This window comes from Streptomyces sp. NPDC001493, from assembly GCF_053597235.1.
In genome coordinates this window covers 1-113,437 of sequence record NZ_JBSFHV010000014.1, presented here as the reverse complement: position 1 = coordinate 113,437, position 113,437 = coordinate 1, and the positions used below count along the sequence as shown (strand labels likewise).

General features: G+C 72.2%; 99 protein-coding genes (1 of these 99 cut by a window edge). 28 read left to right on the top strand and 71 right to left on the bottom strand.

The features are described 5' to 3' along the window. The 3 genes from ACWCWD_RS20870 to ACWCWD_RS20860 all read right to left on the bottom strand — a co-directional run. Window positions 1–650, bottom strand: partial view of a response regulator gene (locus ACWCWD_RS20870; RefSeq protein ID WP_450774358.1) — the 5' portion only. The gene continues 34 nt to the left of window position 1, outside the view; only the first 650 of its 684 coding nucleotides appear in the window; its start codon is at window positions 648–650; the stop codon falls past the left edge of the window. Between the two features lie 134 nt (window positions 651–784). After that, entirely contained in the window at window positions 785–2,566 is a 1,782-nt protein-coding gene (murJ, locus tag ACWCWD_RS20865) for a murein biosynthesis integral membrane protein MurJ (RefSeq protein WP_450774356.1), read from the bottom strand. After that, on the bottom strand, window positions 2,491–3,663 hold the full coding sequence (locus ACWCWD_RS20860) for a lipid II:glycine glycyltransferase FemX (protein WP_450774354.1): 1,173 nt from the start codon (window positions 3,661–3,663) through the stop codon (window positions 2,491–2,493). Before ACWCWD_RS20860 ends, murJ begins: the two co-directional genes overlap by 76 nt. Before the next feature lie 177 nt (window positions 3,664–3,840). Between ACWCWD_RS20860 and ACWCWD_RS20855 the strand changes: the two genes are divergently transcribed. Further along, window positions 3,841–5,109, top strand: a complete 1,269-nt coding sequence (locus ACWCWD_RS20855; protein ID WP_450774352.1) for an Ig-like domain-containing protein — start codon at window positions 3,841–3,843, stop codon at window positions 5,107–5,109. A 49-nt stretch (window positions 5,110–5,158) separates the two neighbouring features. Here ACWCWD_RS20855 and ACWCWD_RS20850 read toward each other — a convergent pair whose 3' ends face one another. The 15 genes from ACWCWD_RS20850 to ACWCWD_RS20780 all read right to left on the bottom strand — a co-directional run bounded on the left by ACWCWD_RS20850 (window position 5,159) and on the right by ACWCWD_RS20780 (window position 21,500). Then, a complete protein-coding gene (locus tag ACWCWD_RS20850) occupies window positions 5,159–6,463 on the bottom strand; it encodes a M48 family metalloprotease (RefSeq protein ID WP_450774350.1) in 1,305 nt (434 codons plus the stop codon). Between the two features lie 139 nt (window positions 6,464–6,602). Further along, on the bottom strand, window positions 6,603–7,952 hold the full coding sequence (locus ACWCWD_RS20845; protein ID WP_450774348.1) for an NtaA/DmoA family FMN-dependent monooxygenase: 1,350 nt from the start codon (window positions 7,950–7,952) through the stop codon (window positions 6,603–6,605). Then, window positions 7,949–9,184 carry an LLM class flavin-dependent oxidoreductase gene (locus ACWCWD_RS20840; protein ID WP_450774346.1) on the bottom strand — a complete coding sequence of 412 codons (1,236 nt, stop codon included), beginning with the start codon at window positions 9,182–9,184 and terminating at the stop codon, window positions 7,949–7,951. The genes ACWCWD_RS20845 and ACWCWD_RS20840 overlap by 4 nt, the downstream gene beginning before the upstream one ends. A 65-nt stretch (window positions 9,185–9,249) precedes the next feature. Next, window positions 9,250–10,017 carry a GNAT family N-acetyltransferase gene (locus tag ACWCWD_RS20835; RefSeq protein ID WP_450774344.1) on the bottom strand — a complete coding sequence of 256 codons (768 nt, stop codon included), beginning with the start codon at window positions 10,015–10,017 and terminating at the stop codon, window positions 9,250–9,252. Window positions 10,018–10,082: 65 nt separating this feature from the next. Further along, on the bottom strand, window positions 10,083–11,192 hold the full coding sequence (locus ACWCWD_RS20830) for an FAD-dependent oxidoreductase (RefSeq protein WP_450774342.1): 1,110 nt from the start codon (window positions 11,190–11,192) through the stop codon (window positions 10,083–10,085). 70 nt (window positions 11,193–11,262) lie between these two features. Continuing rightward, entirely contained in the window at window positions 11,263–12,282 is a 1,020-nt protein-coding gene (locus ACWCWD_RS20825) for a transporter substrate-binding domain-containing protein (protein ID WP_450774340.1), read from the bottom strand. A gap of 117 nt (window positions 12,283–12,399) precedes the next feature. After that, window positions 12,400–13,206, bottom strand: a complete 807-nt coding sequence (locus ACWCWD_RS20820) for an amino acid ABC transporter ATP-binding protein (RefSeq protein WP_450774338.1) — start codon at window positions 13,204–13,206, stop codon at window positions 12,400–12,402. Continuing rightward, a complete protein-coding gene (locus tag ACWCWD_RS20815) occupies window positions 13,203–14,234 on the bottom strand; it encodes an amino acid ABC transporter permease (protein WP_450774336.1) in 1,032 nt (343 codons plus the stop codon). Before ACWCWD_RS20815 ends, ACWCWD_RS20820 begins: the two co-directional genes overlap by 4 nt. Before the next feature lie 693 nt (window positions 14,235–14,927). Next, window positions 14,928–15,800 carry an ABC transporter permease gene (locus ACWCWD_RS20810; protein WP_450774334.1) on the bottom strand — a complete coding sequence of 291 codons (873 nt, stop codon included), beginning with the start codon at window positions 15,798–15,800 and terminating at the stop codon, window positions 14,928–14,930. Continuing rightward, window positions 15,797–16,828, bottom strand: a complete 1,032-nt coding sequence (locus ACWCWD_RS20805) for an aliphatic sulfonate ABC transporter substrate-binding protein (protein WP_450774332.1) — start codon at window positions 16,826–16,828, stop codon at window positions 15,797–15,799. Before ACWCWD_RS20805 ends, ACWCWD_RS20810 begins: the two co-directional genes overlap by 4 nt. A gap of 64 nt (window positions 16,829–16,892) precedes the next feature. Next, window positions 16,893–17,696, bottom strand: a complete 804-nt coding sequence (locus tag ACWCWD_RS20800; protein ID WP_450774330.1) for an ABC transporter ATP-binding protein — start codon at window positions 17,694–17,696, stop codon at window positions 16,893–16,895. A gap of 83 nt (window positions 17,697–17,779) precedes the next feature. Beyond that, window positions 17,780–18,928: an LLM class flavin-dependent oxidoreductase gene (locus ACWCWD_RS20795; RefSeq protein ID WP_450774328.1), complete on the bottom strand. Its 1,149-nt coding sequence runs from the start codon at window positions 18,926–18,928 to the stop codon at window positions 17,780–17,782. Window positions 18,929–19,004: 76 nt separating this feature from the next. Beyond that, a complete protein-coding gene (locus ACWCWD_RS20790) occupies window positions 19,005–20,261 on the bottom strand; it encodes an SfnB family sulfur acquisition oxidoreductase (RefSeq protein WP_450774326.1) in 1,257 nt (418 codons plus the stop codon). Window positions 20,262–20,395: 134 nt separating this feature from the next. Next, entirely contained in the window at window positions 20,396–20,959 is a 564-nt protein-coding gene (ssuE, locus tag ACWCWD_RS20785; RefSeq protein WP_450774324.1) for an NADPH-dependent FMN reductase, read from the bottom strand. A gap of 433 nt (window positions 20,960–21,392) precedes the next feature. Next, window positions 21,393–21,500: a putative leader peptide gene (locus ACWCWD_RS20780; protein WP_353963496.1), complete on the bottom strand. Its 108-nt coding sequence runs from the start codon at window positions 21,498–21,500 to the stop codon at window positions 21,393–21,395. Between the two features lie 265 nt (window positions 21,501–21,765). Between ACWCWD_RS20780 and ACWCWD_RS20775 the strand changes: the two genes are divergently transcribed. Continuing rightward, window positions 21,766–22,725 carry a LysR family transcriptional regulator gene (locus ACWCWD_RS20775; protein ID WP_450774322.1) on the top strand — a complete coding sequence of 320 codons (960 nt, stop codon included), beginning with the start codon at window positions 21,766–21,768 and terminating at the stop codon, window positions 22,723–22,725. 26 nt (window positions 22,726–22,751) lie between these two features. On the opposite strand, the gene ACWCWD_RS20770 is transcribed toward ACWCWD_RS20775, so the two are convergent. Both ACWCWD_RS20770 and ACWCWD_RS20765 read right to left on the bottom strand, forming a co-directional pair. Beyond that, complete coding sequence (locus ACWCWD_RS20770) at window positions 22,752–23,894, bottom strand: PLP-dependent cysteine synthase family protein (protein ID WP_450774320.1); 1,143 nt, start codon at window positions 23,892–23,894, stop codon at window positions 22,752–22,754. Next, window positions 23,891–24,727, bottom strand: a complete 837-nt coding sequence (locus tag ACWCWD_RS20765) for a Rossmann-like domain-containing protein (RefSeq protein ID WP_450774522.1) — start codon at window positions 24,725–24,727, stop codon at window positions 23,891–23,893. Before ACWCWD_RS20765 ends, ACWCWD_RS20770 begins: the two co-directional genes overlap by 4 nt. A 317-nt stretch (window positions 24,728–25,044) precedes the next feature. Between ACWCWD_RS20765 and ACWCWD_RS20760 the strand changes: the two genes are divergently transcribed. Continuing rightward, the gene (locus tag ACWCWD_RS20760) at window positions 25,045–26,625 is read left to right on the top strand and encodes a hypothetical protein (protein WP_450774318.1); all 1,581 of its coding nucleotides are present in this window, start codon (window positions 25,045–25,047) and stop codon (window positions 26,623–26,625) included. 122 nt (window positions 26,626–26,747) lie between these two features. Here ACWCWD_RS20760 and ACWCWD_RS20755 read toward each other — a convergent pair whose 3' ends face one another. The 3 genes from ACWCWD_RS20755 to ACWCWD_RS20745 all read right to left on the bottom strand — a co-directional run bounded on the left by ACWCWD_RS20755 (window position 26,748) and on the right by ACWCWD_RS20745 (window position 30,662). Then, a complete protein-coding gene (locus tag ACWCWD_RS20755) occupies window positions 26,748–28,061 on the bottom strand; it encodes a pectate lyase (RefSeq protein WP_450774317.1) in 1,314 nt (437 codons plus the stop codon). 303 nt (window positions 28,062–28,364) lie between these two features. Then, a complete protein-coding gene (locus ACWCWD_RS20750; protein WP_450774315.1) occupies window positions 28,365–29,603 on the bottom strand; it encodes an FUSC family protein in 1,239 nt (412 codons plus the stop codon). A 129-nt stretch (window positions 29,604–29,732) separates the two neighbouring features. Then, window positions 29,733–30,662: a DUF6807 domain-containing protein gene (locus ACWCWD_RS20745; RefSeq protein WP_450774313.1), complete on the bottom strand. Its 930-nt coding sequence runs from the start codon at window positions 30,660–30,662 to the stop codon at window positions 29,733–29,735. A 526-nt stretch (window positions 30,663–31,188) separates the two neighbouring features. Between ACWCWD_RS20745 and ACWCWD_RS20740 the strand changes: the two genes are divergently transcribed. Continuing rightward, entirely contained in the window at window positions 31,189–32,484 is a 1,296-nt protein-coding gene (locus ACWCWD_RS20740; protein WP_450774311.1) for an alpha/beta fold hydrolase, read from the top strand. Between the two features lie 154 nt (window positions 32,485–32,638). Here the strand turns inward: ACWCWD_RS20740 and ACWCWD_RS20735 are convergent, their stop codons facing one another. Beyond that, complete coding sequence (locus ACWCWD_RS20735) at window positions 32,639–33,649, bottom strand: questin oxidase family protein (protein ID WP_450774309.1); 1,011 nt, start codon at window positions 33,647–33,649, stop codon at window positions 32,639–32,641. 212 nt (window positions 33,650–33,861) lie between these two features. Continuing rightward, window positions 33,862–34,434, bottom strand: coding sequence for a rhodanese-like domain-containing protein (locus ACWCWD_RS20730; RefSeq protein ID WP_450774307.1), 573 nt, complete (start codon window positions 34,432–34,434; stop codon window positions 33,862–33,864). Window positions 34,435–34,528: 94 nt separating this feature from the next. Here ACWCWD_RS20730 and ACWCWD_RS20725 point away from each other — a divergent pair, with 94 nt between their 5' ends. The 7 genes from ACWCWD_RS20725 to ACWCWD_RS20695 all read left to right on the top strand — a co-directional run bounded on the left by ACWCWD_RS20725 (window position 34,529) and on the right by ACWCWD_RS20695 (window position 40,282). Next, complete coding sequence (locus tag ACWCWD_RS20725; RefSeq protein ID WP_327179754.1) at window positions 34,529–34,807, top strand: metal-sensitive transcriptional regulator; 279 nt, start codon at window positions 34,529–34,531, stop codon at window positions 34,805–34,807. Between the two features lie 120 nt (window positions 34,808–34,927). Continuing rightward, window positions 34,928–35,527: a helix-turn-helix domain-containing protein gene (locus tag ACWCWD_RS20720; RefSeq protein WP_450774304.1), complete on the top strand. Its 600-nt coding sequence runs from the start codon at window positions 34,928–34,930 to the stop codon at window positions 35,525–35,527. Window positions 35,528–35,661: 134 nt separating this feature from the next. After that, the gene (locus ACWCWD_RS20715) at window positions 35,662–36,630 is read left to right on the top strand and encodes an NADPH:quinone oxidoreductase family protein (protein WP_450774302.1); all 969 of its coding nucleotides are present in this window, start codon (window positions 35,662–35,664) and stop codon (window positions 36,628–36,630) included. Further along, entirely contained in the window at window positions 36,627–37,817 is a 1,191-nt protein-coding gene (locus tag ACWCWD_RS20710; protein ID WP_450774300.1) for an acyl-CoA dehydrogenase family protein, read from the top strand. Before ACWCWD_RS20715 ends, ACWCWD_RS20710 begins: the two co-directional genes overlap by 4 nt. Then, the gene (locus tag ACWCWD_RS20705) at window positions 37,814–38,956 is read left to right on the top strand and encodes an acyl-CoA dehydrogenase family protein (protein ID WP_450774298.1); all 1,143 of its coding nucleotides are present in this window, start codon (window positions 37,814–37,816) and stop codon (window positions 38,954–38,956) included. Before ACWCWD_RS20710 ends, ACWCWD_RS20705 begins: the two co-directional genes overlap by 4 nt. 201 nt (window positions 38,957–39,157) lie before the next feature. Then, window positions 39,158–39,352 carry a hypothetical protein gene (locus tag ACWCWD_RS20700; RefSeq protein ID WP_327179759.1) on the top strand — a complete coding sequence of 65 codons (195 nt, stop codon included), beginning with the start codon at window positions 39,158–39,160 and terminating at the stop codon, window positions 39,350–39,352. A gap of 183 nt (window positions 39,353–39,535) precedes the next feature. Further along, window positions 39,536–40,282, top strand: coding sequence for a hypothetical protein (locus ACWCWD_RS20695; RefSeq protein ID WP_450774520.1), 747 nt, complete (start codon window positions 39,536–39,538; stop codon window positions 40,280–40,282). Between the two features lie 40 nt (window positions 40,283–40,322). Here ACWCWD_RS20695 and ACWCWD_RS20690 read toward each other — a convergent pair whose 3' ends face one another. The 5 genes from ACWCWD_RS20690 to ACWCWD_RS20670 all read right to left on the bottom strand — a co-directional run bounded on the left by ACWCWD_RS20690 (window position 40,323) and on the right by ACWCWD_RS20670 (window position 46,656). Next, window positions 40,323–42,107: an ABC transporter ATP-binding protein gene (locus tag ACWCWD_RS20690; RefSeq protein ID WP_450774296.1), complete on the bottom strand. Its 1,785-nt coding sequence runs from the start codon at window positions 42,105–42,107 to the stop codon at window positions 40,323–40,325. 123 nt (window positions 42,108–42,230) lie between these two features. Then, entirely contained in the window at window positions 42,231–42,734 is a 504-nt protein-coding gene (locus tag ACWCWD_RS20685) for a DinB family protein (RefSeq protein WP_450774294.1), read from the bottom strand. 78 nt (window positions 42,735–42,812) lie between these two features. Then, window positions 42,813–44,459, bottom strand: coding sequence for an MFS transporter (locus ACWCWD_RS20680; RefSeq protein ID WP_450774292.1), 1,647 nt, complete (start codon window positions 44,457–44,459; stop codon window positions 42,813–42,815). Between the two features lie 44 nt (window positions 44,460–44,503). Next, window positions 44,504–45,136 (bottom strand): class I SAM-dependent methyltransferase, encoded by a 633-nt coding sequence (locus ACWCWD_RS20675; RefSeq protein WP_450774290.1) that lies wholly within the window; start codon window positions 45,134–45,136, stop codon window positions 44,504–44,506. Between the two features lie 158 nt (window positions 45,137–45,294). Next, complete coding sequence (locus ACWCWD_RS20670; RefSeq protein ID WP_450774288.1) at window positions 45,295–46,656, bottom strand: FAD-dependent oxidoreductase; 1,362 nt, start codon at window positions 46,654–46,656, stop codon at window positions 45,295–45,297. Between the two features lie 294 nt (window positions 46,657–46,950). Here ACWCWD_RS20670 and ACWCWD_RS20665 point away from each other — a divergent pair, with 294 nt between their 5' ends. Both ACWCWD_RS20665 and ACWCWD_RS20660 read left to right on the top strand, forming a co-directional pair. Continuing rightward, a complete protein-coding gene (locus tag ACWCWD_RS20665; RefSeq protein WP_450774287.1) occupies window positions 46,951–47,904 on the top strand; it encodes an adenosine kinase in 954 nt (317 codons plus the stop codon). 118 nt (window positions 47,905–48,022) lie between these two features. After that, complete coding sequence (locus tag ACWCWD_RS20660) at window positions 48,023–48,268, top strand: CDGSH iron-sulfur domain-containing protein (RefSeq protein ID WP_450774285.1); 246 nt, start codon at window positions 48,023–48,025, stop codon at window positions 48,266–48,268. 40 nt (window positions 48,269–48,308) lie between these two features. Here the strand turns inward: ACWCWD_RS20660 and ACWCWD_RS20655 are convergent, their stop codons facing one another. The 12 genes from ACWCWD_RS20655 to ACWCWD_RS20600 all read right to left on the bottom strand — a co-directional run bounded on the left by ACWCWD_RS20655 (window position 48,309) and on the right by ACWCWD_RS20600 (window position 55,788). Beyond that, entirely contained in the window at window positions 48,309–49,013 is a 705-nt protein-coding gene (locus ACWCWD_RS20655; protein ID WP_450774284.1) for a HemK2/MTQ2 family protein methyltransferase, read from the bottom strand. 157 nt (window positions 49,014–49,170) lie between these two features. Continuing rightward, window positions 49,171–50,157 (bottom strand): iron-containing redox enzyme family protein, encoded by a 987-nt coding sequence (locus ACWCWD_RS20650; RefSeq protein ID WP_450774282.1) that lies wholly within the window; start codon window positions 50,155–50,157, stop codon window positions 49,171–49,173. Between the two features lie 2 nt (window positions 50,158–50,159). After that, a complete protein-coding gene (locus ACWCWD_RS20645) occupies window positions 50,160–50,438 on the bottom strand; it encodes a gas vesicle protein K (RefSeq protein ID WP_327179771.1) in 279 nt (92 codons plus the stop codon). Continuing rightward, window positions 50,435–50,662 (bottom strand): gas vesicle protein, encoded by a 228-nt coding sequence (locus tag ACWCWD_RS20640; protein WP_450774279.1) that lies wholly within the window; start codon window positions 50,660–50,662, stop codon window positions 50,435–50,437. The genes ACWCWD_RS20645 and ACWCWD_RS20640 overlap by 4 nt, the downstream gene beginning before the upstream one ends. Continuing rightward, window positions 50,659–51,483: a GvpL/GvpF family gas vesicle protein gene (locus tag ACWCWD_RS20635; RefSeq protein ID WP_450774277.1), complete on the bottom strand. Its 825-nt coding sequence runs from the start codon at window positions 51,481–51,483 to the stop codon at window positions 50,659–50,661. The genes ACWCWD_RS20640 and ACWCWD_RS20635 overlap by 4 nt, the downstream gene beginning before the upstream one ends. Continuing rightward, a complete protein-coding gene (locus ACWCWD_RS20630) occupies window positions 51,480–51,827 on the bottom strand; it encodes a gas vesicle protein (RefSeq protein ID WP_450774275.1) in 348 nt (115 codons plus the stop codon). The genes ACWCWD_RS20635 and ACWCWD_RS20630 overlap by 4 nt, the downstream gene beginning before the upstream one ends. Before the next feature lie 5 nt (window positions 51,828–51,832). Beyond that, window positions 51,833–52,960 carry an SRPBCC family protein gene (locus tag ACWCWD_RS20625; protein ID WP_450774273.1) on the bottom strand — a complete coding sequence of 376 codons (1,128 nt, stop codon included), beginning with the start codon at window positions 52,958–52,960 and terminating at the stop codon, window positions 51,833–51,835. A 6-nt stretch (window positions 52,961–52,966) separates the two neighbouring features. Further along, window positions 52,967–53,950, bottom strand: coding sequence for a histone protein (locus ACWCWD_RS20620; protein ID WP_450774271.1), 984 nt, complete (start codon window positions 53,948–53,950; stop codon window positions 52,967–52,969). Window positions 53,951–53,953: 3 nt separating this feature from the next. Further along, complete coding sequence (locus tag ACWCWD_RS20615; RefSeq protein ID WP_450774269.1) at window positions 53,954–54,211, bottom strand: gas vesicle protein GvpG; 258 nt, start codon at window positions 54,209–54,211, stop codon at window positions 53,954–53,956. Continuing rightward, window positions 54,202–54,963, bottom strand: a complete 762-nt coding sequence (locus tag ACWCWD_RS20610; protein ID WP_450774267.1) for a GvpL/GvpF family gas vesicle protein — start codon at window positions 54,961–54,963, stop codon at window positions 54,202–54,204. The genes ACWCWD_RS20615 and ACWCWD_RS20610 overlap by 10 nt, the downstream gene beginning before the upstream one ends. 3 nt (window positions 54,964–54,966) lie before the next feature. Further along, a complete protein-coding gene (locus ACWCWD_RS20605; protein WP_450774265.1) occupies window positions 54,967–55,437 on the bottom strand; it encodes a gas vesicle structural protein GvpA in 471 nt (156 codons plus the stop codon). A gap of 30 nt (window positions 55,438–55,467) precedes the next feature. Next, window positions 55,468–55,788 (bottom strand): gas vesicle protein GvpO, encoded by a 321-nt coding sequence (locus ACWCWD_RS20600; protein WP_386886635.1) that lies wholly within the window; start codon window positions 55,786–55,788, stop codon window positions 55,468–55,470. A gap of 152 nt (window positions 55,789–55,940) precedes the next feature. Between ACWCWD_RS20600 and ACWCWD_RS20595 the strand changes: the two genes are divergently transcribed. From ACWCWD_RS20595 to arcA, 3 genes are all read left to right on the top strand, one after another. Next, window positions 55,941–56,096, top strand: coding sequence for a DUF6131 family protein (locus ACWCWD_RS20595; protein ID WP_266713729.1), 156 nt, complete (start codon window positions 55,941–55,943; stop codon window positions 56,094–56,096). A 317-nt stretch (window positions 56,097–56,413) separates the two neighbouring features. Further along, window positions 56,414–57,874: a basic amino acid/polyamine antiporter gene (locus ACWCWD_RS20590; protein WP_450774262.1), complete on the top strand. Its 1,461-nt coding sequence runs from the start codon at window positions 56,414–56,416 to the stop codon at window positions 57,872–57,874. A 47-nt stretch (window positions 57,875–57,921) separates the two neighbouring features. Then, window positions 57,922–59,181, top strand: a complete 1,260-nt coding sequence (gene arcA / locus ACWCWD_RS20585) for an arginine deiminase (RefSeq protein ID WP_450774260.1) — start codon at window positions 57,922–57,924, stop codon at window positions 59,179–59,181. A 33-nt stretch (window positions 59,182–59,214) separates the two neighbouring features. On the opposite strand, the gene ACWCWD_RS20580 is transcribed toward arcA, so the two are convergent. The 8 genes from ACWCWD_RS20580 to ACWCWD_RS20545 all read right to left on the bottom strand — a co-directional run bounded on the left by ACWCWD_RS20580 (window position 59,215) and on the right by ACWCWD_RS20545 (window position 68,018). Next, window positions 59,215–60,189 carry an acetylxylan esterase gene (locus ACWCWD_RS20580; protein WP_450774258.1) on the bottom strand — a complete coding sequence of 325 codons (975 nt, stop codon included), beginning with the start codon at window positions 60,187–60,189 and terminating at the stop codon, window positions 59,215–59,217. 82 nt (window positions 60,190–60,271) lie between these two features. Then, window positions 60,272–61,621 carry an aldehyde dehydrogenase family protein gene (locus ACWCWD_RS20575; RefSeq protein ID WP_450774256.1) on the bottom strand — a complete coding sequence of 450 codons (1,350 nt, stop codon included), beginning with the start codon at window positions 61,619–61,621 and terminating at the stop codon, window positions 60,272–60,274. 62 nt (window positions 61,622–61,683) lie between these two features. Then, window positions 61,684–63,459 carry an asparagine synthetase B family protein gene (locus ACWCWD_RS20570; protein ID WP_450774254.1) on the bottom strand — a complete coding sequence of 592 codons (1,776 nt, stop codon included), beginning with the start codon at window positions 63,457–63,459 and terminating at the stop codon, window positions 61,684–61,686. 59 nt (window positions 63,460–63,518) lie between these two features. Next, complete coding sequence (locus tag ACWCWD_RS20565; RefSeq protein ID WP_450774253.1) at window positions 63,519–64,070, bottom strand: hypothetical protein; 552 nt, start codon at window positions 64,068–64,070, stop codon at window positions 63,519–63,521. A gap of 12 nt (window positions 64,071–64,082) precedes the next feature. Continuing rightward, on the bottom strand, window positions 64,083–65,009 hold the full coding sequence (locus tag ACWCWD_RS20560) for a hypothetical protein (RefSeq protein WP_450774251.1): 927 nt from the start codon (window positions 65,007–65,009) through the stop codon (window positions 64,083–64,085). Next, window positions 65,009–66,196, bottom strand: a complete 1,188-nt coding sequence (locus ACWCWD_RS20555; protein ID WP_450774249.1) for a hypothetical protein — start codon at window positions 66,194–66,196, stop codon at window positions 65,009–65,011. Before ACWCWD_RS20555 ends, ACWCWD_RS20560 begins: the two co-directional genes overlap by 1 nt. Beyond that, window positions 66,193–67,269 (bottom strand): hypothetical protein, encoded by a 1,077-nt coding sequence (locus tag ACWCWD_RS20550; protein ID WP_450774247.1) that lies wholly within the window; start codon window positions 67,267–67,269, stop codon window positions 66,193–66,195. Before ACWCWD_RS20550 ends, ACWCWD_RS20555 begins: the two co-directional genes overlap by 4 nt. Continuing rightward, window positions 67,266–68,018, bottom strand: a complete 753-nt coding sequence (locus tag ACWCWD_RS20545) for a cupin domain-containing protein (RefSeq protein WP_450774245.1) — start codon at window positions 68,016–68,018, stop codon at window positions 67,266–67,268. The genes ACWCWD_RS20550 and ACWCWD_RS20545 overlap by 4 nt, the downstream gene beginning before the upstream one ends. Before the next feature lie 222 nt (window positions 68,019–68,240). On the opposite strand from ACWCWD_RS20545, the gene ACWCWD_RS20540 reads away from it, so the two are divergent. Next, window positions 68,241–69,914 carry an MFS transporter gene (locus ACWCWD_RS20540; RefSeq protein ID WP_450774243.1) on the top strand — a complete coding sequence of 558 codons (1,674 nt, stop codon included), beginning with the start codon at window positions 68,241–68,243 and terminating at the stop codon, window positions 69,912–69,914. 99 nt (window positions 69,915–70,013) lie between these two features. Here the strand turns inward: ACWCWD_RS20540 and ACWCWD_RS20535 are convergent, their stop codons facing one another. From ACWCWD_RS20535 to ACWCWD_RS20525, 3 genes are all read right to left on the bottom strand, one after another. Further along, entirely contained in the window at window positions 70,014–70,487 is a 474-nt protein-coding gene (locus tag ACWCWD_RS20535) for a hypothetical protein (RefSeq protein WP_450774241.1), read from the bottom strand. Between the two features lie 145 nt (window positions 70,488–70,632). Further along, window positions 70,633–70,815, bottom strand: a complete 183-nt coding sequence (locus tag ACWCWD_RS20530) for a DUF6480 family protein (RefSeq protein WP_386886613.1) — start codon at window positions 70,813–70,815, stop codon at window positions 70,633–70,635. Between the two features lie 164 nt (window positions 70,816–70,979). Beyond that, a complete protein-coding gene (locus tag ACWCWD_RS20525) occupies window positions 70,980–71,861 on the bottom strand; it encodes an SDR family oxidoreductase (RefSeq protein ID WP_450774239.1) in 882 nt (293 codons plus the stop codon). Window positions 71,862–72,131: 270 nt separating this feature from the next. On the opposite strand from ACWCWD_RS20525, the gene ACWCWD_RS20520 reads away from it, so the two are divergent. Then, window positions 72,132–72,794, top strand: a complete 663-nt coding sequence (locus tag ACWCWD_RS20520) for a lysophospholipid acyltransferase family protein (RefSeq protein WP_450774237.1) — start codon at window positions 72,132–72,134, stop codon at window positions 72,792–72,794. Window positions 72,795–72,829: 35 nt separating this feature from the next. Here ACWCWD_RS20520 and ACWCWD_RS20515 read toward each other — a convergent pair whose 3' ends face one another. The 4 genes from ACWCWD_RS20515 to ACWCWD_RS20500 form a co-directional block, all read right to left on the bottom strand. After that, window positions 72,830–73,804 carry an aldo/keto reductase gene (locus ACWCWD_RS20515; protein WP_450774235.1) on the bottom strand — a complete coding sequence of 325 codons (975 nt, stop codon included), beginning with the start codon at window positions 73,802–73,804 and terminating at the stop codon, window positions 72,830–72,832. A 124-nt stretch (window positions 73,805–73,928) separates the two neighbouring features. Continuing rightward, the gene (locus ACWCWD_RS20510) at window positions 73,929–74,780 is read right to left on the bottom strand and encodes an aldo/keto reductase (protein ID WP_450774233.1); all 852 of its coding nucleotides are present in this window, start codon (window positions 74,778–74,780) and stop codon (window positions 73,929–73,931) included. A gap of 49 nt (window positions 74,781–74,829) precedes the next feature. Further along, window positions 74,830–75,864, bottom strand: coding sequence for a zinc-binding dehydrogenase (locus ACWCWD_RS20505; RefSeq protein ID WP_450774232.1), 1,035 nt, complete (start codon window positions 75,862–75,864; stop codon window positions 74,830–74,832). Window positions 75,865–76,109: 245 nt separating this feature from the next. Next, the gene (locus ACWCWD_RS20500; RefSeq protein ID WP_450774230.1) at window positions 76,110–77,513 is read right to left on the bottom strand and encodes an MFS transporter; all 1,404 of its coding nucleotides are present in this window, start codon (window positions 77,511–77,513) and stop codon (window positions 76,110–76,112) included. A gap of 166 nt (window positions 77,514–77,679) precedes the next feature. Between ACWCWD_RS20500 and ACWCWD_RS20495 the strand changes: the two genes are divergently transcribed. After that, window positions 77,680–78,573 carry a helix-turn-helix transcriptional regulator gene (locus ACWCWD_RS20495; protein ID WP_450774228.1) on the top strand — a complete coding sequence of 298 codons (894 nt, stop codon included), beginning with the start codon at window positions 77,680–77,682 and terminating at the stop codon, window positions 78,571–78,573. A 32-nt stretch (window positions 78,574–78,605) separates the two neighbouring features. On the opposite strand, the gene ligD is transcribed toward ACWCWD_RS20495, so the two are convergent. The 12 genes from ligD to ACWCWD_RS20435 all read right to left on the bottom strand — a co-directional run bounded on the left by ligD (window position 78,606) and on the right by ACWCWD_RS20435 (window position 101,134). Beyond that, the gene (gene ligD, locus ACWCWD_RS20490) at window positions 78,606–79,562 is read right to left on the bottom strand and encodes a non-homologous end-joining DNA ligase (protein WP_450774226.1); all 957 of its coding nucleotides are present in this window, start codon (window positions 79,560–79,562) and stop codon (window positions 78,606–78,608) included. Window positions 79,563–79,574: 12 nt separating this feature from the next. Then, window positions 79,575–80,549: a non-homologous end joining protein Ku gene (gene ku, locus ACWCWD_RS20485; RefSeq protein ID WP_450774224.1), complete on the bottom strand. Its 975-nt coding sequence runs from the start codon at window positions 80,547–80,549 to the stop codon at window positions 79,575–79,577. A 172-nt stretch (window positions 80,550–80,721) separates the two neighbouring features. Further along, window positions 80,722–82,119, bottom strand: a complete 1,398-nt coding sequence (locus ACWCWD_RS20480) for a histidine-type phosphatase (protein WP_450774222.1) — start codon at window positions 82,117–82,119, stop codon at window positions 80,722–80,724. Window positions 82,120–82,414: 295 nt separating this feature from the next. Continuing rightward, entirely contained in the window at window positions 82,415–83,137 is a 723-nt protein-coding gene (locus ACWCWD_RS20475) for an alpha/beta fold hydrolase (RefSeq protein WP_450774220.1), read from the bottom strand. Between the two features lie 39 nt (window positions 83,138–83,176). After that, a complete protein-coding gene (locus tag ACWCWD_RS20470) occupies window positions 83,177–84,151 on the bottom strand; it encodes an alpha/beta hydrolase (RefSeq protein WP_450774218.1) in 975 nt (324 codons plus the stop codon). Between the two features lie 210 nt (window positions 84,152–84,361). Continuing rightward, a complete protein-coding gene (locus ACWCWD_RS20465; RefSeq protein WP_450774216.1) occupies window positions 84,362–84,997 on the bottom strand; it encodes a hypothetical protein in 636 nt (211 codons plus the stop codon). A gap of 83 nt (window positions 84,998–85,080) precedes the next feature. After that, window positions 85,081–86,283 (bottom strand): cytochrome P450, encoded by a 1,203-nt coding sequence (locus ACWCWD_RS20460; protein ID WP_450774214.1) that lies wholly within the window; start codon window positions 86,281–86,283, stop codon window positions 85,081–85,083. Window positions 86,284–86,349: 66 nt separating this feature from the next. Continuing rightward, window positions 86,350–87,405, bottom strand: a complete 1,056-nt coding sequence (locus tag ACWCWD_RS20455) for an MDR family NADP-dependent oxidoreductase (RefSeq protein ID WP_450774212.1) — start codon at window positions 87,403–87,405, stop codon at window positions 86,350–86,352. Further along, window positions 87,402–89,126, bottom strand: coding sequence for a phytoene desaturase family protein (locus tag ACWCWD_RS20450; protein WP_450774518.1), 1,725 nt, complete (start codon window positions 89,124–89,126; stop codon window positions 87,402–87,404). The genes ACWCWD_RS20455 and ACWCWD_RS20450 overlap by 4 nt, the downstream gene beginning before the upstream one ends. Window positions 89,127–89,176: 50 nt before the next feature. After that, window positions 89,177–90,859 carry a phytoene desaturase family protein gene (locus ACWCWD_RS20445; protein WP_450774209.1) on the bottom strand — a complete coding sequence of 561 codons (1,683 nt, stop codon included), beginning with the start codon at window positions 90,857–90,859 and terminating at the stop codon, window positions 89,177–89,179. Further along, on the bottom strand, window positions 90,849–100,235 hold the full coding sequence (locus ACWCWD_RS20440) for a non-ribosomal peptide synthetase/type I polyketide synthase (RefSeq protein WP_450774207.1): 9,387 nt from the start codon (window positions 100,233–100,235) through the stop codon (window positions 90,849–90,851). The genes ACWCWD_RS20445 and ACWCWD_RS20440 overlap by 11 nt, the downstream gene beginning before the upstream one ends. A gap of 77 nt (window positions 100,236–100,312) precedes the next feature. Continuing rightward, a complete protein-coding gene (locus ACWCWD_RS20435; protein WP_450774517.1) occupies window positions 100,313–101,134 on the bottom strand; it encodes a sterol desaturase family protein in 822 nt (273 codons plus the stop codon). A gap of 869 nt (window positions 101,135–102,003) precedes the next feature. On the opposite strand from ACWCWD_RS20435, the gene proP reads away from it, so the two are divergent. Beyond that, window positions 102,004–103,494 carry a glycine betaine/L-proline transporter ProP gene (gene proP, locus ACWCWD_RS20430; protein ID WP_450774515.1) on the top strand — a complete coding sequence of 497 codons (1,491 nt, stop codon included), beginning with the start codon at window positions 102,004–102,006 and terminating at the stop codon, window positions 103,492–103,494. A gap of 73 nt (window positions 103,495–103,567) precedes the next feature. On the opposite strand, the gene ACWCWD_RS20425 is transcribed toward proP, so the two are convergent. After that, complete coding sequence (locus tag ACWCWD_RS20425) at window positions 103,568–104,149, bottom strand: N-acetylmuramoyl-L-alanine amidase (protein WP_450774205.1); 582 nt, start codon at window positions 104,147–104,149, stop codon at window positions 103,568–103,570. Between the two features lie 290 nt (window positions 104,150–104,439). Between ACWCWD_RS20425 and ACWCWD_RS20420 the strand changes: the two genes are divergently transcribed. The 3 genes from ACWCWD_RS20420 (at window position 104,440) to ACWCWD_RS20410 (ending at window position 106,394) form a co-directional block, all read left to right on the top strand. Then, window positions 104,440–105,573 (top strand): fatty acid desaturase family protein, encoded by a 1,134-nt coding sequence (locus ACWCWD_RS20420; protein WP_450774203.1) that lies wholly within the window; start codon window positions 104,440–104,442, stop codon window positions 105,571–105,573. 99 nt (window positions 105,574–105,672) lie between these two features. Then, entirely contained in the window at window positions 105,673–105,855 is a 183-nt protein-coding gene (locus ACWCWD_RS20415) for a hypothetical protein (RefSeq protein ID WP_450774201.1), read from the top strand. Beyond that, the gene (locus tag ACWCWD_RS20410; RefSeq protein ID WP_450774513.1) at window positions 105,852–106,394 is read left to right on the top strand and encodes an MOSC domain-containing protein; all 543 of its coding nucleotides are present in this window, start codon (window positions 105,852–105,854) and stop codon (window positions 106,392–106,394) included. The genes ACWCWD_RS20415 and ACWCWD_RS20410 overlap by 4 nt, the downstream gene beginning before the upstream one ends. Before the next feature lie 48 nt (window positions 106,395–106,442). Here ACWCWD_RS20410 and ACWCWD_RS20405 read toward each other — a convergent pair whose 3' ends face one another. Further along, on the bottom strand, window positions 106,443–107,270 hold the full coding sequence (locus ACWCWD_RS20405; protein ID WP_450774199.1) for a hypothetical protein: 828 nt from the start codon (window positions 107,268–107,270) through the stop codon (window positions 106,443–106,445). 191 nt (window positions 107,271–107,461) lie between these two features. On the opposite strand from ACWCWD_RS20405, the gene ACWCWD_RS20400 reads away from it, so the two are divergent. The 5 genes from ACWCWD_RS20400 (at window position 107,462) to ACWCWD_RS20380 (ending at window position 113,244) form a co-directional block, all read left to right on the top strand. Then, the gene (locus ACWCWD_RS20400) at window positions 107,462–108,367 is read left to right on the top strand and encodes an oxygenase MpaB family protein (protein WP_450774197.1); all 906 of its coding nucleotides are present in this window, start codon (window positions 107,462–107,464) and stop codon (window positions 108,365–108,367) included. Window positions 108,368–108,723: 356 nt separating this feature from the next. Further along, window positions 108,724–109,551, top strand: coding sequence for an MHYT domain-containing protein (locus tag ACWCWD_RS20395; protein WP_450774195.1), 828 nt, complete (start codon window positions 108,724–108,726; stop codon window positions 109,549–109,551). Between the two features lie 55 nt (window positions 109,552–109,606). Continuing rightward, window positions 109,607–112,315, top strand: coding sequence for a nitrate- and nitrite sensing domain-containing protein (locus tag ACWCWD_RS20390; RefSeq protein ID WP_450774193.1), 2,709 nt, complete (start codon window positions 109,607–109,609; stop codon window positions 112,313–112,315). Further along, window positions 112,312–112,746, top strand: coding sequence for a roadblock/LC7 domain-containing protein (locus ACWCWD_RS20385; protein WP_450774192.1), 435 nt, complete (start codon window positions 112,312–112,314; stop codon window positions 112,744–112,746). The genes ACWCWD_RS20390 and ACWCWD_RS20385 overlap by 4 nt, the downstream gene beginning before the upstream one ends. Window positions 112,747–112,842: 96 nt before the next feature. Then, window positions 112,843–113,244: a DUF742 domain-containing protein gene (locus ACWCWD_RS20380; protein ID WP_450774511.1), complete on the top strand. Its 402-nt coding sequence runs from the start codon at window positions 112,843–112,845 to the stop codon at window positions 113,242–113,244. Window positions 113,245–113,437: the final 193 nt, after the last annotated feature.

The window sequence follows — 113,437 nt, the reverse complement described above, 5'->3', positions numbered from 1 at the left end:
CGCACGGTCTGGATGTACCGGGGGCTGCGGGCCTCGTCCCCTATCTTCTGGCGCAGCCTGCGCACGCAGGCGTCGACCAGCCGCGCGTCACCGTAGAAGCTGTGTTCCCAGACGTATTCGAGGAGTTGCTGTCTGCTGAACACCTGCTCCGGCGAGGCCGACAGATGGAGCAGCAGCTTGAGCTCCGAGGGGGCGAGCAGCACCCGTTCGCCTGCCCTGGTGACGGTGAGACCGGCCCGGTCCACGGCCAGATCGCCGTGGAACTCGGTGCCGCCGGGGCCCGCCGGTGCGCCGAGCCGGCGCAGGACGGCCCGGATGCGCGCCTCGATGACCTCGGTGCGGGCGGGTTTGACGATGTAGTCGTCCGCTCCCGCCTCCAGTCCGACGACGACGTCGAAATCGTCACCACGCGCCGTGAGCATGATGATCGGCAACTGGCTCGATTCGCGGATGCGCCGGCAGACCTGCACGCCGTTGATGCCGGGAAGCATCAGGTCGAGGAGCACCAGATCGGGACGGAAGGAGGCGAGCGCCTCCAGCCCGGCCTCCCCGGTCCCGGCGGCCAGGAGTTCGTGTCCCCGGCGGCGGAGCCCCAGTTCGACCCCTTCGCGTACGGAGGGGTCGTCTTCGATCAAGAGCACACGTGGCATGGTGCGAGTATCCCAACGATCATGGTCGAGGCCGGCCCGAAGCGTGTCGCGGACGCGTGCGGAGGGCCGAAGTGCTGTGGGTGTACGAGGTTTCCGCGGGGAGGACGTCCGCCCCGCCTCCTGCGGACCCTTTCCTACCCGCGCAGCCGGGCCCGCGCGGAGGAGAGCAGCGCGCCGGTCTCCCGCAGGCGCAGCGGGCGGGCCAGCAGGGCGATCACCGATGACAGGACCGCCGTTCCGGCCAGGGCGGCCACCGGATCGCCGGCTCCGGCGCACGCCCGGGCCGCGGTGAAGGCCAGCGCCGAGGCGGGCAGGCAGGCCGCGATCAGCCGCAGGTGTGCCCACAACACCGGTGATCGCCAGAGCGCTCGGGGGCGTGAGGCCGGTCCGGTCAGCCTTCGGTGCAGGACGTGTCCGGTGACGGCGAAGCCCGCGAAGAGGGCCAGGGTGTACGCCCCGGCCATGCCGGTGACCGCCCAGCGCGCCGGCAGCACCAGATAAGCGGTTCCGGAGAGGCCCGCGTTGAGCCCGGCGATCACCAGATTGAGCAGGAACGGCATACGGGTGTCGCCGAGGGCGTAGAACCCCCGGGAGAGCACGTACTGCCCGGAGAAGGCGATCAGACCCGGTGCGAAGGCCCTCAGCATCCCCGCCATCACGGTCACGTCGGCGCCGCTCGTACGGCCGTACCCGAAGACCGAACCCATCACCCAAGGGGCCAGCGCGAACAGGGCGAAGGCCGCCGGAACCACCACCGCTGCCGAGGTGCGCAGCGCGTACGAGAGATCCCGGCGCACCCCTGCGAGGTCTCTCTCCGCCGCGGCCCTGCTCATCCGCGGCATCAGGGCGGTGACCAGCGAAACGGTCACGATCCCCTGCGGCACCACCCAGAGCAGATAGGCGTTGCTGTACGCGGTGTAGCCGGCACCCCCCGACACCCCCTGATCCACCGCGTGTTCGCCGGTGAGGGTGGAGAGCCGGGTCACCAGCCAGTACGCGGCCTGGTTCGTCAGGACCAGCATCACCAGCCACCCGGCCGCCCGCAACGGCCGGGTGAGTCCACTGCCACGCCAGTCGAACCGCGGCCGCCAGCGGAACCCGGCCGCCCGCAGCACCGGTATCAGGGCCAGCGTCTGCACGACGATCCCGGCGGTGGTGCCCCAGCCGAGCCATCGCGTCTGTGCCGCGCCCGGATCGCCGCCCGCGCCGGCCGCGAAGCCGAGATACAGCCCGAAGACGGCGATCACCACAAGGTTGTTGAGTACCGGCGCCCACATCATGGCGCCGAACCTGCCCCGAGCGTTGAGCACTTGGCCCAGGAGGGTGAAGAGCCCGTAGAAGAGGATCTGGGGCAGGCAGCAACGCGCGAGGGTGATCGTGAGTTCCGCCTGCTCGCCCGAGTAGTCGGTGTAGGCGGCGACGATCTGCGGAGCCCCGACGACGGCGACGGCGGTGAGCACGACCAGGCCCGCCGTGCAGACGGTGAGGAGCCGCTGGGTGTACGCGACGCCCTCGTCCGCGTGTTCCCGGGCCGCCCGCACGAGTTCGGGCACGAACACGGCGTTGAGCGCGCCACCGATGAGCAGGATGTAGAGGATGTTGGGCACGGTGTTGGCGACCGTGTAGCCGTCGGCCCGCAGACCGGTCCCGAGCGCGGCGACGACGACCGCCGAGCGTATGAACCCGGTGGCCCGGGAGACCACCGAGCCGGCCGCCATCACGGCCCCGCTGCGCAGCGCCGACCCGGCCTTCCTCCGCGTGCCCCGCTCCGGCTCCGCACCGGACCCTTCGGTGTCCGCCGGCCCGTCCGCCGCGACCTGTCCGGTCGCCTCCCCCGGGGTCACCGGTGCGCCAGATAGGCGTGGAACGCCCGGTACAGAGTGTTGTTGGCCGCGCCGCCCACCGATGTCTCCCATTCGCCGAGGGTCTCGACCACCTGTCCGCCGGTGCCCAGCTTCCAGCGCAGCAGGCCGAAGGCACGGTCCTCGGGGTCGAGGGTGGAGGGTACCCCGCGCATGTCGTAGACCGCGGCGCCCCGGTCGAGGGCCTCCACCATCATCCGCCACTGGAGCGCGTTGCTCGGGCGCACCTCCCGGCGGTGGTCGGCGGACGCGCCTGTCTGGTACCACACCCGGCCAGGAGCGCTGATCATGGTGTGCGCGGCGAGTATCTCCCCGTCGTGGACGGCGAGGAGAAGCCGCATCCGCCCCGGGCTCTCCGCGTTGAGCACGGCGTACTGGCGCTGGTAGTACGCGAGGGAGCGGCCGAGCCGGAAACTGTCCCGCTCCTCGGTGATTTGCAACAGCCGGTGGAATGCGGGGAGTTGTCCGGCGTCTCCGGCGACGACGCGCACACCGGCCTTCCGCGCCCTGCGGATGTTGCGGCGCCACTCCTGATTGAGGCCCGACCAGAGCTGGTCCTGCGTGCGACCGGCGAGCGGCACCCTGAAGACGTGGCGGGGCTGCGCGTCCGCGTCGCCCCCGGAGCCGCCGTCCCCGCCGCACCGCCGCCATCCCCGCGCGCGCAGCCGTTCGGCGACCGCCGTGCCGAGCGGGTCCACCTCGTCGGCGAGCACGTCACCGATCCTCCGGCCCGGTCCCGTCGCCGCCTTGAGCCGTGCGGCGTCCCAGCGGCGGTAGTCGGGGGAGGGCCCGATCCGCACGGCGAAGGCGCCCGCCTTCCGCAGATGCGCCATGAGCGGATCCAGCCAGCGGTCGATCTCCGGGTCCGCCCAGTCCGCCACCGGGCCCTCCGGCACGTAGGCGAAGTACTTCCGGGTCCCGGGGAACTGCCGGTAGAGGATCAGCGCGCTGCCCGCCGGACTCCCGTCGTCGTGGTGCCAGCCGACGGTCTCCGACCGCCAGCCGTCCTTCACTCCGGCCCACGACGGGTACTGGAGGAAGCTCGCGCCGGGGTGGGCCGACAACCACGCCCGATGGGCTTCGGCGGTGATCCGGCCCGTCCGCAGGCCCCTCTGTCCCTCGTGGCCACCGGCCACCTGCAGTGCTGACATCCCCGTCTCCCCGTTCTGCCGGGCCGACCGCTCGGCCGGTCCGCAGACGGATGGTGGCGACGGCCCGTGACGGAGCCGCGCGGTCCATGTGACCGGACGATGACCGTTCCGCTCCGGTCCCTGTCACGGAGGGCGTTCACCCTTTTTGCCCTGGTGTGCGGGTCCTATGGTCCCGTCATGCCACTCCACCGAGACACCCCCGCCCGTAAGGCCGCCGCGACGACTCCACCGAACCCGCGCGGGGACGGCGCCGACCGGCCAGGCCGCAGGGCCCGGTTCACCCTGGTGGCCGGGACAGCGGTCCTGGGCGCCACCCTGACCGCCTGCTCCGGCAGCGCCTCGGCCTCCGGACCGGCCAGCGGCCCCTCCGCCGGGGGCGGCACGCACCGCACGGAGCGCACCGACGTGTCGGTCGGTCTCCGGGGCGACGGAGCTCCCGCCGGCGCACCCGTCACGGTGACCCTCGCCGACGGCACCCTGCGCGCCGTCGAGGTCGCCGACGACTCCGGCGGAACCCTCGACGGCCGGATATCCGCGGACGGCCGCACCTGGACCTCCGACCGCCCCGCCGCCCCCGGCACCGGATACCGCGTGACGGCGACGGACACCCGGGGCGGCACGGACACCGAGGAGTTCACCACGGCGAAGGCGGACCTGGTCAACAAACTCACCCTCGCCCCGGGCAAGAACGTCACCGTCGGCATCGCGCAGCCACTGTCGGTCGTCTTCGACAACCCGGTGAAGAACAAGGCAGCCGTGGAGAAGGCCCTCAAGGTCACCACCTCGAACCACACCGAGGGCTCCTGGGGCTGGCTGCGCGACTACTCCGGCAAGGACCGCGTCGACTGGCGGCCGAAGGAGTACTGGAAGCCCGGCACCAGGATCACCCTGGACGCCGGTCTCAACGGCACCGACTCGGGGCCCGGTGGCGGGTTCTTCGTACGCGACTACGCCATGTCCTTCACCGTCGGCCGAGCGCAGGTGGTCAAGGTCGACCTCGACCGCCACCGGCTCGCGCTCGTCCGGGACGGCAGCACCGTCATGGACATACCCGTCTCCGGAGGCACCCCCGGCGGAGACAAGGCGTCCTGGCGCGGTACCGCCGTACTGATGGCGAAGGAGGGCACCATCAACATGCGCTCCGAGACGGTCGGCCTGGGCGACGCCTACGACAAGATGGTCGACTCGTCGATGCGGCTCACCTGGTCGGGCATGTACGCCCACGCCGCGCCGTGGAACGCCGCGTACTTCGGCGTCGCGAACCACAGCTCGGGCTGCGTGGGCATGAGCGACGCGAACGCCGCCGAACTCTACGCGAAGACCCAGGTGGGAGACCCCTTCGAGATCACCGGCGCGGACACCAAGGGCGTGATCGCGGAAGGCAACGGCTACGGCGCGTGGAACGTGTCCTGGACCGACTGGCAGACCAGGAGCGCGCTGGACTGAGAGGGAGGGACCGGCCGACGGGCGACGGCGCGCGACCGTCGCCCGCCCCTCATTCGGCGATCCCGTGGGTAAACACCCTTCGGGCCAGCGCGACTCGGGGCTCGGCCAGTTCGGCGTCGATCCGCTGCTCGCGGGCTTCGTCGGTGAGCACCGCCGCCCCGGTGGGGCCGCCCGACTGCAGACAAGCCCGGCGCAGATGGGTCGGCGGGTGGGTCGTGTCGGTGCTGTGGCCCCGGACGACGCTCACCCGCCGCAGGCGCTCGTACTCGGGCGACGGTATCGACTCCACGTATGCCGCGAGACTCTCCCACAGGCCTGCCCACGGCTGCTGTGGGGCGGAGGCGCCGCGGCGGGCGGCCTGGCGGGCGTCGACCTCACGGCGCAGAGCGCGCTCCGCCGACTCCAGCACCAGAAGACGGTCCGTCAGCTGTACGGCGGCCGCGGAGGAACCGACGTGGGCGGCCATCCTGTCCGCGAGGTACTCGGCCCTCTGGGACGCGCGCAGCGTCAGCCGGTCCAGTGTGCCCAGGACCCCCCTCAACACCACCCGGGGAAGCATGGTCAGCGCGTTGGACACCATCTCGATCATGTCCGGACGGTGCACCGGTTCGGTGTAGTAGTACAGAGCGGAGAGGGCTCTCAGCGCGCTTCCCAGAACCACCCCGCGCCGGGTGTCGCCGTTGCCGAAGTGGCCGAGCTCGTGGCCCAGCAGGGCGAGGCGTTCCTGAGGAGGGAGGATCTCCCAGAGCGGCAGACCGATCGTGAGCAGGCGTCCGCCCCGCAGGCCGTAGGCCGTCACGCTCGCGTTGAACCCGGTGTTGAGGACGACCACGTCCACGCCCCGGGTGCCCGTGGCCGCGCCCACCTCGTCGATGGTCGCGAACAGTTCGGGCGCCTGCGCGCGACGGAGCACGGGATCACCGTCGGGCAGTCGGCGGTAGCGCGGCAGCAGGGTCGCCGCCACCGCGAGCAGCAGAACACCCAGCGCCATCAACGGGGTTGCCCAGCCCCTCACCAGGAGGCAGACCCCGCCGACCACCAGCGCCAGAGTGAAGGCGTGCACCGTGAGGGCCAAGGCGAACGCCGCCACCGCGGAGGCGCTGCGGTGCGGGTCCGGGGTCGCGCCGCCCGTCATCTCGGCGAGCAGGGACTGTCCGTGCCGCTCCGTCAGCTCCTTCCGGCGGCGCTCCAGGCGCCCGAGCCTCTCCTCCGGCGGGTTCGGGTCGACGTTCCAGTCGCACCGCTCGCACCAGGTGACGAACCGGTCGTCCGTCTCGATGTCCGATCCGCACCGCGGGCACGTACGTACGGTTGTTCCGGCCCTGTCCACCGTGTTCCCCCCGGCAGCGTCCACAGGGCTCTTCGCCCCGGCCCCTCCCCAGGGACCCCAACTGCCTCTTCGCGCACAGCCGATCACATCGCGGCGGCCGGGGCAACGCGGAATCCGCGGGGCCCGAGGGCGTTTCGCCGCCTCTCGGGCCCCACCGCGGTGATCAGCCCTTCGGCGTACGCAGCCCGAGGTGGTCGCGGAGCGTCGTCCCCTCGTACTCCGTACGGAACACGCCCTGCTCCTGGAGGAGCGGTACCACCGTGTCGGCGAACTCGTCCAGGCCGCCGGGCACCAGGTGCGGGGCGAGGATGAAGCCGTCGGACACCTCGCTCTGCACCGAGTCGTTGATGGCCCGCGCGACCGTCGAGGGCGAGCCGATGAAGGTCTGCCGGGCACTGGTCTCGATCACCAGATCCCGGATGGACAGGCCCTCCGCCTTAGCCCGCTGCCGCCACTCGGCCGCGGTCGCCAGCGGATCGCGGACCATCCGCACACTCGCCCGGCCCCGGGTCACCGTGTGCTCACCGGTGTCGGGGTCGACGTCGGGCAGCGGCCCGTCCGGGTCGTAACCGGACAGGTCCCGGTTCCACACGTGCTCCAGGAACTTGATCGCGGTCTGGCCGCTGACCTGACTGCGCCGCACCTCGTGCGCACGCTCCTCCGCCTCGGCGTCCGTGTCGCCCAGGACGAAGGTGGCCGCGGGCAGGATCAACAGGTCCTCCCGCTCGCGCCCGTGGCGGGCGAGCCGGCCCTTGACGTCCCTGTAGAAGGCGCGCCCCGGCTCCGGGGAGGAATGCCGGCTGAAGATGGCGTCCGCGGTGGCCGCCGCGAACTCCCGGCCCTGGTCGGAGTCGCCGGCCTGGAAGATCACCGGGCGCCCCTGCGGGGAGCGCGGCACGTCGAAGCGGCCCGCTATGTCGAAGTGCTGGTCGCGGTGGGCGAACGTACCGGCGTCCGCGCTGCGCAGGAACTGCCCGCTCTCCGCGTCCGCGAGGACCTCGTCCTCGGCCCAGGAGTCGAACAGCTCCCAGGCGGTCCGCAGGAACTGCTCGGCGCGGGTGTAGCGGTCCTCCTCCGCGAGGAAGCCGCCGCGGCGGAAGTTCTCGCCGGTGAACGCGTCCCAGGAGGTGACGACGTTCCATGCCGCACGGCCCGCCGAGAGGTGGTCCAGGGAGGCGAACTGCCGTGCCACCTCGTACGGTTCGTTGAAAGTGGAGTTGATCGTCCCGGCCAGGCCGATCCGTTCGGTGACCGCCGCAAGCGCGGCGAGGATGCCGAAGGTATCCGGGCGGCCCACCACGTCCAGGTCGTAGATCGCACCGCCCTGCTCGCGCAGCCGCAGCCCCTCGGCCAGGAACAGGAAGTCGAACTTGGCCCGCTCCGCGGTGCGCGCGAAGTGGCTGAACGAGGCGAAGTCGATCTGGCTGCCGGCCTCGGGGTCGGACCAGACCGTGGTGTTGTTGACCCCGGGGAAGTGGGCCGCGAGGTGGATCTGCTTCAGGTTGTCGCTCATGACTGTCCTCCGGCCCGGACCCGGGCGTAACGGTTGGCGGGACGCGAGAGGCCGAGGAGGCCGCGCAGCGAGTCGGCTTCGTACGCGCGGCGGAACGCGTCACGGCTCTGGAGCTCGGGCACCAGCCCCCGGCTGATGGCCGGCAGGTCGTGGGCCGCGACCGCCGGGCGGAGCCGGAACCCGCTCAGGCCCGCCCGCTGCCAGTCCAGCAGCAGATCGGCGAGCTCGGCGGGGGTGCCGGTGAAGATTTCGGCGTCGCTCGTCAGCGGAGCGCCCGCCACGTCGTCGAGGCGGCGGCGGCGTTCCTCCGCCCTGCCGGCCGTCTCGTCCAGGAAGACCACCAGATCCCCGAAGACGTGGACGGTCTCCCCGCCCCGTCCGGCCGCCTCCTGGGCGGCCCGGATCTCCTCGGTCGCCGCCCGCGCATCGGCGGCGTCGTGCGGGGTGACGTAACCGACGTCGGTGGACCCGGCCACCAGCTCGTACGGAAGGCTCGCGTGGGCCAGCGAGGTCACCAGCGGCTGCCCCTGCGGCGAACGCGGGGTGATCGAGGGGCCCTTGACGCTGAAGTACTTGGACTCGAAATCGATGTAGTGCAGCTTCTCGCGGTCGATGAACCGGCCGGTGGCGGCGTCGCGTATCTCCGCGTCGTCCTCCCAGCTGTCCCAGAGCCTGCGGAGCACCTCGACGTAGTCGGCGGCCTCGGCGAACAGCTCGCGCACCAGCACCTGCGTCTCGGGCAGCAGATAGTCCTGCGGACGGAACGGCGGCAGGTCCCGGCGGCCGAAGTGGGCAGCCTCGTGCGGCGAGGCGGAGACCTTGACCCGGACCCCGGCACGGCCACCGCTCACGAAGTCCAGCGTCGCGATGGCCTTCGCCAGGTGGAACGGCTCGGTGTGGGTGGCCACCACGCTCGGCACCAGCCCGACGTTCCGGGTCAGCGGCGCCACCCGGGAGGCGATCAGCACCGCGTCGAGACGGCCGCGCACCTGGTCGGTGCGCCGGTCGTCGGCGGCCGGGTCGGTGGACTGGAGGGACAGCGCGTCCTCGAAGGTGACGAAGTCGAGAAGGCCGAGCTCCGCCTCCCGCACGGCGTCCAGCCAGTAGCCGGCGGAGAAGAGCTCGGAGGCGCGGGCCCCCGGCTCGCGCCAGGACGCGGGGTGCCAGCCCGTGCCGTCGAGGGCCACGGCGAGATGGAGGGGTTCCGGGGGTGAGGAGGGGGACTGCGACATGGCGGGGAAGTGCCTTTCCTGATCGGCTGTGGAGTACGGGGAGACGCGGCCGGTCCGCTCCGGGGTCAGCTGTTCCCAGCGGGGTCACCGCCGGGGACGCGGACGACGGCGAAGAGATTGCGCCGGCGCAGGGCGAAGCCCATCGAGAGATAGAGGCGGATGGCGTTCTCGTTGGTGGCCGCCGCGTGCAGGAACGGAATGTCCCCCCGGTCCCGGATGCCGTCGGCCACATGGCGGACCAGCCGGGTGGCGAGGCCCTCGCCGCGGTGCTCGGCGTCCGTGCAGACCGCGCTGATCTCGGTGTGGCCCGGGGGCCGCAGCCGCTCCCCGGCCATCGCCACCAGCTTTCCGCCGCGCCGGATCCCCCAGTACGCGCCCAGCTCGATGGTGCGCGGGAGGAACGGCCCCGGCCTGTTCCGCCCCACCAGGTCCAGCATCTCGGGGACGTCGGCCGTGGTCAGCCGGACGGCTTCCGGATCGGAGCGCGTGACCAGGGTGTCCGCGACGAGCTGCACACCCCCCGCCTCCTCCACGGTCTCCCAGTGGTCCGGCACGCTGCGGATCCCGGTCACCGCCGTCCGCGCGCCGGGCCCGAGCAGCGCCGCCAGATCGTCCCAGGCACGCGGGTCCGAGGAGTCGCTCAGCGCCACGAAGGGAGCGACGTCGGTCTGGTAGCGGGCGGCGGAGCCGACGATCTCCGCGAAGCGGCGGTGCGCTCCGGTCAGGGCCGCCCAGGCGGCGTTGTCCAGCACGTGCGGTTCGGACCGCGTGGGCAGGGAGGAAACGGGGTCGGTCCTGGGGAGGGAGTGCGGTGGCTGGACATCGGTGGACATGTGAGGCCGTTCTTCCTTCGGTGGGACCGTGCCGTTTTCCGGCACGGTGGGCGGGGCGGGCCGGGTCAGCCGGCGGTGGCGGGCAGAGGGCGCCCGAGGGCGAAGCGCCGGGCCCCCGGCCGGCCCTCGACCAGGTCCGCCGCCAGCTCGCCGATGGCGGGGGCGAACTTGAACCCATGACCCGAGAAGCCGGCGAGCACCGTCACCGGGCCCCGCCGGTCGACCACGAAGTCGTGGTCGGGGGTGGACGTGTAGAGACAGGTGACCGGCTCGGGAACGGCCGGGTCCAGACCGGGCAGCCAGGCACGTACGTACGCTTCCAGCCGCTCGACCGCCACCGGATCGGGGGTGCGGTCCCGGTCGTCGGGGTCGACGACCGGCCCGACCGCGTGGAACCCGACCTTGACGCCGTCCGCGCTGCCGAGTCCGTACACTCCTCCCGGCTCGTCGAACCCGGCGCCGGGATGGTGCACGAAGGCCGGCCACTCCAGCGCACCGTCCACCGCGAAGTGCAGCGGCTGCTCCTGGGTGACCCGCAGCGGCGGCAGCCCGTCCACCAGGCCGGGCAGCACGGACGGCGACCAGCCGCCGACCGCGACCACGGCCGCGTCCGCGACGACAGGGCCGCCCCGGTCGGTCTCGACGGCGACCCCGCTCCCCGTCGGGCGCAGGCCGCGCACCGGCACCCCGTGCCGGACGTCCGCGCCGAGGTCCGACGCCGCCGCGAGCAGCGCCGCCACGGCGGCGTCGGCGTGCAGCCGCCCGCCCTCCGCGTGGTGCAGCACGGTCGTGTCGGCGCGCAGCCCGGGCCAGCGCTCGGCCGCTTCCGCCGGGCTGAGCACCAGTCCCGGACGGCCCGCCGCCGCCAGCGTGGCGGCGAGCTCCCCGACGGCCCGGGGCGACCCGTGGTCGACCGCCCCGGTGACCTTCAGCACCGGCCGGCCGGACTCCTCCTCCAGCCGCCGCCACAGCGGCAGCGCCCGCAGGGCGAGCCCGACGTACCAGGGATCGGCGTACGTCAGGCGGAAGATACGAGAACTGCCGTGCGAACTTCCCCGGTCGTGGCCTGGCCCGAACCGCTCCAGCACGGTGACCCGGTGGCCGCGTGCCGCCAGCCGCCAGGCCGCCGCGGCGCCCATGACTCCGCCGCCGACGATCACCACGCTGGGTGCCATGACGGGTCTTCCTCTCTGCTGTCGTGCGTGCGACCGCACCCCGGCCGGGCCGGGGTGCGGTCCCGGTGGATCAGGAGTTGGTGATCGGCAGGCCCGGCGGGTTGACCTCCGCCTTCTGCACGGCCTCGTCCTTGAGGTTCCACGCCTCCAGCCACTTCGCGTACTGGCCGTGCTCGATCAGGTAGTTGATGGCGTCCGCGAGCGGCTTCGCGAGCCCGCTGTCCTTCTTCGCCGTGGCGCAGATGAGCCCCTGGAGCGAAGCCCCGGCACCCGAGTACGTACCGCCGCTGGTGGTGGCCTGCGGAGTGCTCGCGGACTGGGTGATGTGGTAGGCGATGGCCGGGTTCGGGCCGAAGTACCCGTCGATCTTCTTGGCGTTCAGCGCCAGATAGGCGCTGTTGTTGTCCGCGAAGTACTTGACGTCGAGCTTCTTGCCTTCGGCCTTCAGCTTGTCCCGCCACTCCAGCAGGATCTTCTCCTGGTTGGTGCCGGAGCCCACCGCGATGGTCTTGCCCGCCAGGTTCTTGTAGTCGCCGCCGAAGTCCCAGGCCGCTTCCTTGCTCACCTCGAACCCGAGGTTGTCCTGGCGGTAGCAGGCGAACTCGTACTTCTTCTTGCGCTCCTCGGTGTCCGTGATGTTGGAGAAGCCGGCCTCGGTGCGCCCGCTGTCGAGTCCCACGAACAGGTTCTCCCAGGTCGCGTTCTTCGGCTCGGCCTTCAGGCCGAAGACGGCGGCGACCAGGCGGGCGAGGTCGGGCTCGGAGCCGGTGACCGTCTTCTGGTCGTCGCCGACGTAGCCGAGCGGCGGGGATCCGGCGGGGAGCATGCCCAGGCCGATGGTGAACTTCCCGTCCTCGGTGACGGACTTGGGCAGCTGGGCGCGGATCGAGGCGACCTCGGGGACGTCCAGCGTGATCTCCTTGGCGGCCCCGTTCGAGGCGGCGCCGATGACGACCGATCCCTTGGCGGCGGACGAAGCGCCGGCGGAGTCCTCGGTGTCGCTGTCACCGCAGGCGCTGAGCCCGGCGGCGAGGGCCAGGACGGTGCCGGCGGTGGCGAGGGTGGACAGGCGGGATCTGCGGCGGGACATGTCGGTTCCTTGAGGGTGATGGAGCACAGGTGAGAGGACGTGTGGGGGAGGAGAGCCAGGCCGAACAGGCTGGCTCCGACAGGTGGCTGACTGGCTATCAGGTGCGGGTGCGGTGAGTCAGAGGACCTTGCCGAGGAACTCCCTGGTGCGGGCCTCGCGCGGGTTGTCCAGCACGTCGGAGGGCTTCCCCTGCTCGACGATCACGCCCTGGTCCAGGAAGACGACCTGGTCGGCGACCTCGCGGGCGAACCCGATCTCGTGGGTCACCACGATCAGCGTCGTGCCCCCGGTCGCCAACTCCTTGATGACGGACAGGACTTCGCCGACCAGTTCCGGGTCGAGCGCCGAGGTCGGCTCGTCGAAGAGGATCACTCCGGGTTCCAGGGCGAGCGCCCTGGCGATGGCGACCCGCTGCTGCTGGCCCCCGGACAGCTGACGGGGATAGCTGTCCGCCTTGTCCGCCAGCCCCACCCGGTCGAGCAGGGCACGGGCCAGCTCGCGGGCGCCGTCGCGGTCGGCGAGGCCGATGGCGGTGGGCGCGGCGGCCACGTTCTCCAGCACCGTGAGGTTCGGGAACAGGTTGAAGTTCTGGAAGACGAAACCGATCCGGCTGCGCTGCGCCCGGATGGTGCGCTCGGGCAGTTCCTTCAGCCGGCCGCGGTGGTGCCGTACCCCGATCGGCTCGCCGCCGACCGTCACATGGCCGATGTCCAGCTTCTCCAGGTGGTTCACCGCACGCAACAGCGTCGACTTGCCGGACCCGGAGGGCCCGAGAATCACCGTCACCGATCCCGGCTCGACCGTCAGATCGATACCGCGCAGGACCTGGTGCTCACCGAACCACTTGTGGGCCTGGTGGATCTCCACCGCCACCGGCTCCGCGCGGACGGGGCTCTTCGTGCTCTGCGGGGCGATGACGCTCATATGCTCGATCCGATCGCGATCCTGGAGCGGGCGGTGCGGACACCGGCCCGGAGCTTCTGCAACGGTGTCGGGGGTACGGTGCGCAGCGCACCTCGCGAGTAGTGGCGCTCCACGTAGAACTGGATCACCGAGATGACGCTGGTGAGGATGACGTACCAGAGGGTCGCCACCAGCAGCAGCGGGACGATGTCCCCGGAGTAGGTGGAACCGAGGCTCTGGACGGTGCCGAACAGATCGAGCAGCGAGACGTAGAAGACCAGCGAGGTGCCCTTGACCAGGCCGATGAGCTGGTTGACGTAGGAAGGCACGATCACCCGGAGCGCCTGGGGGAAGACGATGCGGCGGAACTGGTATCCGCGCGGCAGCCCGAGCGCCGAGGCCGCCTCGTGCTGGCCCTGGTCCACCGAGAGCACACCGGACCTGACCACCTCGGCCGCGTACGCGGCTTCGTTGAGGCTGAGGCCGACCACGGCGACGGTCATGTCGGTGGCGAGCCGGGACTCGTCGAACTCGAAGAAGGCCGGCCCGAACGGAACCCCGAGACTCAATGTCTGGTACAGCGCGCTGAAGTTGTAGAGGAACAGGAGCACGACGATCAGCGGGACCGAGCGCAGCAGCCAGATGTAGACCCAGGAGACCGACCGCAGCACCGGATTGGGCGACAGCCGTCCCAACGCGAGGATCACTCCGCCGATCAGGCCGAACACCGCGCTGAGGGCGGCGACTTCGAGCGTGATCAGCAGACCGTCGAGCACCACCGGGCGGAAGAACCAGTACGAGAACCTGCTCCACTGGTAGAACGGGTTGCTCACCAGCCCGTGGGCGAACTGGGCCACCAGGACGACGACCACCGCGGTGAGTACCCACCGCCACGGGTGGCGGAGCGGCAGCACCCGCTCGGCCGCCAGCCGCGGATCGTGTGCCGAGGCGGCGCGGGCGGCGGCCTTCGGGGCCGGGGGCTCGCCGGGCGGGGCGGAGGGAGAGCCGGCGGTGACCGGATCTTCCGGGGGCGCGGACGTCTCGGGCATGGGTGCTCCAGCGGTCAAAGGGTGGCCGGGCGGCGCGCGGTACGCGGTCGGGCCGGGTCGGGAACCCCGGCCGGAGTCCGGGCAGGGGTGCGGGGGAACGCGAGACGGGCGGGGCGGACGTGGTCCGGCCGGTCAGCAGCCGCAGTGCGGTGCGCAGGCCGGCAGCCCGCAGGTACACGAGCGGCAGGCACCGCACTCGTGCGACGGCGTACGCGAGGAGGAGAGCGACAGCGTGGCGGACGGCGCGGCGGAGCGGAGGCGGCGGACGCCTGCCGTCCTCTCCGGTGCGCTCTCCATGCTGGTCATCCTGGTCTCTCTGCCGCAGTGAGCGAGCCGCTGGGACACGCTCGGTGGAACGGGCGGTCCACGGGATCGTGGCCGCCGGACCGCCGGGGAATCACCGGGCCGGTCCGGCGTCAGTTAACCCATGCGAGGGAGAAGGCGTCAATATGATCCGAAGTCGTGTGAACAGGTGTAAGGAGTCGGCCCCACCGGCCTGAGTTGACCCGCTTACACCGCCTTGACCAGCGGAAACATCATCAGAGGGGTGGCTGGTCGCGGCGTCCGGACCGGTGCCGGACGCCGCGACGGGCGGCGTTCATTTCGTGATCCTGTAACACGGGCTTCATGTCCGGTCATATGTCGACCACGGTGACCGGAGCACCTCCCTGCGTGCGACGCCGGAACGTGCGCTCACGTCCACCTCCTGGCCACCGCCCTCTCCACCGCCCCGAGGACCGCGTCCGTCGCCTTGCCGAGCAGGGCCAGCAGCACGATCGCCAGCAGCAGGATGTCGGTCCGCCCGGTGTTCTGACTGTCGATCAGGAGGAACCCGAGACCCATCGAGGAGGCGATGAGCTCGGCCGCGACCAGGAAGAGCCACCCCTGGGCGAGCCCCAGCCGCAGCCCCGAAAGCACCGAAGGCGCCGCCGCGGGGATCAGCACCTGGGCGAGCAGCGCGGGACCCCGGCGGCCGTAGGCGTGGCCGAGTTCGCGGAGACCGGGATCGGCGTGGTCGAGCGCCGAGGCCACCGTTGTGTAGACGGGGAAGAAGGCACCGACCGCCACCAGCGTGATCTTCGGTGTCTCACCGATACCGAGCCAGAGCAGCAGCAGCGGAACCCACGCCAGCGACGGCACCGCACGGAGTGCCTGGATGGTCGGGCCCAGCAGCCGGCGCACCGTGACCGAGAGCCCGACCAGGCCCCCCAGCACGAGTCCGGCCCCGGCCCCGGCGGAGAAGCCCAGCAGGACCCGCTGCACGCTGATCGCCACGTGGTGGAGGAGCTCGCCCCGCTCCCAGAGCACCCGGGCGGCGCGGGCCACGGCCAGTGGCTCGGGCAGCTGACTCGGCGAGTACGCCCCCGACCGCGCCGCCGTCTGCCAGGCGACGAGGAGCGCCACCGGGACCAGCAGCCCCACCGCCACGCGTCCGGCCGCCCTGCCGACGGCGGCGAGCCGCTCACCGCCCCTGCCGTCGGCGCCGCCCGCGGGCTCTCCGGTCACCGACGGGCTCTCCGGCGTCTTCGTGGTCCGGACGGCCGTCCGAGCGGTGCCGGCGCTCACGACGGGTCCGCCTTCCGCGCGTACCCGGGCAGGAAGAGCGAGTCCAGCGCACCGTCGACGGCCTTGCGGTCGGGCACCAGGTTCTCCTCCACGAGGACCGGCGCGATCCGGTCGAGGACCGCACGCTGCTGACTTCCGGGGACGGGGGAGATGTCGAGCTCGGTGCGCTCGGTCAGCTGCTGCCGGGCGACCGCCTCGCTCACCTTGGACTCCTTGGCCAGCAGACGCACCGCCTCCTCGGGGTGGGCGATGATCCAGGCCCGGGCCTTCTCGTAACCGTCCACGACCGTCTGGACCAGCTCCGGGTGCTTCTGCTCGAACGTCTCGGAGACGTTGAGGAAGCCGTACGAGTTGAAGGCGAGGTTCCGGTAGATCAGCCGGGAGCCGCTGTCGATCTGACTCTGCGAGAGGTACGGGTCGAGCCCCGCCCACGCGTCCACGTCACCCCGCTCCAGCGCCGTCCGGCCGTCCGCGTGCTGGAGGTTGACGACCGTGACGTCACCGGCGTCGAGACCGGCGCTCTCCAGCGCCTGGAGCAGGAAGAAGTAGGGATCCGTGCCCTTCGTGACAGCCACCTTCCGGCCCTTCAGCTCCTTCACCGACCGGATCGCCGAGCCCTTCGCGACGACGAGCGAGGACCACTCCGGCCGGCTGTACACATCGACCGTGCGCAGTTCGGTCCCATTGGCGCGGGCCAGCAGCGCGGGGGTGCCGGCCGTCGAACCGAAGTCGATCGCCCCCGCGCGGAGGTTCTCGTTGGCCTTGTTGCTGCCGAGCGACTGGGTCCAGGTGACGGCGGCGCCCTGGGCGGAGAGCGTCGTGCCGAGCCAGCCCTTCTCCCGCAGGACGAGGCTCTCCGGGTTGTAGTACGCCCAGTCCAGCCGGACCGTCACGGACGCGCCCGCGGCCTTGGTGCCGGCCGCGGCGGAGCCGTCCGCGGACTCGCCCGACACACAGGCGGTGGCGGTCAGCAGCAGACCGGCGAGGAGCGCGACGGCGCGCAGCGGCCTCATGACGCCCGCACTCACGGCGGTGGCTTTCCCAGGGTTTCTCACGGCGGTCCTCACGGGGGTGTCTCTCATGGCAGGTCTCTCAGGGCTGGTGGGGACGGGCGGGGGCGCCGACACCGAGCCGGCGCAGCAGATCGGCTCTCAGCGGTGCCAGCTCCGGATGGCCACGCGGCCGGGGGCGGGCGACGGGTACGTCGATCGTGGCGGCGATCGTGGCGGCGGGACCCGACCCCAGCAGCACGATCCGGTCCGCGAGTTGCAGCGCCTCGTCCACGTCGTGCGTGACCATCAGCACCGTGGTGCCCGCCGCGCGCTGCATCGTGTCCAGCAGGTCCTGCATCCGCATCCGGGTGAGCGCGTCGAGCGCCGCGAAAGGTTCGTCGAGCAGCAGCACACCCGGCTCCCGCGCCAGGGCGCGGGCGAGGGCGGCCCGCTGAGCCATGCCGCCGGAGACCTGACCGGGGCGGTGTCCGCCGTACCCGTCCAGGCCCACCTCGGTGAGCCGCCGGGCGACGGTGGCCCGGCCCTCGGCCCGGTCGGTGCCCCTCGGCAGGCCGAAGGCGACGTTGGACGACAGGGTGCGCCAGCGCATCAGGCGCGGGTCCTGGAACACCACCGCCGTACGCGGATCGCCCGCGACGACGGGCCGCCCGTCGACCAGCACCCGGCCCGACGTGGGTACGTCCAGCCCGCCGATCAGCCTCAGCAGCGTCGACTTGCCGGACCCGGACGGCCCCAGCACCGCGACCGTCTCGCCCGCCGCCAGATCCAGGTCGATTCCGGCCAGCACGCTCCGGGCCCGCCGCCCCTGCCCGAAGTCCCGCCCGACACCCCGCAGGGAGACCGCGGCGGCACCCGCACCGGACCGCACCTCCGGTGCTGCCACCTCCGGCCCTGCCGCTTCCGGCCCTGCCGCTTCCGGCCCGGCCACCTCCGGCCCGGCCACCTCCGGTGCGGAACCGGCCCGGCTCACTGCCGCCCCGCGAACGGGACGATGGCCGAGGGTGCGGCGGCGCTCGCGAACGGGTGCTTCCACAGCCCGCGCCGCGCCAGGACCGGCAGGACGCCCTCCCCGAACCAGTACGCCTCCTCCAGGTGCGGGTATCCGGACAGCACGAACTCCTCGATGCCCAGGGCCTGGTACTCGGCGATCAGGTCGGCGACCTCCTCGTGCGAACCGACCATGGCCGTACCCGCACCCCCGCGCACCAGCCCGATGCCCGCCCACAGACCGGGATGGATCTCCAGCCCGTCGCGGCCGCCGCCGTGCAGCGCGAGCATCCGGTGCTGCCCCTCCGACTCGCTGCGCGCGAGGCCCTCCTGCACGGACCGGATGGTCTGCTCGTCGAAGCCGTCCAGCAGCCGTCCGGCCTCGGCCCACGCCTGCTCGGAGGTGTCCCGGGTGATCACGTGCAGCCGGATGCCGAAACGTACGGTCCGCCCTTCCTCGGCGGCGAGCTTCCTGATCCAGGCGATCTTCTCGGCGACGGCCGCGGGCGGCTCGCCCCAGGTGAGGTAGACGTCACTGTGCCGGGCCGCGACCACACCGGCGGCGGGGGACGAACCGCCGAAGTAGATCTCGGGGACGGGGTCGGGCACCCGCGCCAGCTTGGCGTCCTCCACCCGCAGGTGCTCGCCCGCGTGGTCGACGGCCCCGCCCTTCCACAACTCCCGCACGATGTGCAGGAATTCGCCGGTGCGCGCGTACCGGCCCTCCTTGTCCAGGAAGTCGCCGTAGGCGCGCTGCTCGTGGCTCTCACCGCCGGTGACGATGTTCAGCAACAGCCGGTTGCCGGTGAGCCGCTGGTAGGTGGACGCCATCTGCGCCGCGAGGGTCGGCGAAACCGATCCGGGCCGGAAGGCCACCAGGAACTTCAGCCGCTCGGTGTGCTGGCTGATCAACGCCGTGGTGAGCCAGGCGTCCTCGCACCAGGCGCCCGTCGGTGTGAGCGCACCGACGAAGCCGAGCTGCTCGGCCGCGAGTGCGATCTGCGTGAGGTAGGGGACGCTCGGCAGGCGGTCGCCGCCCGCCGCCGTGACCGGCGTGCCGTGACCGCCTCCCACGACGTGCCGGCTGTCGCCGTTGGTGGGAAGGAACCAGTGGAACGTGAGAGACATGGGGGAGAGCCCTTTCGGTGCGGGGAGCCGGATTCGGCGGAGTGGGGATTCGGCGGAGACGGGGAACGGGCGCCGGTCAGAGGAGCCCGTGGCGGGGCGGGCGGGTGCCGTTGAGCGCCCAACGGCCCAGGTGCTGCACCTTCCAGCGCGTCGGGTCGTGCAGGGTGTGGGTCCGGGCGTCACGCCAGTGCCGGTGCAGATTCAGCGAGTCGAGCGCCGCTCGGGTGCCCGCCACCTCGAAGAGTGCCGAGCCGGTCTCGACCGCCGCCTCCGCGGCGACGACCTTCGCCGCCGCGACCGCGAGGGAGGCCTCGGCCGCGGAGTCGTCGGTGAGATCGGCCTCCGCCCGGTCGACCGCACGCGCCGCCTCGGCCAGCAGAGCGTCGGACGACCTTACGCGCAGCTCCAGTTCACCGAACCGCTGGATGAGGAGGGGGTCCTCGGACGCCTTCTCCACCCCGCTCTCGAACCAGGGCCGGCTCTTGGTACGGACGAAGGCGGCGGCCTCCTCCAGGGCGCCCGCCGCGATGCCCGCATCGATGGCGGCGTGCAGCAACTGGGCGACCGCACCGTGCAACTGCGGTCCACGGAAGGTGAGATGGTGCGGAACCACCCGGTCGGCCGGAACACGGACGCCGTCGAGCCGGACCGTCCCGCTCGCGGTCGTGCGCTGTCCCATTCCGTCCCAGTCGTCCACCACGGTGACGCCGCCCGCGGAACGCGGCACGTAGGCCACCCACAGCTCCTCGTCGTCACCCCTGGCCAGCACGGGGATCCAGTGCGCGTAGAGAGCTCCGGTCGAGTAGTGCTTCTCCCCGGTCAGCAGGAAGCCGCCGTCCCCGTCGGCCGTGAGCCGCGTCCGGATGTCCTGGACGTGCTTCGTCCCCGCCTCGGACTGGGCGTTGCCGAAACGGCGGCCCGCCAGCACCTCGCCGAAGAAGAACCGGCGCTGCTCCTCGCTGCCCCGGGCGCGCAGCACGTTGATGTACACGAAGTGGTTCTGCGGGATCTGCCCGAGGCTGGCATCGGCCGAGGCGAGGGTCCGTACGATCCGGGCCAAGGTGGTGTGGCGCACCCCGGCGCCGCCGTACGCCCGGGGCACCGTGATGCCGAGGAGACCGGAGGCGGAGAGACGGTCGAGTTCGGCGTGCGGCAGACGGCGCTCCGCGTCCCGCGCGGCAGCGCCCGGGCGGAACTCCGCGGCCAGTTCGGACGCGAGGGCGAGCGCCTCCGCGTCGTCGCGGACCACATGGGCGGCGGACGGGCCACCGGCGGACGGGCCGTCGGACGGGCCGTCGGCGGAGACGGGGGGAGGGGCGGCGGAAACGGTCATCGGTACTCCGGAGGTCGGGCGCGGACGCGCGGTCGGCGGCGCGGGAGCGAAGGGCTCGGGCGGGGAGGGCGCGGGGAGCGAGGGCACGGGCAGCGAGGCGCGGCTGGGGCGCCGGGCCCCGATCCCCGGCGCGGTCACCCGGCGGCGTACAAGGAGGGGCGCGGGACGGCTCGGGAGAGCGCGGCGGAGAACTGGCCGACGACGCCGTACAGCGCCGGGGCGGCCGAGGCGGCCACCGTGACCTGGCCGTCCGGAGAGACGACGACCTCCTTGTCGAGGACGAACCACCCCTGGGTGATGTGGCCGGCGCCCATGGAGTTGAGCACCGGGCGCAGGGCGTAGTCGACGGCGAGGACGTGCGCGGCCGACCCGCCGGTGGCCAGCGGCAGCACGGTCTTCCCGGCCAGCGCGTACTGCGGGAGCAGGTCCAGCAGTGCCTTGAGGACCCCCGAGTAGGCGGCCTTGTAGACGGGCGTACCGATGACCAGGCCGTCCGCCCGCTCCACCAGCGTCGCCACGCGGGCGATGGCCGGGTGGTTCGGATCAGCCCCCAGCAGGGCCTGAGCGGGTATGTCGCGGACATCGAGCGGAATGACCTCGTGCCGGTCCGCCTCCAGGCGGGCGTCGAGATGGCGCAGCAGCCGGGAGGTGCGGGAGGTTGCGGAAGGACTGCCGGACACGGACAGGATGACGGCCATCGGAACTCCAGAGGTCGGCACCGGCACGGTGGGCGGCCGGGCAAGGAAAGCAGACAGAGGGCGGGGGTGGCGTCGGGCTCGGAGGGCGGGCGCCGCAACGGAGACGAGGCGTCGTCAGGAGCGCGGCGACAAGGCGGCACGCGGACCACGGCGGGCAAAGTTCCCGTGCCGCGGCGATCGGGAAACCTGTGCACCTACGGCATGTCCACGGTGAGGCCGACGAGGTGTCCCGGCGCACACTGGGCGACCGGAACCTCCCCGCCGACGAGGCCGCCACCGGACGCCGCGCGTGACCGCGACAGACGTGCTCCGGCCCCGCACGCCTCCGGTCCGCACCGCCGCGCCGAGGCGCTGCCGGGACGTACGGGCGGAGTGCGCCCGAGGAGACGGAACGGGCGGGAGAAGCCCTCCGGGACTCGCTACGGCGAAGTGGTCAGCGGCCGTGGCCGGGACGACAACCGTGGCAGGGGCGACAGACGGCGCTGGAGACACGCGCGAGGTCGACATGGCGCCGCCGCGTGAGGTCCACTCGCTTGTCCATGGTCACCGATCCGCTGAGAGGGGGTGGAGCTGTCCGGCCGGGCCCCGCTCCACCCGCCGAACGGGGAAGCCGCGCCACCGGGGAACGCGATCCGCGCGGCCTTCCCGGCCGCCCGCTGTCCGTTCCCGTCAAGGAGCGTACCGGCAGCCGGGCCCTCGGTGGGAGTCGGTATCGGCGAACGGTTGATAGGGTTTCCCTCTCACCTTCCCCTCCGGAAGCGGCGGTTGCCGCCCTCCGCCGGGGTGCCCCTCCCGGAGGACGAGCCATGCGCATCGAACAGCTGGAGTGCATCGCGGCGGTGACGAGAACCGGATCGCTGCGCCGTGCCGCCGTCGAACTCCACCTCTCCCAGCCCGCGTTGAGCGAGACGGTGCGCAACCTGGAGCGCGAGCTCGGTGTCGATCTGCTGGACCGCCGCCGCTCCGGAGCGCGGATCAGCGAACAGGGACGGGAACTCCTCCCGCACATCGTCGACGTACTGGAGTCGGTGGACCGGCTGCGCCGGGCCGCCCACGACCAGCACCACAGCAGCCGCACCGTGCGGATCGGTACGGTGAACGCGGCGACGGTTCCCCTGCTCATGCCCGCGATGCGCGACTTCCGGTCCACCCATCCGGCGACGCAGGTCGAAGTGATCGGGACCCAGCAGGAGGACATCCACCGAGGGCTGCGCGAAGGGGCGTTCGACCTCGGTCTCGTCAACTACCTGCTGGGGGACGACACTCCACCGGACATGGAGACCACCGAACTGCTGCGCGGTCGGCCCGTGGTCTGCATGCGGCCCGACAGCCCGCTCGCCTGCCGCGAGGTGGTGACCCCGGAGGACCTGCTCACCGAACCGCTGATCGGCATGCGCCCCGGCTATGTCATGCACCGCTACACGCACCGGCTGCTGGGGGAGGGGAACGGTCCGTCGTTCAGTTACGCGACGGACGGTGCGGAGCTCGGCAAACTGATGGTCGCCGAGGGCCTCGGTGTCACCGTCCTGCCCGACTTCAGCGTCCGCGGCGACCCGTTGGAGCGAGCCGGGGTTCTGGTCTCCCGGCCGCTGTCCGACGACGCCACGAGGGTCCTGGTCGTCGTCCAGCGTCCCCGCAGCGGCTCCTTCCCGCGCGCGGCACGCGAGTTGAGGTCCACCCTCGTCGTGCGCGCCGCGCAGTACGCGCGGTTGTGCGAGGGGGACGAGGAGAGGGACCACTCGGTGGTGGAGCGGATCGGCCAGTGACAGGCGGATCGGGGCACCGGTCTCGATCAGGTACGCAGAGGGCGGAACATGCCCCGGATGGCGGACGCCGAATCGGGCTCCGGGATCGGTCTCGGCTCCGGTGCCGCACGCGGGGCCCGCGGTTCGCCGACGGTCCGGCAGCGGATCCATCCCTCCGCCGCCGACGCCATGGACGGACAAGGGACGTCCACCGGGTGGCCGACCGGTTCGCCGAGGCCGTGGGCGGCGGTGAAGCCGTCGTCGTACACGGTCCCGAGATACCGTTCGGGCCCGTCGGGGAAGACGGTGACGACGACCGCGTCCGGGTGGGTGCGGGCCGCCCAGGCGGACACGAGGGCGACGGCCCCGGTGCTCCAGCCGCCGCTGACGAAGTTCCCCGAGGCGAGCCGGCGGCAGGCGTGCACGGCTTCGGCCGGACCGATCCAGTGGACCTCGTCGAACGCCTCGTAGGAGACATTGCGCGGGCGGATGCTGCTGCCCAGGCCGCGCATCAGGCGCGGGCGGGCCGGCGGGCCGAAGATCGTCGACCCCGCCGCGTCCACCCCGATGAGCCGCAGGCCGGGCCGGCGCAGGCGGAGCGGTCCGGCGACGCCCGCGCTGTGGCCCCCCGTGCCGACACTGCACACGAGGATGTCGATCCGGTCGAGCCGGGCCGCGAGTTCGGCCGCGAGCGAGGCGTAACCGGCCACGTTGTCGGGGTTTCCGTACTGATCGGGCCAGTACGCCCCCGGTGTCCGCGCCAGCAGTTCGCGGAGCCGCACCAGCCGGGCCGTCTGCCAGCCTCCCTGGCGTGCGGGACGGTCCACGAACTCCAGCCGGGCTCCATAGGCGTGCAGCAACTGACGCATGGAGGGTTCGAGTTCGGCATCCACCACCAAGGTCACCGGGTGTCCCAGGGCCTGTCCGGCGAAGGCCAGCCCGATCCCGAGCGTGCCGGAGGTCGACTCCACCACCGGTGCCCCGGGCGGCAGTTCGCCGCGCTCGCGGGCGCCCAGCAGCATCGAGACCGCGGGGCGCGCCTTCATCCCTCCGGCGCCGAGCCCTTCGAGCTTCGCCCAGAATCCCGGGTGCGGTCCGGCGAGATCGGTGGTGATGCGCGCCAGCGGGGTCCGCCCCACGAGGTCGAGCAGAGCGCGGTTCTCCACCGGGGCATGGACGGCCGTGGTCACGGAGTGCCTCCGGCGTGCCCGCCGTAGAGGTGCAGGGAACCCGGTCCGCCGTCGAGCCAGAAGAACGGGTACGGCTCGGCACACACCGCAGTGACGCCCGCCCCGAGGAGCCTGGGCAGGGCCGCGCTGCCGGTCTGGGCGAACATCACCAGCGGCTTTCCCTGCCGTGCGGCGCGGATGCGCAGCTCCTCGAACGTACCGTTGCCCAGGGTCATCCCGGAGGCGAGTACGGCGTCGCAGTGGTCCAGGGCCGCGGTCGCGTCCGTCGTCACGGGCTCGCCCCACTCCGTCGTGCCGCCCTTGAAGTCGCACGGGACGTAGGTCAATCCGCGCGAACGCAGGGCCTCCAGAAGCGAGTTGACGACCCCCACCACCAACACCGCGCTCCCCGGTGGAAGTCGCAGCAACCCCACGACGGCCCGGGCCCGCGCCCGTGACCTGAGCAGTGAACTTCCTCCCGGCAGAGGGAGTTCCACCGCCCCGGACGCGGGCCCGTGCGGACGGACGTGTATCAGGTAGGCGTCCAGCGCGGCCACCCGTACCGGCAGCAGCCGGTGCCCGAGCAGGCGCCCGGCATCGGCCCCGGCGCACTCCGCCACGACGTCGCCGGGCAGCGAGCCCGGCTCCACCGCGCACGAACCCACGGCCCCGGCCAGCCGGAGGCTCAGCACTTCGTTGCGGTAGCCGGTGTGCCGTCCGTCGTGACGTACGGCCTGGTGGGTGGTGAACGCCGAGGAGATCCGCAGGGTTTCGGGGCGGGGGCCGAACGCCCCGGCGGCGACCAGCTCGACGAGTTCGGGGTACGAGCCCACGTCGGCCCCTGGGCCGGTCATGGCCGACCCGGCCGAGCTCGCGCACGTCAGGGGGGTCATCGTGTCTCCTTCGCGGTGCGGGGCGTCCGGGCGCGACGGCAGAACCCCGCGCTCGGAGGCGGGTACCCGGAGGGATCACGTTATCGACAATCATTTTCATTGTCATCCGTGTCTTTGGAAGACCGCAGCGCCGTGTCGAGCCGGATCGCGCGAACCGTTGCCGCCCGTGGGAAGGGTGTCCGTGTTCACGCGCTGTCGGGCTCGCGGCCCCACGGGGCGGATAGGGTCGCGGGGCGCGGGAGTTTCGCGACGCTGATCGACGCCTGGGGGAATCGAACGTGCCTACACCTGAGGACATCTGGGCGAACGCCGATCTTCCCGCCCGCCGACTCGCCGGTCTGGCGCTCAACCCGTCCGTGCCGGTGAGCACGCTGCTCCGGTTGCTCGCCGACGCTCCCCTGGCGGCACGGATGGTGCTGTGCCGGGACCGGGACCTGCCTGACGCCGTCGTCGATGCCGTGATCGAGCACCCCGACCGCTACACCCGCAGCTTCTTCGCCCGTAACCCCCATGTCGATACGGCGCAGCGGGCCCGCCTTCTGCATGATCCCGACTGGTTCGTCCAAGCCCACCTGGCCGGAGGCCCGCCGACGGCCATCCTCGAACGGCCTCGCCCCCTGCCCGACGCAGCGGTCATCCACATGATCTGCTCGTACGACGGCGAGTTCCTGAACCTTGCGTTCGAGAAGCAAATCTCCGTCGCTCTGCGCGAGTCCATGCCCACGCATCCGATCGCGAAGGTCCGTTCCTGGGGGGTCGGCAGGTGGTCGTCGCTCTCTGCCGGCCTGCGGGCGGCACTGCTGGCGGACCCCGACGAGGACGTCCGGGAGCGGGCGCGCGGATGGGCCCGCCTGGAGGACCCGGCGTGGGTGGAGAGTGCACTCCCCGACCGGCCTTGTCACGCTCGCACCGACATGCTGCTCAACAGAGCCCTGAGCAGGTCCGTGGTGGACAGCGTCCTCGCAACCGCCGTGCAGGACAAGGTGATGATCGCCGCCAACCCCACGCTCCCTCCCGATGCCGTGGCTTTCCTGGCCGCCGATCCGGACCCGGAGGTACGGTGCCGGATCGCGTGCCGTGCAGACCTCCAGCCCGCCGAGCGCCACGTACTCGTCGCCGATCCGGACCCGGCCGTACGCGTGAGCGTCGCTCACCGCCCGGACCTCGGACCTGTCGAGCGGCAGACGCTCGCCACGGACTGCGACCCGGACGTCCGGCTGGCGGTGTCCGTCCATCCCGGACTGAGCGAGGAGGAACGCGCCCGCATCGACTACGAGATCCCCCCGGACCATGATTTCCGTCGGCAGTTTCTGTTCGGAGCACCCCTGGACCCCGAGACCACCCGCCGGAACGCACTCTCCAGCCACCCACTGCTGCGCCGGAAAGCAGCCGGGAATCACCTGCTGCCACCGGACCTCGTCGCCCGACTGGCCGATGACGAGGACCTCGGTGTGCGCGTCCTGCTGGCCCAGAACCATCCGGACGCGCCCGCGCCGCTTCTGTTGCGCAGCTTCCTGGAGTACGCCGGCGCCGAGCGCGGCCACCTCACCACCCGGCCGAACTTCCCGACCGACGGACTGGCTGCCTTCGCCGGCCACGAGGACCCTGCGGTCCGGGCCTTGGCCGTACGCGACCCGGGAACCGAACCGGTGGTCGTGGAGCGGCTCTCCCGCGATCCGGACCCCGCCGTGAGGGTCGCGGCGGCGCGCCACCCGAATCTTCCGCGGTCCCGGCTGGCGGAACTCCTCGACGACGAGGAGCTGGCCCATGCTGCCTGCGCGAACCCGGCGCTCGATCCGGACACGGTGGACCGCCTGATGAAGGCGGACGGCCGGGGGGTCCGGCCGGCGGCCCCGTAGAACTTCGGCGGGCATCCGCGAACAGCCCGGAGGGGCAGCGCGTGGTGCCCGCTGCCCCTCCGTCGTGCTGTGCCTCCGTCGTGCTGTGCTCGTGCCGTGCTCCGGCGTCCGCCGGCCGCGCCTCAGTCCACGTAGGTGATGTCGGACGAGCTGTAGATGCAGTTGGTGCCATCGGCGCCCGAACCGGTCTCGGACGGCTCGCCGCTCGTCGTTCCCTTGTACTTCTTGCAGATGTCGATGTCGCGGTCCGCGTCGTCGTAGATCGTGACGCCCGAGATCTTGGCGGTGTCGCCGTAGTTGGTGTTGATGCCCACCACGGACGTGCCCGGTGCCGTGATCCAGACGTTCGAGATCTCGACGTGGCGGCCGTACTGCGTCGAGCAGTTGCCGCAGGAGCGGTACAGCTTGCCGAAGTCGTCGACCTGGAAGTTCTTGATGACGACCGTGCCGGCACCGTTGTGCTGGAAGACCTTGTCGTCCGCCAGCCGCGCACCGCCGCCGTCGACCGTGGCGACCTGCGAGGAGGAGCTGCCGCGGAAGGTCGCCGCGTCCTCGCCCACGTCCTCCCACCAGACGTTCTTGAGCGTGCAGGCACCGGCGCAGTGGACGCCGTCGGCGGCGGGGGAGCCGAGGATGACGTTCTGCAGGGTGGCGCCGGCGGCCAGTTCGAACATCGCCGGCTGGTCCTCGTCCTGGCTGTCGCTGCCGAGGTCGCCGGTTCCGTAGAAGCGCTTCAGGCTGCCGTCGTAGGTGCCGGACACCTGGATGCTGGCCGAGACGGCCTGGCTTCCGTTGGCGGTCGGCCAGGAAGGCTTCGACCCGGAGCTGGGCGGCGTGGTCGTGGGAGGAGTGGTGGTGGGCGGGTCGGTCGGGGTCGTGGTCGACCCGGCCGCGGTGAACGTCCAGCGCTTGCTGGTCACCGAGTCGCAGGAGTTCTGCTGGACCAGGGTGCCCGCGGCGGTGGCGGAGTCCTTGGTGTTGAGGCACTTGCCGCCGTTGCTGTTGACGACCTGGTAGTCGTTACCGCTCACCTGCGTGAGGGTCCACACCTGGGTCGCCGCGCCGCTGCACGTCTGCTGCTCCACGGCCTTGCCCGCGCTGGTGGAAGCGTCCTTCACACCGGCGCACTTGCCGCTGTGCGAGGCGATCAGGGTGTAACCGCTGCTGGAAGCCGCGAGCTTCCAGGTCTGCGCCGCGCTGCCCGCGCAGGTGTTCTGGGTGAGCTGGGTACCGGCGGATGTACTGGCGCCCGGGACTTCCAGACACAGTCCGCTGCCGGCGTTCTTCAGGGTGTACGAGCCGGCTGCGGGTGCGGCCGAGGCCGAGCCGGTGGCGAAGAGGGCGGTGAGCGTCGCCGCTATCAGTGCGGCGACCGCGAGGAACGAGGCGGCTGCCCTGCCGCCCCGCCTTCTGGCATGCTGATTCTCCGTGCGCATTCGAGGGTCCTTTCACCGCCTGCGGCGTCCTCCGCAGGCACCAGGAAGTGTTGGTGCGGTGGTAAAGGCAAGCGCTCGGCCGGGAAAGCGTGAGGAACGGCGTTCGTTCTTCTGAACCGAGTTCTTGTATGCGAACGCCGGTGACGGTACGTCAACCGGAATCGGCGGTCAATGGGTTGCGCGCGAACCGATACGAAGGGGCCCCCGGACTGTCGGGCCGGCCCGGTGCAGAAGCCGGAACCGGCCTCGCCGGGGGGCGGAACGGGCCTCGACGGGGAGTCGGAACCGGCCTCGACGGCCCTGTCAGCCGGCCTCGGGACTCCTCAACCGCCGCCGCCGCACGCCGTTGCCGCTCAGCCTCCGGCTCAGCCGGCGCAGCCGGGGGTGGCGCTCGTGCAGCTCGGCCGACCGGCGGTCGAGTTCCTCGCCGAGCCGCTCCGTACGCTTGTCGATGTCGAGCTCGTCGAGCACCCGGTCCACCTCGGCCAGCAGGGCGCCGTGCAACTGCCACTGCCGGGGGTGCTCCTGCACGTCCTCCAGCAGCAGATCGGCGATCCGGTCGCGCGTCTCCCGGCCCCGCGCCAGCGCCTCGGCGAGACGGTCCTCGGCCTGCTCGCCGCCGGTCGCGAGCGGCGTGGTGATCAGCCGCGCGAACGCCTCGATGGCCTCGGCCATCCGTTCGAAGAGTTCGGTCAGCCCCTCGCCCACGTCGTCGGGGAACATCTTCTCCTCGGTGCGCTGCTTGGCCAGATCCGTCAGGGTGCGGGTGAGTACGCGCAGCACGACCGCGCAGATCTCCAGCGTGTCCAGACCGGTACGGAGCACGACCCGGTTCAGTAGCCCCTGGCGCACCCGCGGGTTGAGCATGAGGCTCTCCTCGGCCTGCCGCAGCGAGGCGTCCACCTCAACGATGTCGTGGTCGAGGCGGCGGGCCTCGTGCAGCCGGGCGGCGGCCTCCGGTACGGGGATGTGGCCACCGATCTCCTGGCCCATGGCGCGCAGCATCGAGCCCATCCGGGTGGCCAGCCCCTCGATGGAGGCGCCCGCCGTCTGTACCCACACCGGTGGCGCGAAAAGGAGGTTGAACAGCAGCCCGACCCCGGCGCCGATCAGGGTCTCCAGGATCCGGTCCCACGCGGTGTCGGCGACCTGGGAAACGCCCAGGACGAGCATCGCGCTGATCGCCACCTCGGGCACGAACTCGTTGACCCGCACGACCCGGCCGATCATCAGGGCGGTGAAGATCGTCAGTCCGAGACTCCACCAGTTCAGACCCACCAGCGCGCTGAACCCGATCGCGATGAGGACGCCGACGACCACCGAGTTGACTCTGCGGATGCCGGTGGTCAGGGTCGCGTAGAGGGTGACCTGCACGACCAGCAGCGCCGTCAGCGGAGCGGTCAGAGGCGCCGGCTGAGGCAGCGTCGCCTGGGCCACGGAGAAGGCGATGACGGCCGCGGCCGTGGAACGCAGGGCCTGCACGGTCGCCGGTTCGGTGGTACGCCGGACAAGTTCGAGTACGGGTGCGGAAACTCCAGACATTCCTACAAACTGCCCCGAAGATCGCGTTCGCAGCACCCCCGGTTCCAGGTGCCTCCGTACGGACGCAGCGCGGCCCGTGCCGGGGGCCACCACCGGGCGCGGGCCGCCCGGCGCCCGGTGGTGAGCGGCCTACCAGGCCATCCCGCCCAGAACGGCCCCGATCCGGTCCCGCTCCCAGGCGCCGTCCGCGATCAGCACCCGGTAGCGCCGCTCCAGGGTCCGGCCGGGATCGAGCACCAGCTCCTCGTGGAACGCGAACGACGGGGCCATGCCCGCGTAGGAGTCGTTGCGCACGAACCAGTGCGCCGGATGCGTTCCGCGCTCACCGGTGTGGTCGTTCTCGGGCGCGTGGGCCATGACGACCGTGGCGTGCCCGTCGAAGCCGTCGTGCTCCCCGGTGTACGCGAGCCAGTCGGACTGCTGCCCCTTCAGCTCCGGACCCTCGCCCTCGGCGGAGAACACCCGGCCGCCCCGGAATGCCCGGGGGCCCCGCCAGAACAGGCCGGTGTACCCGGCGCCCGTGCGCCCGTGCGTGGCCGGGCTGCCGAACCGCAGCGGCTCCGCCCGCCGGTTGGTCACCGCGCTGGACCACGTCAGGGCCCAGCTCCCGCCCGCCGGGTCGATGTCGTGCACCTCCACCCGCCGTACCTCGTCGGCCCAGTGCTCGCCGGTGTACGGATGCCAGGTCAGCCGCTCCGTGAGGGTGACCCCGTCCTCCCGCGCCGAGATCTCGTCGAACCCGGCGTGCGCCATCGAACCGACCCGCTCCGGCAGCGGCTGGTAACCCTCGCCGTGCACGTAGGAGTTGCCGCCCCAGAGATTCTGCCCCGACAGGTGCGAGGCGGTCATCGACAGACCTTTGTGCCAGCGGTGGTCGTTCGGGCGGTAGTCGGTGACGGTCCGTCCCGCGAGGGTGCGCAGCGGGTGGATGTAGGGCTTCGGTGCCTCCCAGGCGGCCTCGGCCCGGTAGACGTACCGCAGCAGCTCCACCCCGGAGGAGGCGACGGAGACACGGACGTCCTCGCCGTGCCGGTGGACGAGGGCGGGCTTCGCGGTCATGCGGTGGTCTCCGTAAGGGGGTCCGTGGGGCCAGTGGTGTTCGTGGGGTGGAAGTGTCCATTGGGACGGTACGGACGGTGCGGGCTGGGGTGTCCGTCGGGACGGTGCGGACGGTACGGGCCCGGGTGTGGCGGGGAGTGGGCATGGCGGGGCCGGGCCCCGGGCTCGACGGGAGGGCGTGCACTGCTCGGTGTAGCAAGCGCTTTCTGTCCAAAATCTAGGTGCCCTGCCCGGAGTGGTCAAGAGAGCCGACGGAGGGCCCGCCGGTACCGGGACGTGGCTCGGTGCGGCGTGTCGCCGCTGGTGAGCGGTGTGGGAACGCGTTGCGCGGCCGACGGGAGCGCTGTGCCGCCCGCCGCCGTGCCGCACCCGTGACGGCAGCGCGTACCCGCGCCCGGAGGAGCCCTCCGCCCCCATGCGCCGGCCTCCGGGGCCACCAGCCGTCGCCACCGACCCGGGGCGGAACGAGCCACGTCGGGTCCGTGTGCTGAACTGTCCGGAATCCGACTGATTCAGGAGCAGTGCTGTGAGCAGTTTCCGCCACCCCGGCGTCGTCTTCACGGACCGCAGGTTCACCGTCCCCCTCGACCACGCCGACCCCGCGGGCGAGCGCATCGAGGTCTTCGGCCGGGAGGCGGTCGCGCCGTCGAAGGCCGGCGAGGACCTTCCCTGGCTGGTGTACCTGGAAGGCGGCCCGGGGTTCGGCGCGCGGCGCTTCGTCGGTACGGAGGCGTGGCTCGGCCGGGCCCTCGAAGACTTCCGCGTCCTCCTCCTCGACCAGCGGGGTACCGGTCTCTCGACCCCGGCGAACCGGCAGACCCTGCCGATGCGCGGCGGCCCCGCCGAACAGGCCGCGTATCTGGGCCACTTCCGGTCCGACAACATCGTGCGGGACTGCGAACTGATCCGCGCGCAGCTGACCGGCGGGCGCCCCTGGACGGTTCTCGGCCAGTCCTTCGGCGGGTTCTGTGCCGTCCGCTATCTGTCGGCGGCCCCGGAAGGCCTGGCCGCCGTACTGATCACCGGCGGACTCCCGTCGCTCGACGCCCACGCGGACGAGGTCTACCGGGCCGCGTACCCGCGCATCGAGCGGAAGGTCGCCGCCCACTACGCCCGCTACCCGCAGGACGTCGCGCGGGCCCGCGAGATCGCCGCACACCTCGCGTCGCACCGGGTCGAGTCCGCCGGTCACCTCCTGACGCCCGAGGGCTTCCAGTCGCTCGGCATCCTGCTCGGCGGCGGCCAGGGGAGCCACCAGCTCCACTACCTGCTGGAGAACGCCTTCGTCCCCACGCCCGACGGCCCCGCGCTCTCCGACACCTTCCAGGAAGCCGTCCGTACGACGAACTCCTTCGCCGGGCACCCGCTCTACGCCCTGATGCACGAGGCGATCTACGGCCGGGGCGAGCGGCCCACCGACTGGTCGGCCGAACGTGTCCGTGCCGAGTTCCCCCAGTTCGACGCCGGGGCGGCACTCGCCTCGGACGGTCCGTTGCTCTTCACCGGCGAGAGCATCCACCCGTGGCACTTCGAGACGGATCCGGCGCTGCGCCCGCTGCGCGAGACCGCCGAGCTGCTGGCCGCGCGTACCGACTGGCCGGAGCTGTACGACAAGGAGCGGCTCGCCGCCAACCGGGTCCCGGTGGCGGCGGCCGTCTACCACGACGACATGTACGTGGACACGGCCCACGCACTCGTCACCGCGGCGGGCATCCGCGGGCTGCGGACCTGGGTGACCAACGAGTTCGAGCACGACGGCCTGCGCGCGGGCGGACCGCGCGTGCTGGACCGGCTGCTGGCCATGGTCCGCGACGACGTCTGAGCGGGCATGGGGCCCGCCGTTCGGATCGGGCCGGATCGGGAGCGGGCGGATACGGAGGCGTGGCCGATTGGAGCGTCCCTGACCGACGTCGCGAGCGGAGAGGGGCGAGCGCGCGGCCTCGCCTCCCCGCCCGCGGGCCAGGTGCGGACGCGCTTCACACCAGCGGGGCGCTCAGTTCGATGGAGCGCAGCGCCGCCGCGAGGGCCGGTTCGTCACCGACGTCGAGGGCCGTGTCCGTCAGCTTGATGACGTGTTCGTCGCCGTGCGCCAGGGCCCGTTCGAAGACCTCTTCCGGAGTGAAGGTGCCCGGCGGGGTGTACGCGACCGGCTCGTCGGGCGCGTACATCGCGGTCACCGCCGCGGAGGCCGTCCAGGCCGCCCGCAGGCTCGGCAGCCACAGGCTTTCCGGGAGCGCGGGCAGGGTGCGCAGGACGGCGTTGGGAGCCGTGGCGGCGTGCACCAGCATCGTTTCGTCACCGTGGCCGTGGGTGGCGTACCGGTGTGTGGCGGCCCGAACCAGTTCGGTGAGGCGGCCGTACGCGTCGCTCGGTTCCGTGACGCCTGCCGCCCACACCGGCAGGGCCCGGATGTGGCCGAGCCGGGCGGGGAAGCCGCCGTCCCGCACGTCGATCGGATCCACCGTGTCCAGTGCGGCGGCCGCGCTGTCGGCGCCGGACAGCGGGGCGAGATCCGCGACGGGCCGGTGGCGCGCGGCCCAGTAGCCGAGGCCGTGGGCGAGCTCGGCCAGACGGGGTTCGGTCGTCCCGGCCGCGAGCAGGGTGCGTACGGCATGGCCCACCCGGATCACCGGATGCGTCGAGCCGCCGTAGATGCCGGGCAGCAGACGCGGCCACCACTGGGCGAGCACCTCCCGCCAGGGACGTTCGCCGAGCTCGCGCCCGAAGTGGTCGATCCAGTCGGCAGCCCGGTGCGCGTCGCCGAGCGCGAGACGCCAGTTGTCGGCCGTGACCGGTTCGACGCCGGGCGGGAACTCCTCCAGCTTGGGTGCGTACAGATCGAGCCAGCGGTGCACCGCCGGCGCCTGTCCGTGCGCGGCGAGGGCCTCGACGGCCATCGGGGCGTGATTGCTCAGCCGCCCGAGGCGCTCGGGGCCGGAATGGTGAAGTCGTTCGAGCGCCTCGTCCAGAATTCCCGTCGTGTCCATGGCGAGGACGGTAGGCGGGATGCCGCGGCAGCGTAACGGACCTGAGGCGTAGGCCCGGCCTAGGACTTGAGAAGTGTCACTGCGGCCGTCACCCGCCACCGCTCGGCCTTTGTACGGAAACCGCAGGCAGCGGGCGCTCGGCCCCGTCCCCCGTCGGTTCCCCGCCTCCCCCGTCCGCGCGGACCGGTCGGTGCCGCGCGGACGCGCAGGGCTCAGCTCTGGAGGGCTTCCAGCGTCTCGTTCAGTTCGGGGGCGGTCTGCGGGGCGCGGTTGTGCGGCAGCTTGGAGAGCGCCGCCGCCATGCCGCAGGTGTTGCTGACCGCGGAGAAGACGAGGCCCGAACCGATTCCGGCCGACAGCCAGCGGGCCGCGGGGAAGCGGCGGCCGACGAGCAGGCCCGCCACCACGAGGGAGCCCGCCGCGAGGCGGACCTGGCGCTCCATGGGCCAGACGGCCTTCGCTCCGGCCGGACGGTCCAGCTCGTGCCCGGCGCCTTCCCAGGCGGAGGTGCCGCCGGTCAGGGTCGTGGACGCTATGTCGGCGTCGGCGAGTATCTCGGCCGCGCGGGTGGAGCGGACGCCCGAGGCGCAGACCACGAGCAAGGAACCACGGGCGGCTGCGGACTTCAGCGCCGGGAGCGCTTCGGCCATGCGGTCGAGCGGGACGTTGTACGCGCCGGGTACGTGTCCCGAGGCGTATTCGCCGGGACCCCGGACGTCGATGACGGTGAACTCGTCCAGGCGGGATGCGGCCTGGGCGGGGGAGAGGGATGCCGGGCTGGTCACGAGCAGGGTGTCCTTTCGGTCAAGAGCAAGTGGGACGGGTTCCGCCTGCCCCGGCGAGGATAAAATACCCCTGGGGGTATTCGGAGGAGAGTGTGTGGAACTCGACATGGCGGCCGACGAGCTGAAGGCCGTGCTCAACCGCCTGCGACGCGCGCAGGGACAGCTCGGCGCGGTGATCCGGATGATCGAGGAGGGCCGCGACTGCGAGGACGTCATCACACAGATGGCCGCCGTCTCGCGCGCGCTGGACCGGGCCGGCTTCGCGATCATCGCGACCGGGCTCCAGCACTGCCTGGCCGAGGGTACGGCGGAACCGGAGGACCGGGAGCGGATGCGGGCCCGCCTGGAGAAGCTCTTCCTCTCCCTGGCCTGACGCTCCCGGGCGCCTCTCGTCGGCGCCAGCGCCTCGTCGCGCCTCCTCGGCCCGGCCCGCCGGACCCGGACACGGTGCGCGGTTGACGAACGCCGTTGCCGATTCCGCACACTGGTCGGCATGAAGGAACAGGCGCAGGGCGACCCCGAGCTGGACGCGGTGATCTCCGGGGTGGGCCCCCGGCTGCGCCGCCTGCGCAAGGAACGCGAGGTGACCCTCGCCGCCCTCTCGGCGGCCACCGGCATCTCCGTCAGCACCCTCTCCCGGCTGGAGTCCGGCGGCCGTCGCCCCAGCCTGGAGCTGCTGCTGCCCATCGCCCGCGCCCACGAGGTCCCGCTCGACGACCTGATCGGCGCGCCGCCCGTGGGCGACCCGCGGGTCCGGGCCGAGCCGGTCGTCCGCCACGGCCGGACCATGTTCCCGCTCACCGCCCGGCCCGGCGGACTCCAGGCGTACAAGCTCGTCCAGCAGGGCGGTACGGGCGAATGCCCCGACCTGCGCACCCACGAGGGCTACGAATGGCTGTACGTCCTCTCCGGGCGGCTGCGACTGCGCCTCGCCGACCACGACCTGGTGATGGGTCCCGGCGAAGCCGCGGAGTTCGACACCCGGCTGCCCCACTGGTTCGGGCCTGCCGGGGAGGAGACGGTGGAGTTTCTCAGCCTCTTCGGGCCGCAGGGGGAACGGATGCACGTCATCGCCCGGCCCAAGTCCGACTGACACCCGCCGCCGCGGCTCACCCGGGCGCCTCCGCACGTGCGTTTCCGGGGTCCGCAGAGTGTTCCCAGAGGGGCAAGCGACCGCTTAGTATGCGCCGGAGCAGGAGTTACGCCGACAGGGTTGTGGAGGCCTTCATGCAGGCATGGCGAGTGCACCGGAACGGCGAACCGAGCGAGGTGATGACCCTCGACGAGACGGACCGCCCGGTCCCCGGCGAGGGCCAGGCACTCCTCGCCGTGCGTGCGGCGAACATCAACTTCCCCGACGCGCTGCTCTGCCGGGGCCAGTACCAGGTCAGGCCCCCGCTGCCCTTCACCCCCGGGGTCGAGATCTGCGGCGAGACCGAGGACGGACGCCGGGTGCTCGCCACCCCCGCGCTCCCCCACGGCGGCCTCGCGGAGTACGTCGTGGTGGACGAGGCGGCGCTGCTGCCCGCCCCCGACGCGCTGGACGACGCGGAGGCCGCCGCCCTGCACATCGGCTACCAGACCGGCTGGTTCGGCCTGCACCGCCGGGCCGGTATCCAGCCCGGCGAGACCCTGCTCGTGCACGCCGCCGCCGGGGGAGTGGGCAGCGCCGCCGTCCAGCTCGGCAAGGCCGCGGGCGCCACCGTCATCGGCGTCGCCGGAGGCCCCGAGAAGGCTGCCGTCGCCCGCGGACTCGGCTGCGACCTGGTCATCGACCGGCGCACCGAGGACATCGTCGCCGCGGTCAAGGAGGCCACCGGCGGGCGCGGCGCGGACGTCGTCTACGACCCGGTCGGCGGCGACGCCTACGCCAAGTCGGTCAAGTGCATCGCCTTCGAGGGCCGGATCGTCGTCGTCGGATTCGCCGGAGGCACCATCCCCACTCCGGCGCTCAACCACGTCCTCGTCAAGAACTACTCCGTCCTCGGACTCCACTGGGGCCTCTACAACACCAAGGACCCGGCCGCCGTCCGCGCCTGCCACGACGAACTGACCAAGCTCGCCGACCAGGGGCTCGTGAAGCCGCTGGTCAGCGAGCGTGTCCCGATGTCCGCCGCCGCCGACGCCGTCCAGCGGGTCGCGAACGGCACCACCACCGGACGCGTCGTCGTCCTGCCGACCGGAGGCACCCGATGACCACCACCGTCGACGCCGCCGAACTGCTCCGCCGCACCCGCGAGCTGCTCGCCGCACACCCCCCGGCCACCACCGGCCGCACCGAATTCCTGGGCGCCCGCTTCGACGCGGGCCTCGCCTGGGTCCACTACCCGGCCGGCCTGGGCGGCCTCGACGCCCCCCGCTCCCTCCAGCCGGTCGTCGACGCCGAACTCGCCGCCGCCGGCGCCCCCGACAACGACCCCCGCCGGATCGGCATCGGCCTCGGCATGGCCGCCCCCACCATCCTCGGCTTCGGCACCGACGAGCAGAAGCAGCGGTTCCTGCGCCCGCTGTGGATCGGCGAGGAGGTGTGGTGCCAGCTCTTCAGCGAACCCGGCGCCGGCTCCGACCTGGCCGCCCTCTCCACCCGAGCGGTCCGCGACGGCGACACCTGGACCGTCGACGGGCAGAAGGTCTGGACGTCCAGCGCCCACCTCGCCCGCTGGGCCATCCTCATCGCCCGTACCGACCCCGACCTGCCCAAGCACCGGGGCATCAGCTACTTCATCTGCGACATGACCGACCCGGGCGTCGACGTGCGCCCACTGCGGCAGATCACCGGTGAGGCCGAGTTCAACGAGGTCTTCCTCACCGGTGTGCGCATCCCCGACAGCAGGCGCCTCGGACCCGTCGGGGAGGGCTGGAAGGTCGCCCAGACCACCCTCATGAACGAGCGCGTCTCCATCGGCGGAATGCGCATTCCCCGCGAGGGCGGGATGATCGGCCCCGTGTCGCGCACCTGGCGCGAGCGCCCCGAACTGCGCACCCCCGACCTGCACCAACGGCTGCTCACCCTCTGGGTGGAGGCCGAGGTCGCCCGGCTCACCGGGGAACGGCTGCGCCAGCAGCTCGTCGCCGGCCAGCCGGGACCCGAGGGCTCCGGCATGAAGCTCGCCTTCGCGCGGCTCAACCAGGAGATCAGCGGGCTGGAAGTCGAACTCCTCGCCGACGAGGGACTGCTCTACGGCGACTGGACGATGCGCCGCCCCGAGCTGGTGGACTTCACCGGCCGGGACGCCGGCTACCGCTACCTGCGCTCCAAGGGCAACTCGATCGAGGGCGGCACCAGCGAGGTGCTGCTGAACATCGTCGCCGAACGCGTTCTCGGCCTGCCCGCCGAACCGCGCACCGACAAGGACGTCGCCTGGAAGGACCTCTCCCGATGACCGCCCCGAGCCAGCCCGCCGCCACCCCCGACCTCCTCTACTCGGAGGCGGAGGAGGACCTCAGGTCGGCCGTCCGCGCCCTGCTCGCCGACCGGTCCGGCGCGCCGTCCGTGATCGCCCGCACCGAGTCCGACACGCCGTACGACCAGCACCTCTGGAGCACCCTCGCCGCGGACATCGGTGCCGCCGGACTGCTGGTCCCCGAGAAGCTCGGCGGCCTCGGCGCCACCCACCGGGAGGCCGCCGTCGTCCTGGAGGAGCTCGGCCGGGCCGTCACCCCGTCCCCGTACCTGACCAGCGCGGTCGTCGCGACCGCCGTCCTGCTCGCTCTTGGCCCCGAGAGCGGGCCCGCGGCCGAGCTGCTCGGCGACCTCGCGTCGGGGCGGCGCACCGCCGCCCTCGCCGTACCGTTCGCCGCCGCGCCCGGCGCGGACCACACCGCCGACGTGACCGCCGACTGCGGCGCGCTGACCGGCAGCGTACGGGGCGTCGCCGACGCGGCCCTCGCCGACGTGCTGCTGGTGCCCGCCGCCACCGGGCTGTACGCGGTCGAGCGCGCGGCCCAGCAGGGGGCCGCCGTGGTCCTGGAGCCGCTCGTCCCTCTCGACCTCACCCGGCCCCTCGCCGGAATCACCCTGGACGGGGCCGCCGCCACGCTGCTCGCCGGGCCGGACACCGGCGCCGCGGCCGTACGGCACGGGCTGCTGACCGGCGCCGGTCTGCTCGCCTCCGAACAGCTCGGCGTCGCCGAATGGTGCCTCGCCGAGACCGTCCGGTACACGCGCGAACGCCACCAGTTCAACCGGCCGGTCGGCTCCTTCCAGGCGCTCAAGCACCGCATGGCCGAACTCTGGCTCCAGGTCGTCTCGGCCCGCGCCGCCGCCCGCAACGCCGCCGACGCACTGGCCACCGCCGCCGCCGACGCACCCCTCGCGGTCGCCGTCGCCCAGGCGTACTGCTCCGGCGTGGCGGTGCACGCGGCCGAGGAGTGCGTCCAGCTCCACGCCGGGATCGGCATGACCTGGGAACACCCGGCCCATCTGTACCTGAAGCGCGCGAAGGCCGACTCCCTCGCATACGGAACGGCCGGCCGCCACCGCGAGGCCGTCGCCGACCTGGTCGAGCTGCCGGCCCCCTGACGGCGGCGGGACGGGGCGGGAGGAGACGTTCCGCCCGCCCCGTCAACGGGACGCCGACCCGTCGCCATCACCTTTCCGGGCGATGTCGTCACCGTCAGTCAACACCCGTTCGGCGGACACGCCAGTCCGCCGAACGGCGCTCGCCCTCCGCCACACTGGCCGCGACATGCCGCACACCGGGCGCGGCGGAGGAGGCGGGGCATGGTCATTTCCATCTCACTCGTGGTGTTCCTGTTGATCATCGCGATCATCTTCATGCGGAACGGTGGCCTGAAAATCTCGCACGCCATCGTCTGCGCCCTGCTCGGCTTCCTCATCGCCGGCACGCGGATGGCACCCACGATCCACGACGGCATCGCCTCCACCGCCGAGATCGTGAGCGGGCTGAGACCCTGAGCTCCGCCCGCCGCGCAGGGCTCCCGGTCCCTCCCGCCGACCCGTCGGAATGCGGACAGCACACGACCGCCCGCCGCGTTCACCCGCGGCGGGCGGTAACGTCGTCTCCAGGTCCCCGTCCGATTTCCGGCGACCCGGAGCGCCACCGTGCCGCTCCCCGTCGCGCGTCTGGAGCACTCCGTCATGTCCTTCCCGCCCTCCGGCCGTCACTCCGGCGCCGCGCACCACGAGTACTGCAACAGTGCCCTGTGCTGCCGGTGCCAGACGCGGACCTGGTCCACGCACGTGGCCGGGGAGCGGCTCTGCGGACCCTGCAGCTCCTGCTGCCGTGAGTGCGGACGTGCCCCGGCGCCCCACCTGGACGGCCTCGACCAAGGACTCTGCGCCGACTGCCGGGGCATGTGCGGGCGCTGCCACAACCCGAAGCGGCCGGACGGATCCTGCGCCTGTGAGTCCTGGCACCGATTCGCCGGGAAGGACCCCTTCACCTATGTGATGAACGCCCTGCCGCAACCGCTCATGCAGGGACTCGGCCGCAGGCTCCCGGCCGAGATCCTCGACCTGATCCGCCAGGAGCTCGGACGGGGACGGACCGCCTTCCTGCTCCGGGAGCGGATCGAGCGCCGCTGGAACCTCCGCTGGGCACACGCCCTGCACGAGACGGACGAGGACGGCAACCGCCGCTGGACCCCGCAGGACATCGCGGAAGCCCTGCTGACACGGGGCCGCTGCCCCGATCCCGACTGCGAGGACGGCTACCTCGTCACCACCGACCTGCCCTGCGGACGCTGCCGGCAGCCCACGTACCGCTTCGTGCCGTCCGTCTCCGAACGGCGGGCGACCACCGACCACGCCCGCCACACCGCCGCCGAGATCCGGCGCGGCCTGCTGGAGAACCGCACCCGAACCCGGCGCGCCCCGCGCGGCTGATTGGGTACACCGCGCCGGACCAGGACCCCTGCCCGTACCCCTACGCCGCCCGGGACGGGTGCAGACCCGCGTACACGCCGCCGCGTCGCATCAGCTCCTCGTGCGTGCCGATCTCCGCTATCCGGCCGCCCTCCATCGCCACGATCCGGTCGGCGGCCCTGATCGTGGACAGCCGGTGGGCCACCACGAAGACCGTCCGGCCCCGCACCAGCCGGGCCAGAGCCTCCTGCACCAGCGCCTCGGAACGGGTGTCCAGCGCCGAGGTCGCCTCGTCGAGGATCAGTACCTTCGGGTCCCGGATCAGCGCGCGGGCGATGGCCAGGCGCTGCTTCTGGCCACCCGACAGCCGGGCCCCGCGCTCGCCGACCACGGTGCGGATGCCGTCCGGAAGGGCCTCCACGAACTCCAGCGCGTTCGCGTCGCGCAGCGCCCGGCGGACCGTGCCCTCGTCGGTGTCGCCGAGTCCGTAGGTGACGTTCTCCTCCACCGTTCCCTCGAACAGGATCGATTCCTGCGGGACGACGGAGAGGAACCGCCGGTACGTCCGCAGGTCCAGCGAGGCCATGTCCCTGCCGTCGAGCAGAATCCGCCCGGAGGCCGGCCGGATGAAGCCGATCAGGAGGTTGAGCACCGTCGACTTGCCCGCCCCCGACGCGCCGACCAGGGCGACCGTCTCGCCCGGCCGGGCGGAGAGCGTGAACTCCTTCACCGCGTCGCCGGAAGCGCCGTCGTAGGAGAACCCGGCGTTCTCGAAGTCGATGCGCCCCTCGACGCGCTCCACCCGCTCCTTGCCCGCGTTGATCTCCAGGTCCGGCGCCTGGAGCACCTCGCCCGCCGAGCGGACCGACTCCAGCCCCTGGCTGATCACCGGCGCCAGGCTCAACAGGGTGGACACCGAGCCGGTGAGCGTGGTGAAGAAGGCGCTCAGCATCACGACGTCGCCCGCGGTGATCGCCAGCCAGCCGTGGTACGCGACCAGCGCGGAACCGGCGAGGCAGCCGACACCGAGCGAGTTGAGCAGGATCCAGGCCATGGCGCCGAACCGCCCGTTGAGCACGTCCAGTCGCAGCCCCGCCGTCAGCACCTGGCTCAGCGGACCGTCCACCCGGCCGAGCGCGGCCTTCTCCAGGCCGTGCGCCCGGGTGATGGGGATCAGGCTCGTCATCTCGCTTACCCGGGCCGAGAGTTGCTCGACCTCCTGACGGAATGACTCGTTCTGGGTGCGCAGTCGGGTACGCAGCTTCATGACGAGGAACGCGGCGGCCGGCACGACCACGAGGAACACCGGGAGGAACGACGGAACCCGGACGGCTATCACGGCGAGGCCGCCGATCAGGGTGACGATCCCCGCGAGCCCCATGTCCGCGCTCTGCTGGACCATGTGCTCGACCAGTTCGACGTCCCGGACCACCTTGGCCTGCAGAACACCGGCGCTGGTCCGCGCGTGGTAGCCGATGGAGAGCTGCTGCATGCGCCGGCAGAGCGCCTGCCGCAGGGACGTGCCCATCCGCCGCACACTCCCGTTGAGGCAGCGTACGTACAGCAGATGCATGGGGTAGTTGAGGACGAGGACGAACAGCAGCGCGCCCGCGTTGAGCCACAACTCCCTTTCGGGGCTGTGCCGGACGACGACGTCGATGATGTTGGCGGTGATCAGGGGGAGCAGCCAGATCGGGCTGTGCTTGACGACGAACGCCGCCACGGCGAGCACCAGCCGGGCCCGGTCCGGGCGCAGCAGGTAGCCGAGGGTGCGGATGGGGTGTTCGCCCCGGTAACGGTGGTCGAGCGCGGAGAGCCGCGGAGGAAGGGCAAGCGTGTGCTGCATCCGACCAGCCAAGCCGCCCGCCCTCGACCGCCGCAAGACCCCATCCGCATCGTGGGCGCGCGCCCCGGTGAGAACCCGCTGGTCACGGGTGGGGCGCCGGGGCCTTCCGGTGGGCCCGCCGGCCTACTCGCCGACCTCCCCGTCGATCGCCTCGCGCAGCAGGTCGGCGTGCCCGTTGTGGCGCGCGTACTCCTCGATCATGTGAGTGAGGACGTAGCGGAGCGAGATGGTCTCGCCCCGGAAGTCCACGGTGTCGTCGAGGGAGCCGACGGCAGCCGCGGCGGTACGGGAGGCTTCGCACGCCTCGCTCCAGAACGCGAACGCCTCGTCCGCATCGGCGTCTTCCACGTGGAAGTCCGCCGACTCGCCGTCCACCCGCGGCCAGAGGGCCTTGAGGTCTTCGCCGCTCACCACCATCCCGAACCAGCTCCGCTCGACCTCGGCCGCATGGCGTACGAGGCCCAGGAGGGACAGGCCCGAGGTCGGCACGGCCTTCCGCCTCAGCTGGTCCCCGGTCAGCCCCCGGCACTTCATGGCGAGGGTCGCGCGCTGGTGATCGAGGAAAGCGGTCAGGGACGCACGGTCGCCCGCGGTCTTGGACGGCGGTGTGCGCGAGTCATCGGTCATCCGACGATGATCGCAGGGGCCCCGTCCACGAGCCGGACGGGTCCGGGATGCCGGTGGGGGAGGGGCGACCCGCCGACGTCACGGGTTCCCCGTCGGTTTCCGGCTGGTGGGCGGGGCCGGTGACGGCGCATCCGCGGCGTCCGTCGTCACCCGGGTCCCCGGGTGAAAGCGGGAGCAGATGTACGCGATCACGAGCGCCCCGGCCATCCCGTAGAAGACCCACTGGTTGGCCTCCGCGAAGTCCACCCGGATCGCGTGCATCGAGTCCCGCATGATCTCGGCCGCCCGGCCGTCGCCGGTGGGCTGCCGTGCGTCCGAATTCCCGGTGACGGACTCCGCGATGCTCTGTGCCGCGTCGTGGGCCGTGCCGCTCGGTACCCCCGCGTCGCGCAGGGTCTCACCGACCCGGCTCACCGTCACATGCGTCAGTACGGTGCCGAAGACCGCGAGGCCGATGCTCGCCGCGAAGTTGCGGATGGTCTGCGTGACCCCGGTGACCTCCCCGTACGAGGCTCCGATCGAGCGGTTCACCGCGTCGGTGGAGGCGGGGGCGAGCAGCAGGCCGATTCCCGCGCCGGCGATGGCGGCGTAGAGCCACTGGTCGTGCATGGAGAGCTTCGTGAGGTTGGCGGCCCAGAGGGCGAAGCCGACCGCCCCGACGGCGGTGCCGAGTCTGATCGCCGGGCGGGCACCCCGTTTGTCGAGGATGCGACCGCCCCACTGCGAGGCGAGGGCGAACCCGATGAAGAAGTACAGGAGGTAGAGGGTAGCCTGGTTCGGGGAGGCGCTCAGCGACACCTGGGCGTAGACCGACGCGAAGAAGAACACGGGTACGAAGGCGAGCATGGCGAAGAAGAGCACGGCCATGTCCACGCTGAACGCCCGGTCGCGGAAGACCTGGAGCTTGACGAGCGGGTGCGCGGCCCGGAGTTCGAAGCGGCAGAAGACGACCAGCACCACCAGCCCGGCCGCGATGCACGCCCAGGTCGCGGGCGAGTCCCAGCCCCAGGTGGCCGACTGCTGGAGGCCCAGCACGGTCAATCCCATGCCGAGGGCCATCAGCACGGCGCCCGGCACGTCCAGCGGCTCGCGGCGGGAGCGGTCCGGGATGTGGGCCAGCAGGGTCAGCACGATCGCGATCACCGCGACGGGCACGTTGACCCAGAAGATGGCCCGCCACGTCCACCCGGTCAGCCAGCCGCCCAGCAGCGGCCCGACCGCGGTGAGCGCGCCCGAGACACCGAAGAAGAGGGCGAGCGCCCGGCCCCGGCGTTCCACCGGGAACACGGCGATCACGACGGCGAGCGCGGCCGGGAACATGAACGCCGCGCCGATGCCCTGCACCGCCCGGAACCCGATCAGCCAGGCCTGCGCGAAGTCGCCGGAGGGCACCGCGCCGCAGAGGGCGGAGGCGATGACGAAGATCAGCGTTCCGCAGAGCATGACCCTGCGATGGCCGTAGAGGTCGGAGAGCCGGCCGCCGAGCGCGAAGAACGCCGCCAGCGTCAGCAGATAGGCGTTGACCACCCACTGCATCTGCGAGGAGGTGAGGCCCAGTTCACGGACGATGTCGGGTGCGGCGATGGCCACGATGGTCTGGTCGATGAAGGTCATCGACACGGCGAACAGCATCGCCGCGAGGGCCAGAGCCTGGTTCGGCGGCGCGCTCGCCGACGTCCCGCCGGACCCCTGTGGATTTTCCGCACCCCCGGTCGTGTCACCCATGCGACCCATGGTCGCTTCAGGGGCACGAGCCCGCACTCCGGGCGTCAGGCGCGGCGGCAGAGCAGGAAGAGGTGCGGCTCGGCCGTCGCCCGCGGATGCGCGGGGGTGAACAGCGAGCTGCGGCCGGAGACGACCGTGAACCCGGCGTCCGTCACCAGCGCGGTGAACGCGGGACCGTCGAAGCTGGTCACCCGCACCGGGCGGCCCATGAACAGGCCGTCCACGCCCTCCACGTCCAGCGGGACCGTCGCCACGGCGAGCAGCCCGCCCGGCCGCAGGGACCGGGCGACCTTGGCCAGCAGCGCCGCCTGTTCGCCGCGGGTCATCTGGAGGAGCGAGAAGTAGACGCAGGCGGCGTCGAAGGACTCCTCCGCCAGCGGGAGTTCGCGGATGTCGGCGTGTACGAAGGACGCCCCGGGGACCTGCCGGGCCGCCAGCTCCACCATGACGGGCGAGACATCGACCCCGTGCACCTCGTGCCCCGCGGCCACCAGCGTCTCTGCCGTCGGTCGGCCGGTCCCGCTGCCCACGTCCAGCACCCGGCTGCGCGGCGCGAGATGCCCGGCCAGTTCGCGCAGGGATTCCCGGTGCGCCGGCGAACCGGCGAAGGCCCGCTCGTACTGGGCGCCCAGCGCGTCGAACACCGCAGCCGCCGAGGTGCCGCTCACGTCGTCCATGGGTGCGTTCCCTCCGCGGGCCGGCCAGGTCACCCCGGATCGTGCCACCCGGAGCGCCCGCCCACAACGGGGCACGGCCGCGGGCGGTCACCGCAGGCACGACCGCGTCCCCGGCCTCCGCGCGTGCGGGGACCGGGGACGCGTACGCCGTGCGGGGATCAGGCTCCGGAGGCGTCCAGCATCGCCGAACGCTCCACCACCTTGATCCGCTCACGGCCCTGCTCGGCACCGAGCGCCTTCTCGTGCGCGTCCAGGCGGTGCCAGCCCTCCCACGTGGTGTAGCGGACCCCGCGGCCCTCCAGGTGGGCGACGACCGCGTCGGGCTCGGGCTGCGCCGGGGCGGGCAGACGGCCCTCGGCCCGGTCCTCCAGCAGGCACTCGACGGTCTCGTTGGCGTCACCCTTGGTGTGGCCGATGAGACCGATCGGACCGCGCTTGATCCAGCCGGTGACGTACACCGACGGCATGTGCTCCGAGCCGGAGATCACGCGCCCGGCGGCGTGCGGGACCGTGCCGGACGCGGGGTCCCACGGGAGCTTCGGGAGCTCGTCGGAGTAGTAGCCGACCGCGCGGTACACGCTCTGCACGTCCCAGTCGGTGAAGGTGCCGGTACCGCGCACGTTGCCCGTGCCGTCCAGCTCCGTGCGCTCGGTACGCAGACCGACGACCGAACCGTCCTCGCCGAGCACCTCGACCGGCGACTCGAAGAAGTGCAGGAACAGCTTGTGCGGGCGGTCGCCGACATCGCGGATGGCCCAGTTCTCCAGCGTCTGGGCGACCATGTTGGCCTGCTTGTTGCCCCGGCGGGTCGCGATCGAGCCCTCGTCGTAGTCGATGTCCTCGGGGTTGACGATGACCTCGATGTTCGGCGAGTGGTCCAGCTCGCGCAGCTCCATGGGGCTGAACTTCGCCTGGGCGGGACCGCGGCGCCCGAAGACGTGCACCTCCAGCGCCTTGTTGGCCTTGAGGCCCTCGTAGACGTTGGCCGGGATCTCCGTGGGGAGCAGCTCGTCGGCGGTCTTGGCGAGTACGCGCGCCACGTCCAGGGCCACGTTGCCCACGCCGAGCACGGCGACCTTCTCGGCCGTCAGCGGCCAGGTGCGCGGAACCTCGGGGTGACCGTCGTACCAGGAGACGAAGTCGGCGGCACCGTAGGAGCCGTCGAGTTCTATCCCGGGGATGTCGAGCGCGCGGTCGGCCTCGGCGCCGGTCGAGAAGATCACCGCGTCGTAGAAGGAGCGGAGCTCGTCCAGACCGATGTCGTTCGGGTAGTCGACGTTGCCGAAGAGCCGGATCTGCGGCTTGTCCAGAACCTGGTGCAGCGCGGTGACGATGCCCTTGATCCGGGGGTGGTCGGGGGCCACGCCGTAGCGGATCAGACCGAAGGGTGCGGGCATGCGCTCGAACAGGTCGATCGAGACACCCGGGTCCTTGGCGGCTTCGGATTTCAGCAGCGCGTCGGCCGCATAGATTCCGGCGGGACCGGCTCCGACAATGGCGACGCGGACGGGGCGTGTCATGGGGCTGTAGTTCCTTCGTTCCTCGGGGCGGGTGAACGCGGGCAGGGTGCCGTCAAGGTAAGGCTTGACTTACTACACCCCCCTACACGCTATGTCCTCGCCTTCCCGGCCCTGTGACCGGGGTCGCCGGGAGATGCGGCGGAGACGAGGCCGGCCCGCGCGGGGTGGCCGCCGGAACGTACGTGGAAATGGTTTCAGTACTTTTCTGCAAGGGATTGCGGGCGGCCGTGGACGGCTGCTTGACTCGCTCCCGTCCCGCACGAGCCGCGAACCCGGGGGAAAGGTCCTACTCCCATGAGCAAGGAGAACGACGTACTGGTCCTGGGAGGAGCGGGCGTCGACACCATCGTGTACGTGCCCGAGCTGCCGGTCCCTTACGCCGACAGCCACATGATCCGCCCCGGCATCACCACACGCGCCGGGCAGACCGGCGACTTCGTCGCCCTCGGGCTCGCCTCCCTCGGCCTGCGCACCCACCACATCGACCTGATCGGCGACGACCACGAAGGCGACCTGGTGCGGGCGTTCCACCGCGACCGGTCCCTCCCCCTCACCGAGGTCCCGCAGCCGCTCGGCACCAAACGCGCGGTGAACCTCGTCGGCCCGGACGGCCGGCGGCTCTCCCTGTACGACGACAGCCGCGCGGCGGAGAGCGACCGGCTGCCGGAGGCCACCGTGCGGGTACTGGCCGAGAAGAGCCGCCACGCGCACGTCTCGATCACCTACCCGTGCGCCTTCGCCCTCCCGCTGCTGCGCGAGGCGGGTCTGACGCTCTCCACCGACCTCCACAACTGGGACGGCGTCAACCCGTACCAGGAGCCCTTCGCGTTCCAGGCGGACCTCGTCTTCCTCTCCGCCACCGCTCTGGCGGACCCCGGGGCGACCCTGCGCAGGATCGCCGAGCACGGCAGGGCCCGCGTCGCCGTCGCCACCGACGGGGCCGCCGGTGCCCATCTGCTCGTCGACGGCGAGCTGACGCACGTCCCCGCGATCGCCCCGCCGGAACCGGTCGTCGACTCCAACGGCGCCGGCGACGCGTTCGCCGCCGGCTTCCTGCTCGGCTGGCTGGCCGGCGAGGAACCCGCACGGTGCGCCCTTTTCGGCGCGGTGGCCGGGGCGTACGCCTGCACCGTGGAGGCGACCCGGGCCGACGCCATCGGCCGCGAGCTGCTGCTCGCCCGGGTGGCGGAGTGGGAAGCGGGCGCCGGGACGGCGGCGGGCGCCACGACGGGGGCGACGCGCGTCTGAAACCCGGCGCGGCGCTCGATGTGCGCACGGTCCGGACCGGGACCACCATCGGAGTCAGGTGTCCGCCCGGGCCGTACGCCCGTAGACCCGCGCCGGCGGACCCCGGAAGGCGGTCCCCGTGCCGGACACACCCCGTGCCCCCAGTCGCGTCACGCTCACCGAGGACGGACCGCTGCTGCTGGAAGGGCCCGTGGAGGTGACCCTGCCGGACGGCACCACGGTGGTGTCGGACCGGTTCGTGGTCGCCCTGTGCATGTGCCGCAAGAGCCGTATCCACCCCTGGTGCGACACCAGCCACCGACGCCGGGTGAAGGGCGAGCCGGGCGCGGGCGGCGCGGGCGCAGGGGCCGAGGGGCGAGGCTGAGCGCGCTTCCCCCGCAGACTTCATCCGAAAGCCGCAGACCTCACCCGAAGTGGCCCGCAGCCGGGGGACCGGCGCGTACAGCGCGTACGACCACCAGCTCCTCGCTCTGCGTACCCCGCCCGAGCAGGCCCCGGTCGCGCAGCCACGACCGCCGCGAGCGCAGCACCGGCCCCAGCGGAACCCGGGCCCGCTCGCGCACCTCCGCGGGCAGCCCCGCCCGCTCCAGGCGCTCCACGGTCAGGTCCGGGTCGCAGAGCGCCGAGTGCACCATCAGCAGCACCCCTCCCGGTCGCAGCGCCTCCCGCGCCCCGTCACAGACGCGGTCCAGGACGACCCGCCCGTCCAGGCCCGCGTCCCAGGCCCTCGCACGTCCGCGCCCCGGGACCTCGGGCGTCGGCGAGGGCACGTAGGGCGGATTGCACAGCACCAGGTCGTAGGTACGGCCCCGAACGGCCGCGGTCAGATCGCTGCGCCGGACGTCGATGCGGTGGCGGTGGAGCCGGGCGTTGGCCCGGGTGGTCAGTACGGCCCGGCGGGACAGGTCGACCGCCGTGACCGACCCGCCGAGCTGGGCGGCACGGATCGCCAGCGCCCCGCTCCCCGTACCGAGATCCAGCACTCTCGCACCCGGCGCAAGGGCCTCGCGTTCGAGCACCCGCATCAGCAGCCGGGTGTCGTGCTGCGGCGCGTACACGCCGGGCAGGGTGAGGACGAACGGTGCGGGCGATGCCACATCAGTGGCCATCGGGGCTCCCTCGGACGTACGGATGAACGGTCTGTCCCAGGTTGGGGCGGAATCGCTCCGGTCACCACTCGGTACCTTCCCGCGCGCCTTCCCAGCGGCGGAAGGCGGGCCGGCAGCCATCAGTGAGCGGGCCCGGCCAGCCCGCTGAGGGCAGCCCTCAGCGGGCCGGCCGGCCGCGCCAGCCGGCCAGCAGCCGTTCCCCGAGCCGGTCCTCCAGGAAGCCGGTGGCGGTGATGCCGAACGCGACGTCGGCCGCCAGCTCCGGCTCGTCCGCCAGCAGACCCGCGACGACCTCGCGCCTGACAACCTGCTCGTGCACGGCGTCCGCCTCGACGTGCTCCTCGTAGAAGAACTCCGCGGCGGGACCGGCCCCGGTACGCCGCATCGCCTGCGCCAGGCGGCGCGAGGCGGGCGACGAGGTGATCTCCACCGCCGCGAAATGACCCACCAGGGCGCCCCGCAGGCGCCGGTGCAGCCCGAACAGCGACATCAGGTTGACCAGGGCCAGCATCTCTGCGTGACCCTCGTCCAGATAGTGGCCGTAGGCGGTCTCCAGACCCAGGTCCGCCATCAGATCGGCGAAGAGGCGGGCGTGGACGCGCTCCGCGCGACCGGCCCCGAACTCGTCGTACTCGATCGCCGCCATCCCCGCCTTGGCCCGCCCGCCGAGCCTCGGCAGCACCCAGGCGTGCGGGTCGGCCTCCTTCAGGTGGTACAGCGACCGCTGGACGGCGTACTCGCGGACGTGCCGCAGCTCCCCGTGGTCCTTGAGGAAGTCCGACACCCCCTGGCCGTGCACCGGTTCCACCAGGAGCCCGGCCAGGACGTCCTCCAGGGAACCGGAGCCGGTGGCGTCGTGGCGCAGCGCGGTCAGGAAGGAGTCCTCGGCACCCTTCCGTACGGCCAGCAGGTCCGGGTCCCACTCCAGGTCCGGGTCCACCCCCGCGAACCCCCGGTAGTGCAGCTCGTAGCACGCGTACAGCGCCAGATGGAGATCCTCGCCGTACGGATCGGCCGCTCGGGCGTCCCCGGGACTCGGCAGCCCGCCCGCACCCCGCAGACGGGCGAGTACGGCGGCCGACAACGGCCCCCGGGCACGGGGCGGTTCCGGTGAACGGTGCGCTCCGTCGCCGTACGCGTCCATCGTCAGTCCCGGGGCAGCAGGGATCCGAGGGGGCCCAGGTCCAGGTTGAGGTCCTCGGGACGCACACCGTGCTGCTCGCAGAGTTCGGTCATCCGCTGGTCGAGCATCATCAGGGTGGCGCCGATCTCGTCGGCCTGTTCGTCGGTGAGGTCGCCCTGGTCGACCCGGCGGATGGCCTGCCGTTCCATGAGCTGACGCAGCAACTCCACCACGGTGAGGACGAGCGTGACCAGGTCACGGCCCATCCGCTCGCGGTCGAGGTCGAGCCGGGCCCCGGTCACAGCGGTCCGCCGTCGGCCCAGGGAGCGGGCACGCGTTCGCTGACCGAGGACAGCAGCGCGTGCAACGACAGCCGTACCAGCGGAACGTCCGCGATGGCGATCACCAGATCCCCGCTGATGACCACTCCGGTGGCGAGCACCCGGTCGAGCAGATCGACCAGCGGCACCCCGATCGGGCCACTGAGCGGCTCGGCGGAATCCCACGGCACCACTTCGCGGCTCATCCCTCCACCTCTCCCACGAACGAGTACGGCACCCAGGGACCGGACAGCGCGACCTCCACGTCGCCCGGCTCCCGCAGCGACTCCGCGAGCCGGTGCAACTCGGCCGACCGGGTTTCCGCCACCAGATAGGTGGCGTTGAGGACCTGCACGCCTCGGTCCTCGGAGGAGGGTGCGGAGTGCAGCCGCAGCCGGCGGGCCTCCGCGGCGACCCGGCGGAACGCCTCGTCCACCGCGTCGGCCCTGAGCCCCGCTTCGACGTGACGGCGCTGCCGGCTCTCCTGGATGTTCCGGCGCCGGTTCAGGTAGGCGAGCCCCGAACCCGCGGCGGGCCGGACCTGCGGGGGCTCGGTGGCCGTTCTGGCGGGAACCGTGGTTGCCTGGGCCGCCGCGGAGGGGGACAGGAATACCTTGACGCCCCACTCGGCGTGATGGGCGACCCGGTCGAGTGCGCGGTCGAACCGTGCCACCTGCGACGCAAGGGCCGCCCGGGCACTGTCGTCACCGTGGTAGAGCGTGGCCATGGGGAGCGGCACGGTGGGCGCGCCACCTGCGACGGCGGTGACCACGGCATGGTGCGCCCGCGCGTAGCGCTCCAGCTCCTCCTGGTCGGCCAGCCGCTCCTGCCACACCTCGTCGGTGAAGTCGTCCGCCTGCACGGTCTGCACCACTGCCGACAGGCGTGATCCGAGCGGCAGCGCGCGTACGGGCTCCCCGCCGGTGAGGCCCGACGACCGCCCTAGGGTGTCGCGATCGAGGTCGCGGCACACGGCGAAGACGTAGAGGGCGCCGCCCCCGGAGCCGCTTTGAAGATTACGGGTCATGTGCGTGCGCGCTCCCTGGATTTCTTCCGTCCGTCGGCGTCGTCGGGGGATTCCAACGCCTTGATGCGTTCGCGCAGTTCGCGGTTCTCCTCCTGGAGGGCGCTGCGCGACGCGCGTGAACTGAGCGCGGGATCGGTCTCCCACCAGTCGATTCCGGCCTTCTTGGCCGTGTCCACCGAGGCCACGAAGAGCCGGAGCCGGATGGTGAGCAGTTCGATGTCCAGGAGATCGATCTTGATGTCTCCCGCGATGACGATTCCCTTGTCGAGGACGCGTTCCAGGATGTCGGCGAGGTTGGTCGTCTGCGGACCGGGAATGGCGTCGGCGGTCTGCCGGTACGTCATGTCCGTCACCGTCGTCCGCCCCCTCTCCGCTTCCGGGGACGAGGCGCCTCCTCCTCTTCCTCTTCTTCTTCGTCCGCTTCTTCTTCCTCCTCGCCGTCTACGTCGTCGCTCTCGTCGTCCTCCTCCTCCTCGTACTCGCCGTCCTCGTCCTCGTCTTCGTACTCGCCGTCGTCCTCGTCCTCGTCCTCTTCGTCTCCCTCTCCCTCTTCGTCTTCGGCGTCCTCGTCCTCGAAGTCGCCGTCCTCTTCTTCGTCGCCTTCGTACTCGTCCTCCTGGCCTTCCTGCTCTTCCTCTTCCGCCACGGCGTCCTCGTGGGAGACGACGACCTCTCCGTCACGGATCTCGCCGCGCCAGCCCTCGGGAGGCTCGGCGCTGAGGGTGACGTAGCGCTGGAAGTGCTTGAAGTCCAGGCGGATACGGCGCCCCTGGACACGCCAGAGGTTGCCCGTCTTCTCGAAGAAGCCCGCCGGGTAGTACTCCACGACCAGGACGATCCTGGTCAGGGAGGGTGCCAGCTCGTGGAAACTGACGGCGCCGCGCGTGCTGCCCTTGGCTCCCTCGGACGTCCACACGATCCGTTCGTCGGGAATCTGCTCCTGCACGGTGGCCTTGAAGCCGCGGGAGGAAGGGCCGATCTTCACCTTCCAGTCGCTCTCCATCTCGTCGCCCATCGAGACGCTCTGGACGCCCTTGGTGAAGCTGCTGAACTGGTCGTACTGCGTCCAGTGGTCGTACGCCTCGCGCAACGGCACGCCCACGTCGAGGACTTCGATGATGTTCATCGACTTTCCGCCCGACTTGCTCTTCCCGCCGCCCTTTCCACCGCCTCCGTCCCCGCCGCCTACGCCGAAGGCATCCTTCGCCTTTCCCACGACGTTGTCCTTCACGCCCTTGGCCTTCTCGGAGACGAAGGCCTTCAGCGGTGATTCCCCTTGCAGGACACGCGATCCGATGGCGGGCAGGGAACCGCCGTTCGCGACATCGGTCAGCTGACTGGTGACGTCCGTGAGCTTCTCCCCGGCCTTCCCGGCCAGTCGCTCCACCTGACCGGAGAGGTAGCCCGAAAGCTCCTCGCGCAGCCGCCCGACACCTGACACCTGGTCCTCGGGACCGTCCTTCTCGTTGCTGGCCATGGCTCGCTACCTCCGGCGATCGGCGCGCTTGGAAGCCGTCCGCTTGGACGACGACGTCTTCTTGGCCGCCGCGCTCTTCTTGGCGGGCGCCTTCTTCGCGGCACTCTTCTTGGCCGGGGCCTTCTTCGCGGCCGTCTTGCTCGCGGACTTCTTGGCGGGCGCCTTCTTGGCCGCGCTCTTCTTTGCGGGGGCAGCCTTCTTGGCGGGAGCGGCCTTCTTGGCGGGCGCCTTCTTCGCAGCCTTCTTCGCGGGAGCGGCCTTCTTCGCCGGGGGAGCCTTCTTCGCCGCCTTCTTGGCGGGCGCCGACTGCTTGGGCTCGGCCTTCTTGGCCGGTGCCTTCTTCGCTGCCGCCTTCTTGGCCGGGGCCTTCTTCGCGGCACCACGCGAGCGGGGGCGCTGGGCGGGCTCCTCCTCGGGCTCTTCGTCCTCCTCGGGCTCCTCCTCTTCCTCCTCCGGCTCCTCCTCTTCGTCCTCGGGCTCTTCGTCGTCCTCCTCTTCGTCCTCAGGTTCTTCCTCGGGCTCCTCTTCGTAGTCGTCCTCGTCCTCGTCTTCTCCCTCTTCCTCCTCCTCGTCCTCGGGCTCTTCCTCCCAGGGCCCCTCGTCCTCCTCCTCGCCCTCGTACTCCTCCTCGTCCCCGTCCTCGATCTCGCCTTCGATCTCCTCGGCAGGGCGGCCTCGTTCACCCAGGCGGGCCGTGCGCTCGCCGATCGCCTCGGCCAGCGAGACCATCCCTCGGTTGGCGGCCGCCGAGACCGCCTCGCGGCCGGCTTCGAGTACCTCGCCCCGCAACTGCTCCTGCAGCTCGGCGATCTGCGGCACATCGCTCAGCCGCCGCATTCCCTCGGCGGCGAGTTGCTTCGGTTCGAGGCCGAACCGCCGTCCCGCCAGGTAGGTCGCGACCGTGATCGCGAGCCTTCCCTTCTTCGTCCGCCCGAGTACGTATCCACCCACCACCGCGGCAGCGAGCGTCACCTTGGCCGTGTCGTCCATGGGTCAGTCACCTTCGATCGTCCGGTTCGCCGCCACGCCTTCGGCGTGGAGCCGGTCGAGCAGCAGTTCCTCTTGACGTTCGAACTCCTCGAGGTCGATGTGGCCGTCCTCCAATTCGTTGTTGAGCGCGGCCAACTGGGCCCTGAGGACGGTCGGGTCGTTCAGTTCGCGCTCCGCCGCCCCGTGCACCTTGTCCGCCACCCACACCACCCCGCGCACGGGGGCGAGAGGGAGCAGGAGAATCCCGGTGATCAGCCCCATGCCGCACCCGTCCGGGCCGGAGCGAGCGAGGTGGCGCCGGTCACGAAGCTGTAGCAGGGCAGCGGGCCCACGACCCTGAGGTCGACGTGGTCGGGGCGCGCGTCGGCGAGACGCCGTGCCGAGTCACGGAACTCGCTCTCCCGGGCCCGGTCTACCAGGAACGACACATTGAGCGCGCAGTCGCGCACCTCGGGCCCCTTGGACACCGCGTGGGCCATCGAAGTGAGCTCGGCCAGGATCTGCTCCCCGGCCTCGGCCGCCCTTCGTGCCAGCGCCTTCGCCACGGCCTCACCCAGCCGTACGGAAGCCTCGTAGCCCGGCGTCCGGCGGGCGTCCTGGCGGAGCCGGCGTACCTGTGGCTCCTCGGCGACCACCGCGGCGAGCGCGTCCTGCGCGGGGAACGCCTTGATGTTGATCTCCACGCGACCGGCCAGTTGCTCCAGGGCTTCCAGGCACGCCTTCTCGGTGGCGGCCAGTTGCTGGAGTACGGTCTGCTCGCCCGTCGCCACCATGCCGAAGCGCATGGGCAGTACGGAGTCGACCTCCGCGAGCCTGACCAGCAACTCCTGGTGGGCCATGAGATCCCGGCGCCGGGCGCGCAGCCGGGCGGGCGCCTCGCTGACCACGGCGCGTACCGCTCCCCGTCCGATGGCCGTGAGGCGTGCGGGAGGAGTGCCGACGCCGCTCAGCCCGGTCGGCACCGCCGTGGTGTGGCGGACGATGCCGTAGACGTACACACCCTGCGTCGGCATGGTTCAGGCCTCCACGGGACGGCGGCGGCGTGCGCTGCCGGAGCGCTCGGGGGCCCGCCGCTTCTTGGGGCGTGTGGGCTCCTCCGCCTCGTCCGCCTCGTCCTCCGGGTCGGCGTCGCGGTCGTCCGCGCCCACGGCCTTGCGCACGGTGTCGCCGACCGTCGACGCCGCCTTGCGCACCTTGCGCTTGCCGATCGACTTGGCCGCGGACCCTCCGAGCAGTTCGGGGATCGTGGTGCTGCCGGAATCCCGCTCCAGGTCGAGCCGGTTGCACGCCTCCGCGAACCGCAGATACGTGTCCACACTCGCCACGACGATGCGGGCGTCGATCTTCAGGATCTCGATCCCGACGAGGGACACCCGGATGAAGACGTCGATCACCATGCCGCGGTCGAGGATGAGTTCCAGTACGTCGTAGAGGGTGCCGGAACGCGGCGGGCAGGTGACTTCGTCGGAGTAGGAGGTCGTGGCCATGCGGGTCCTTCCGGTTCTGGGGCCGCCGCGTCACTCGTCGGCGGAACCCCGTCGGTAGCGGCGTACTCGCCGGTACTCCACGAGTTCGCCCTCCTGGTCGAGCCGTACCTCGTAGGAGGCGAGCAGGCTCGTGGTGTCAGGAATGCGGGGCACCTCAAGGACGTCGACGACGACGCACCAGCCGTCGTCGTCGGCGCGCCGGACGGCGGAGACGCCCTCCAGCGGATGCGCGATCAGGCCCTCCAGGCTCTGGCAGGCAGCCCGGGCCGCTCCCTGGGGACCACCGTCCGAGGAGCCCTTGCGTACGGCGGACGAGGGGTGAGCGGCCCGCTTACGACGTGTCTCTGCCATGGTTCCCAGTCTGGGTGCCACCGCGCCCGGTGCATCTTGGGCGGCGCCATCGGCGCATACCCGCTGGTCCGACGGATGCGGCGGTGATCCTGCCCCGGGGGCCCGTTGGGGGAGTGGCGCGCATACTGGAACCACGACGGACGGAGGGCGCCATGATCGTTCTCGGTGTGATTCTGCTGGTGATCGGTCTGATCACCGGGCTTTCGATCCTGTGGACCATCGGTATCGTGCTGCTGGTCGTCGGGGCGGTGTTGCTGTTGCTCGGCGCCACCGGGCGTGCGGTGGGCGGCAGGCGGCACTACTGGTAGGCGTGTCCGTAGCGTTTGCGGTCGGCGGTGCCGGGTTTCCGCCGGCCCTTCGGCCAATTCTCCGACGGGCCGAGTCGGGCTCGTCGGCCACGGTCCGCACGACTGTCGGCAAGTGATCGGAAGGGGTGTCACCCGACCCCGCGAGGGTCGGGTGACACCCCTTCTGCGTGCCGGTACCGCAGCCACTGACCGAAATGCCTGCAATATGACAAAACGGACAGACGGTACTAGATTCCCGTCGCAATGAACGTGTGTCAGATCGACCGGAGCGCATCGTCCCCGCGCGGACCGGAAGAGGCACCTCGCGGAGGGGAAACATGACCAACGCCGAGGCCGGTACCGGCACCCCCGCTGAGGCGTCGTCGCCCGCGGCCAAACTGACCCTGCTCACCCTCACGACGATGGTCGTCGGCTCCATGGTCGGCGCCGGCGTCTTCTCACTGCCCCGGCGCTTCGCCGCGGAGACCGGTGTCGCCGGCGCCCTGATCTCCTGGGCGGTCGCCGGCATCGGCATGCTGATGCTCGCGTTCGTCTTCCAGAAGCTCGCGGTCCGCAGACCCGACCTCGACGCGGGTGTGTACGCCTACGCCAAGGCCGGGTTCGGCGAATATCTGGGTTTCTTCTCGGCCTTCGGCTACTGGGCCAGCGCCTGCGTCGGCAACGTGACCTACTGGGTCCTGATCATGTCGACCGTCGGGGCGATCGCACCGGCTCTCGGAGACGGCGACACGGCGCTCGCCATCGTGCTGTCGTCGGTGGGGCTGTGGGGGTTCTTCTTCCTCATCCGGCGTGGAGTGAAGGAAGCGGCGGCGATCAACCGGATCGTGACCGTGGCGAAGGTCGTCCCGATCCTCGTCTTCGTGATCCTCGCCCTCTTCTACCTCGACACGTCCGTCTTCGCCGACAACTTCGCCGGGGCCGACTACGCGGGCTCGCTCTTCAACCAGGTGCGCGGCACCATGCTGGCCACCGTCTTCGTGTTCCTCGGCGTCGAAGGCGCCAGCGTCTACTCCCGCCACGCCAAGCGGCGAGAGGACGTCGGCCGGGCCACCATCCTCGGCTTCCTCAGCGTCTTCGCCGTCTTCGCCTCCGTCACCATCGTCTCGTACGGCATCCTGCCGATGGCCGAGATCGCCGAACTCCGCCAGCCCTCCATGGCCGGAGTCCTGGAAGCGGCGGTCGGCACCTGGGGCAAGGTCTTCGTCAGCGTGGGGCTCATCATCTCCGTCCTCGGCGCCTACCTGGCGTGGACACTGATGGCCGCCGAGGTGCTCTTCGTCGCCGCCAAGGACGAGGACATGCCCCGCTTCCTGGGCCGGTCCACCCCCGCCGACGTGCCCGTACCCGCCCTGCTCATGACGACGGCGCTGAGCCAGCTGGTCCTCGTCATCACCGCGTTCTCGGACGACGCCTTCAACTTCGCGCTCGACCTGACCAGCGCGCTCACCCTGATCCCGTTCCTGCTGGCCGCCGCCTTCGCCCTCAAGATCGCGCTGAGACCCGAAAAGGAACGTGCCGAAGGCCGCGTCACCCGGGGGGAGCTGGTGGTCGCCGCGCTCGCGACCCTCTACACGGCCTTCCTGCTCTACGCGGCGGGGCTGAAGTTCGTCCTCGTCTCCTTCATCCTCTACGCCCCGGCGACCTTCCTGTTCATCAAGGCCCGGCGGGAGCAGAACCGCCGTCTCTTCTCACCGGTCGAAGCGGTCATCTGCGCCGTCTCGATCGCGGGCGCCGTCATGGGTGTGATCGCCCTGGCCGCCGGCTGGATCGAACTCTGACCCGTCCCACCCCGGCCGCCCCGCCGGTGAACCGCGAAAGGCTTCCCATGACTGACACGACCGCCCAGAGCCCCGCCCTCGGCGTCCACTCCGAGGTCGGCAAGCTGCGCAAGGTCCTGGTCTGCGCACCCGGGATGGCCCACCGGCGGCTCACCCCCACCAACGCGGACGACCTGCTCTTCGACGACGTGATGTGGGTGGAGAACGCCCAGCGCGACCACGCCGACTTCGTCAACAAGCTGCGGCAGGCGGACGTCGACGTCGTCGAACTCCACGAACTGCTCGCCGAGACCATGGCGATCCCGGCGGCCCGGGACTGGCTGCTGGACCGCAAGATCACCGCCAACGAGGTCGGCCTGGGGCTCATCGAGAACACCCGCGCCTTCCTGGAGTCGCTGGAACCCCGTCGCCTCGCCGAGTACCTGATCGGCGGGCTCGCCACCGCGGACCTCCCCGACGAGTTCCGCTCCGGCTACCTGGCGCTGGCCCGCGAGTCGACCGCCGCCCGCGAATACCTCATGCCGCCGCTGCCGAACACCCTGTACACCCGGGACACCACCTGCTGGCTCTACGGCGGCGTCACCCTCAACCCCCTGTACTGGCCCGCCCGCCACGGCGAGACCCTCCTGATGGCCGCCATCTACGCCTTCCACCCCGACTACCGGGGCGCGAAGGTCTGGTGGGGCGACCCGGAACAGGACTGGGGACAGGCCACCTTCGAGGGCGGCGACATCATGCCCGTCGGCAACGGCGTCGTCCTCATGGGCATGAGCGAGCGGACCTCCCGCCAGGCCATCACGCAGGTCGCCGCCTCCCTCTTCCGCGAGGGAGCCGCCGAGCGCGTCATCGTCGCCGGCATGCCCAAGCTGCGTTCCGCCATGCACCTGGACACCGTCTTCACCTTCGCCGACCGCGACATCGTGACGCTCTATCCGAGGATCATGGACGCGGTCCACACCTTCTCCCTCCGCCCCAGCGACAAGGCCCCGGGCGTCGAGATCACGGACGAGGGCTCCACCCCCTTCGTCGACGTCGTGGCCCAGGGACTCGGACTGCCCGCGCTGCGGGTCATCGAGACGGGCGGCGACGTGTACGCCTCCGAACGCCAGCAGTGGGACAGCGGCAACAACGCCGTGGCACTGGAACCCGGCGTCGTCTTCACCTACGACCGCAACACCCAGACGAACACCCTGCTGCGCAAGGCGGGCGTGGAGGTCATCACCATCGTCGGTGCGGAGCTGGGGCGCGGACGCGGCGGCGGCCACTGCATGACCTGCCCGCTCGTCCGCGACCCCGTCTCCTTCTGACCCGCCACTGTCCGGAGTGCGGGCCGCCGGCGGTCAGGCCGTCAGCTTCCCGGGGAGCCAGGCGAGCTGCGCGGCCTCCTGGTGGGGGCCGCCGCCCTCGTGGTCGTTGAAGTCGTACACCTCTATCGACTTGTCGCTGTGGGCGTACGCGTTGAACGCGGCGAACACCGTGGACGGCGGGCAGGTGAGGTCCTCCAGCGCCGTGGAGAACAGCGCCGGCGCCGTGGCCCGCGCGGCGAAGTGCACCCCGTCGAAGTAGGCGAGCGTCTCCTTGACCCGCTCGGTGCGGCCCCGGTGCGTCTTGAGGTAATCGCCCACCTCGCGATAGGGGTTGCGGTCGGTCACCGTGAGGGCGCGCGGGAAGTCGCAGAGGAACGGGACGTCCGGCGCCACGGCGACCAGGTCCGGCACCAGACCGGCGACCGCGAGCGTGATGCCGCCGCCCTGGCTGATGCCGGCCGCCGCGGTGCGCGACGCGTCGACGAGCGGGTGGGAGCGGGCGGCCTCCACGGCCCGGACCGCGTCGGTGTACAGCCGCCGGTAGTAGTAGCCGTGCGGGTCCTCGATGCCCCGGGTCATGACCCCCGGGAACGCGGGCCCGCTGCCCACCGGATCGGCGGTGTCGCCGCCGGCCCAGCCGCTGCCCTGGCCCCGGGTGTCCATCACGAAGTGCGCGAACCCGGCCGACGCCCAGAGCAGATGGGTGTGGGCCAGGCCGCGTCCGCCGCCGTACCCGATGAACTGCACCACCGCAGGGACCGGTTCGGTGGTGCCCGCCGGAAGCACCAGCCAGCCCTTGACCGGGTGGCCGCCGAAGCCGGCGAAGGTCGCGTCGTACACCTCCACGGTCTTCAGGCCCGTGTCCGCGCGGAGTTCGAAACGTGCGTCGAGCGGGTGGCGGCGGGTCTCTTCGAGCGTCCTCGACCAGAACGCGTCGAAGTCGGCGGGCTCCGCCGAAGCGCTTCGGTACGTGCGGAGTTCTTCGAGGGGCAGGTCGAACAGGGACATGCGGGCCGCTTTCGTCGCACGGATGAGTGATCACACGGTACGTGCGATCACCCGCTCCGCAGAAGCCCCGGAGGGAGCGGGGTCACGGCCGCCCGACGCGCACCGTGACCGTCTTCGGCCGCTGGTACTCGTCGAGGGCGAGCACGCTCAGGTCCGTGCCGTGACCCGAGGAACCCCTCCCGCCGTGCGGGAGTTCGGCCGTCTGCACCAGATGGCAGTTGACCCACGCCTCGCCCGCGTCGAGCCGGGACGCCAGGCCGATCCCCCGCTCCAGGTCGGTCGTCCACACACTGGACGCCAGCGCCTGCGGCACGCTGTTGGCCAGGGCCAGAGCCTCTTCGACGGTGGCCGCCCGCTCGACGGTGAGCAGAGGGCCGAAGACCTCCTCGGTGATCGCGGGGTCGGCCGGAGGCAGATCGGCCAGTACCCGGGCCGGACGCCAGTAGCCCTTCTCCTCGCCGGCCGCCGCCTCGACGGTGCCGGTCACCGAGCGTCCCGCTGCCGAGGCGGCGACGATCCGGTCGTAACGGGCCGCCTGGTCCGCGTTGTTCAGCGGCCCGAAGTCACGGCCCGCCACCCGCTCCGCCATCGCCGCGCCGAGCAGCGCGACCACCCGCTCGTAGTTCTCCGTCAGCGTGATCACCCGCGCGGGCGCCGCACAGCTCTGGCCCGCGTTGTACGTCGCCGCCTCCGCGAGCGCCGCACATGTCTCCGGCGGGGCGTCGGGGAGGACGATCGCCGGGGCATTGCCGCCCAGTTCGAGGCTGACCCGGCGGGTGCCCGCCCGGGCCGCGACGTCCCGGCCCGCCTCCGGGCTGCCGGTGAACGCGACCATGTCGACCCCGGACTCCACCAGCAGCCGCCCCGTCGCCCGGTCGCCCGGCACCACCTGGAGCACCCCTTCGCCGAGCGCCGACGCCGCGTGCGAGGCGAGCAGCAGCAGGGAGTCAGGGGTGGTCTCGGCCGGTTTGACCACGACGGTGTTCCCTGCGGCCAGCGCGGGTGCGCACCGCCACGCCGCCATCATCAGCGGATAGTTCCAGGGCACCACCACACCGACCACACCGATCGGCTCCCACCGCACCCAGCTCTCGTGGCCGGCCACCAGCGCGCCCGAGGCCGGTACGGACCGGGTCCGGGCCGCCGTGGCGTAGAACCGGAAGAGGTCGGCGACCTGCGCGACCTCGCCCGCCGTCTCCGAATCCGGCTTGCCGGTCCCCGACCGCTCGCACGCGGCGTACTGAGCCGCGTCCGCCTCGACCGACGTGGCGAGCAGCCCCAGGCGTTCGGCCCGCTCCCGCGGAGTGAGGGCGCTCCAGCCGGGCAGCGCCGCCCTGGCGGCCGACACCGCCCCGGCCACCTCCGGCTCCCGCGACACGGGCGCCGTACCGCGCGCCAGACCGGTGCGGGGGTCGGTGAGGGTGGTCTTCATCGGTGGGTCCTCCGGCAGTTCGGGTGGTGTGTCCTCGGGCGGCCCGGAGTCCGGGCCGCCCGTCAGAGGTCGTACGAACGGAGCCAGAGCTCCAGCGTGAGGACGAGCCAGAGCTTGCCCCCCTGGCGCGGCAGCAGCGTGCCCTCGCCCTTCAGCCACGTGCGGATCGTGTCCTGACGGAACAGGCCGCGCTCCCGGGCCCCACGCCCCAGCAGCAGTTCGCTGCCGAGGTCCCGCAGCGGACCGGTGAGCCACTGCTGCACCGGCACCCGCATCCCGCTCTTCGGGCGGTCCACGACGGTGCCGGGGAGAAGGTCGCGCACCGCCTCCTTGAGGACCCACTTCTCCACCGTGCCCCGGAGCTTGTACACCGGGGGAGTGGCGAAGGCGTGGTCGACCACCCGCCGGTCGAAGAGCGGGGCGCGGCCCTCCACCCCCTGGGACGAGGTCAGCCGCTCCACCTTGGTCAGGATGTGGTGGGCGCCCTTGGTCCGCAGATTGCAGTGGAGCAACTGGTTGAGCAGGCTGTTCATGCGGTACGGACTCGCCGGGCCCGGCAGCAGGTACGGCTCGACGAAGCGCTGCGGCCGGGGCGCGCCGGCCAGCGCGTCCAGCGCCTGCGGGGTCAGCAGCACCGGAAGATCCGTCCAGCACTTGCGGTACGACCGCAGATAGGCGGTCGCCCGGTCCTCGTCCCACGGCGCCCCGGCCTCCCGGTGCATCTCCTGCACCAGCATGGGAAGGTTTTTCGGGCCGCCGAAAACAGGGTCGCCGCCCTCGCCGTTGAGCACCACCGACGCCCCCTCGTCCGCCACCGCCTCCGCGAGAAGCAGGTTGGGCACCGTCAGCGGGTCACCCACCGGACTGTCCAGCAGGGCCGCCGCCTCCGCGAGCCGCGCCGCGACCGTCGTACCGGAGACGTCCAACACCCGGTGCCGGGTCCCGCAGTGCGCGGCGACGAGGCCCGAGTAGCCCAGCTCGTTGGGGAGTTCACCACCGAAGCTGATGGAGTACGTGCGGACCGGACGGCTGTGCAGCTTCGCCGCGAGCGCCGTGACCAGCGAACTGTCGACGCCTCCGGAGAGCAGGACCGCCACCGGTTCGGCCTCGGGCAGCCGGCAGGCGACCGCGTCCTCCAGCAGGGCCCGCAGGCCCAGGACATGGTCCTGCGGGCCGTCGGCCGCGTCCCTGTCGAGCCGCTCGACCGGCTCCCAGTGGACGGTCTCGGCCGCCGAACCGTCCGGTGACAGCCGCAGCACCCGGCCCGGCAGCACCTCCCGTACGCCCGTCAGCAGCGTCTCCTCGCCCGGCAGGTACGCGAAGGTCAGGAACGAGCGGACCGCGGCCAGATTCAGTGAGGTGCCCAGCGCCGGCCACCGGCGCAGCGCACGCAGCGAGGTCGAGGCCGCCCACGCGCCGTCCGCCCGCGCGTAGAACACCGTACGGGCGCCCACGTGGTCGCGGATCAGCACCAGGTCGGCGCCGTCGAGCACCGCCAGCACGAACATGCCTTCGGCGAGCGCCACCCCCTTCGCGCCGAGCGACGCCCAGCAGCGCAGCAGCAGTTCGGCGTCGGGGCAGCGCGCGGGGGCGGGAGCGCCGTGCCGTTCCAGCGCGTCCCGCAGCACCGGCGCGTTGTGGAGGGTGACCTCACCGGTGGCGGTGAGACCGCACGCGGTGAACGGGCCCTCGGCCGGGCCGGGTTCGCCGCGCAGCAGGGCAGCGTCCGCGCGCGGGACGGTGACCTCCGGCCCGATGCCGGGGATCGCGCCCATCGCCCGGACATGGGCGCGGGCCCCGTCCGTCGTGGGGGCCAGACTCACACAGAAGCGCGCCATCGACGGCTCCTCTCCGCTCTGTTCCTCGCCGGATCTTCCTCGTGCGTTCCTACGGCCGGTCAGCCGAAGTCGTCGTCGCTCCAGCCGCCGTCATCACCGTCGCCCCAGCCGTCGTCCCAGTCGTCGTCCCCCGGGTCGGCCGGTCCGTCCGAGTCGCCGGAACCCGCCCCGTCGCCGCCCGCCCCGCCGTCCCCTCCGGAGTCCCGCGCCTGGCGGCGCAGCTCCTCCTCTTCCTCCGGGCTCAGGGTCAGCGGCGGCAGCTGCGCCTCGGTGACGGCCAGCGTCGTCACCCCGATTCCCGCGAGCAGCAGGCCCATCCGGCCGCCGAAGGAGGTGCGGTTGACCGTGAGGGATTCGCCGCGCCCCCACACGGTCCGGCCGTATCCGAGGTCCCGGCCGTAGGTGGCGGTGCCGTTGGAGACGCGTTTGACGATGCGGTCGCCGAGGAGCTCGTCGGTGCCCGACGCCCCCACGTTGTCGTGCCAGCGGACCAGTCCCGCCACCGCCGGATCGCGTCGCCGCCACTCCTGCCGGCCGTCCTGGTAGGAGCGGTGCACCGTGCCGTCCGCCAGCAGCTCGTCGCTGTAGCCGATCTCTGTGGGCCTCATCATGGTCTGCTGTCCTCAGGGTCTTCCGGTCGGATCGGGCCAGCTCAAGAAGCCCGTGGCGCGCAGGTCCCGCAGCCCCGTCCACACCGAGGCCCGCGGCACCCGGGGCCCACGGGTGAGACGCAGCACCGCGCGGACCAGCCGGCCGGGCGGCACGGCGGCGACCTCGGCGAAACGACCCCGCGCTAGCCACGCCGTCTCCTGCGGCCTGAGGGTGTCCGGCAGCGCGGCCAGTTCCTCCCTCCGGACGGGGCCGCGTCCGGCCGGCAGGCGCATGGCCTGCGCATGGCGCGGTACGAGCCCGAGGGAGGAGACCTGTACGCCGGGGACGGGGCCGAGGGAGGCCCTGACCCGGCCGCGCAGCGCGATCCCCCGGGGGCTGGCGTCGTGGAGCACGTACACCGTCGCCCCGCCCGCGCGCTCCAGAGCGGTGGTCAGCCGCGGGTCGAAGGGCAGCGCGTCGGTCACCGCCAGGACCGGGCAGGCCGCCTCCAGGTGGACGTGGTTGGCGAGCAGCATCCGGGCGATCGCGCGGTCCTGGCAGACCAGGAGACGGGGCAGCCCGTAGTCGTGGAGGTCGGGTTCGCTCTCCCGCCGCGGGGCGGGAGCCTCCTCCGGCGGGGGCGGCAGCAGGCCCGGAACGCTGTCCCGGCCCCGGGCGTCCAGCGCGCGGGTGAACGACGACAGCCGCAGATACGGCCGCGCGGTGCGCGGAACCCGGCTCAGTACGGTCAGGCCGGGATCGAGCACCCGGCAGGTCTCGAAGTACAACTGCCGTTCGGTGAACCGGAGACCGCCCGGCGCGGCGGCCCGTGCCGCGGCGGTGTCGATCGCGGTGTGGAGGGCGGCGTCCAGCGCACGGACGAGCAGACGGGTGCCGGGCCCGCCGGACCCGTCCGCGAGGGCGCGCGCCCCGGTGAGGGGCGGACGTCGGGACGTCATCACGTGCTCCTGTCGTGCTGGTCGTGCCGGCCGGGGGTACGGGAGGCGCTGCGGGGCGGCACCTGCCCGGCGGGGGAGGGCCAGGTGAGAAACCCATGGGAGAGCGGGTTCCCGGGGCGGTCCGGCCGTGGGGCGGGCGCCGTCACGGCGTGCTCGACCGCCTTGGTGACGGTCTCGGCGAGGACCGGGGGCGGCATCGCGGCGACCGGCCACCACCAGCCCTCGGCCAGCCGTGCGGCCTCCTGCTCGGGCAGACCGGCCACGGTGCGCAGCAGTTCGGCGTCGTACCCCGAACCGGCGGAGAAGCGGCGGACGGCACGCGGGTTGCGGGCGGCGGTCCCCGGCCGGAGACCGGCGTCCACGACGGTCCGGCCGGGGTGGGCCGCGCGGAGCGCCGGTGCGAGCACGGCGCCCGAGGCATCCGCGTCGTGCAGCACCACGACCGGCAGACCGGCCCGCTGACCGGCCAGCAGCTCCAGGGCCTCGCGCACGCGTCCGGGCCCGTCCGTGCCGCCGACACGGTCGGCGGCCTTCGCCACCAGGAGGGTGTGCGGCCGGTCCGGGAGCCCGTTCTCCCTGAGGAAGCGTGCGACGACGGGCTCCGTGCAGAGGATCAACACCTCGGGCGGCCCCGACCGTGCCTTGGCGGCGCGCCGCGCGGCAGCGGTGCCCGCCGCGCGCCTCTCGTCCACCACACCACCGGGCAGCCCGCCGTACGTCGTCGTCCAGACGCCGTGCATCAGCGCGCGGAACGCGCTCTCCGACGGCTGGACCAGCGCGAACGCCTGCCGCCCCGGGCGGTGGCGCAGCGCGGCCGCCAGGACCAGCACCACGGGGACGAGCCATGCGGCGACCGTTCCCAGCGGGCCGTGCGCCACGACGGCACCCGCCACCAGCGCGGCGGAGAGCGGCAGCGCGACAGCCCAGCGCACCCACGCCCGGACACCGCGCGGCCCGGACGCCTCCGAGAACGGGTTGGACGACCTGGACGCGTACCAGAGCTGGGTCAGGGTGATCCTCAGCCGGGCGTTGCCGGTCGCCCGCTCGACGCAACGCCGGATGCGGACGTCGTGCATCCCCGGCCCGTCCGACCACGGGTCCAGGGCGTAGCGCCGCCCGCAGCGCACACATCTGCCGCCGACGCGTTCCTTGCGGGTGATCCGCGCCTCGCAGCCCGGACAGATCACGTGCCGGGCCCCCGTCCGGTACCGGGAGAGGGCCAGGTCAGGAAGCCCAGACCGGCCGCCCCGGCGCGGGCGGGATCGGGCCGCCCGGTGGCCCGGGCGGCGCACCGCGCGACGACGTCGAGCAGCCGTGCCGGAGGCAGCCCGACGAGCGGGAACCCCCAGCCCCGCCCCAGCCACTTCAGCTCCGCCTCGCCGAACTCGCCGAGAGCGGCGAGTTCACGCCGCGCCGCCGCGTCGGGCCCGCGCCACCGGTCGCGTACGGGCACCGCCCGGGCCAGGCCGTGGACCTTGCCCACGGGGAGACCGGCGTCGACCACCGTGGTCCGCGGAAACGCGTCGCGGGTCCGCCGGACCAGGAGCACCCCGTGCGCGTCCGCGTCGTGCAGCACGATCACCGGCCCACGCGGTGCCAGGCCCACGGCCTCGTCGAGGGTCCGGACGAGCACCAGCCCGTAGTGCCCGGCCACGCCCTCCGCCGCGAGGAACGCGACGACCGACGGATCGGGGCAGAGCAGGACCCCGGCGGCCCGGGCGCCCGGGGCGGGCTTCCCCAAGGAGAGCGGGGCACCGTAAGGGCTCCGCTCCCGCACGGGCTCGTCCACCAGGCCGGGCGGCAGCTCGCCGTACACCCGGAGCCACGGGGCGAGGACCGCCGAGCGGAACGCGTCGCGGTCCACCCGGGGGATGCCCCGCCCCACCCCGGCACCGCGTGCCACGACCACCGACAGCGACACCAGCAGGAAGACCGCTCCGGTGAGGAAGGCCGGTGCGAAGGGGACCAGGACACCGGCGAGCAGGAGGACGACGCCCGCCACCGTCAGCAGCGGGTTCCACACCGCGCCGAGGTTGCTGGTCCGCAGCGAACGGCGCGACAGGGCGTACCACAGCTGGCCGGGGGCGACCGCGACGTGACCGTCGGCCGACAGCGCGGCCATCACCCGCCGCACCCGGAGGTCGCTGAGGCGCAGGGGGTTGGTCTTCGGATCCAGCGCGTAGAGGCGTTTGCAGTACGCGCACCTGTTGCCGGGGCGTTCCTTGCGGAGCAGTTCGTGCTCGCAGTGCGGACAGATCACCGGTGGGCCTCCAGCGCCGTGGCCACCCGGCGCAGCCGGCCCGCCAGCCGTTCCCGGACCGTGGCCGGGGCGATGCCGTGGACCCGCTGGCGCTCCTCCACGGAACGCAGGGCGGCGGCCAGGGCCCGGAAGTCGGTGGTGGCAGCCGTGGCGAGTGCCCCGCCGTGCGGTTGCGGGGAGCTCCCGCCGAGGGCCCGGCGCTCCGCCTCCGGGGCGGTGATCGCGTAGTCCTCGTGATCGATGCCGTACCCCGTGTTCGCCGTGACGATGGTCAGGGGCCGCTTGCCACGGTTGGCGAAGGAGTGGGGCATCATCTCGGGGATGCGGATGAGCATCCCCGGCACCAGCGGTATGTCGGTGGTCCTGCCGCGTTCGGTGTCGTACAGACCGCACGACGCGTGGCCGAGCGACAGCACGTAGTGCTCGCCGCCGTGGGCGTGCGGGGTGAAGGCGCTGCGGGGGCCGACCATCCCGAGCTTCACCGTCGCGTTGGACGGCCGCTCCGGGGATGTCGCCGCGTCCCCCACCAGGTAGTGGGCGAACTGGCCGTCGTCGATGAAGGGAATCATTCCGCCGCCGGGACCCAGTGGGCGGCAGCCGTCGCGGTCGGCGACGACCACGGAGCCGTCCGGCCGCACGTGATAAAGGCGCACCCCACGGGGCAGCGCCCCGCGCACCCGGTCCGGTATCTGCCCGCCCGCGCCCATCGCGCCTCCCCCCGCCCCTGTGACGCGCGGCGCGCGCGTCACGGGGGAATCGTAGGGCGGGACGGGGCCCGAGCGGGAGGTGTGGGCACGTCTCTCCGGTGAAGTCACGGTGAACGCGGGGGTGCGAGGGCGTGCGCACGGCGTGGCGGACGGCCGCCGGGCGCCCGAATGGCGGCACCCGGGCCCGGGGCCTACCGTCGAACGGGTAACGCGTCCGGCCCGCCCGGGCCGTGGACGCCGCCGTCGGCAGACGTGAGTACTGATATGACGGACTCTCCCGCGCATGTCGCACATCTGGCCGCGCCCCGCAACGAGGGCCGCGGCAAGGGCATGGCACTCCTGGTCATCACCTCGTGCCAGCTGATGGTCGTGCTCGACATCACCATCGTCAACATCGCGCTCCCGCACATCCAGACCTCGCTGGGCTTCAGCACCGAGAACCTCTCGTGGGTGATCAACGCCTACACCCTGACGTTCGGCGGCCTGCTCCTGCTCGGGGGACGGCTGGGAGACATCCTCGGACGCCGCAGAGTCTTCATCTTCGGCGTCCTGCTCTTCGTGTTCGCCTCCCTCCTCGGAGGCCTGGCCCAGGAGTCCTGGCAACTGCTCGCCGCCCGGGCGCTCCAGGGCGTCGGGGGCGCCATCGCGTCCCCGACGGCGCTGTCGCTGATCACCACCACCTTCCGTGAAGGACCGGAAAGGAACCGGGCGTTCGGCGTCTTCGCCGCCGTCTCCGCGGGCGGCAGCGCGATCGGCCTGCTGGCCGGCGGTCTGCTGGTGGAGTGGCTCGACTGGCGGTGGATCTTCTTCGTCAACGTGCCGATCGGCCTGCTGATCGCACTGGCCACACCCCGCTACATCCCGGAGTCCGTACGCCACCCGGGACACTTCGACCTCCTCGGCGCACTCACCTCCACGCTCGGCATGGTGATGCTCGTCTACGGCTTCATCCGGGCTTCGGAGGACGGCTGGAGCGACCCGATCACCCTCGGCGCCTTCGCGGCCGCCGTGGTACTGCTCGCCGCGTTCATCGCCAACGAGCAGCGGTCGAAACAGCCGATCACCCCACTGTGGATGTTCCGCGACCGCAACCGCGCGGGCACCTACGGCATCATGCTGTCCCTGTCCGCCGCGATGTTCGGCATGTTCTTCTTCCTGACCCTGTTCGTCCAGAACGTCCTCGGCTTCAGTCCACTGCGCGCCGGGCTCGCCTTCCTCCCGGTGAGCGCCATCATCGCGGTCGGAGCCGGGATCGCGTCCCAGCTGCTCCCCCGGTGGGGGCCGAAACCGTTCATGGTAACGGGCGCGGTACTGGCGGCGGGGGGACTCGGCTGGCTGACCCTGACCGACGCGAACAGCACCTATCTGGGCAGCCTGCTCGGCCCGGTGCTCGTCTTCGGCTTCGGCATGGGACTCCAGTTCGTCTCACTGACCCTGATGGCGGTCTCGGGCGTCCGCCCCAAGGAAGCGGGAGCGGCCTCAGGCATCCTGAACGCCACCCAGCAGGTCGGCGGATCGCTCGGACTCTCCATCCTGGTCACGGTCTTCGGCACCGCGAGCCGCAACGAGGCCACCGACCAGATCCCGAAATTCATGCAGGAGGCGACCCCGGCACAGCAGCTGGAGTTCCGCAGGACCGGCGAACTCCCGCCGCCCTGGGGCAACGAGGTGCTGGCGTCCGGTGTGTCCGCCGCCTTCATCGTCGCGGCCGTGCTCGCCGTACTCGCCGCACTGATCGCCCTCTTCGTCATCCAGGTCCGCGCCTCCGACCGCGAACGGCTCCAGGGCGGCGCGGCCCCCGCGACGGACGACGACGCGGACGTCGCGGTGGGTACGGGTACGCCGACGGCCGCCGACCGGGACGGTACGGCGCTCGGGGACGGTACGGCCCTCCAGGACCGTGCGCCCGACGACGGACCGGCGCCACCGGGGACCTGACCTGACCGGCGCTCTCCGCCCCTGTGACGCCCTCCGCCCGGCCACGGCCGGAGGGCGTCACAGGGGCGGAGAGCCATGAGGGCGCGGCGGCACGGGAGTTCAGCGTGTGGCGAGGGCGTCCGTCCCCATGTCCAGCCGCATGGCGTCACGTACCTCGGCGAGCGCGTCCATGACGTCGACGAAGGCGCGCTCGCAGCGGGCGTCACCGTCCACCACCCCGGCACCCGCCTCGTCCCGCAGCCTGCGCACGCTCCGGAAGTAGCGAAGGGCGGGCTCCACGACGGCGCGCGGCGCGAAAACCTCCAGCTGATAACGGAGTTCGTAGCACTTTGCGAAGCTCTGCCGCGCACGGACCTGACGGTCGGCGTCGGCCGCCGTCCGGTCGAGAATCAGGAGTTGCAGCTCGCCGCGCACCTGGGACAGCGTCCCGAGGTAGGCCCCGTACAGCTCACGCCTGCTGCGCCGCCACTCCCCGGCCGCCTCACGCCGGTCCTTGCGGACCTCGATCAGCAGCGTCGAGCCCATGGCGATCACCGCACCGAGAAGCGTGGCCACCAGCGTCATCCATTCCATGCTCGAACACGGTAGGGAGACGCGGTGCTCCACGCCAGGGTGTTGTGCGGCCCGCGCGTGCCACGGACGACAGCGCGCTGAGAGTACGGGAAGCGGATCGCGCCGCGCTCGCGCTGCGGGGGCTGCGAGGACTGCGGGGAAAGGCTCAGCCGAAGCCGAAGATGCGTGCGAGGAAGAAGGCGGCGAAGATCGCCGCGCCCACCAGGACGACAGCGGCCCAGACGGCCGGGTGTTCCCACATGCCTCCGTCCGCACGTTCCTGGTGCGCCTCACCGATGCAGCCTTCGGCCGGCGGTGTCTCTCCCGGGGGATTCAGTGCGGTAGTCATGCATCAACCGTCTCTCCACCCGCGCCCCGGCGCACTCCGTGGCGCCGTCGGCCACCGGGGGCGTGCAGCACGTGCGGGGCGGCTCGCGCGTGCGGGGCAGGTAGCGCGTGGGCAGGCGAGCAAGGCGTTCAGGGCAGCTCGTCCGTGCGGGGTGTCTGCCCCGGTCACCCCTGCCCGTCGGCCCGCCGTGCAGCCTGTCCGCCCGCGCCCAGCAGCCCGGTGGCCTCGAACCGGGCCCGCTCCTCCAGCCGTGGCAGCTGCCGCCGGGACACCCAGGTGACCAGCGGCGGCAGGAAGGGGCGTACGGGCTGCGCCAGCCGCAGCCACGGCGGCGCGTACACCGTGGGGGAGCGGCGCTCGATGCCGCGCACCAGCCAGCCGGCGACCTGTTCCACGGGGTGGACCCGGCGGGCCGGGGGAGGCATGTGCCCACGCAGCTCCCGCAGCACGTCGTACCGGTCGGCGTCACGGATCATGTCGGTACTCACCCAGCTCAGATACGCGATGCCGACGCCCACGCGGCGGTGGGCGAGCTCGGCCCGCAGGGACTGCGCGAGCGACTCGACGCCCGCCTTGGAGGCGCAGTAGGCGCTCATCATCGGGGCCGCGCCGAACGAGGCCGTCGAGGCGATCTGGAGGAAGTAGCCGTGCGTCGCGAGCAGCCCCGGCAGGAACGCGCGCGCGGTGACGGCGCTGCCGACGAGGTTGACCTCGACGACCCGGCGCCAGCTCACGGGGTCGGACGTACCGAAGGGGCCGCCCTCCGCCACCCCGGCGTTCGCCACGACGATCGACGGAGGGCCGAGGCGCGTGGAGATCTCGCCCGCCACGCGTTCCATGGCAGCGTCGTCCGTGACGTCCACCTCGAAGCAGTGCGCCTCCGTCTCCAGGGCTCCTGCCACTCTCTCCAGCGTCTCCCCTTCGCGGCCGAGCAGGGCGAGCCGTACGCCCCGGTGCGCGAGTTCCCTCGCGACCCCGGCGCCCACTCCGCGCGCTGCTCCGGTGACGACCGCGAGCCGCCCTTCCAGCGGATTCCTGTCGCGCATGGTGCACTCCTCGGCTGTGCGGGCGAGGACCGTGCGTTTCCGGTCCGGCGGCGGTCCGCCGCCTGTTCCACCCAAACACGCCGGCCCTGATCGGGCTCGCGCTGAGGTCCGGCCGCCGCGGGGGGCCGACCGGTGCCGGGACCGCGTCGGGGACGCTCCGCACTCCGCGCGGTTGAGTACGGAGACTCAGGCCGCGGACGGATCCGCTGCCGGACGATGGATCCCACCACGCGACGCCGCCAGACCGTCCGACCGACCGCAGGAGAACCCGTGCTCAGCCGCATCGCCGCCGCCGTCGTGCCCTCCCTCGGGCACCTGACGACCACCTCCGACGAGGAGACGGTCCCCGCTCCCGGGTCGCTCATCGTCGCCAACCACACCTCGCTCGTCGACCCCGGGATCGTGCTCGCCGCCCTGCTCCGCCACGGCATCGAACCGGTCGTCCTCGCCACCGCCGGCCTCTGGCGCATCCCGGTGCTCGGCCCCCTGCTGGTCAAGGGCGGCCACGTGCCCGTCCACCGGGGCAGCGTCCGGGCCGCCGAGTCCCTGGAGCAGGCGGCCACCGCCCTGCGGGCGGGCCGTCACGTCCTCATCTACGCGGAGGGCGGACTGCCCCTGCGGAAGGACTCCGCAGAGGCCGCACCCGAGAAGTTCCGCAGCGGGCTCGCCCGTCTGGCGCTGGCCGCGGACGCCCCGGTCGTACCGCTCGGCCAGGCGGGCGCCCGCCGCGTGGTCTCCGGCGGTGCGGTGAAGCAGATCGCCGGGCTGCTCACCGCACCCGCCCGCCGGCCGCGCCTGCACGTCCACTTCGGCAGCCCCGTACGGCTGCCCGAGGGCATCCCCGCCGCGACCGCCGAAGCGCACCGGGCGGTCACGGCGGCCTGGCGCACGGCCGCCGCGCACCTGGGGGAGGGCGCGGCGCTCGCCGCGTGACCCGACCGCCCGCCGCGACCGGTTCCGTGTTCCGGTCAGCGCTCCATCATGCGCATCTGGGCGTCGTTGTGGGTGTTGCCGGCGGCCGGGGGGAGGCTGGAGAGCTGGGCCAGCTGTTCTTCGGTCAGCGTCACGGCGTCGGCGCCGATGTTCTCCTCGACCCTGGCCACCCGTCGGGTTCCGGGGATGGGGGCGATGTCGTCGCCCTGGGCCAGCAGCCAGGCGAGGGCGACCTGGGCCGGGGTGGCACCGATCTCGGCGGCGACTGCGGCGACCTCGTCGGCCAGCCGCAGGTTGTGCCGGAAGTTCTCCTCCGCGAACCGGGGGTTGTCGGCGCGGAAGTCGGTGGGGTCGAACTGGTCGGTCGAGCGGATCGTGCCGGTCAGGAAGCCGCGTCCCAGGGGGGAGAAGGGGACGAAACCGATGTTCAGCTCGCGCAGCACCGGCAGCACGCGGCCTTCCGGGTCCCGGGTGAACAGCGAGTACTCGGACTGCAGGGCGGTGACCGGGTGGACGGAGTGCGCGCGACGGATGGTGTCGGGTCCGGCCTCGGACAGGCCGACGTAGCGGATCTTGCCCTCGCCGACCAGCTCGGCCAAGGCCCCGACGGTCTCCTCGATCGGGACGTCGGGGTCGACGCGGTGCTGGTAGTACAGGTCGATGTGGTCGGTGCCGAGGCGCTTGAGCGAACCCTCCACGGCGGCGCGGACGTTGGCCGGGCTGCTGTCGGCCCCGCCCTCGCGGCCCGTGTGGGAGATCAGACCGAACTTCGTCGCGAGCACCACCTGGTCCCGGTGTCCCTTGAGAGCCCGGCCGATGAGCTCCTCGTTGACGTAGGGGCCGTAGACCTCGGCGGTGTCGATGAAGGTGACGCCCAGATCCAGGGCGCGGTGCACGGTGCGGACGGACTCCGCGTCGTCGGTCCCGGCGCCGGTGTAGCCGTGGGACATGCCCATCGCGCCCAGACCGATGCGGGAGACCTCCAGGTCACCCAGCTTGATGTGCTTCATTGTTCCTCTTTCTCTGCTCATGGGTTCCGGCGCCCCGGGGTGATGACCAGCTGCACCTGATCATGCTCCTTCCCTCCCGGGCAAGGCCCCCGGGGCGGTGCGCGGCCGGGCTCTGCCCGCCCGGTCAGCCGTCCAGACGGCGCTTGCTGAGCCAGGCGACCATCTCGGGGTCGTGGTGGTCGAAGAAGAGGGTCTCGCCGGTGTCGAGGGCGGCGACGGCGGCCATCTGGTCGTCGGTCAGCTCGAAGTCGAAGACGTCGAAGTTCTGCGCCATCCGGTCGGGGTTGACCGACTTGGGGATGGTGACGATGCCGCGCTGGATCAGCCAGCGCAGCGCGACCTGCGCCACGGACTTGCCGTGCGCCTCGCCGATCGCGCTCAGGGCGGGGTTGGTGAACAGGCCGTTCTTTCCCTCGGCGAAGCCGCCCCAGGACTGGTGCTGGACACCGTGCTCACGCATGAGGCCGTGGTCGGCGGTGCGCTGGAAGAAGACGTGGGTCTCGATCTGGTTGACCGCAGGCGTGATCTCGTTGTTGAAGGTGAGGTCGAGAAGCCGGTCGGGGTAGAAGTTGGCGACGCCGATCGCCTTGGCCAGGCCCTCGCGGTTCAGCGCCTCCATGGCCCGCCACTGGCCGTACACGTCACCGAAGGGCTGGTGCATCAGGTACAGGTCGAGGTGGTCCAGACCCAGCTTGCGCAGCGAGGTCTCGAAGGCGCGCCGGGTGTTCTCCTCGGCGGGCGCGTCCTGGACCCACAGCTTGGTGGTGACGAACAGCTCCTCGCGAGGGATACCGCTGGCCTTGATGGCGCGGCCGACCGCCTCCTCGTTGCCGTACGCGGCCGCCGTGTCGAGCAGCCGGTAGCCGGCCGCGAGGGCTTCCGAAACGGCCCGCTCGGTCTGGTCGGCCGGGATCTGGTAGACGCCGAAGCCGAGGATCGGCATCCGGACGCCGTTGTTGAGGGTGACGTGCTGCATGGGTGTCTTCCTTGTCGTTCGTACGGGGGATCGAAGGGTGACCCGGGGGTCACAGGGTGATGAGGGCCTTGAGGACGCGGCGGTCGGTCATGGCCCGGTACGCGTCGGGGGTTTGGTCGAGGGTGAAGGACCGGTCGAAGACGCGTCCCGGCTCGATGACACCGTCCAGGACGTCGGGCATCAGCTCCTCGATGTAGGCGCGGGCCGGGGAGACACCTCCGGTGAGGGTGATGTTCCGCATGATCATCGACGGGCCGACGGGGCCCTCCTCGTACTGCGGGACGCCGAGACGGCTGATGGTGCCGCCGTCGACGACCGTGCCGAACGCGGCGTCGAGGGCCTGGCGGGCGCCGACCGCCTCGATGACCTTGTCGACACCGTGACCGCCGGTCAGGTCGCGGACGCGGGCTATGCCTTCGTCGCCGCGTTCGGCGACGACATCGGTGGCGCCGAACGCCCGGCCGAGGTCGGTGCGGGCGGTGTGGCGGCCCATGAGGACGATCTGTCCGGCGCCCAGGCGCTTGGCGGCGATGACCGCGCAGAGACCCACCGCGCCGTCGCCGATCACCAGGACCCGGTCGCCGCTGCCCACACCGGCGGTCACCGCGCCGTGGTGACCGGTGCCCATGACGTCCGACAGGGCCAGCAGCGACGGCAGCAGCGCGGAGTCCGCGCCGACCGGGAGCTTGACCAGCGTGCCGTCGGCCAGGGGGACGCGCACCGCCTCGCCCTGGCCGCCGTCCACACCGTCGAGGCCGTACCGGCCGCCGTTTCGGCACGAGGAGTGCAGGCCCCTGCGGCAGAAGCCGCAGGTGTTGTCGCAGTACGTGAACGGGGCGACCACCAGGTCACCGGCCTTGACACCGGAGACGTCCGAGCCGGTCTCCTCGACCACGCCGAGGAACTCGTGCCCCATCGGGCGGCCCGTCCCGGTCGCGGGCATCGACTTGTACGGCCACAGGTCGCTGCCGCACACGCACGACAGCACGACCCGCACGACGGCGTCCGAGGGCTGCTGGATCTCGGGGTCGGGACGGTCTTCCACCCGGACGTCGCCGGCGCCGTACATCACTGCTGCACGCATGAGAGCTGCTCCTGTTTCTGAAGGCCGCCAGTCGTTCGGCGGCGGGGTGGTTCGTATCGGTGGTCCGGCCGGGTCCGGCCGGACCGGAGGGACGGGCCGGGTTCGGTGTTCGAGCCGATGGCCGCCCCGGTGCGGCCTTGCCCGCCGCGAGGGGCAGGCGGGGTGATTTGTCCTGGGTATCGGGTTTTTGGTTCAGTCTGGATCGCTGGAAGCGGACACCCGCGCAGGCGCGACGCCGACCCGGGTCACGCCCGTACGGCGGGCCGGAGCAGGAAGCTGACGGCGGTGGTGAGCAGGACCGCGGCGGCGGCGACCAGCAGGCTGGTCTCCAGCCCGGCCACCAGGTGCCCGCGGTCGGCGATCAGCGCACCGAAGACCGCCACCGCGAGCGCCCCGCCGACCTGCCGGGAGGTGTTCAGTACCCCGCTCGCCGTGCCGGCCTGCCCGGCGGGCACGTGGTCGAGGAGCAGGGAGGTCAGGGCGGGTACGGCCAGCGAGCCGCCCGCTCCGACCGGGACCATCGCCGCGATCAGCAGCCACGTCGGCGCCGAGGCGGGGACGAGTGCCAGCAGGACCAGACCGGCCGCCATGGACACCTGCCCGGTGATCACCGGCATCCGGGCGCCGAACCGGGCCGCGAACCACGCCGCGGTCGGGCTGACGAACGCCGTCAGCACCGTCATCGGCACGAACGCCAGCCCCGTGGCCAGGGCCGACATCCCCTTGGCCTGCTGGAGGTACAGACTGAGCAGGAAGATCATTCCGTAGAAGCCGACGTTGAGCGCGAAGCCGATCGCGGCCGAGACCACCATGGTGCGCTCGCGCAGCAGGGCCGTCCCGATCATGGGGTGCCGGCCGCTCGCCTGGGAGATCACGAAAACCGCGGCGGCGGCCACCACCACGACGGACGCGACCAGCACCGCCGGAGCGGTGGAGCCGTCGGCGCCGGCCTCGATCGCGGCGAAGGTGAGCGCCCCCATCGCCACGACCGCCGACAGCTGCCCCGCCCAGTCGAACGACGCTCGCGAGGCGTGCGGCGAGCGGGGCGAGTGCGGCGTACGGGCCAGAAGGGCCAGGGCGAGCGGACCGACGGGAAGGTTGACGAAGAAGATCAGCCGCCAGTCGACCTGGCTGAGGAAGCCGCCCGCGACCGGACCGGCCGCCGACCCGGCGGAACCGCCCAGAGCCCATACGGAGACCGCCTTCGCCCGGCTCCCCGCATCCGGGAACGCCTCCCGGATCAGGGCCAGGGAGGACGGCACGATCACCGCGGCGCCCGCGCCCTGCACCAGCCGCGCGGCGACCAGCATTCCCAGGTCCGGCGCCAGCCCGCAGGCGGCGGAGGCCGCCACGAACACGGCCAGGCCCACGCCGAACGTACGGCGGGACCCCAGCCGGTCGGTCAGCGAGCCCGCCGACAGCAGGAGAGCGGCGAACATCAGCGTGTAACCGTCGACCACCCACTGCAACCCGGTCATGTCACCGCCCAGACTGCTCCGGACCGACGGCAGCGCCACATTGACGACCAGGGCGTCCAGCGTGATGACGAAGAAGCCCAGCAGCGCCGCCCCCAGCGCCGAGGCGGCGCCGGGTCGCCGCGACGGGGCGTCCTGTACTGGTGCGGCGGGTGTGGCGAGGGGGACGGACACGGGGAGATGCTCCTGATCAGGGCGGGTGAAGCGGTGACGTCCTCCACCATGGCGACTCACCCGTCCGGCAGGCAGACCGGCTTCTGACGGGGGGTGGACAGAGGGGGGTACGGCAGGGCCCCCCTCGCGCGCACCGGCCCGGCGGCGGGGTTGCGACACTTGACGCATGGCACCCGAGCAGCAGCACACCGTCGGTGACGAGCTGGCGCGCTTCCTGCGCGCCCGCCGTACTCAGACCAGCCCCCAGTCCGTCGGTCTCACCCCCGGGTACGGCGTCCGCCGCACCCCCGGCCTGCGCCGCGAGGAGCTGGCCACCCTCGCCGGGGTCAGCATCGACTACTACACCCGCCTGGAGCGGGGCAAGGAGACCCGGCCCGGTCCCGGTGTCGTCGACGCCCTTGCCCGCGCCCTCCAGCTCGACGACGACGAACACCACCACCTGCGCGAGCTCGCCGTGAGGGCGTCCCGCTTCGCGCCCGAGCCGCCGCCCCCGCCCAGCCGGACCGTCCGCCCCCACCTGAAGCTGCTGCTGGAGACGATGCGGCCGAACCCCGCCTACATCGTCAGCCGCAGCATGGACCTGCTCGCCTGGAACCCCGGCGGACTGGCCCTGTACGCGGGCATCGACGACTGGCCGGTCACCCGGCGCAACCTCGCCCGCTACCTCTTCCTGCACCCCGTGGCCCGCGAGCTGTTCCCCGACTGGGACATCCAGGTCCGCGGCTGCGTCGCCCGCCTGCGCACCGAAGCGGGCCTCAACCCCGACGCCCCCGACCTCGCCGGCCTGGTCGGCGAGCTCCTCCTCAAGAGCCCCGACTTCGCGAAGCTGTGGGAACGCTACGAGGTCATCGGACGGAAGAAGATCCAGAAGACCGTCCACCACCCGAAGGTCGGCGTCCTCACCCTCAGCAGCCAGAGCATGAACCTGGAGGGCACCCCCGGCCAGCGCCTCGGCGTCTACACCGCCGAACCCGGCACCCCCGACCACGACGCCATGCTCCTGCTCGACCTCACCGCCCCGGCGGACCACGCGCACCGCGACGCCGTGACGACCGACTGACCGCCCTTCCGGGCGAGGGCCACCGGCTCGGCTCAGGCGAGGTCGTCCGGGGTCAGGTCGGGGCGCAGCCGGTGCCAGGAGGGCTGCCGCAGCAGCCCGGCGCGGGTCCGGGCGGCGTAGGCCACCTCGCCGACCAGGCGGGGCAGCACCCACCGCGCACCCGGGACCTCCGGGCGCGGGCTGAACGGGCAGTCGGCACTCGCCGCCGCGTGCAGGAGTCCGGCGAGCGTCCGCCGTTCGACGTCGCTCCACCCCGTGCCCACGTTCCCGATGTGCCGCAGCTCGCCGCCCTGCCACTCACCCAGCAGAAGGGCGCCCGGCAGCTCGCTCAGCCGGCCGTGACCGGGCAGCCAGCCGCCGACGACGACATCCGCGGTCCGGACGTGACGGATCTTGATCCACGCGTGGGAGCGGGCCCCCGGTTCGTAACCGGAGTCCAGCCTCTTGGCGATCAGCCCCTCCAGCCCGGCGGCCCGGGTCGCCTCCAGGGCACGCTCGCCGTGCCCCGCGATGAACGCGGGGGTCGACCAGTGCGTTCCGGTCAGGCCGAGTGACTCCAGGGCGGTGCGGCGCTCGGTGTAGGGGAGCCGCGTCAGCCGCTCGGTGCCGAGGAACAGCAGGTCGAAGAGGACCAGGTGTGCCGGGACGGTACGGGCCATCCTCGCCGCCTTCGCCGGCGTGCCCGCCAGGCCCATGCGCGACTGCAGGCGTTCGAAGTCGCTCCGGCCCGAGTCGTCGAACGCGACGATCTCACCGTCCAGGACCGCGGCCGTGTCCCCCAGAGCCACGCCGAGCGGCGCGAGGTCCGGGTAGGCGGCGGTGATGTCCGCGCCGGACCGCGAACGCAGCAGCACCGACCCGTCGCCGGGCAGAAAGACCACCGCGCGCTGCCCGTCGTACTTGACCTCGTAGGCCCAGCGCTCGTCCACCGCGGCGGGCGGCAGCCGGCCGGGAGTGGCGAGCATCGGGGCGATCCGGGGGAGGTCCATCGGTCCGGCGCCTCAGGACGCGCTGCGCTTCCGCGCCGGCGCCTTGCGGGCGGGAGCCTTCTTCGCGGTCTTCGCCGTGGAGGACTTCGTTGCGGTGGCCTTCTTCGCGGTGGTGCGCTTCGCCGTGCTCTTCTTCGCAGCGCCCTTCCGCGCGCCCCGCCCGCCGGCCGGCATCTCGTGGACGGTGGCCTCACCCTCGTGCTCGCCCCGGCCTTCCTGCGCGGCCTTGACCGAGGCGTTGAGGGCCGCCATCAGGTCCACCACCTTGCCGGGCTCCCGCTCACCCTCCCCGGCGGGCGCGGCAGGCTCCCGGCCCTCCGCCTTCGCCGCGATCAGTTCCTCCAGCGCGGCGCGGTACTCGTCCCGGAACGCGTCGATGGAGTCGAGCGCCATGCTCTCGGTGAGCTCCACGGCCCGGTCGATCTCACCGTCGTCCAGCTCGACCGCCTCGGGTGCGAGCTCCCCGGGACTGCGGATCTCGTCGGGCCACCGCATCGAGTGCAGCACGATCGCCCCTTCCCGTACCCGCAGCAGCCCCAGACGCTCGCGGTTGTGCCAGGCGAACTTGGCGACGGCGGCCTTTTCCGAGCGCTCCAGCGCCTTCCGCAACAAGGTGTACGGCTTGTTCGCCACCTCGCCGTCGGCCGCCAGGAAGTACGAATCGCCGATCCGGACCGGGTCGATGGTGCCCGCGTCGACGAACGCGACGATCTCGATCGCCTTGGCCGTCGGGAGCGGCATCCCGCCCAGTTCCTCGTCGGTCACCGGCACGGTGCGGTCCTTGGCGACCTCGTACCCCTTCGCGATCTCGTCCTGAGGCACCTCCTCGCCGTCCACCTCGCACACCTTGCGGGTGCGGACGCGGCCCATGTCCTCCAGGTGCACCTGCCGGAAGGGGATGGAGTGGTCCTCGGTCGCGGACACCACCTTGATCGGGATGGTCACCAGCCCGAAGCTGATGGCACCGGTCCACAGCGGTCGCGGCATCGACTACCTCCAGGCGCCCCGCCGGGGCGAACGGGACGGGCATCGGTCGGCGCGGAGGGGCGGCGTGCGTGCGCGCCCCTCCGGCCCGTCCGGCGCCATTCCGCGCCGGACACGCCCTCCGGTCCGATCCTCGCGCGCGGGCCACGCCCGCGCATCCGGGGGAGCCGCGGTGTCAGCTCCGGCCGAAGCAGCTCTTCAGCTCGTCCAGGTCGTAGAAGTGGGAGCCCCGGGAGATCGGCTCGCAGGACGCCTTGAAGGCCGTCTCCTTCTCGTTGTAGAGCATCCGGACCAGGTAACGCGTCCCGCCCGAAGCCTTCTTGCCGTCCTTCCCGCCCTTCCCGGCGTGCTGCGGTCCGGCGAACAGGTCCCACTGCACGTTCGCGGCCATCGGCGCGACCTGAGCCCCGCGCCACGCGTTGTTCGCGTACGTGTAGGGCTCGTCGAGCTCCGCGGACTTCGTGGAGCCGGGCAGCCCCAGCAGGACCGCGAGCGGCATGATCTCCTCGGCGTGCGTGAAGCTGAGCACGGCCCCCTTCGCGCTGGTGCCCGCGGCCTTCGCCTCGACCTGGTCGAACAGGTCGTCGAGCAGCACGTTCGCCATGCCGTACGTGATGGTCCGCCCGCTGAACGACGGGCCCTTCTCGTAGAACTCCTCGGCGTCGTCGAGGTACGAGAACCACTGGGCGTTCCGGGCGGGCACGAACGCGTCGAGGTCCACGTCCGGGGCCTCCACCCGCAGGTCGGGCGCGGCGGCGTACAGCTCGTACAGCGAGCGCGCGAACGCGACCCGGCCCTCGGCGGTCATGGCGGCGGCGTACCGGGACGTGAACAGACGGGCCACCACGTCCTCGGCGTTCCGCGCGGTGTCCGGAGCACCGTCGATCCTCGCGAGCACCGCCGCCAGATCCGGGTCGCTCTCCACGTACTCCTGGTAGTCGGCGTTCTGCGGCTGCTTGTGGAAGTACAGCAGGTCCTTGTCGGTGACGGGCGCCCGGACGAGATCCGTCAGCTTCGGATCGGCGGAGGTGAGACCACCGGTGAAGGCGTTGGCGCTGGCCGTCGCCCGGTTCACCCCGGACGTCCTGACCTCGACGGACTCCTGCCCGGCGACGATGCGGCGGAAGAGGGAGGGCAGGCGCCGCTCCATGCGCTGCGCGGTCTGCCGCTGCTCCTGGACACCGCGGCCGGACAGCTCCCCGTAACCCACGGACGAGGCGGCCGCGAGCAGCGACTCGACCTGCGGGCCGAGCCGGGCGCCGAGGCGGGTCAGCCCGCCCTTGCTCTCCGCGTCCCGCAGCACCGCGAGCACCGCGTCCCCGTCCTCGCTGTCGGACATGGCACGGGACCCGTGACGCGAGACGCTCTCCGTGAACACCGGGGTGAACGACGCGGGGACCGCTTCGTAGTCGCGCCAATCCTGCTGAGGGGCGTACGGCGTCTTCGTCGTGGAGAAGTGCTGACCGGAACCGAGGACCCGGGCCGGGGCGTGCGCGGAGGCGGTACCGCCGGCGGCGGTGACCGCCGAAGCGGCCAGGACCAGGGCGGCCATGGAGGAGAGCGTGCGCTTCACAGGGGGTTCCTCGGGTGTTTCGGGACTGCCGACCGGGCGGGTGCGACGCCACGCAGGTTCACAAGCCGGGGCGAACGGCTGCCCACCGCCGCCCGTGCACGGGGTGATGTACGGGTGAACAGCCGTCCGCGCGGGGCCGTCGGTGACGGGCGGACACACACGGATCCCGTCCGGTCGGGGAGGACCGGACGGGATCCGAGGAGCTGTCCGCGCACGGACGGGGAGGACGCGTACGCGCGGACGGCGCACGCGGGGGCGGCGGGCGGGCTGCTTGCCCGGCCTGTCAGCGTGCTGGTCAGCCGATGCCGTGCACGGCCTTCTCGATGAGGCCGGCGACATCCGCGGGGTGGGAGAGCATCACCAGGTGCGAGGAGTCGACCTCCACCACCGTCATGCCCGCGCGCCGGTAACCGTAACGCTCTACCTCAGGGTTGATGGTGCGGTCGGCGGAGGCCACCAGGCCCCAGGAGGGCTTCGTCTTCCACGCGGCGACGGGAGCCGCCTCGGCGAACGCCCGGGCCGCGAGGGGGCGCTGGGAGACCGCGAGGATCTTCGCGAGGCCGGGGTCGACGTCGTGGGCGAAGACGGCCGGGAAGCTCTCCGGTACCACCGAGACGTCGGTGCCCGGCTCGTCCGAGCCCTCGACCGGGAAGGGGGTGTACACGAGCGCGGACGCGAGGTCGGAATCGGGGAAGCGGCCCTGCAGCTCACCCAGGCTCTCGCCCTCGGTCAGCGCGTACCCGGCCAGATAGACCAGGCCCTTCACGTTCTCCTCCTCGCCCGCGACGGTGATGACCGCTCCGCCGTACGAGTGGCCGACCAGGATCACGGGTCCGGCGATCGAGCGGACCACGGAGGCGATGTAGGCGGCGTCGCCGATCAGGCTCCGGTTGGGCACCGCCGGGGCGACGACGTCGAAGCCGCGTTCCGTCAGCTCCGGGATGAGCAGGGCGAAGCTGGAGGCATCGGCGAAGGCGCCGTGCACCAGGACGATCGTCGGACTGTCGGACGAGGGCATGGGGGAACTCCTTGGTTCTTCGTGGTCCCGGACGGGAAATCAGGCGGAGTGCAGAGCGGCGCGGAGCGTACCGATCGCCTGCTCGATGGCCGCCCCGGCGGCGTGCGTCCCGCGCAGCGCGTCGAGCATCACGAAGTCGTGGATGATGCCCTGGTAGCGGACCGCGGTGACCGCGACACCGGCCTCGCGCAGCTTGTTGGCGTAGGCCTCGCCCTCGTCCCGCAGCACGTCGGCCTCGCCGGTGATGACCAGCGCCGGCGGCAGCCCGGTGAGCTGCTCGGTGGTGGCGCGCAGCGGCGAGGCGGTGATCTCGGCGCGCTGGGCCGGGTCGGTCGTGTACTGGTCCCAGAACCACTGCATGCCGTCGCGGCGCAGGAAGTACCCCTCGGCGAACTGGTGGTACGAGGCGGTGTCGAAGGACGCGTCGGTGACGGGGTAGAACAGCACCTGCTGGACCAGCGGTACGTCGCCCCGCTCCTTGGCCATCAGGGTGAGGGCGGCGGTCATGTTGCCGCCGACCGAGTCGCCGGCCACCGCGATGCGGCCACCGTCCAGGCCCTTGCCGGCGCCCTCGGCGACCACCCAGCGGGCGACCGCGTAGTTCTGCTCGATCGCGACCGGGTAGCGGTGCTCGGGGGAGAGGTCGTACTCCGGGAAGACGACGGCCGCGCCCGCGCCGGTCGCGAGCTCGCGGACGAGCCGGTCGTGGGTGTGCGCGTTGCCGAACACCCAGCCCGCGCCGTGGATGTAGAGGATGACCGGGAGCGTGCCGGTGGCCCCGGCGGGCTTGACGATGCGCGCCTTGACCGATCCGGTGGGACCGCCTTCGACGGTGATCCACTCCTCGGTGATCTCGGGCTTCTCGATGTCGCCCGACTGGACCTCGTCGACCGCCTTGCGGCCCTCGGCCGGGGCGAGCTCGAAGAGGTACGGCGGGTTCGCGGTCGCCTCGGCGAACGCGGCGGCGGCCTGCTCCAGCACGGGGGAGGTCGGCGCGGCGGGGAACTCGGACATGGTTCGTCTCCTGTCGTCCGGGCTCCGGCCGGGGCCGGTCGGCCCACGGGGCAGGGGCCCGGTGTGGAAAAAGGGGGTGACGACAGGGACGCTACGGCCCCGGAGCACGGGCGGCTTGTCCGTGAACGCCCCGGCTCTGTCCTCTCCGTGCGCGGACCCGCGCCCCTTACGAACCCGTCAGCCCGTCTACCCGTCAGCCCGGCGTCCCCATCAGCCCGGCGTCCCCGGCGTCCCCGGTTCCTCGGACGTCTCCACCGTCGAGGTGATCCGTACGACCGACGGATCGCGGGGTGCCGATCCGAACCCGAAGGTCACCGGTGGGTCGACGGGGGCGAGTCCGCCGAGATCCGCCCCGCCGAGGGAGGCGCTCGCCGACAGGACGCGGTGCTGGTCCCGCGCCCCGTACCACTCGCGCCGGCCCGGACCGGCGCTGCCGAGCGTACGGACGCCGGGCAGCAGACGAGCCGGTACGTCGCACACGGCGGCCCACGTGTGGCTTCGCGCGAGCGGCGCGGGCACCGTCCGCAGCAGCCACCCCAGCGCCGTCCGGGGGCCGGTGACGAGGTCCAGGGCGAGCGGGCCCGCCTCGACGCACCAACGGGCCCCGTCCCGCCGGACGTCCACCGGCACCACCTCGACCCGGTCGAAGGCATACGTCTGCGCGACGAAGCCCGCGATACGGCGAGTGGGTGCCAGCAGCCGGCGCTCACCGTCCGGGTGCTCGACCATGACGTCGCTGAACGCCCCGAACGGCGAGCGCGGCCAGTGCCCCAGCACCAGCCGCGTCCCCGAGGCGGTGCCCACGGCCCCGATCCATCCGTCGAAGTACCAGCGCCGCCGCGTCATGCCCGCCAGTCTGTCCCGGGCGCGCGGAGACCGCCCCCCGGGCTCGTCCGGGTCGGGCCGGAGCCCAGCACTCCCGGCGCCGCCTACCAGGTCACCCCGAGCCGCACCGGGCCGCGCGAGGTGGAGCCCAGACGCCACTGGACGGACGAGGCGGGCTCCGTCAGCCGGAGCTCGGGGAAACGGGCCGCCAGGCGGTGCAGGGCCAGTTGCAGCTCCGTCCGGGCCAGCCACGCGCCCAGGCAGTAGTGCGGCCCCGCCCCGAACGACAGGGTGGGTGTCTCCAGCGGAGCGAACAGGTCCTCGGACCACTCCGACGGGAAGACCGCCGGGTCCCGGTTGGCCATGCCGCAGTCCGCGACCACCACCGCGCCGGCCGGGATGAACACTCCTCCCACCTCGACGTCCTCGTCCGCACGACGAGTGGTGCCGCGGTCGTCGCCCAGCGGAATGCCGTGCAGCAGCCGGTCCGCCACCCGCCCGGCCGCCTCCTCGCCCGAGGCGAGCCGGGGCCAGCTCTCCGGCCGCTCGCCGAGCAGGTAGAACAGCGAGTTGCTGAGCATGGTCATCGTGCTGTCATGGCCTCCGACCACCAGCCCGCAGACCAGACTCACCAACTGCGCCTCCGGGATGCCGCCCTCCTCGTCCGCGGCCTGCACCAGCCCGCTCACCAGGTCGTCCCCGGGCTCGCGCCGCCGCAGGGCCAGCAGCTCACCACCGAACGCCGAGAACTCGGCCATGGCCGCGCCGACTTCCTCCGCGGGCCAGGAGCCGTCCGAGAGGGCGTACTCGCTCCAGTGGCGCATCCGGTCCCGCGCCGACGCGTCGAGACCCATCAGCCGGCTGATCACGGCCACCGGCAGCGGCAGCGCGAACTCGGCGACGATGTCCACGGGGGCCTCCCGGCGGGCCAGCCCGTCCAGGAGCTGCTCCACGATCGCCGCGATCCAGGGCTGCCAGCGGGCGACGGCCCTCGGGGTGAAGGCGCGGTGCATGGTGCGGCGCAGACGCAGGTGTTCGGGGCCGTCCTGGTTGAAGAGCAGGTCCGGATCGTTCACCAGGACCGGCTGGTCCGGCAGGGACGGCCCGTCGGGCGTGTAGAGCCCGGCCCGCCCGAGCCGGCTGTCGCCGAGCACCTGGCGGACGTCCGCGTACCGGCTCACCAGCCAGGCGGGCGAGCCGTCGGACAGCTCGACGCGCTCGGGCGGGCCCGGGACGCCGAACTCCAGGCGGTGCAGCGGGAGCAGGGCCTGCTCGGGACCGGCGTTGTCACTGACTGCGGCGGACACACGACCTCCTGGTGGTACGGGATCGACGGGGTGGGGCTGGGTGAGGAGCGGGGGAGGGCGGGACGGTCACAGTTCCACCAGCACCTTGCCCAGGTTGGACGCACGGTCGTGGTAGAGGCTCCGGTAGGCGGCGGGGATGGAGTCGAAACCGTGGTGGAGGGTGTGGTCGCACACGATCTCCCCCCGTCGGATCCGGCCGCCCAGCTCCGTGTGGAGGGCCCGCCAGTTCTCGTCGGTGAACCACTCCAGGGAGAAGATCCCGCGCACCGTCGTCCGCGGGAACATGATGTACGGCAGCAGCCTGGGCCCGACCGCGTCCCGGCCCACCTGGGTCGCCCACTGCCAGCACACCGCCACCTGACTGCCGACGTTGAGCAGCGAGAACACCGCGTCGGTGACCGCGCCGCCCAGATTGTCGAAGTAGCGGTCGACACCGTCCGGCGCAGCCCACGCCAGCGCCTCGCGCACACTCCCGGCGCTGTCGCCCTGGCGGTACAGGACGACCGCGTCGAACCCCAGCCCGGTCAGGTACTCCGCCTTCCGCGGGCTCGATGTCGTACCGACCACCCGGGCACCGGCCAGCCGCGCCATCTGCCCGACGAGTGTCCCCACGGCTCCCGACGCCCCGCTGATGACCAGCGTGTCGCCCGGACCGACCGTCAGAAAGGTGGTGAGCGTGCCCCAGGCGGTCATGCCGGGGCCGCCCATCGCGCTGAGCGCCGTCGCGAGGGGCAGCGCCTCGTCGAACCAGCCCGGGTCGAGACGCCGGTAGGCGGGGAACACCATCGGGAAGGTGCCCGTCTGCCAGAGCCACTCCGTGCCCTTGCTGACGAGATGGGAGCGCCAGCCGCCGAAGCCCTGCACCAGGTCGCCCGGCCGGTGGGGGGCGAGCGGCCCGGCCTCCAGCACCTCCATGACCGAGTCGGCACCCATGTGGCTGCCGAGCGGGGTGTCCAGGGCGATGCCCTGGAGGTAGGGGTCGACCGACACGTAGAGCGTCCGCAGGAGCATCTCGTCGGGCGCCAGATCCACGTCGATGTCCTCGACGACCTGCTCGTAGATCCGGTCCACGTCGGGAGTCCCCTCGACGTGCTCCCGCACGACCCACTTCTTGGTCTTCACAGGTGCTCCTTGTCCACGCCGGTGGAAGTGCCGGTGGAAGTGCCGGTGGAAGCGAGGCGGGCCGCGGCGGAAGGGAACTGGGCGCGCCTCGGCACCGGGACGACGAGGTGGGTCGGCGGCGGCCCGCTGTCGTCGACCGACGCGGTGAACTTCCGGCCGTCGTCGCGGCAGACGAACTGCATGACGTGCCGTCCTGCGGCGGCGGCCCGGATCAGCCCGCCGGTGGTCGCCCAGACACCGGACTGGTAGAAGTTCTCCAGCCCCGGCAGCCCCGGGCCGTGCTTCTTGACGAGCTCCTCCAGGGTCTCGCCGCTCTCCACGAACGGCTGCCACCCCAGCACGGTCCCGTCGTGGTTGCCCGTGTACCGGACCTGCGTGAGCGGGCTCGACACGTCGCGTACCGCGATGGCGTCCTCGATACCCGGGTAACGCTCCTCCAGGAACCGTACGAGCGCCGTGCGCGCCCGCCGCTTCGCCGCGTAGTAACCGCGCCCGTGCCGGACCGGCAGGGTGTGGAGCCGCTCGCCGCCCCGCGACCGGGTGAGCTGCTCGGGCCCCTCGTCCAGGGCCCGCCAGGGCGCGATGTCGCAGAAGTACGTGGCGTAGACGACGGACGTCCCGCTCGGCGACAGCTCCGGGTAGTGGCGGCTGCGGAACTGGACGTTGATGCTCGGATGACGGATGCCGGTCAGCTCCGCGGCCTGCGCCTCGTCCAGCAGATAGGTGGTGCACGGATCGCCCTCGGGGAAGGGGCGGTTGAGCCCGAGGAAGAGGGTGAAGTACCCCGGGAACACCATGCCCGGCTCGTACAGGGTCCGGGTGTACAGCCGGCGGTAGGCGTCGTCGAGGTAGCGGCCCTTCAGCAGCTTCATCATCGTGGTGGGACCGTCGCACGCCGACACCACGATGTCCGCGCGCATCTCCCGGCCGTCGCTGAGCCGCACCCCGACCGCCCGGTCCCGCTCGACGAGGATCTCCTCCACCTTGGTGTTGTACGAGACCTTCCCGCCGAGGCTCAGGTAGCGCCGCTCGATCGACCGCGCGAGACCGAGCGATCCGCCCTCGGGCACCCCGGCCGACAGATTGGCGTGCGAGGCGAGCTGGAAGTGGGTCGGCAGCACCGGGAACCCCGGATGTCTCTCGTACAGGACGAAGTTGAACGCCTGCCGCAGCAGCGGGTCCTTGAACCGCGCCGAGTACTCCGACATCAGCACCGAGATCGATTTGCGCACCGCGTTGAAGTACGGCACGAACGACGCGAGCATCCGCCAGCGCTCGACCCGGCCCATCAGCCCGACCGGCTTCAGGAAGGGATAGACGGCCAGCGCCTTGCGGAAGGAACGCAACTGGCGGCAGAAGTCCCTGATCTGCTTTGCGTCGGCGGGCGACAGCTCGGTCAGATGTTCCTGGAGCCGGTCCGGATCGGAGTAGAAGTAGACCGCCCGGCCGTCCGGGGTGCGCACGATGTTGAACACCTCGAAGTGGCGGATCTCCTTGCCCTGCAACGCGCCGAGCTCCAGCCAGATCTGGTGCATCTCGTTGCCCGGACCACTGCCCAGCAGCCAGCTGACGCAGGCGTCCAGGGTGAAGTCCCCGCGCTCCCAGGCGGTGCAGCAGCCCCCCGGGAGCTCGTGCATCTCCAGCACCTCGGTGCGGTAACCGTTCATCTGCGCGTACGCGCCGGTGGAGAGACCACCGAGCCCCGCGCCGATGATGATCATGGTTTCCCTGTCGCGCGGTGAACGCGCCATGGGCCTGCCTTCCTCGGTCGTCACGCGCCGGTGCCTTCCTTGGCGGTCCACCGGTCGAGCTGCGGCAGCCGCCCCAGCTTGCCGATGTGCCAGGGACCGGCGGGAGTGCTCTCCCACGCCCTGAACGGGATGCCCAGCTCCTCACAGAGGTACTGCGCGGCGAACCTGCCGGTGGACGCGGCACGGATCAGGCCGCCCATGCCGACCCACTGGCCGGCCATGGAGAAACCGCTGAGCCCGGGAAGCCGCATCCGGTCCTTGCCGACCAGATCGGACGCCACGTCGTCGGCGTCCGAGAACGCCTTCCAGGCCAGGATCGAACCGTTGTGGTTACCGGTGTAGCGCCGGGTCGTGGCCGGCGATGCCACGTCCACCAGCTCGATGCGCTCGGCCACGTCCGGCCACCGCCGCGCCAGGAAGCCCCGTACGAAATCGGCGACCTGCTGCTTCTGCGCCCGGTACGCCTTGCGGTCGCTGTGGCGCAGCTCCTGCCAGTGGGCGTAATCGCTGAAGTAGGTGCAGTGCACCACCGACTTGCCGGGCGGGGCGAACCCGTCGGAGTAGCGGGACCTCAACTGGACCACCAGACTGCTCTGCAGGGCGCCCGGGAGCCGGGCGGCGTCCTCGGGCCTCAGCAGGTACGTGGTGCTGTGGGCGTCCTCCGCCGGGAGGGGGCCCCGGATGCCGACGAAGGCCGAGACCACCGCGGGGAAGAGGGTCCCCGGCCTCTCCAGCAGCTCCCCGTAGAGCCGGTCGATCCTCGGGCTGGTCCAACGCCCCTCCAGCAGCCCCTGGATCGTGGTGCGCCCGTCGCAGGCGGAGACGATGTGGTCGGCGTAGTACCGCCTGCCGTTGCGGAGTTCGACCCCGATCGCCCGGCCGTTCTCCACCAGCACCTTCTCGGTGCGAGCCCGGTAGGTGACCGTCCCGCCGAGCCCGGTGTACCGCTCCTCCACCGACCGGGCGAGCCCGAGCGAACCGCCCTGGGGGAAGCCCGCGTTGCCGTGGTAGGCGCTGGCCATGTTGAAGAGGTACGGCAGCAGCGGGAAGCCCTCCGGGTCCTGGAAGAAGATGTTCCGGAACGCCCTGCGCAGCAGCGGGTCCTCGAAGCGGTCGGCGAACCGGTGCATCGGCGTGGCGGCGGTCCGCCAGAAGAGGCGGAACGCCGGCAGCACCGTGCGCAGCGTCGCCGCCCTCTCCCGTACGGTCCGCAGGGCGGGTGCGGTCAGGAAGGGATACAGCTCGATCTTCGTGAACCGTCGCAGATCCCGGCAGAACGAGTGGATCAGCCGGGCGTCCGCCGGGGAGACCCCGGTCAGGTGCTCCTCCAGCCGGTCCGGGTCGTTCCAGAAGGTCACCGACCGGCCGTTCTCGTCGACCACCTTGTTGAACAGCTCGAAGTTGGTGATGGACTTGCCGTCCAGCGCGCCCAGTTCACGCCACACCTGGTTCGCGTCGTTGCCGGCGGCGGTGCCGATCAGCCACTCGATGCAGTAGTCGAAGATGTAGCCGTCCCGGGACCAGGCCGTGCAGCAGCCCCCGGGCAGAACATGCTTCTCGAAGATCCTGGTCCGCGCCCCGCTCATCTGCGCGTACACGCCGGTGGACAGGCCCGCCACCCCCGCCCCGACGACGATGACGCGGGGTTTGCTCCCGGGAGCGCGCTCCCGTCGGCTCCAGTCGGAGCCCGCGTCATCCCGCATGGCCGTCTCCCGTCAGCAGGGTGCGCACCAGCTCGGCGTTGCGGGGCAGGTGCTTGGGATCGAGCATGTCGGCGTGGGTCCCCGAACCCTTCAGGACCCGCGTCCCGGTGGTGGAACTGCCGTGCCAGGCACCGGGGGCACCGGCCGCGTAGAGGCCGGCCTTCTCCTCGTCGGTCACCACGCCCACCCGGGCTGCCACCGTCCCCGTGTTGGGCGTCCGGCCGCAGAACTCCAGGTACTCCGCGGCGTGTTCGAGGACGGTCCGGGTGACGACCTCCGATCCCGTGTGCAGACGGATGTGGCGGCCCAGCTCCGCCTCGAAGGTTTTGATCCCCTCTTCTCCCGGCTCGTACGTCTCCATGATGCGGCGGGAGTCGAGCACCACCACCCGGTCCACCTCGCGGCCCCTCGACTCCAGCTCCTTCGCCACCTCGAACGCGAGGTTGCCGCCGAGCGAGTAGCCGAGCAGCAGGCAGGGGCCGTCCGGCTCGACGGACTCCACCAGGTCGGCGTAACGGACCACCTTGTCGTCGCCCGGCACGTAGTTGAAGGCGACGGTGCGGTGCCGGTATCGGGCGAGCTGCTCCGCGAGACCCCGGTAGACCAGACCGTGGCCGCCCGCCGGAGGGAAGCAGAAGACGGGCCGCCCCGGGCCGGGGTTGAAGGTCAGATAGGGCAGCTCCTCGGCGGACGTGCTGTTGACACGCTCTTCCACCGCCGCGGCCATGCCGTGCAGCGTGGTGACCTGGTAGAGCCGGCTGACCGGGATGCTGACGCCGAACTCCGTCCGCAGATGGTGGAGCAGCTCGATCAGCTTGATGGAACTCCCGCCGGACTCGAAGAAGTCGTCCCCGAGCCCCGCCCGCTCCGTCCCGAGCAGGGCCCCCCAGTGCCGGGCCATGCTCACCTCGTACAGGGTCACCGGCGGTTCGTACGACTGTTGCCGGTCCCCGCTCACCGGCACCGGCAGCGCCGTGACGTCGACCTTCCCGTGCGGGGTGAGCGGCAGCGCGTCGAGCTCGGTGACGTGCGAGGGCACCATGTACGAGGGCAGGGCCCCCGCGAGATGGCGGCGCAGCGCCCGCCGGTCGAGCACCGCCCCCGGCTCCGCCACGCAGTACGCGCAGAGCGTGGCGTCCCCGGCGGCGTCCGGGCGGACGGCCACCACCGCCCGGGCGAGACCCGGCCAGCCCGCCAGATGCGCCTCGATCTCGCCGATCTCGATCCGGTGACCCCGCAGCTTGACCTGGTGGTCGCCGCGCCCGAGGAGATGGACCCGGCCCTCCGTGTCCCAGCGCGCCAGGTCCCCGGTCCGGTACAGACGCTCCGGCGGCGCCCCGGACTCCCGGCTCAGCCGCCGGGTGACGAAACGCGCCGCGGTCTGCTCCGGGTCACCGGCGTACCCCAGCGCCACACCCTCGCCCCCGATCCACAGCTCGCCCGGCACACCCGGCGGCACCGGTTCACCGTGCGCGTCGAGGACATGGAGCGTGCTGTTGGGCAGCGGGCGGCCGATCGGCACCATGAGACCCGGTTCCAGGCCGTCGGCGGGCCCCTCGAAGAAGGCGCTGTCGATCGTGGCCTCGGTGAGGCCGTAGGAGTTGATCACCCGGGTCCCGGGTCCGCAGAGCTCGCGCAGCCGGGTGTACTCCGCGACCTTCCAGGCGTCCGAACCCACCACAAGGAGCCGCAGGAAGTCGAGCCGCGCGTCCTCCCGTGCGCAGTGGTCCATCAGGCCCCGTACGACGGCGGGGACGAACTCCGCGCAGTCCACCCGCTCACTGCGCATGGTGCGGTACAGCCGGGGCGTGTCGAAGATCAGGTCCCGGTCGGCCAGCACCAGGCTGCCTCCCGAGCACAGGGCCCGCACCAGGTCACCGGTGAACACGTCGAACGAGGGCTCCGCCATCTGGAGATGGACGCCCGTCCCGTCGAGCCGGTACTCCCGCTGCCAGGCGGCGTACGCCGAGGCCAGGCTCCGGTGGCTGACCCGGACCGCCTTGGGGCGGCCGGTGGAGCCCGAGGTGTTGATCACGTAGGCCGGAGCGTCCGGGTCCGTCCCGACCCGCGGGGCCGGCCCGTCCGACTCCGTCCCGCGCAGACCGTCCACGGTCGTCACGGGCACGGGCAGGCCCTCCGCCCACGGGGCCCGCGCGTTCTCGACGACCAGCAGAGCGGCCCCGGCGCGGCGCAGCACGTGCGCGACCCGGTCCGCCGGCTGGTCCGGATGGACCGGAAGGTAGGCGCCTCCCGCCTTCAGCACGGCGAGCAGCGTGACGATCAGCTCCGGCGACTTGTCCAGGCAGACCCCGACGACCGACCCGGCGCCGACCCCCAGGTCGCGCAGGCGCCGCGCCCGCGCGTTCGCCCGGCGGTCCAGCTCGCCGTACGTCGTCCGCGCCGTCTCCCCGGACAGGGCGGGCACCGAGACCGCGACCGCCTCGGGCCGGGCGGCGGCGGCCTCTTCGATCAGCCGGTGGACCGGGCGGACGTCGGCCGCCTCCGTCCCGGTGCGGGCCGGCAGCGCACGGGCGCCGCTCCACTCGCCCACCAGCCGCTCACGCTCCGGGGCGTCCAGCATCTCCAGCCGGGGCGTCGGCAGTTCCGCCGCCGCACGGGTCATGCTCTCCAGCAACTGGACGTAGTGCGCGGCCATCCGACGGACGGTCGCCGGCAGGAAGAGGTCGGAGTTGTACTTCAGCACGCAGTGGAAGCGCCTCTCCGCCTCGTCCTCGTACGCCGACAGGGTCAGGTCGAACTGCCCTTCCTCCTCGGGGAGTTCGATGTACTCCAGCCGGTAGCCGTACTGCTCGGTGGCCACCTTGTGGGTGAGCAGGATGAACATCGCCTGGAACACCGCGGAGCGGCTCGGGTCGTGCTGGAGCCCAAGCTCCTCGACCAGCAGCACGAACGGGTACTCCTGGTTGTCCAGGCCGTTCAGCACGGTGGAGCGGACCTGCTCCAGCAGCTCGGCGACCGTGGGCGCGCCCGAGAGGTCCGCGTGCAGCGGGAGCGGGTTGACGAAGTAGCCGTAGACCGAGGAGAACTCCTGCTGGGTGCGGCCGGTCACCGGGCTGCCGACCACGACGTGGTCCTGCCCGGAGTAGCGGTGCAGGAGGATGTAGTACGCGCTCAGCAGCACCATGAACGGGGTCACCCCGTGCCGCTGCGCCAGGGCGTGCACCCGGGCGCTGAGGTCGTCGTCCAGGACGAAGAACTCGGAGGCGCCGTTGTGCGTCTGCACGGCCGGGCGCGCCCCGTCCACCGGGAGGTCCAGCAGGGGGACTTCGGCGGGCAGGTGGGACCGCCAGTACTCCAGCATCGCGCCGGCCTCCCGGCTCGCCAGGAAGCGGTTCTGCTGGTTGAGGAAGTCGAGGTACCGCGCGCCCACCGGCGGCAGCGCGGGCTCCCGACCCTGCTTCAGGGACTCGTGGACGGCGAGGAGTTCCTCGATGAAGGTGAAGGTCGAGATCGCGTCCGACACGATGTGGTGGACCGCCTTCATGATGACCCAGCGGCCCGGCTCACGCTTGAAGAGACGGAACCGCACCAGCGGATCGCGTTCGAGGTCGTACGGCTTGCGGTACTCGCGGATGATCGTCCGCCGGATCTCCTCCCACTCCTGGCCCTGGACGTCGAAGAGGGCGAGGTCGGGCTCCGCGTCGGACGCGGTCCGCTGCACGGGCTGCCCGTCCTCCAGATGGAAGTTGGTGCGCAGCGCGGGGTGCCGGGCGATGAGCCGGCGCACGGCCTCGAACATCAGCTCCGGTTCGATTTCGGCGCGCACCTCCACCGCACCACCGATGTTGTACGCGTACCCCTCGGGGTTGAGCTGCTTGAGGAACCAGAGCGCCTTCTGGTTTTGGGTCAGCGGGTGACTGCGCTCGTCGGTGAACACCTCCACGGCGCTCGCAGCTTCGCCGTCCCCGGCGGCGTCCGCCGCCACGCGTTCCAGCAGCCCCGCGTACAACTGGTCGGCCAGCTGGCCGACAGGCGTACCGCTCAGCAGCGCGACCACCGGCAGCGCGATGCCCAGATCCGCCTGCACCCGGGCACGGAGCTCCATCGCGAGGAGCGAGTCGAGTCCCAGGCCGCCGAGTCCGCCGGACGGGTCGATCTCCTCCTGCGCCGTGCGCAGCACGGTGGCGGTGAGCGAGGTGAACCGCTCGACCACCAGGGCGCGGCGCTCCGCCTCCCCGGCGCGCCGGAAGGTGTCGAGGAAGCCGTTGCCCTCCTCCGCCACCTGGTCACGGGCGGCCGCGGCGAGCTCGGAGACCAGCGGGGGAGGCGTGTCGTACCAGGCCAGGAACGTCGGCCAGTCGACGACCGTCGCGACCAGCAACTGGGCCCGGTCCTGCCCGATGACCCGCTCCAGCACACTCATCCCGGCGTCCGGGGACAACGAGCTCATGCCCCGGCTGTGCAGATAGTGGTCGACCAGACCGAGCTCCTCGATCATGCCGGTCGCCCACGGGCCCCAGTCCAGACTCAGCGCGGGCAGCCCCTGGGCGCGCCGCCGGTGCGCCAGCGCGTCCAGGAAGGCGTTGCCGGCCGCGTAGTTGGTCTGACCGGCGGTCGTCAGCAGCGAGGCGATCGAGGCGAAGAGCACGAAGTGGTCGAGCGGCTCGTCCCGCAGATGCCGGTCGAGCAGGTACGCGCCCATGACCTTCGGGTCCAGCACCGCGTCGAAGGTGGTCCGGTCCATCTCCGCGACGAGCGTGTCGCGCACCTGTCCGGCGAGATGGAACACGCCGCGCACCGGGGCGCCGCCCCGGCGCCGGTACGTGTCGAGCCAGCCCGTGAGCGCGTCCTCGTCGGTCACGTCCACCGGCGCCAGGACCGGCTGCGCGCCGAGGGCCTCCAGTTCGCGGAGGAGCGCGATGGCCCGGCCGGCGGCGGTGGCCGGGCCGGCCCCGGCCCACTCCTGGCGCGGCGGTACCGGGGTGCGGCCCATCAGGATCAGCCGGCGGGCCCCGCGCTTCACGAGGGTCCGGCACAGGAGCCGGCCCAGCGCCCCGAACGCACCGGTGACCAGATAACTCCCGTCCGCGCGCAGTCTCAGCGGCAGAGGTCTGGTCAGCCCCTCGGCGGGGCGGAGGCGACTGGTCGCGCGGCGGTCGCCCCGCAGACCGATCTCCTCCTCGTCGTCGGTCAGGAACTCGCGCAGCAGGGCCTCGGCATCGGCGCGGAGACCGGGCGCGCCGGGCTCCCGCGCCGGATCCAGGTCGACCAGTTTGCCGCGGTGTCCGACCAGCTCCTGGTGGCGCAGCACCCGTGTGACGCCCCAGGCCGGGGCCGCGAGCGGCTCGACCGTCTCGCCCGGTGACACGGGCTGCGCGCCCCGGGTGACGACGTGGAGCCGGCCGCCGGTACGCCGCGCGGCGAGAATCCGGGCGAGCGCGACCAGGGAGTAGGCGCCGGTTCCGGCCGCCCGTGCCAGGCCCTTGCGCTCACAGGCCGGGAGCTCCGGCAGATCGAGGTTCCACAGGTGGACGACGGTGCCCCCGAAGGGCGTGCCGTCCCGGTCCAGATCGGCGAAGAGCCGCTCCAGATGCTCGGCGGACTCCGGCGCGACGGCGAACTCCCCGTCCCGGACCGGCCGCCCCTGCGACGTGTCCGCCCGCACCACCCGGCAGCGGTCGCCCCGCGCGGTCACCAGATCGGCGAAGGCGTCCCCGAGGCCGCCGCCGTCCGCGAGGACCAGCCAGTCCTGCCCGTCCGCCCCGGGCGACGAGGAGACCTCGGGGGCCTCGGCCCACGGGCGGTCGATCCAGGTGGGTTCGGCGAGCCAGGAGTCGATGGTGCTCCGCGAGACGGCGGCTGACGCCTTCTCCACGTCGGCCGCGCGGAATCCGCGTAAAGCCCCGAGCGCCGTGCCGTCCTCCGCGTACAACGCGAGGTCGCCGACGAGTTCGTCGCCGTCGCTGCGCGACACCGTGCCGTGCACCCAGAGCGGCCGGTCGCCGACGGGGGAGAGGCTCATCTCGTCGAGCGAGAGCGGCAGCCGGATTCCGGTGCCGGGCGGGGACGTGTCCGTCGCCAGGATCCGGGGCGTCAGCAGGCTCTGGAAGCAGGCGTCCAGCAGGGTGGGATGAATGTGATGGCGGGAGGCGTCGTCGCCGATCGGAGCCGTCGGGCCGATCCGTGCGAGCACTTCGCCGGCGCCGATCCAGACCTCCTGGACGGCCTGGAAGGCGGGGCCGTAGTGGTAGCCGAGGGCGGCGAGTCCGGCGTAGCACTCCTCGGCGCCGAGCCGGTGGGTACTCCGGCCCTTGACCGCTTCGGCGTCCAGCGCGGGTCCGGCCGAGCGCCGCTGTGCGGAGCGGACCACCCCGCTCGCGTGCACGGCGCGCTCCGCGTCCGGGCCGGCGGGTGCGGACGCGATCGTGAAGCCCCCGTCCTCCAGGGACACGGAGAGCTGGACGGTCCTCGCCTCGTCCTCCGCGAGGAAGAGCGCCTTGCGCAGATCGATGTCGGCGAGCACCACGTGGGTGTCCCCGGTCAGGGTCCGTACGGCCTGGGCCGCCATCTCCAGGTAGCCGGCGGCGGGGAAGACCACGGTGTCCTGGATACGGTGGTCGGCGAGGTACGGCAGGGTCTCGGTGTCGAGCCGGGACTGCCAGGTGGGCTGGGCATGGCTGGTTCGGCGCCCCAGCAGCGGGTGGTCGAGCAGGCCGAGCCTGACCTGGGCGACGGAGCCGGGCTCCGTCCAGTGGCGGTCGCGCCGCCAGGGATAACGGGGCAGCGGAACCGTCTCGCCGGCGGGGTGGAGCACGTCCCACGCGATGGGGACGCCGAGGTTGTGCAGGGTGGCCAGGGAGAGGGCGAAGCGCTCGTTCTCGTCCTCCGCGCGGCGGACCGAGGGCACGGAGACGGCTGTCCGGCCGCCGGCCTCCAGGCATTCGCGGATCGCGTGCCCGAGCACCGGGTGCGGTCCGACCTCCAGGAAGAGGCGGTAGCCGTCGTCGGCGAGCCGGTCCACGGCGGCGCGGAAACGCACCCGGTCACGGACGTTCTTCCACCAGTACCCCGCGTCCAGCTCGGTGCCTTCGGCGACCCCGTCCAGACCGGTGAGGTAGAGGGGAACGCGTGCCGGGCGGGGCGTGATGTCCGCCAGGGAGTCCAGCAGTTCGTCCTTGATCCGGTCCATGGCGGCGCTGTGGTACGGAACTTCGACCGCGAGGAACTTGACGAAGATCTCTTCGGCCCGGAGCGACTCCGCCAGCGCGGTGAGCGCCTCCTCGTCCCCGGCGAGGGTGACCGAGGCCGGGCTGTTGACGGCCGCCACCGAGATCCGCGACCCGAACTGCCGCACCCGCCGTTCCGCCTCGTCCTCGGGCAGACCGACGGCGAGCATGGTGCCCGCTCCGGCGAGGGTGTGCTGGAGGCGGCTGCGGTGGACCGCGACCGCGACCGCGTCCTCCAGGGAGTAGACGCCCGCCTCGTAGAAGGCCGCGATCTCCCCGGTGCTGTGCCCCACGACCGCGTCTGGGCGCACGCCGTACGAACGCCACAGGGCCGCCAGCCCGATCTGCACCGCGAAGTTGGCCGGCTGCGCCAGCCAGGTCTCCGCCATCCGGGACCGCGCCTCGTCGGCCGCCATCTCGTCGAGGAGTGACCAGCCCGCGATCCTCCTGATCTCCCGGTCGCACGCGGCGACCGCGTCCCGGAACACGGGCTCGCTCGCCAGCAGCCCGCGTCCCATGCCCCACCACTGGGGGCCCATACCGGTGAACACCTGGACCAGGCGGCTGTCCTGGGGGTCCAGCTGCTTCGACTGGACCACCCGGGGGTGTGCCTCGCCCCGGAGGTGGGCGGCCAGGGCCTGGTCCAGGGACTCCCGCGAGGAGTGGACCACGGAGAGCCGGGACTCCAGGTGCTGGCGCCGGTGCGCCAGGGTGTGGCCGAGGTCGGCGAGGGAGACCGCCGGGCCACGCTCGCCCGCCAGCTCGCCGCGGACGCCCTCCGCGATCCGTACGAGCGCATCGGGGTGGCGCGCGGTCAGCGGGAGGATGTTCCAGCCGCGCCGCGGTGCGGGGGACACCGGGCGGGCACGCTCCGGGGCCTCTTCCAGGACGAGATGCGCGTTGGTGCCGCCGAAGCCGAAGGAGTTCACACCGGCCCGCGCCGGTCCCTCGTGGGCGGGCCACGGGGTGACCCGGTCGGGGAACTCGTACGGCGAGGAGTCCCGGTCGATGGCGGGGTTGACGCGTTCGAGATTGATGTGCGGCGGGATGGTGCGGTGCTTGACCGAGAGTGCCGTCTTGATCAGTCCGGCGATTCCGGCGGCCGACTCGGTGTGCCCGATGTTCGCCTTCACGGAACCGACGTAGCAGGGAGCGCCGGGGGCACGCCCGATGGCCAGGGCGCGCGAGAGGGCGTTGGCCTCGATCGGGTCGCCCACGGGCGTGGACGTGCCGTGCGCCTCCATGTACTGCAGATCACCCGGGGTGATGCCGGCCTCGGCGCAGACCTGCCGCACGAGGGAGACCTGGGCATCCCCGTTGGGGACGGTTATGCCATTGGTCCGGCCGTCCTGGTTGACTCCGCTGCCCAGGATCACCGCATGGATCGGGTCCCCGTCGCGTACGGCGTCCTCCAGGCGCTTCAGCGCCACCAGACCGACCCCCTCGGCGCGCACGTATCCGTCCGCCCGGGCGTCGAACGTGCGGGAACGGCCCTCGGGCGACAGGAACCCGCCCTTGGACTCCGCCACGGTGTACTGCGGCGCCATGTGCAGCAGCACCCCGCCCGCGAGCGCCAGATCACTCTCCCCGCGCTTCAGGCTCTGGCAGGCCAGGTGTACGGCGACCAGGGAGGAGCTGCACGCGGTGTCGACGGAGAGGCTGGGTCCCCGGAAGTCGAAGGAGTGCGAGATCCGGTTGGAGACCATCGTCATCATGGTGCCGGTGGCGGTGTGGGCGGCGAGCGTCTCGAAGCTCAGGTCGGCGAACTGCAGGATCTTGTAGTCGAGCGTGAACGCGCCGACGTACACGGCGGTGTTGCTGCCCGCCAGATCCGCCGGCCGCTGGCCGCCGTCCTCGAGGGCCTCCCAGGCCACCTCCAGAAGCTTGCGCTGCTGGGGGTCCATGTGGTCGGCCTCGCGACGGCTGATGCCGAAGAAGGCGGGTTCGAACTCGTCGAAGCCGTCGATGTATCCGCCCCGGCCGCCCACCAGCCGGCCGGGCTTGTCCCGGTGACCGCTCCGGTGGGTCGTGACGTCGTAGCGGTCCGGCGGCGTGGGGGTGACGCAGTCCTTGCCGTCCAACAGGTTCTGCCAGAAAGCACGGTGGTCCGAAGCTCCGCCGGGCAAGCGGCAGCCGATGCCGATGATCGCGATTTTGCCCGTCGAAACGTCGTTGGTCGCGTCAGCCAAGTTCGCACACTCCTCATCAAGTGGTCGCGCTGCCACGGGCGGCGACCGAGTCAGCGGTGCGGGGCCCGAAGGCCCCTTCAGGCGATGCCGTCCCCGGGCCGCTTAGAGCGGCGCCACGGACGGAAGAGACTGCCGAGGATCTCGCCGGTCCCGGGAAACGAGCTGGGATCGCTGAGCCCGACCGCGGCCGGCTCACGGCCGGGACGCCAGGTGAAACTTCCGAAGAGGTGGTCCCAGCAGGACAGGTCGGAGCCGTAGTGGCCCGCTTCCGCGAGGTCCGTGCTGTGGTGCAGGCGGTGTTGCTCCGGGCTTGCCAAAACGTGGTTGAGCCGGCCGATCCGCACGTCGATGTTGGCGTGGACGAAGTAGCCCTGCGCGGCGACGAAGAGCCCCGTCGCGAGCACAGACCGCTGGGAGAACCCGGCCAGTGCCAGGGTGAGTTGCACGACGCCTTGGGCGAGGACGATGTCGAGGACGTGGTTGACGCCGTTGTTGGCGACGTTGACCTTCTGCGGTACGTGGTGGACCCCGTGCAACCGCCACAGAACGGGGTTGGTGTGCCCCAGCCGGTGGACCAGATAGCCGGCGAGCGAACCGCTCAGCAGCGCGGCCGGTATCTCGGCCGCTAGGGGAAGTGCCGGATCGGCCGGCGAGATTTTTCCCACCGCCGTCGTGACCGAGAACTGCGCCAGCGCGCTCCCGGCCATGGTCAGCAGGAAATAGACGCCGTACCAACGCCATTCCGCCCCGTCGGGGTGCCAGTCGCGGCGGTGTGGAATCAGTCTTTCGAGGACGGTGAGGTACATCAGGGTGCCGACGAGGAAAAGGGGACTCACTCGTTCGGGATTCCAGTCCAACAGCAGGGCCGCCGTCGCCACCAGCAGGGTGGCCGTCAGCAGTACGGGATAGGCGAGGGAGCTGAGGGCGCGCCGCGTGAGCGGAAGGCCGGTGGGCTGCGGCGGGGGCGCCGTGGAGCGGACGGTGTCATCGGTGGGCCATTCGTTTTCGTGCACCTGAAATCCTCCGTAGGAATACGGAATCAGCCTCGGGTCCTGCGCCATTGCAGGGGGAATCGGCCGTCGAACGCATGCGGAAGTCTCAGGGGGCGTACGAGTGGGTGCGCTGTCGTCTGTGATGGCGCCCGTGCGAAAGTCGGCGACCTGGGCGGCGGAAAGGAATTTCCGCGGATCCGGAGACCGGTCTGGTCGCCTCTCCTTTTTCGCCCTGTGCGAGCTCGGTTGATTCTTTTCCGCTTCCTGCGGATTCAATCCTCGACCGACGGTGAATTGAGCTTGTCCCCCGGAGTGCCGTAGTCGGCCTCACGGTCATTGAACAGGGACTCCTGCTGGTACGGAATAGGGTTCGGGTATCTGTCGCCGGTGTGAGTGACTTAGTCATGTTGGCGTTCTTATGCAGTATTCGGAAGATCGTTTTTATCGTTTTTATGGATCGGCTCGGAATGGCGTGCGCGCCCGAGAGGCCGCCGGTGGTCCCGGCGAACGCCCCCACCCGCGGTCGCGGGGAGGTGGAGCGATCGGGGCCGCTGCCGGCCGTCCCCGTGCGGCCGTCACCCGTCCGGGCCGTCCGGGAGGCTTCCGTCGGGCGGTTGCACCAGACTCTGAGGCACCGATGATCTTCAGTCCCCTGTCCGGGTGACGGGCCGCGGAAGGTGAGACGCCGAGAGCCCTCGGAAAGGGGCGGACGCATGGCCGGATCCAGGAAACAGCCGGGAGGCCGGCCCCGGCGCGACACCCAGGCCGTGGACCGCATGATGCGCACGGTCGTACGTCGCCGAAAGAAGTCGTTCCGGGCCGAGGACGTCACCGTCACCGATCCGCCGAAGGTGCGCCGGGCGGTCACGGCCGCAGCACTCGGCAACACGATGGAGTGGTTCGACTTCGGCGTCTACGCCTATCTGGCCGGAACGCTGGGCAAGGTGTTCTTCCCGTCCAGTTCGCCCGGAGCCCAGGTGGTGTCGACCTTCGCCACCTTCGCCGCGGCGTTCCTGGTACGGCCGCTGGGCGGGCTCGTCTTCGGCCCGCTCGGGGACCGGGTGGGACGGCAGAAGGTTCTCGCGCTCACCATGATCATGATGGCGGCGAGCACCTTCGCCGTCGGCTTCCTCCCCACCTACGCGGCGGTCGGCTTCGCGGCCCCCCTGCTGCTCCTGGTGTGCCGGCTCGTGCAGGGCTTCTCCACGGGCGGAGAGTACGCCGGGGCGACCACGTACATCGCCGAATACGCCCCCGACAAGCGGCGCGGTTTCCTGGGCAGCTGGCTGGACTTCGGCACCTTCGTCGGATACTCGCTCGGCTCCGGCCTGGTCACTGTGCTCACCGCCGTCCTCGGTACCGACGGGCTCACGGACTGGGGCTGGCGCATCCCCTTCTACGTCGCCGGACCACTGGGGCTGATCGGCCTCTACATGCGCATGAAGCTGGAGGAGACCCCCGTCTTCCAGCGGCAGGAGGAACAGGCCGAGGCCCTGGCGGAGGCCGACCCGGTGGAAGAGGCCAGGCAGTCGGGCAAGGGCCGGCTCAAGGAGATCTTCACCGAGCACTGGGAGGCCGTGCTGATCTGCATGGGCCTGGTGCTCCTGTACAACGTCACCAACTACATGGTCACGTCCTACCTGCCGACCTACATGTCCGAGACCCTCGGCGAACCCGAGACCACCTCGCAGCTGCTCGTCCTCGGCACCATGCTGCTGGTCGTCCTGACCATCACCACGGTCGGCCGCAGCTCCGACCGGTGGGGCCGACGGCCGGTGTTCATGGCGGGGAGCGTGGCGCTGGTGGCGCTCTCCATCCCGGCGTTCCTGCTGATCCGGCAGGGCGGGATCCTGCTCCCGGCCTTCGGCTGCGCGATCCTCGGCCTGCTGCTCGTCTGCTTCGCCGGAACCTCGGCCTCCACCCTTCCGGCGCTCTTCCCCACCCGCATCCGGTACGGCGCGCTCTCGATCGCGTTCAACATCTCCGTATCGCTCTTCGGCGGAACCACCCCGCTGTTCGCCGCCGGGCTCGTGGAGGCCACCGGCAACGACATGGTGCCCGCCTACTATCTGATGGTGGCGGGCGTCATCGGGCTCGTCTCCACCTTCTTCCTCCACGAGACGGCCGGCCGCCCGCTGCGCGGCTCCGGGCCCATGGTCGAGACACGCCAGCAGGCGCACCGGCTCGTTTCGGCCAGCCGCACCACCGCGGGCCGGCAGGCGCGCGACGTCTGGTTCCGGCTGCGCCACGGGCGGCGACGGGACTGACGAGGGGGCGCGGGGGGTTCCCGGTCCGGCGCGGGCGGTGCCCGGTCCGGCGTGTGGCCGGTACCTGATCCCCTCAGGCGTGGCGGACGAGCCGCAGGTAGCGGTCCCAGTCCCAGAGCGGACCGGGATCGGTGTGGTCCGTCCCCGGCACCTCGTAGTGGCCGATGATGTGCGTACGGTCCCGTGGGATGCCGTGGCGGTCGCAGATGTCGGCGGTGAGCAGCGCGGACCGTTCGTACATCGCGGCGGTGAAGTACTCCGGGCGGTCCACCCAGCCTTCGTGCTCGATGCCGACGGAACGGACGTTCTGGTCCCAGTTGCCCGCGTGCCAGGCGATGTCCCGCTCCGGCACGCACTGGGCTGTGTAACCGTCACCGGACCGCACGACGTAGTGGACCGACACCTTCTTCGTGGGGTCCCGGAAGATGCCGAGCGTCTGCCTGAAGGTCTGCTGGGTGACGTGGACGACCACCCGGTCGACCCGCCGGGGCGAGGTGCCTCCCGGCACGGTGTAGTTGGCGGCCGAGGCGGGTGCCCAGCGGGCCAGCGCGCTGTCCGTCCCCGCCGAGGGCGCGTCCACCCCGCGCACGGACGCCGGCAGAAGAAGGCCCGCCGCGGAGCCGGCCGCCGCCTGGAGAATTCGTCTGCGGTGCATCGGTGCTCTCCAGAGGACGGTTACGGATCACGGGCGGAGGCGGAAGCCGCCTCCCGGCGGGTGTACCCCGACACGGACGACGAGGTGAACGGCCGTTCGGTTCCCGGGGGGTGCACCACCGTCAACGGGCTGACTGGGATCGCCCGCAAGGCTCGTACGGGGGACAGCACCACCCTGGCAGCAGGGGGAATACCCCCTGCTCATCGGGATGGTGGCGTCATGGCTGCCGCATGTCCCTCTTCATTACGTTTCTTCGGGTAGGCGCACCCGTCCAGAGAGCTGGAGATGCCATGCCCCAGGCGACCACCACCGCCACCGACCCGTCCGGAGCGCGGGCCGCGACCTCAGTCGCCCCGTCCTCCTCGGACGCGGAGGGCGCCCGGACCGCCCCGGAGGCCGTGCCCGCCCCGCGGGGTCTCACCGGAGACACCCCCGGCGGCAGCGATTTCGCGCCGCTCCTGAAGACCGTCAAGGGGCAGGGGCTGCTGGACCGGCGCACCGGCTGGTACGCGGCGGGCATCGCCGTGAACGCGCTCTGCCTGGCCGCGGTCGCCACCGGCATCGAACTCCTCGGCGACACCTGGTGGACGCTGCTCCTCGCGGTGCCGCTGGCCGTCCTGTGGACCCGTACCGCCTTCCTCGGACATGACGCGGGGCACGCCCAGATCACCGGAAACCGCAGAGCGGGCCGGATCATCGGCCTCGTCCACGGGAACCTCCTCCTCGGCATGAACGAGGCCTGGTGGAACGACAAGCACGTCCGGCACCACGCGAACCCCAACCACATCGACAAGGACCCCGACGTCGGTGTGGGGGCCCTGGTCTGGACCCAGAAGCAGGCGGCCCGGCGGGAAGGCTTCGCCCGGTGGCTCACCCGCCACCAGGCACGCCTCTTCTTCCCCATGCTGCTGCTGGAGGGCATCGCGCTGAAGGTCTCCGGCTTCCAGTTCCTGCGCCGGCAGCCCGGCCGCGAGGGCGTGCTGTCCGGCCTGCTGATGGTCGCCCACCTCGCGCTCTGGGCGACGCTCTTCCTCACCGCCATGCCGGCCGGAAAGGCGGTCGTCTTCGCGCTGGTGCTCCACGCCCTCTTCGGGCTGCACCTGGGGATGGCCTTCGCCCCGAACCACAAGGGCATGGAGATGCCCGACCCGGACGGCGACCGCTGGGGCCACCTGCAGCGACAGGTCCTCACCTCGCGCAACGTGCGGGGCGCCGTCCTCACCGACTGGTTCCTCGGCGGGCTCAACTACCAGATAGAGCACCACCTCTTCCCGAGCATGCCGCGCCCCCACCTGCGCCTGGCCCAGCCGCTGGTCGAGGAGTACTGCCGCCGGATCGGGATGCCGTACACGGAGACGGGGCTCGTGGAGTCCTACCGTCAGGGGCTGTCCCACATGCACGAGGTGGGCGCCCCGTTGCGCTGATCCCGGACCCGGCCACGATGTCGCCCGGCGGGGAACCGTACGCGCCCTGAAGGCGTTGTCATAGATGAAGCGGCTGCGTGCCGCGGAGGAGGCACCATCATGTCGAACGGCGCGAAGATTGCCATCGGGGGAGTTGTCGTGGCGGCCGTCCTGATCCCGTTCATCGGGTTCTGGTGGGCTCTCGTGGTGCTGATCGGGGTGCCCGCCGCGGGCTATCTGCTGCTCGATCCCTCGCAGCGGCGCAGGATCCGACGCATACGACGCATGGAGATGGGACGCTGAACGGCACAGTCGTGGCGGTGAGCAGCAGTGGCGAGTACACCTTCACCAAGCCGGTCCGGCAGAGCATCACGCTCCGGGCCGGACACGGGGTCGAAGGCGACATCCACGCGGGCGTCACCGTCAAGCACCGCAGCAGGGTCGCCCAGGACCCCACCCAGCCCAATCTCCGCCAGGTCCACCTGATCCAGCAGGAACTCTTCGACGAACTGCGCGTCGAGGGCTTCGACCTCGCCCCGGGGGACCTCGGGGAGAACGTCACCACCCGCGGCCTCGACCTGCTCGCCCTCCCCGTGGGCACCCTGCTGCACCTCGGGGACCAGGCCGTCGTCGAGGTCACCGGGCTGCGCAATCCGTGCCTCCAGATCGACGCCTTCCGGAGCGGACTGCTCAAGCGCGTCGTCGGGCGCGACGACGAGGGACGCGTGGTCCGCAGGGCCGGGATCATGGGAGTGGTGGTGGACGGCGGACCCGTACGAGCCGGAGACACAGTCCGGGCCGAGCTCCCCGTCGGGCCGCACAAGGCCCTCGACCGGGTCTGACCCGGGGTCCCCGACCGGCGAGACCCCGGCACGACGGCCGCGGAGGCCTTACGCGGGCCGGGCGGCGAGCGCGTCGAGTGCGGCCAGGAGCCCGAGAAGCTGCTCACCCCGCCGCACCTGCTGCACCTCGCCCGGCTCGTCGTCCAGCAGGACGAAGGCCATGTCGTCGGTCCTCGCGACCAGGGACCAGCCGGGCCCGTCGACCCGCAGGGTCCGGGCGTCCGCGGAGGCGAAGGAGGACCTGATGCGTCCCGGCGGCGGAGGCGAGTCCAGGTAGTCGCGGGCCTCCTCCAATGCTCTGCGCACGCCAGGGTGCCGTTTCGTCCCCGCGCTCTCCGGTCCCTGAACCGCGGGCGCTCCGGGGCCGGCCCCGGTCCCGTCGACCTGTTCGCGCCACGACGCCCATCGCGCGGCGATCTCGTCGGCCCCCATCCGCCGCTGCTCCGGGCCCCAGTCGCTCTCCGAAGGGGGCGTCAGAAGGAGCGTCCCTCCGGAACCGTCCTCGGTGGGCTCCGGGTCGTGGGGCGCGGGCACTCCGGGCGCGGCGACCGCGAGGGCGAGGGGCCAGCCCGGCAGCGCGCACACGACCGTGCGGTCGTCGGGCGAGAGCTCGTACGCGATGCCGCAGTCCCAGGCGGCGATGGCACCGGCGACCGTGGTGGCGTCCTCGGTCACCACGGTCCAGCGGGCACCCGAGCCGTCCTGCCCGAGCACGAGGCCGTACCCCTCCTCGTACGGTTCGAGGGAGAGCGAGCGGCACGCGGCCGGGTAGTCGTCGCCCAGCACCGTGGGGAAACTCGCGGGGGTCAGCAGGAGCGCGGTCAGCACGTACAGCGTGTCGTCGTCGGCGGCGATCGTGTCGTCCGTCCCGGCCACGGTGTCCTCCTCTTGCCTGTAACTCGTTCGTGGGATGCGTCGGCGCACCCTAACCACCCGGTAACCCCGCCGTCGAGACCCCGCACGGCAGGTGATCGCGGGCTTCGGGTCCGCAGCCGCTCCCGTGAGCCGGGTCCGGGCGCTTCCCCCACCCCTACAGTGGAGCTCCGGACCGACGGAGGGACGCGGGCATGAAGAGGTTCGACCGGCTGAAGGAAATCCGGAGTCTCGACCCCGAGAGGGACTTCCTCCGGATCTACCGGCTGTCCGTCACACTCGAATTCCCCTGGGACATCACCCGCGCCCTCGAACTCGCCCTCTACCGCACCTACGCCGTACCCAGCATCGGCCGACTGCTCGCGGAGACGGCTGAGCTGACGGACCGTTCCCAGAAGCGGTACGACGACACGGCGCTCCTGCTCGACTCCGTGGTGGAGCACGGGTTCGACTCCGGGGAAGGCCGTACGGCCCTCCGGCGGATCAACGCGATGCATCGCAGCTACGACATCAGCAACGACGACATGCGCTACGTGCTCTGTACCTTCGTCGTGGTCCCCAAGCGCTGGCTGGACGCGTACGGCTGGCGCGCGCTCTCCGCCCACGAGCGCCAGGCCTGTGCGGTCTACTACCGCACGCTCGGCGCGCACATGGGGATCAAGGATCTGCCCCGCACCTACGAGGAGTTCGAGGAGACCCTCGACGCGTACGAGAGCGCCCACTTCGGGTGGGACGAGGGAGCGAGGAGGGTCTCCGACGCCACGTTGGGCCTGATGGCCTCCTGGTACTCGGCGCCGCTGGCACCGCTGCTGCGCGGGGCGAGCCTCGCGCTCCTCGACGACGCGCTGATCGACGCCTTCCGCTACCGGCGTCCGAGCGCATTGGCCCGCGGCCTGACGAGGGGAGCGCTGCGCCTGCGGGCTCGGGCGGTCCGGTTGCTCCCGCCACGGTCCGAGCCGCACTTCGCCCGCCAGAACCCGGAGATCAAGGGCTACCCGGACGGGTACGACGTGGCCGCGCTCGGCACCTTCCCCACACCGGGGATCCGGGGCTGCCCGGTGCCGCACCGCCGCGCGGCGGACGGTGCCGCCGCCGAGTGACCCCACGTACCGGGGCGGCCGGACCGTGGCGGAGCGCGGCGGGTGAGGGCGAGGAGGCGGTCGTTCCCGTCTGTGCACGACTCCGGTCGCGGTCCGGTGGCCGGAACGGGGCTGTGGGAGGAGTGAGTTCGTGGTGGGCCGGGAAGACTTCACCGAGCCGTGTTGAAGTGCGGCTGCTCCACGCGGTGCGAGCGGTTTTGGCGGGTTCATGGCGACAATCCTTGCGTCCGTTCGCTGGCTTTGGGCGACAGAATCAGCCACTCTCCGATCGGTTCGGAACGGCGATCCGTCATATTCCATGAATTTCGAAGTGTGCCCCCGGCACGTACCTCCCGCCGGGCTAGCGTCCCCGATTTATGGGACACCTGGACCACGCAACCTTCGGCTGGCTGACACCCGTGCTGTCGTACGCGATGGCATCGATCGGCGCCGCGCTCGGACTCCGATGCACCGTGCGCGCGCTGCACACCACCGGCCGCTCGCGGCGCAACTGGCTGCTCACCGCGGCATCCGCCCTCGGAACCGGCATCTGGACGATGCACTTCGTCGCCATGCTCGGCTTCGGGGTCACCGGCACCGACATCCGCTACGACGTGGGCCTCACCCTGTTCAGCCTGATCGTGGCCATGGTGGTCGTCGGGCTCGGCGTCTTCGCGGTGGGCCACGGCCGCAACCGTGAACGGGCCCTGATGACCGGCGGGCTGACCACCGGGGTCGGCGTCGCGAGCATGCACTACCTCGGCATGGCCGCCATCCACCTGCACGGCGAGGTCCACTACAACCCCGCGATGGTCGCGGTCTCCGTGGTGATCGCCGTCGTCGCCGCCACCGCGGCACTCTGGGCGGCCCTCAACATCCACACCCCCGGAGCCGTGGCGCTCGCCTCCCTCGTGATGGGCGCCGCCGTCAGCTCCATGCACTACACCGGCATGCTGGCGGTCGGCGTCGAGGTCGCCCCGTCCGCCGCACCCCTGACCGGGGCCACGGCCATGCAGTTCATCTTCCCCCTCACCGTCGGGCTCGGTTCCTACCTCTTCCTCACCTCGGCGTTCGTCGCTCTCTCTCCCGCGGCGCGGGACGCCGACACCGAGACCGACGCCTACGTGTCCGCCTCGGCCGAGCGCGCCCGGCACACCGACCGGCTCACCACGCCCGGCGACCCCTCCACGGCCGCCACCCGCTGACCGGCCGCCGTACCCGTCCCCCGACCACCCCTTTCCCGACCGGAACGAGGAGGCCATGCGCCCACTCCGTACGACCCAGGCGCCCGGCGCCCAGGACGACCGGCCCATACCCCCGGTACGCGGCCGGCGCGCGCACGCGGGACCCCCGGCCGACGAGCGTGTCGTACTCGGCGCCCTCTCGCGGCGCCCGCAGGACCCGTCGGGACGCCGGCGTACCTGGTCCCTGCGGCCCCGTACCGTACGCGCCAAAGTGCTCGCCCTGCTGATGGTGCCGGTGGTGTCCCTGCTCGCCCTGTGGGGGCTCGCGACCGTCACCACTGCCCAGGAGGTGGCACGACTGCGCCAGGCGGAGCGGGTGGACGCCACGGTGCGCACCCCGGTCCGGCAAGCCGTCGACGCGCTCCAGGCCGAACGGAAGGCGGCGCTCGTCCAGGCGGCCGCACCGGGCGGGGCCGCCGCCGCGACCCTGCAGAGCCGTGCCGTCCGCACCGACGCGGCGCTCGACCGGCTGCGCATGGGCGAGGGGCACACGGTGGCGGACACCGGAAGCCTCCCGGCGGGTCTCGCCACCCGCATGGACGTTTTCCTCTCACGCGCCGACGGTCTCGACGCCTTGCGCGGTCGTCTCCGCGCCTCCTCGGACGCCGGCGCCAACAACGACACCGACCGGGACAACGCCTATCTCGCCTACACCGACGCCATCGGCTCCGCCTTCGGGGTGCTCGGGGCGCTCACCGGAATCCAGGACGCCGACGTCGGCCCCGAGGCGCGCGTCCTGCTCGAACTCGGCAGGGCGGACGAGATGCTGGCCCGCGAGGACGTCCTCCTCGCCGTGGCCGCCCGGAGCGGCACGCTCGACGGCCGGGCGCTGCTCCGCTTCACGGGAGCGGTCGAGGCGCGGCGTTCCTTCACGGAGACAGCCGCCGCCGACCTGCCCCCCGGTGAACGTGACGCCTGGCAGGACCTCGCCGCGGACAGCTCCTACCGCGCCCTGGAGAGCGCCGAGGACGCGGTGCTCTCCGCGCGGCCCGGTACCGAGGCCGCCCGCGCGGTGTCGGCCGACGCCTGGTCCCTCGCGGGCGGCCCCGTCCTCACCCGGATGCGTGCCGTCGAAGCCGCCGCGTCCGAGCGCGTGGCGGGCGGCTCGGATCCGCTGACGAGCGGGCTGACGAGCCCCGACGGCGCGGCGGTCCTGTTCGGCTTCGCCGCCGTGGCCGCCGCGCTCGTCATCTCCGTCCGCATCGGCAGCCGGCTCGTCACGGAGCTGGGGAGCCTGCGCGACAGCGCCCTGGCCATCGCCCGCCGCGAACTGCCCCGCGCGATGGAGCGCCTGCGGGCGGGCGAGGAGATCGACGTGAAGGCCGAATCCCCGACGCGCAGACCGTCGGCGGACGAGATCGGCCAGGTCGGCGAGGCACTCGACATCGTGCACCGCGCGGCTCTCAGCGCAGCGGTGGAGCGCGCCGAACTCGCCAGTGGCATCGCCGGAGTCTTCGTCAACCTCGCCCGTCGCAGCCAGGTCCTGGTCCACCGCCAGCTCAACCTCCTGGACGGCATGGAACGGCGTGCCGACGACCCCAACGAGCTCGCCGACCTCTTCCGCCTCGATCACCTGACCACCCGCATGCGCCGGCACGCCGAGAGCCTGATCATCCTGTCCGGCGCGGCCCCCGGGCGAGCCTGGCGCAGGCCCGTACCGCTCACCCAGGTCGTCCGCGCGGCCGTCTCGGAGATCGAGGACTACGCCCGCGTGGAGGTACGCCGCCTCGCCGACGTCTCCGTGACGGGCGCCGCGGTCGCCGACCTCACTCACCTGCTCGCAGAACTCGTCGAGAACGCCGCCCAGTTCTCGCCCCCGCACACCAAGGTGCGGATCACCGGCGAGCCCGTGGGCAACGGGTACGCGATCGAGATCGAGGACCGGGGCCTCGGCATGGGCGGGGAGCTCCTCGCCCAGGCCAACATGCGCATCGAGCAGTCCGAGGCGCTCGACCTCTTCGACAGCGACCGACTCGGGCTCTTCGTGGTGAGCCGCCTCTCCAACCGCCACCGGATCAAGGTGGGGCTCCGTGCCTCCCCGTACGGCGGAACCACCGCCGTGGTCCTGCTGCCGACCGCGCTGCTGCACGACGAGCAGCCGGAGAGCGCGGAGCCGGGCGCGCTTCCCCCGCACGCCGCCCTCCCGCCCCGGAGCGCACTCCCTCCGCAGGCCGCCGGGGGCGAGAAGCCCTCGTCGCGAGCGGCGGCCGGTGACCGCGAGCACCGGCCGGCCTTCCCGCCGCCCGTCGCCGTCCCCGACCCCGACTCCGGAGCGGACTCCGGGGAGACCGGGAAGCACACCCCCGAAACGCCGCCCGCACCGGTCACCGCACTCCGGAGGCGGCCCCGTACCCCGTCGGCCGGCCGGGTACCCGAGCGCGGCCATCCCCGTACCCCGTTCAGGCAGGCCCCGGCCGAGCCGCCGGAGCGGGCGCCCCGGGCCGAGGGCGACGACGAGCTCCCCCGGCGCGTCAGGCAGGCGAACCTGGTGCCCCAGCTCCGCGAAGAACAGGCACGGGCGCCGCGGGACCAGCGGGCCACCGGCGCGGGGGAACCCGCCGGACGCACGCCCGAACAGGTCCGGGACCGCATGACCGCCTACCGGGACGGATGGCGGCGCGGCAGCGGTGACGCACCGGGCCCGGCGGCGGTACCCCCACCGCCGGCGGCGCCCCCCGCACCGGGCCCGGCGGCCCACCCCATCGACGTAGGAGATCCCGGATGATCGCGAACGGAAGGACGGAATTGAACCACCGCTCGGGCGAACTCGACTGGCTGCTGGACGATCTGGTGAAGCGGGTCGCGGAGGTACGGCACGCCGTCGTCCTCTCCGGCGACGGCCTGGCGGTCGGCGCCTCCAGTGTGCTCAGCCGCGAGGACGCCGAACACCTGGCAGCCGTCGCCTCCGGCTTCCACAGCCTGGCCAAGGGCGCCGGCCGCCATTTCGGGGCGGGCGGGGTGCGTCAGACCATGGTGGAGATGGACGACGGCTTCCTGTTCGTCGTCGCGGCCGGGGACGGCTCCTGCCTGGCCGTACTGAGCGACGCCGTGGCGGACATCGGCCTGGTCGCGTACGAGATGGCCCGCCTCGTCAAACGGGTCGGCGAGCATCTGGGCACGCCGGCACGGCTCGCACAGCCTCCCGCCGCGGGCTGAGGGAGGGAGGAAACGGTGCGAATGTCCGACGACCCCGACGCGGCGTACGGCGGCAGGGAGCTCTACGGGTTCCACGATCCCTACCGGGACCGGGAGATGGGCACCGGCGCGGACGCCCTGCGCGGAAGCCAGTGGTACGACGCGGACGCGGGACCTCTGGTGCGCCCGTACGCCGTCACGGGCGGGCGTACGAAACCGGGCCCCAGCGGGGTGCGGTTCGATCTGATCGCGCTGGTCGTCGTCGACGGCGCGTCCGACCCCGACGCCGAGACGATGCTCGGCCCGGAACACCGGGCGCTGCTCGCCCTGTGCCAGGACGAGACCCAGTCGGTCGCGGAGCTCGCCGCCGACGCCGATCTCCCGGTGGGCGTGGTGCGGGTGCTGCTGGGAGACCTGCTGGAGGGCGGCCACGTGTCGGTCTGCCGTCCCGTCCCGCCCGCGCAGCTGCCCGACGAACGCATCCTGCGCGAGGTCATCGACGGACTGCGGGCGCTCTGACGGAATCCCGGGAGCCGGGGCAGCCCGGAAACCCGCCGGCGCGGTGACGCGTCACGGCCCGGATCGCACCGCGGACGTCAACGCCGTGCGACCGGGCCAGGTCGTGTCGTCAAAGTGCTGTCTGCCGGGCGACGCCCGGCACGCACGCTCGCCGCGTTGTCGGAATCGTCCTCGTACGCCCAGTACGAGGACG

What these genes read in the sequence shown, in the direction of transcription:
- murJ (WP_450774356.1), bottom strand. Translation starts at nt 2,566, where the DNA reads ATGGGAGACATCGGTGGGCGGCGCGGCCAACAACACTCTGTACCGGGC.
- ACWCWD_RS20570 (WP_450774254.1), bottom strand. Translation starts at nt 63,459, where the DNA reads ATGGCGCGCTTCTGTGTGAGTCTGGCCCCCACGACGGACGGGGCCCGC.
- ACWCWD_RS20590 (WP_450774262.1), top strand. Translation starts at nt 56,414, where the DNA reads ATGACCAACGCCGAGGCCGGTACCGGCACCCCCGCTGAGGCGTCGTCG.
- ku (WP_450774224.1), bottom strand. Translation starts at nt 80,549, where the DNA reads ATGCCGCGACCGCTGTGGACCGGTGCCATCAGCTTCGGGCTGGTGACC.
- ACWCWD_RS20580 (WP_450774258.1), bottom strand. Translation starts at nt 60,189, where the DNA reads ATGTCCCTGTTCGACCTGCCCCTCGAAGAACTCCGCACGTACCGAAGC.
- ACWCWD_RS20710 (WP_450774300.1), top strand. Translation starts at nt 36,627, where the DNA reads ATGACCACCACCGTCGACGCCGCCGAACTGCTCCGCCGCACCCGCGAG.
- ACWCWD_RS20575 (WP_450774256.1), bottom strand. Translation starts at nt 61,621, where the DNA reads ATGAAGACCACCCTCACCGACCCCCGCACCGGTCTGGCGCGCGGTACG.
- ssuE (WP_450774324.1), bottom strand. Translation starts at nt 20,959, where the DNA reads ATGGCCGTCATCCTGTCCGTGTCCGGCAGTCCTTCCGCAACCTCCCGC.
- ACWCWD_RS20815 (WP_450774336.1), bottom strand. Translation starts at nt 14,234, where the DNA reads ATGCCCGAGACGTCCGCGCCCCCGGAAGATCCGGTCACCGCCGGCTCT.
- ACWCWD_RS20620 (WP_450774271.1), bottom strand. Translation starts at nt 53,950, where the DNA reads ATGGACGACACGGCCAAGGTGACGCTCGCTGCCGCGGTGGTGGGTGGA.
- ACWCWD_RS20540 (WP_450774243.1), top strand. Translation starts at nt 68,241, where the DNA reads ATGACGGACTCTCCCGCGCATGTCGCACATCTGGCCGCGCCCCGCAAC.
- ACWCWD_RS20655 (WP_450774284.1), bottom strand. Translation starts at nt 49,013, where the DNA reads ATGGCCACTGATGTGGCATCGCCCGCACCGTTCGTCCTCACCCTGCCC.
- ACWCWD_RS20640 (WP_450774279.1), bottom strand. Translation starts at nt 50,662, where the DNA reads ATGAGCCGCGAAGTGGTGCCGTGGGATTCCGCCGAGCCGCTCAGTGGC.
- ACWCWD_RS20635 (WP_450774277.1), bottom strand. Translation starts at nt 51,483, where the DNA reads ATGACCCGTAATCTTCAAAGCGGCTCCGGGGGCGGCGCCCTCTACGTC.
- ACWCWD_RS20595 (WP_266713729.1), top strand. Translation starts at nt 55,941, where the DNA reads ATGATCGTTCTCGGTGTGATTCTGCTGGTGATCGGTCTGATCACCGGG.
- ACWCWD_RS20525 (WP_450774239.1), bottom strand. Translation starts at nt 71,861, where the DNA reads ATGCGCGACAGGAATCCGCTGGAAGGGCGGCTCGCGGTCGTCACCGGA.
- ACWCWD_RS20420 (WP_450774203.1), top strand. Translation starts at nt 104,440, where the DNA reads ATGCCCCAGGCGACCACCACCGCCACCGACCCGTCCGGAGCGCGGGCC.
- ACWCWD_RS20505 (WP_450774232.1), bottom strand. Translation starts at nt 75,864, where the DNA reads ATGCGTGCAGCAGTGATGTACGGCGCCGGCGACGTCCGGGTGGAAGAC.
- ACWCWD_RS20835 (WP_450774344.1), bottom strand. Translation starts at nt 10,017, where the DNA reads ATGTCCACCGATGTCCAGCCACCGCACTCCCTCCCCAGGACCGACCCC.
- ACWCWD_RS20625 (WP_450774273.1), bottom strand. Translation starts at nt 52,960, where the DNA reads ATGGCCAGCAACGAGAAGGACGGTCCCGAGGACCAGGTGTCAGGTGTC.
- ACWCWD_RS20775 (WP_450774322.1), top strand. Translation starts at nt 21,766, where the DNA reads ATGCGCATCGAACAGCTGGAGTGCATCGCGGCGGTGACGAGAACCGGA.
- ACWCWD_RS20820 (WP_450774338.1), bottom strand. Translation starts at nt 13,206, where the DNA reads ATGAGCGTCATCGCCCCGCAGAGCACGAAGAGCCCCGTCCGCGCGGAG.
- ACWCWD_RS20860 (WP_450774354.1), bottom strand. Translation starts at nt 3,663, where the DNA reads ATGTCAGCACTGCAGGTGGCCGGTGGCCACGAGGGACAGAGGGGCCTG.
- ACWCWD_RS20535 (WP_450774241.1), bottom strand. Translation starts at nt 70,487, where the DNA reads ATGGAATGGATGACGCTGGTGGCCACGCTTCTCGGTGCGGTGATCGCC.
- ACWCWD_RS20450 (WP_450774518.1), bottom strand. Translation starts at nt 89,126, where the DNA reads ATGATCATCATCGGCGCGGGGCTCGGTGGTCTCTCCACCGGCGCGTAC.
- ACWCWD_RS20600 (WP_386886635.1), bottom strand. Translation starts at nt 55,788, where the DNA reads ATGGCAGAGACACGTCGTAAGCGGGCCGCTCACCCCTCGTCCGCCGTA.
- ACWCWD_RS20495 (WP_450774228.1), top strand. Translation starts at nt 77,680, where the DNA reads ATGGCACCCGAGCAGCAGCACACCGTCGGTGACGAGCTGGCGCGCTTC.
- ACWCWD_RS20385 (WP_450774192.1), top strand. Translation starts at nt 112,312, where the DNA reads ATGATCGCGAACGGAAGGACGGAATTGAACCACCGCTCGGGCGAACTC.
- ACWCWD_RS20415 (WP_450774201.1), top strand. Translation starts at nt 105,673, where the DNA reads ATGTCGAACGGCGCGAAGATTGCCATCGGGGGAGTTGTCGTGGCGGCC.
- ACWCWD_RS20380 (WP_450774511.1), top strand. Translation starts at nt 112,843, where the DNA reads ATGGGCACCGGCGCGGACGCCCTGCGCGGAAGCCAGTGGTACGACGCG.
- ACWCWD_RS20560 (WP_450774251.1), bottom strand. Translation starts at nt 65,009, where the DNA reads ATGACGTCCCGACGTCCGCCCCTCACCGGGGCGCGCGCCCTCGCGGAC.
- ACWCWD_RS20530 (WP_386886613.1), bottom strand. Translation starts at nt 70,815, where the DNA reads ATGACTACCGCACTGAATCCCCCGGGAGAGACACCGCCGGCCGAAGGC.
- ACWCWD_RS20695 (WP_450774520.1), top strand. Translation starts at nt 39,536, where the DNA reads ATGTCCTTCCCGCCCTCCGGCCGTCACTCCGGCGCCGCGCACCACGAG.
- ACWCWD_RS20790 (WP_450774326.1), bottom strand. Translation starts at nt 20,261, where the DNA reads ATGACCGTTTCCGCCGCCCCTCCCCCCGTCTCCGCCGACGGCCCGTCC.
- ACWCWD_RS20515 (WP_450774235.1), bottom strand. Translation starts at nt 73,804, where the DNA reads ATGAAGCACATCAAGCTGGGTGACCTGGAGGTCTCCCGCATCGGTCTG.
- ACWCWD_RS20395 (WP_450774195.1), top strand. Translation starts at nt 108,724, where the DNA reads ATGGGACACCTGGACCACGCAACCTTCGGCTGGCTGACACCCGTGCTG.
- ACWCWD_RS20840 (WP_450774346.1), bottom strand. Translation starts at nt 9,184, where the DNA reads ATGTCGCAGTCCCCCTCCTCACCCCCGGAACCCCTCCATCTCGCCGTG.
- ACWCWD_RS20675 (WP_450774290.1), bottom strand. Translation starts at nt 45,136, where the DNA reads ATGGACGACGTGAGCGGCACCTCGGCGGCTGCGGTGTTCGACGCGCTG.
- ACWCWD_RS20610 (WP_450774267.1), bottom strand. Translation starts at nt 54,963, where the DNA reads ATGCCGACGCAGGGTGTGTACGTCTACGGCATCGTCCGCCACACCACG.
- ACWCWD_RS20690 (WP_450774296.1), bottom strand. Translation starts at nt 42,107, where the DNA reads ATGCAGCACACGCTTGCCCTTCCTCCGCGGCTCTCCGCGCTCGACCAC.
- ACWCWD_RS20765 (WP_450774522.1), bottom strand. Translation starts at nt 24,727, where the DNA reads ATGACCGGCCCAGGGGCCGACGTGGGCTCGTACCCCGAACTCGTCGAG.
- ACWCWD_RS20445 (WP_450774209.1), bottom strand. Translation starts at nt 90,859, where the DNA reads ATGCGGGATGACGCGGGCTCCGACTGGAGCCGACGGGAGCGCGCTCCC.
- ligD (WP_450774226.1), bottom strand. Translation starts at nt 79,562, where the DNA reads ATGGACCTCCCCCGGATCGCCCCGATGCTCGCCACTCCCGGCCGGCTG.
- ACWCWD_RS20510 (WP_450774233.1), bottom strand. Translation starts at nt 74,780, where the DNA reads ATGCAGCACGTCACCCTCAACAACGGCGTCCGGATGCCGATCCTCGGC.
- ACWCWD_RS20630 (WP_450774275.1), bottom strand. Translation starts at nt 51,827, where the DNA reads ATGACGTACCGGCAGACCGCCGACGCCATTCCCGGTCCGCAGACGACC.
- ACWCWD_RS20650 (WP_450774282.1), bottom strand. Translation starts at nt 50,157, where the DNA reads ATGGACGCGTACGGCGACGGAGCGCACCGTTCACCGGAACCGCCCCGT.
- ACWCWD_RS20470 (WP_450774218.1), bottom strand. Translation starts at nt 84,151, where the DNA reads ATGTCCGAGTTCCCCGCCGCGCCGACCTCCCCCGTGCTGGAGCAGGCC.
- arcA (WP_450774260.1), top strand. Translation starts at nt 57,922, where the DNA reads ATGACTGACACGACCGCCCAGAGCCCCGCCCTCGGCGTCCACTCCGAG.
- ACWCWD_RS20855 (WP_450774352.1), top strand. Translation starts at nt 3,841, where the DNA reads ATGCCACTCCACCGAGACACCCCCGCCCGTAAGGCCGCCGCGACGACT.
- ACWCWD_RS20825 (WP_450774340.1), bottom strand. Translation starts at nt 12,282, where the DNA reads ATGTCCCGCCGCAGATCCCGCCTGTCCACCCTCGCCACCGCCGGCACC.
- ACWCWD_RS20425 (WP_450774205.1), bottom strand. Translation starts at nt 104,149, where the DNA reads ATGCACCGCAGACGAATTCTCCAGGCGGCGGCCGGCTCCGCGGCGGGC.
- ACWCWD_RS20700 (WP_327179759.1), top strand. Translation starts at nt 39,158, where the DNA reads ATGGTCATTTCCATCTCACTCGTGGTGTTCCTGTTGATCATCGCGATC.
- ACWCWD_RS20830 (WP_450774342.1), bottom strand. Translation starts at nt 11,192, where the DNA reads ATGGCACCCAGCGTGGTGATCGTCGGCGGCGGAGTCATGGGCGCCGCG.
- ACWCWD_RS20755 (WP_450774317.1), bottom strand. Translation starts at nt 28,061, where the DNA reads ATGCGCACGGAGAATCAGCATGCCAGAAGGCGGGGCGGCAGGGCAGCC.
- ACWCWD_RS20400 (WP_450774197.1), top strand. Translation starts at nt 107,462, where the DNA reads ATGAAGAGGTTCGACCGGCTGAAGGAAATCCGGAGTCTCGACCCCGAG.
- ACWCWD_RS20780 (WP_353963496.1), bottom strand. Translation starts at nt 21,500, where the DNA reads ATGGACAAGCGAGTGGACCTCACGCGGCGGCGCCATGTCGACCTCGCG.
- ACWCWD_RS20745 (WP_450774313.1), bottom strand. Translation starts at nt 30,662, where the DNA reads ATGACCGCGAAGCCCGCCCTCGTCCACCGGCACGGCGAGGACGTCCGT.
- ACWCWD_RS20680 (WP_450774292.1), bottom strand. Translation starts at nt 44,459, where the DNA reads ATGGGTGACACGACCGGGGGTGCGGAAAATCCACAGGGGTCCGGCGGG.
- ACWCWD_RS20565 (WP_450774253.1), bottom strand. Translation starts at nt 64,070, where the DNA reads ATGATGAGGCCCACAGAGATCGGCTACAGCGACGAGCTGCTGGCGGAC.
- ACWCWD_RS20390 (WP_450774193.1), top strand. Translation starts at nt 109,607, where the DNA reads ATGCGCCCACTCCGTACGACCCAGGCGCCCGGCGCCCAGGACGACCGG.
- ACWCWD_RS20845 (WP_450774348.1), bottom strand. Translation starts at nt 7,952, where the DNA reads ATGAGCGACAACCTGAAGCAGATCCACCTCGCGGCCCACTTCCCCGGG.
- ACWCWD_RS20665 (WP_450774287.1), top strand. Translation starts at nt 46,951, where the DNA reads ATGAGCAAGGAGAACGACGTACTGGTCCTGGGAGGAGCGGGCGTCGAC.
- ACWCWD_RS20475 (WP_450774220.1), bottom strand. Translation starts at nt 83,137, where the DNA reads ATGCCCTCGTCCGACAGTCCGACGATCGTCCTGGTGCACGGCGCCTTC.
- ACWCWD_RS20670 (WP_450774288.1), bottom strand. Translation starts at nt 46,656, where the DNA reads ATGACACGCCCCGTCCGCGTCGCCATTGTCGGAGCCGGTCCCGCCGGA.
- ACWCWD_RS20750 (WP_450774315.1), bottom strand. Translation starts at nt 29,603, where the DNA reads ATGTCTGGAGTTTCCGCACCCGTACTCGAACTTGTCCGGCGTACCACC.
- ACWCWD_RS20735 (WP_450774309.1), bottom strand. Translation starts at nt 33,649, where the DNA reads ATGGACACGACGGGAATTCTGGACGAGGCGCTCGAACGACTTCACCAT.
- ACWCWD_RS20795 (WP_450774328.1), bottom strand. Translation starts at nt 18,928, where the DNA reads ATGTCTCTCACGTTCCACTGGTTCCTTCCCACCAACGGCGACAGCCGG.
- ACWCWD_RS20715 (WP_450774302.1), top strand. Translation starts at nt 35,662, where the DNA reads ATGCAGGCATGGCGAGTGCACCGGAACGGCGAACCGAGCGAGGTGATG.
- ACWCWD_RS20720 (WP_450774304.1), top strand. Translation starts at nt 34,928, where the DNA reads ATGAAGGAACAGGCGCAGGGCGACCCCGAGCTGGACGCGGTGATCTCC.
- ACWCWD_RS20685 (WP_450774294.1), bottom strand. Translation starts at nt 42,734, where the DNA reads ATGACCGATGACTCGCGCACACCGCCGTCCAAGACCGCGGGCGACCGT.
- ACWCWD_RS20605 (WP_450774265.1), bottom strand. Translation starts at nt 55,437, where the DNA reads ATGGCCACGACCTCCTACTCCGACGAAGTCACCTGCCCGCCGCGTTCC.
- ACWCWD_RS20465 (WP_450774216.1), bottom strand. Translation starts at nt 84,997, where the DNA reads ATGACGCGGCGGCGCTGGTACTTCGACGGATGGATCGGGGCCGTGGGC.
- ACWCWD_RS20615 (WP_450774269.1), bottom strand. Translation starts at nt 54,211, where the DNA reads ATGGGGCTGATCACCGGGATTCTCCTGCTCCCTCTCGCCCCCGTGCGC.
- proP (WP_450774515.1), top strand. Translation starts at nt 102,004, where the DNA reads ATGATGCGCACGGTCGTACGTCGCCGAAAGAAGTCGTTCCGGGCCGAG.
- ACWCWD_RS20705 (WP_450774298.1), top strand. Translation starts at nt 37,814, where the DNA reads ATGACCGCCCCGAGCCAGCCCGCCGCCACCCCCGACCTCCTCTACTCG.